This window comes from Mongoliimonas terrestris (assembly GCF_001927285.1).
Taxonomy (GTDB): Bacteria; Pseudomonadota; Alphaproteobacteria; order Rhizobiales; family Pleomorphomonadaceae; genus Chthonobacter; species Chthonobacter terrestris.
In genome coordinates this window covers 1-84,316 of the sequence record NZ_MSIG01000017.1, presented here as the reverse complement: position 1 = coordinate 84,316, position 84,316 = coordinate 1, and the positions used below count along the sequence as shown (strand labels likewise).

General features: G+C 69.0%; 72 protein-coding genes and 2 tRNA genes. 29 read left to right on the top strand and 45 right to left on the bottom strand.

All coding sequences use genetic code 11. From position 1 onward, the window contains the following. Positions 1-106: 106 nt before the first annotated feature. The 8 genes from BUQ68_RS19415 to BUQ68_RS19380 form a co-directional block, all read right to left on the bottom strand. Entirely contained in the window at positions 107-1,333 is a 1,227-nt protein-coding gene (locus BUQ68_RS19415; protein ID WP_075217675.1) for a Gfo/Idh/MocA family protein, read from the bottom strand. 49 nt (positions 1,334-1,382) lie between these two features. Beyond that, positions 1,383-2,231: an aldo/keto reductase gene (locus tag BUQ68_RS19410; protein ID WP_075217682.1), complete on the bottom strand. Its 849-nt coding sequence runs from the start codon at positions 2,229-2,231 to the stop codon at positions 1,383-1,385. A gap of 20 nt (positions 2,232-2,251) precedes the next feature. After that, positions 2,252-3,397 carry a glycosyltransferase family 4 protein gene (locus tag BUQ68_RS19405; protein ID WP_083656730.1) on the bottom strand — a complete coding sequence of 382 codons (1,146 nt, stop codon included), beginning with the start codon at positions 3,395-3,397 and terminating at the stop codon, positions 2,252-2,254. A gap of 68 nt (positions 3,398-3,465) precedes the next feature. After that, positions 3,466-4,713 carry an O-antigen ligase family protein gene (locus BUQ68_RS23420; RefSeq protein ID WP_139315281.1) on the bottom strand — a complete coding sequence of 416 codons (1,248 nt, stop codon included), beginning with the start codon at positions 4,711-4,713 and terminating at the stop codon, positions 3,466-3,468. Positions 4,714-4,750: 37 nt separating this feature from the next. Continuing rightward, a complete protein-coding gene (locus BUQ68_RS22965; RefSeq protein WP_083656729.1) occupies positions 4,751-7,699 on the bottom strand; it encodes a heparinase II/III domain-containing protein in 2,949 nt (982 codons plus the stop codon). A gap of 6 nt (positions 7,700-7,705) precedes the next feature. Next, positions 7,706-8,839, bottom strand: coding sequence for a glycosyltransferase (locus tag BUQ68_RS19390; RefSeq protein WP_075217671.1), 1,134 nt, complete (start codon positions 8,837-8,839; stop codon positions 7,706-7,708). Positions 8,840-8,947: 108 nt separating this feature from the next. Further along, positions 8,948-9,952: an NAD-dependent epimerase/dehydratase family protein gene (locus BUQ68_RS19385; RefSeq protein WP_075217670.1), complete on the bottom strand. Its 1,005-nt coding sequence runs from the start codon at positions 9,950-9,952 to the stop codon at positions 8,948-8,950. 1,370 nt (positions 9,953-11,322) lie between these two features. Continuing rightward, positions 11,323-11,397 (bottom strand) — tRNA-Gln (locus tag BUQ68_RS19380). A 251-nt stretch (positions 11,398-11,648) separates the two neighbouring features. On the opposite strand from BUQ68_RS19380, the gene BUQ68_RS19375 reads away from it, so the two are divergent. Further along, positions 11,649-11,725, top strand: a tRNA-Pro gene (locus BUQ68_RS19375). A gap of 327 nt (positions 11,726-12,052) precedes the next feature. Then, positions 12,053-12,997 (top strand): Gfo/Idh/MocA family protein, encoded by a 945-nt coding sequence (locus tag BUQ68_RS19370; RefSeq protein ID WP_075217669.1) that lies wholly within the window; start codon positions 12,053-12,055, stop codon positions 12,995-12,997. Positions 12,998-13,007: 10 nt separating this feature from the next. Here BUQ68_RS19370 and BUQ68_RS19365 read toward each other — a convergent pair whose 3' ends face one another. The 3 genes from BUQ68_RS19365 to BUQ68_RS19355 are packed head-to-tail and all read right to left on the bottom strand — an operon-like array spanning position 13,008 to position 14,643. After that, on the bottom strand, positions 13,008-13,652 hold the full coding sequence (locus tag BUQ68_RS19365) for a DUF3306 domain-containing protein (protein WP_075217668.1): 645 nt from the start codon (positions 13,650-13,652) through the stop codon (positions 13,008-13,010). Then, positions 13,649-14,182 (bottom strand): DUF3305 domain-containing protein, encoded by a 534-nt coding sequence (locus BUQ68_RS19360; RefSeq protein WP_139315280.1) that lies wholly within the window; start codon positions 14,180-14,182, stop codon positions 13,649-13,651. The genes BUQ68_RS19365 and BUQ68_RS19360 overlap by 4 nt, the downstream gene beginning before the upstream one ends. Further along, entirely contained in the window at positions 14,179-14,643 is a 465-nt protein-coding gene (locus tag BUQ68_RS19355; RefSeq protein WP_139315279.1) for a hypothetical protein, read from the bottom strand. Before BUQ68_RS19355 ends, BUQ68_RS19360 begins: the two co-directional genes overlap by 4 nt. Positions 14,644-14,819: 176 nt before the next feature. On the opposite strand from BUQ68_RS19355, the gene BUQ68_RS19350 reads away from it, so the two are divergent. From BUQ68_RS19350 to BUQ68_RS19330, 5 genes are all read left to right on the top strand, one after another. Further along, positions 14,820-15,416: a TorD/DmsD family molecular chaperone gene (locus BUQ68_RS19350; RefSeq protein WP_075217665.1), complete on the top strand. Its 597-nt coding sequence runs from the start codon at positions 14,820-14,822 to the stop codon at positions 15,414-15,416. Positions 15,417-15,450: 34 nt separating this feature from the next. Then, entirely contained in the window at positions 15,451-15,657 is a 207-nt protein-coding gene (locus BUQ68_RS19345; RefSeq protein ID WP_075217664.1) for a twin-arginine translocation signal domain-containing protein, read from the top strand. Positions 15,658-15,670: 13 nt separating this feature from the next. After that, a complete protein-coding gene (locus BUQ68_RS19340; RefSeq protein WP_075217663.1) occupies positions 15,671-18,577 on the top strand; it encodes a formate dehydrogenase subunit alpha in 2,907 nt (968 codons plus the stop codon). 13 nt (positions 18,578-18,590) lie between these two features. Continuing rightward, a complete protein-coding gene (fdh3B, locus tag BUQ68_RS19335) occupies positions 18,591-19,217 on the top strand; it encodes a formate dehydrogenase FDH3 subunit beta (RefSeq protein WP_075217662.1) in 627 nt (208 codons plus the stop codon). Between the two features lie 104 nt (positions 19,218-19,321). Next, positions 19,322-20,398, top strand: coding sequence for a formate dehydrogenase subunit gamma (locus BUQ68_RS19330; RefSeq protein WP_175577864.1), 1,077 nt, complete (start codon positions 19,322-19,324; stop codon positions 20,396-20,398). Between the two features lie 227 nt (positions 20,399-20,625). On the opposite strand, the gene BUQ68_RS23895 is transcribed toward BUQ68_RS19330, so the two are convergent. The 4 genes from BUQ68_RS23895 to BUQ68_RS19315 all read right to left on the bottom strand — a co-directional run bounded on the left by BUQ68_RS23895 (position 20,626) and on the right by BUQ68_RS19315 (position 23,189). Further along, complete coding sequence (locus tag BUQ68_RS23895; RefSeq protein ID WP_175577863.1) at positions 20,626-20,784, bottom strand: hypothetical protein; 159 nt, start codon at positions 20,782-20,784, stop codon at positions 20,626-20,628. Between the two features lie 112 nt (positions 20,785-20,896). Further along, complete coding sequence (locus BUQ68_RS19325) at positions 20,897-21,901, bottom strand: DUF6352 family protein (protein ID WP_075217661.1); 1,005 nt, start codon at positions 21,899-21,901, stop codon at positions 20,897-20,899. Beyond that, positions 21,898-22,470, bottom strand: coding sequence for a DUF6505 family protein (locus tag BUQ68_RS19320; RefSeq protein ID WP_075217660.1), 573 nt, complete (start codon positions 22,468-22,470; stop codon positions 21,898-21,900). The genes BUQ68_RS19325 and BUQ68_RS19320 overlap by 4 nt, the downstream gene beginning before the upstream one ends. Continuing rightward, on the bottom strand, positions 22,461-23,189 hold the full coding sequence (locus BUQ68_RS19315) for a biotin/lipoate--protein ligase family protein (RefSeq protein ID WP_075217659.1): 729 nt from the start codon (positions 23,187-23,189) through the stop codon (positions 22,461-22,463). Before BUQ68_RS19315 ends, BUQ68_RS19320 begins: the two co-directional genes overlap by 10 nt. Positions 23,190-23,331: 142 nt before the next feature. Between BUQ68_RS19315 and BUQ68_RS19310 the strand changes: the two genes are divergently transcribed. Continuing rightward, on the top strand, positions 23,332-25,368 hold the full coding sequence (locus tag BUQ68_RS19310; RefSeq protein WP_075217658.1) for a 4Fe-4S binding protein: 2,037 nt from the start codon (positions 23,332-23,334) through the stop codon (positions 25,366-25,368). Between the two features lie 12 nt (positions 25,369-25,380). On the opposite strand, the gene BUQ68_RS19305 is transcribed toward BUQ68_RS19310, so the two are convergent. The 3 genes from BUQ68_RS19305 to BUQ68_RS19295 form a co-directional block, all read right to left on the bottom strand. Then, positions 25,381-26,925 (bottom strand): cryptochrome/photolyase family protein, encoded by a 1,545-nt coding sequence (locus BUQ68_RS19305; protein ID WP_075217657.1) that lies wholly within the window; start codon positions 26,923-26,925, stop codon positions 25,381-25,383. After that, positions 26,922-27,098 carry a DUF2256 domain-containing protein gene (locus BUQ68_RS19300; RefSeq protein ID WP_075217656.1) on the bottom strand — a complete coding sequence of 59 codons (177 nt, stop codon included), beginning with the start codon at positions 27,096-27,098 and terminating at the stop codon, positions 26,922-26,924. Before BUQ68_RS19300 ends, BUQ68_RS19305 begins: the two co-directional genes overlap by 4 nt. Positions 27,099-27,214: 116 nt before the next feature. Further along, a complete protein-coding gene (locus BUQ68_RS19295; RefSeq protein WP_075217655.1) occupies positions 27,215-28,618 on the bottom strand; it encodes a cytochrome P450 in 1,404 nt (467 codons plus the stop codon). 204 nt (positions 28,619-28,822) lie between these two features. Here BUQ68_RS19295 and BUQ68_RS19290 point away from each other — a divergent pair, with 204 nt between their 5' ends. Continuing rightward, on the top strand, positions 28,823-30,619 hold the full coding sequence (locus BUQ68_RS19290; protein ID WP_075217654.1) for a PHA/PHB synthase family protein: 1,797 nt from the start codon (positions 28,823-28,825) through the stop codon (positions 30,617-30,619). On the opposite strand, the gene BUQ68_RS19285 is transcribed toward BUQ68_RS19290, so the two are convergent. Further along, complete coding sequence (locus BUQ68_RS19285) at positions 30,601-31,713, bottom strand: alpha/beta fold hydrolase (protein WP_075217653.1); 1,113 nt, start codon at positions 31,711-31,713, stop codon at positions 30,601-30,603. The two genes, BUQ68_RS19290 and BUQ68_RS19285, sit on opposite strands and share 19 nt — an antisense overlap. A 205-nt stretch (positions 31,714-31,918) precedes the next feature. Between BUQ68_RS19285 and BUQ68_RS19280 the strand changes: the two genes are divergently transcribed. Further along, a complete protein-coding gene (locus BUQ68_RS19280) occupies positions 31,919-33,493 on the top strand; it encodes a bifunctional aminoglycoside phosphotransferase/ATP-binding protein (protein WP_075217652.1) in 1,575 nt (524 codons plus the stop codon). 16 nt (positions 33,494-33,509) lie between these two features. Here BUQ68_RS19280 and BUQ68_RS19275 read toward each other — a convergent pair whose 3' ends face one another. Together BUQ68_RS19275 and BUQ68_RS19270 are read right to left on the bottom strand one after the other, a co-directional pair. After that, positions 33,510-35,816 (bottom strand): FdhF/YdeP family oxidoreductase, encoded by a 2,307-nt coding sequence (locus tag BUQ68_RS19275; protein WP_075217651.1) that lies wholly within the window; start codon positions 35,814-35,816, stop codon positions 33,510-33,512. Positions 35,817-35,931: 115 nt separating this feature from the next. Continuing rightward, on the bottom strand, positions 35,932-36,999 hold the full coding sequence (locus BUQ68_RS19270; protein WP_075217650.1) for a zinc-binding metallopeptidase family protein: 1,068 nt from the start codon (positions 36,997-36,999) through the stop codon (positions 35,932-35,934). 620 nt (positions 37,000-37,619) lie between these two features. Here BUQ68_RS19270 and BUQ68_RS19265 point away from each other — a divergent pair. Together BUQ68_RS19265 and BUQ68_RS19260 are read left to right on the top strand one after the other, a co-directional pair. Further along, entirely contained in the window at positions 37,620-38,120 is a 501-nt protein-coding gene (locus tag BUQ68_RS19265; protein WP_245293323.1) for a sigma-70 family RNA polymerase sigma factor, read from the top strand. A gap of 224 nt (positions 38,121-38,344) precedes the next feature. Continuing rightward, positions 38,345-39,298 (top strand): lysylphosphatidylglycerol synthase transmembrane domain-containing protein, encoded by a 954-nt coding sequence (locus BUQ68_RS19260; protein ID WP_075217648.1) that lies wholly within the window; start codon positions 38,345-38,347, stop codon positions 39,296-39,298. Positions 39,299-39,388: 90 nt separating this feature from the next. Here the strand turns inward: BUQ68_RS19260 and sthA are convergent, their stop codons facing one another. Next, the gene (sthA, locus tag BUQ68_RS19255) at positions 39,389-40,804 is read right to left on the bottom strand and encodes a Si-specific NAD(P)(+) transhydrogenase (protein WP_075217647.1); all 1,416 of its coding nucleotides are present in this window, start codon (positions 40,802-40,804) and stop codon (positions 39,389-39,391) included. Between the two features lie 180 nt (positions 40,805-40,984). Next, positions 40,985-41,641 (bottom strand): glutathione S-transferase family protein, encoded by a 657-nt coding sequence (locus BUQ68_RS19250; RefSeq protein WP_075217646.1) that lies wholly within the window; start codon positions 41,639-41,641, stop codon positions 40,985-40,987. A gap of 142 nt (positions 41,642-41,783) precedes the next feature. On the opposite strand from BUQ68_RS19250, the gene BUQ68_RS19245 reads away from it, so the two are divergent. The 6 genes from BUQ68_RS19245 to BUQ68_RS19220 all read left to right on the top strand — a co-directional run bounded on the left by BUQ68_RS19245 (position 41,784) and on the right by BUQ68_RS19220 (position 46,830). Then, positions 41,784-42,998: a polyhydroxyalkanoate depolymerase gene (locus BUQ68_RS19245; RefSeq protein ID WP_075217645.1), complete on the top strand. Its 1,215-nt coding sequence runs from the start codon at positions 41,784-41,786 to the stop codon at positions 42,996-42,998. A 131-nt stretch (positions 42,999-43,129) separates the two neighbouring features. Continuing rightward, positions 43,130-43,495 (top strand): acylphosphatase, encoded by a 366-nt coding sequence (locus BUQ68_RS19240; RefSeq protein WP_075217644.1) that lies wholly within the window; start codon positions 43,130-43,132, stop codon positions 43,493-43,495. Beyond that, positions 43,492-44,166, top strand: coding sequence for a Rieske (2Fe-2S) protein (locus BUQ68_RS19235; protein ID WP_083656728.1), 675 nt, complete (start codon positions 43,492-43,494; stop codon positions 44,164-44,166). The genes BUQ68_RS19240 and BUQ68_RS19235 overlap by 4 nt, the downstream gene beginning before the upstream one ends. Next, the gene (locus BUQ68_RS19230) at positions 44,163-45,023 is read left to right on the top strand and encodes an aromatic ring-hydroxylating oxygenase subunit alpha (RefSeq protein WP_075217643.1); all 861 of its coding nucleotides are present in this window, start codon (positions 44,163-44,165) and stop codon (positions 45,021-45,023) included. The genes BUQ68_RS19235 and BUQ68_RS19230 overlap by 4 nt, the downstream gene beginning before the upstream one ends. Before the next feature lie 2 nt (positions 45,024-45,025). Next, positions 45,026-45,646: a glutathione S-transferase family protein gene (locus BUQ68_RS19225; RefSeq protein ID WP_075217642.1), complete on the top strand. Its 621-nt coding sequence runs from the start codon at positions 45,026-45,028 to the stop codon at positions 45,644-45,646. Next, positions 45,646-46,830 carry an MFS transporter gene (locus BUQ68_RS19220; protein ID WP_075217641.1) on the top strand — a complete coding sequence of 395 codons (1,185 nt, stop codon included), beginning with the start codon at positions 45,646-45,648 and terminating at the stop codon, positions 46,828-46,830. The genes BUQ68_RS19225 and BUQ68_RS19220 overlap by 1 nt, the downstream gene beginning before the upstream one ends. 78 nt (positions 46,831-46,908) lie before the next feature. On the opposite strand, the gene BUQ68_RS19215 is transcribed toward BUQ68_RS19220, so the two are convergent. Beyond that, positions 46,909-49,656, bottom strand: a complete 2,748-nt coding sequence (locus BUQ68_RS19215) for a phosphoenolpyruvate carboxylase (protein ID WP_245293322.1) — start codon at positions 49,654-49,656, stop codon at positions 46,909-46,911. Between the two features lie 405 nt (positions 49,657-50,061). Then, positions 50,062-51,099, bottom strand: a complete 1,038-nt coding sequence (locus BUQ68_RS19210; RefSeq protein WP_075217678.1) for a Tim44 domain-containing protein — start codon at positions 51,097-51,099, stop codon at positions 50,062-50,064. 95 nt (positions 51,100-51,194) lie between these two features. Here BUQ68_RS19210 and BUQ68_RS19205 point away from each other — a divergent pair, with 95 nt between their 5' ends. Further along, positions 51,195-51,848: a DNA-3-methyladenine glycosylase gene (locus BUQ68_RS19205; RefSeq protein WP_083656727.1), complete on the top strand. Its 654-nt coding sequence runs from the start codon at positions 51,195-51,197 to the stop codon at positions 51,846-51,848. Between the two features lie 122 nt (positions 51,849-51,970). On the opposite strand, the gene BUQ68_RS19200 is transcribed toward BUQ68_RS19205, so the two are convergent. The 3 genes from BUQ68_RS19200 to BUQ68_RS19190 form a co-directional block, all read right to left on the bottom strand. After that, positions 51,971-52,198 carry a hypothetical protein gene (locus BUQ68_RS19200; RefSeq protein ID WP_075217640.1) on the bottom strand — a complete coding sequence of 76 codons (228 nt, stop codon included), beginning with the start codon at positions 52,196-52,198 and terminating at the stop codon, positions 51,971-51,973. 802 nt (positions 52,199-53,000) lie between these two features. Then, the gene (locus tag BUQ68_RS19195) at positions 53,001-53,927 is read right to left on the bottom strand and encodes a histone deacetylase family protein (RefSeq protein ID WP_075217639.1); all 927 of its coding nucleotides are present in this window, start codon (positions 53,925-53,927) and stop codon (positions 53,001-53,003) included. 95 nt (positions 53,928-54,022) lie between these two features. Continuing rightward, the gene (locus BUQ68_RS19190; RefSeq protein WP_083656726.1) at positions 54,023-55,030 is read right to left on the bottom strand and encodes an L-threonylcarbamoyladenylate synthase; all 1,008 of its coding nucleotides are present in this window, start codon (positions 55,028-55,030) and stop codon (positions 54,023-54,025) included. 180 nt (positions 55,031-55,210) lie between these two features. Between BUQ68_RS19190 and BUQ68_RS19185 the strand changes: the two genes are divergently transcribed. The 3 genes from BUQ68_RS19185 to BUQ68_RS19175 all read left to right on the top strand — a co-directional run bounded on the left by BUQ68_RS19185 (position 55,211) and on the right by BUQ68_RS19175 (position 58,794). After that, entirely contained in the window at positions 55,211-56,998 is a 1,788-nt protein-coding gene (locus BUQ68_RS19185) for an acyl-CoA dehydrogenase family protein (RefSeq protein ID WP_075217638.1), read from the top strand. Positions 56,999-57,010: 12 nt separating this feature from the next. After that, entirely contained in the window at positions 57,011-57,757 is a 747-nt protein-coding gene (locus BUQ68_RS19180; protein WP_075217637.1) for a crotonase/enoyl-CoA hydratase family protein, read from the top strand. Between the two features lie 176 nt (positions 57,758-57,933). Next, positions 57,934-58,794: an SDR family oxidoreductase gene (locus BUQ68_RS19175; protein ID WP_075217636.1), complete on the top strand. Its 861-nt coding sequence runs from the start codon at positions 57,934-57,936 to the stop codon at positions 58,792-58,794. Positions 58,795-59,078: 284 nt separating this feature from the next. On the opposite strand, the gene BUQ68_RS19170 is transcribed toward BUQ68_RS19175, so the two are convergent. From BUQ68_RS19170 to BUQ68_RS19150, 5 genes are all read right to left on the bottom strand, one after another. Beyond that, entirely contained in the window at positions 59,079-59,906 is an 828-nt protein-coding gene (locus BUQ68_RS19170) for an amino acid ABC transporter permease (RefSeq protein ID WP_075217635.1), read from the bottom strand. A 52-nt stretch (positions 59,907-59,958) separates the two neighbouring features. Next, a complete protein-coding gene (locus tag BUQ68_RS19165) occupies positions 59,959-60,771 on the bottom strand; it encodes a transporter substrate-binding domain-containing protein (protein WP_075217634.1) in 813 nt (270 codons plus the stop codon). An 89-nt stretch (positions 60,772-60,860) separates the two neighbouring features. Then, positions 60,861-61,844 carry a magnesium transporter CorA family protein gene (locus BUQ68_RS19160; protein WP_075217633.1) on the bottom strand — a complete coding sequence of 328 codons (984 nt, stop codon included), beginning with the start codon at positions 61,842-61,844 and terminating at the stop codon, positions 60,861-60,863. 156 nt (positions 61,845-62,000) lie between these two features. Beyond that, on the bottom strand, positions 62,001-62,180 hold the full coding sequence (locus BUQ68_RS19155; protein ID WP_075217632.1) for a hypothetical protein: 180 nt from the start codon (positions 62,178-62,180) through the stop codon (positions 62,001-62,003). Between the two features lie 1,066 nt (positions 62,181-63,246). Continuing rightward, entirely contained in the window at positions 63,247-64,629 is a 1,383-nt protein-coding gene (locus BUQ68_RS19150) for an aminotransferase (RefSeq protein ID WP_075217631.1), read from the bottom strand. Between the two features lie 379 nt (positions 64,630-65,008). Between BUQ68_RS19150 and BUQ68_RS19145 the strand changes: the two genes are divergently transcribed. Continuing rightward, positions 65,009-66,625 (top strand): long-chain-fatty-acid--CoA ligase, encoded by a 1,617-nt coding sequence (locus BUQ68_RS19145; protein ID WP_075217630.1) that lies wholly within the window; start codon positions 65,009-65,011, stop codon positions 66,623-66,625. A gap of 22 nt (positions 66,626-66,647) precedes the next feature. On the opposite strand, the gene BUQ68_RS19140 is transcribed toward BUQ68_RS19145, so the two are convergent. Then, a complete protein-coding gene (locus tag BUQ68_RS19140) occupies positions 66,648-67,529 on the bottom strand; it encodes an MBL fold metallo-hydrolase (RefSeq protein WP_083656725.1) in 882 nt (293 codons plus the stop codon). Between the two features lie 847 nt (positions 67,530-68,376). On the opposite strand from BUQ68_RS19140, the gene BUQ68_RS23890 reads away from it, so the two are divergent. Together BUQ68_RS23890 and BUQ68_RS19130 are read left to right on the top strand one after the other, a co-directional pair. Further along, positions 68,377-69,090: a hypothetical protein gene (locus BUQ68_RS23890; RefSeq protein ID WP_175577862.1), complete on the top strand. Its 714-nt coding sequence runs from the start codon at positions 68,377-68,379 to the stop codon at positions 69,088-69,090. Positions 69,091-69,660: 570 nt separating this feature from the next. Continuing rightward, positions 69,661-70,377, top strand: a complete 717-nt coding sequence (locus BUQ68_RS19130) for a hypothetical protein (protein ID WP_075217627.1) — start codon at positions 69,661-69,663, stop codon at positions 70,375-70,377. Positions 70,378-70,444: 67 nt separating this feature from the next. Here the strand turns inward: BUQ68_RS19130 and minE are convergent, their stop codons facing one another. The 9 genes from minE to pdxH form a co-directional block, all read right to left on the bottom strand. Beyond that, positions 70,445-70,720, bottom strand: a complete 276-nt coding sequence (minE, locus tag BUQ68_RS19125) for a cell division topological specificity factor MinE (RefSeq protein ID WP_075217626.1) — start codon at positions 70,718-70,720, stop codon at positions 70,445-70,447. After that, on the bottom strand, positions 70,717-71,532 hold the full coding sequence (gene minD / locus BUQ68_RS19120; RefSeq protein WP_075217625.1) for a septum site-determining protein MinD: 816 nt from the start codon (positions 71,530-71,532) through the stop codon (positions 70,717-70,719). The genes minE and minD overlap by 4 nt, the downstream gene beginning before the upstream one ends. Positions 71,533-71,637: 105 nt before the next feature. Next, the gene (gene minC / locus BUQ68_RS19115) at positions 71,638-72,378 is read right to left on the bottom strand and encodes a septum site-determining protein MinC (protein ID WP_075217624.1); all 741 of its coding nucleotides are present in this window, start codon (positions 72,376-72,378) and stop codon (positions 71,638-71,640) included. A gap of 622 nt (positions 72,379-73,000) precedes the next feature. After that, the gene (locus BUQ68_RS19110; protein ID WP_075217623.1) at positions 73,001-74,326 is read right to left on the bottom strand and encodes an MFS transporter; all 1,326 of its coding nucleotides are present in this window, start codon (positions 74,324-74,326) and stop codon (positions 73,001-73,003) included. 176 nt (positions 74,327-74,502) lie between these two features. Then, positions 74,503-74,709, bottom strand: a complete 207-nt coding sequence (locus BUQ68_RS19105) for a hypothetical protein (RefSeq protein WP_075217622.1) — start codon at positions 74,707-74,709, stop codon at positions 74,503-74,505. A gap of 114 nt (positions 74,710-74,823) precedes the next feature. After that, positions 74,824-75,537: a GNAT family N-acetyltransferase gene (locus BUQ68_RS19100; protein ID WP_075217621.1), complete on the bottom strand. Its 714-nt coding sequence runs from the start codon at positions 75,535-75,537 to the stop codon at positions 74,824-74,826. 65 nt (positions 75,538-75,602) lie between these two features. After that, positions 75,603-77,519: a 1-deoxy-D-xylulose-5-phosphate synthase gene (dxs, locus tag BUQ68_RS19095; protein WP_075217620.1), complete on the bottom strand. Its 1,917-nt coding sequence runs from the start codon at positions 77,517-77,519 to the stop codon at positions 75,603-75,605. 172 nt (positions 77,520-77,691) lie between these two features. Then, on the bottom strand, positions 77,692-77,940 hold the full coding sequence (locus BUQ68_RS19090; RefSeq protein ID WP_075217619.1) for an exodeoxyribonuclease VII small subunit: 249 nt from the start codon (positions 77,938-77,940) through the stop codon (positions 77,692-77,694). A 23-nt stretch (positions 77,941-77,963) separates the two neighbouring features. After that, positions 77,964-78,584, bottom strand: a complete 621-nt coding sequence (pdxH, locus tag BUQ68_RS19085) for a pyridoxamine 5'-phosphate oxidase (protein ID WP_075217618.1) — start codon at positions 78,582-78,584, stop codon at positions 77,964-77,966. Positions 78,585-78,831: 247 nt separating this feature from the next. On the opposite strand from pdxH, the gene BUQ68_RS19080 reads away from it, so the two are divergent. Next, positions 78,832-79,803: a DnaJ C-terminal domain-containing protein gene (locus BUQ68_RS19080; RefSeq protein WP_075217617.1), complete on the top strand. Its 972-nt coding sequence runs from the start codon at positions 78,832-78,834 to the stop codon at positions 79,801-79,803. 25 nt (positions 79,804-79,828) lie between these two features. Continuing rightward, positions 79,829-80,590, top strand: coding sequence for a DUF1499 domain-containing protein (locus BUQ68_RS19075; RefSeq protein ID WP_075217616.1), 762 nt, complete (start codon positions 79,829-79,831; stop codon positions 80,588-80,590). Positions 80,591-80,612: 22 nt separating this feature from the next. Here the strand turns inward: BUQ68_RS19075 and BUQ68_RS19070 are convergent, their stop codons facing one another. Continuing rightward, positions 80,613-81,524, bottom strand: coding sequence for an MBL fold metallo-hydrolase (locus tag BUQ68_RS19070; RefSeq protein ID WP_075217615.1), 912 nt, complete (start codon positions 81,522-81,524; stop codon positions 80,613-80,615). 130 nt (positions 81,525-81,654) lie between these two features. Further along, entirely contained in the window at positions 81,655-82,752 is a 1,098-nt protein-coding gene (locus tag BUQ68_RS19065; protein ID WP_075217614.1) for a M48 family metallopeptidase, read from the bottom strand. A 118-nt stretch (positions 82,753-82,870) separates the two neighbouring features. Between BUQ68_RS19065 and BUQ68_RS19060 the strand changes: the two genes are divergently transcribed. Both BUQ68_RS19060 and BUQ68_RS19055 read left to right on the top strand, forming a co-directional pair. Continuing rightward, positions 82,871-83,611: a TlyA family RNA methyltransferase gene (locus BUQ68_RS19060; protein ID WP_075217613.1), complete on the top strand. Its 741-nt coding sequence runs from the start codon at positions 82,871-82,873 to the stop codon at positions 83,609-83,611. Further along, a partial coding sequence (locus tag BUQ68_RS19055; protein WP_139315278.1) for a class I SAM-dependent RNA methyltransferase occupies positions 83,598-84,316 on the top strand: 719 nt, incomplete at its 3' end. The genes BUQ68_RS19060 and BUQ68_RS19055, both read left to right, overlap by 14 nt.

The window sequence follows — 84,316 nt, the reverse complement described above, 5'->3', positions numbered from 1 at the left end:
AGCCTGCAGCGAGATTGAGTCAGACCCAAGATTGCACGCTGAAAGACACCGCCGCTCCCGGACTTACCCTTGGACGTGGAAGAAGGGTCCAGTTCCAGGAAGGCACTCAGACTGCTCCGGGGATTGAGCCAATGGGTTCAAAGGATGTCACCGGCTTCGTCGCGAGCCCCGTCGTGCCGGCCCCTTGGACGAGGAGGGTCAGCTCGTTGACATGAAGTATGAAGTCCGGCGAGAGAAATTGAGGCCGATTCTCCCTTATTTCCCTCGCCATTTCGGCGATACCGACGAACTTGTCTTGAGCATAAATCTCCCTGCGGCGAATCCACTCGACCGCTCTCTGCTTGAGGGAGGCGCGAACCGTCTGATCCTTCATGACTGCGTGAGATTTCCAGTTCTGCAGCAGCGGGATCTTCTTGCCACCGATTCCGAAAATCCTGCCCAAAGATGGAAAGGTGCGCAATGTCCGGAACTTACGAGCGTTGAGGCTGGTCTTTGTGTACCGCTCCAGATAGACTGGCGAGCGGTAGTGCCTGTAACTGTCGCCCACCACTTCACCTTTGTCACCGATGACGCGCATCCGGTGGTCTCTCGGCGCGACAAAGCTACAGGTTATGCGCGCCGTCGCGCCGCTTGCGAAATGAAGGCAGGCCACCGAATAGTCCGGCGTACCGACAAAGTTCGGAAGGGTCGGCGTCTTGTTCTCGACCAGTTCGCTCGAAAACGCCGTCACGGACACGGCTGGCCCGAGCAGGCCACAGATCCACACCAAATGATACCCGAGATGCTCGTAGGTACAGCCCTCGCGCAATTCCTCTTCGAGCGGCCACGGAGCACCCGTCGGGCTTCTGACCTTTTCGAACTCGAGCAAATGGATCGGGTTGTCATCCAGTTCGGCGTAGATCAGGAGTGGCTTGCCGATCGTACCATCCTTCACCACCTTGAAGATCGTTCGCACCATGTCGCTATAGATGTTGCACGGAGCAGCATATAGCCGGACGCCATGGGTGCGGGCGATCTCGAACAGCTCGATAGATTCTTCCAAGCTCCGCGTCAGCGGCTTTTCAGAGTACACATGCTTGCCGGCTTCCAGCGCCTTCTTCGTGACCTCAAAATGCGCATGGATCCACGTGAGATTGACGACCGTCTCGACGTCGGCATCGGCCAGCATGGCCTCGTAGCTGTCGTAGATATGAAAGTTGTAGTAATCCTTTACGCGCCGATTCCGTTCCTGATTTATATCAAAGACGCCGGCGACACTGATTTCAGGGTGGGCTCGCAAGGTTCGCATGTAGATGTCGAACACGTAACCACAACCGACAATGGCGATCTTCATGTATCTCTCTCGATTGGACGAGAACTAACGAAAATGCGGGGAGCCGGCGTTAGAACCCGGACACCGCCTCTTGGAGATGACGCGCCTTGGTGGTGCCGATCAAAGCCAAGGCGACTTCCGGCCGTGCCGCGGCCTTGACCATGTGGGCGCGGACCGTGTCGGCGTTCAACGACGACGCGCTGATCGCGTTCGGTCCGCCGAGCACCTCGCGCGCGACGATGGCGACGCCCTGTCCGGCGGCCTGATGCAGGATCTCGTCGTAGTCGACAACGCCGGGATGGAGCGGGATCTGCAACGCCTCGACCCGCGGGTCGGACAGGGCGGCGCGCGCGGCATCGACGTCGTCGACCGAAACGCCGACCACACGAATCTTTCCGGCGGTCTTGAGCTCGGCCAGGGCCGCGAGCGCGTCACCGCGACGGATCGTTTCCGCCGGAGGACTATGGAGCATCAGCACGTCGACCGTGTCCCGCTGCAAGCGCTTCAGGCTCGCCTCGACGGACCGGCGGATATGCCCCGGATCCCAGTTGGTCGGCAGGCCCTTTGAGCGGGTCTGCCGCACCCCCTCACGCATGGCCTTGCTGCCCCCGACCGCCGTCTTGATGAGGGACTTGAACGGCAGCAGGATGCGCTTTGAAAGCGGCAGGTATTTCCCCACCTTGGTGCAGACGAGGATGTCGTCGCGTCCTTTGACGGTCCGCCCCACCAGGCGCTCGCTTTCCCCCTGGGCATAGACATTCGACGTGTCGAAGAAGGTTATGCCCACCTCCAAGGCCGCCTTGAGCACCTGTTCGGACTGCTCCGCAGACGCGCCCAACACCGATCCAAGCCGGCTGCATCCCAGACCGACAGGCGACACTCTCAGCCCGGTCCGTCCGAACTCACGATCCGATCTCATGGATACCTCCGTCCAGAACATCAATGCGACCGCGGCTGCTGCTCCAGAAACGCTAGGATCTGCGCCACATGCCTGTCCCAAGAGAGATTGTTCAGACACCATTCGCGGCCGGTCGAAGAGAGCCGCTCCAGCAAGGCTGGGTCTTTAAGAAGCGAGCGCAGGGCATCGGCGATGTCATCGACAGCGTTGCCGTCAACGACCAGGCCGCGCACGCCATGGGCAACAAAGTCCTTCGGTCCGCCGTCTTTCCCCACGACAGCCGCGGCGCCGAAGGAGATCGAATCCGCGATGGCGAGGCCGAAGCCTTCCAGGTCGCGCCCCGTTTCCGAGGCCGTCTGCGGATGAAGAAAGATGTCCGTCTCTCGATAGAGATCCGGGATGTCCTCGTCCTTGACGTAGCCGGACATCGTCACATAGTCCCCGAGGCCGAGCTCCTTGATAAGGTTTTCGATCTTGTCCTTGAGCGGTCCGGTTCCGGCAATCCTGTAGTGGAAGTTCGTGACGCCCTCATCTCGGAGCTTCGCCAGCGCCAGAAGGCAGCCGTCGATGTTCTTCCTGACGGCGAGCCGCGCGAAGGACACGATGCGGATCCTGTCCCCGTTCACCGGGGGCCGAGCATAGGCTCTCGCTTCGTTCAGATAGGACAAACCGTTGAAGTTGACCTGCCAGGTCCCTTTGGGATGCGCGCCGAACAGGGCACTCCGCGCCGCCTGCATGGACACATGGGAAACCGTGATGACGAGATCGGCCGCGACGAGGGCGCGGATCATGGGTCGTTTCAGGATGGCCGGATAGTTGAGAACCTCCTGTCCGTGGACCGTTAGCACGAAAGGCTTTCGACGACGGAAAGGCAGGATGGCCAGCGCCGCACGCCAGGTCGTCGCATGAATGAAGTCGACCTTCTGCGTGAGCCGGACCCAAGCCGACGCGACGATCATCTTGAGAAAGATGACCGGCTGCGGCCCCGTTCCCACATTGAGGACGCGGAAGGCGCCCTCGGGATAGGCGCGTTCATGCCAGCCAGGCCGGCCGGGAAAGGACGTTATGACAACGGGCGTGACGCCGGCGCGCTGATAAGTACGGGCAACGAATTCGCTGTAGCTCTCAACCCCTCCGACAACTGGAGGATAAGCCTTGACGTTCATAAGGACAGTCGCGTAGCGCATATCATATTCCGGCGAGTTTTATACAGTGCATATTTTATATTTGTCGACAAAACGGGGCATGCATCAAACTATGAGAATCGACCGTAGTAGTAGACCCGTGGCCGAGTTGCCATTCCATATAGCATACCTAGGTTGAACCAGATCAAAACCGCTATTGGGAAATTGTTCTGAGTTAAGACAACCTCAAATGATGAATGCAATACAACTACTACAATGTAACCGACCCCAAGAGCCGGAAGCGCCCAATGCGGCGTACTAATAACTCTGAATCCGACTATAACCAACGATGAAACAACCAAGGCAACTCCAACTAAACCCATTTGAAGCATGACTTGGAGAAATGAGTTATGCGCGCTTAGATCTGTGTTAATGAAATCACTGGCAAGTGTTCCAGATCCTAGGCCTAGCCACATTTTGTCTCTAAGGGCGTAAAGGATAAAAAACCATAGCTCCTCCCGCCCTGAAGTGAAGCGTCTGCCAAAGTAGTGATCGGAGAGATCATTGACGTACGTGAATAGCGACGACGTTTGAATGTTTGCCAGAAAGTACACAAGAAACCAGTTGTAAAACATTAGAGCAACGAAAACCAAGACAAAGAGCTTTTTGTTGGCTCTGAATATGCCCATGCGAAAAGCTAAAGTTGTAAGTATACAGAGCGTCGTGATTGCAATAAACGATCTGTGGCTTACCAGAATGCACATCGCGAGAAGAAAGCAATAGGTAGACAATTCCAGCAAAAATCCCAGTTTTGGCGTGCCACACCCTCTCCGCAAGATGAGCCACATGAAAGTCATGTGGATAAGAACCCCTGATACCGCATTCTTTGCGTCAGCAAATCCATGTTGCGAACTAGCACTTGAGACTGTTAGCCAAAGAAATGCGGCAAGAACAATGAGTGGAATAACGTCAAAATAACGAGGGACGTAAAAGACCTCCCTGATTCTGCTCCCAAGGATGAAAACAAGCGAGACTACTATTAAAAACACTCCATTTCTAATGTTTCTATCCAATCCGGTTCTGTCCTCAAAAATCACATAGAGTGCAGACAGCAACAGAAGCGGCCCTACAGCAGCCAACCCAACTTTATCAATCGAAAGCAGCTTACGTACCGCCAACACCAGAAACAGAACAGAACCTACCACGCTTACAATAGAAGTACCGCCAGAAGCCGTATATTTGCCGAAGACGGAATCATACAACGCCAAAAGGCTAAATAGAATGAGGAAAAAATAAGATGCTTGCGGGCCTTGCCAAGTCGGCAAAGCGTGAAAGGAACCGGCGGCGTTTCCGAAGTGCGGTGGCACGAGATCTCTCATTCGGACTACCTTTGCATCCGCATTTTATCACAGCGAACTACACTCTAGAAATCCTGAGGGTCATGCAATCGCTGTTGGCTATAAACCGGACACAATGGCACTTATGCGGCGCCAATGGGCCGGTAGGATAATATGACATTTCCCCGCTATAAACGGCCGATCCGCCACTCACATCGACTATCAATACTATTTCGCCTATTTTCAGATTCATCTCGGTTTCGGTCAAGCCCGATATTGTACAGTCAGCGGGCATCAGAAAAGTTGAAACTCGTGATGTCTGATGGCCACTTGCGCTCCACTCGTCCTGAATCGTCAGGCAGCCGGCATTATCAATTGCGACTGTCCGGTAGACTAGGCCGGCTTCCGAACGGAACCCATCGCACGCACCTTTTACCTGGAGCAAGCCATTCTTATAGTCCGGCATTTCGACAAGCCAAGCCCGTCCCCGTCGACCGACACGCCACGCGCCAAAAAACTCTGCAGGCTCCAACGAGTCGAATCTCGGTCCGTTGTGGAATTCGGATGACCGGGACCAACGTCTCAGCTCGTCGTTCGCGATGGATGCGACTCCCGGATCGACAAACAATCGCCTGTCGCCAAATGTGACATTCACGCTCAGAAAGTCTGCGTGACCATGGCCGATGACGTCGTCGGGTCCCATCGGACCAGCGTCGAAGACCACGGTTGTACCAGCGCGGGAAAGTTTGACGTAACCCGCTTCGGCGAGCAGCCTGACACCGTCACGGACGGAAGCGTCCTTCGTCCATCCGACCGCTGAAGGCGGCACGCTGTCCGCAATGGCAGCGTCGTTCAGCACGGCAATCTCACCGTCGGGCAGGACCACCGCGTCCAGCGCATCGTTCATCTTTGATAGGAGCGCGACCGCCTTCTGGTGGGTGGACGGATCGGCAACGTTCATCGCCACCATGGAACGCAGCAGAAGCTGCATGTGGATATGGTAGGTTGGACTTCTCTCCGACCAGAAACCGTCACCCAGGAGGTGGTTCTCGATACCGTGGACGGCCAGCCTGACCTGCGTCTCCGCGCCGTGGCCGAGTGCGACGCGCGCCACGGCGAGCGCGGTCTCTGCAAAGACCAGATGATTGTATCCAAGATACCGCTCTGCCGTCCTCTCGAGCAGGGCTGCACAGAGATTCACATGTTCGGCAATCGTGTTTGCGCTCTCTGGAGGCAATCTGCCCAAGCGGTGCCGCGCCAGCGCAAGTGCGGAACAGATCCCCATCAGTCGCAAACTCAGAGCGATGGGCGTCCAAACGAAATGTAGACGGCGCGAACGAACCGGATGCCGCGTCTCCATGCGTTTGACCAGCACAGCGAGTGCCTGCACAGCCCGTTCAGGGTCCTGCTCGACGAGCGAGAGAGAGAAGGAAAAGAAAGCGAAGTCGTGAGACCAGTGCAGTCGATTTTTCTGGTCGGGAAATGGGTCGTCCCAACTGGCTTCCGTCATGTCTCCGAAGTCTTGCCTTACGCCTTTCGTTTCGAAAACACCGGTATAGAGCGAAGTGGCATTATGGAACCGGTCGCCTTGCACCTTGTAGCGCTCTCCGAACATCAGCAATGGGTGGCTTGTGAACGGATCGCCGACCACCGAAAGAGGCTTCAGATACGTCTCGGGCGCCGCCGCTATTTTTCGCGACAGGCGTTCATGAAGGACCTTCTTGATGATCTTCAGCAACGAGATATGCCGGAGATATCGGATCCAGAGCATAGCCTTTCTGATTTTCTTCGGGGCCTGGGGCAAGATGACAATCCCGCGCGCTCTTTTCAGATGAATAATCTGCATCAGATACAGAAGTGAGAAACTGATCGAGTATCCGAGAGCGACACCCCCGAGTCCGAGGTAGTTTCCGAGAGCGAACTGTAGCGCAACCCCCACGAATGCGATCGCAAATTGAAACTGGAGTACCTTTTGAGCACTACCACTCATTTTCAGGACTTCGTCTACTGGCCCGCCGATGCTTTCTCCTAAAGTACCGAACAGGAGAATAGCGATCAGAAGATAGACTTCAACATAGGACGGGCCGTACAGGTATCCGATGACCTGCTCGCCAACGACGGCATTCCCGATCATTGCAGCAAGAGAGAGAGACGTTGCCGCCAAGGCGATGCGACTACCGTAGTCTCGGATCTTGACCCAATCATTCCGCGCAGCAAACGCCGCAAGCTCAGGGCGTATGGAGAAGCGAGTGGCGGCGATCGCCGCTGCAACAGCGGAGACGAGGCGCGTCGCCAGTCCCATCAGGGCACCAGCATGCGGCCCCAGAAGCTGGACTGCAATCCAAACAGGCGACCAGATGATTGCAGCTTGGATTGTTCTGCCCAGTGCGATACTCGCGCCGACACGCCAAGCCCGTACCATGTGCGCGTCGATGGACGATAATGGAAATCGCTCGATGCTGGTCAGGACGATGGCCAAGGCCGCACCGGCGGCCAGGAAGCTTGCGAGCGCAGTCAGGCCAAGAAGTTCCTCCAGAGTTATCTGGTTCGATAGGGCCAGAAACGGAACGACGACTGCAAGCAGAGAGACGTTGATCGCAGAATAGAATATGAACGTTCCTAATTGCTGCCGTCCTGACGCGACTAACGTTTGCGCTGTTACAAAAGTTGTTCCGTAGCTCAGCCACCAGATCGCTATGAAGACGGAATTTTCGTAAGCAAACCCCCACAGAGCCAAAAGGATTAGAGTGGAAATTCCAAGGACACTCAGGATGCTGTGCTGCAGGGAATTGGAAAGAAGCCGGCGAGCCTCGCGCGGCTTACCGTGCGCGTTCAGCTCTGCGTACTCCTTGATCGCCCCATCTGGAAGACCCAAGCCGGCAGCAAAGTAAGTTGTCAACACGAAGCCGAACAACGAGAGGTAGATGCCCGCATCGTGCTGCGAAAGCGATTGAGTTACCAGGAAAACGAGAAAGAACTGTACCGCTATTGCACCGTAACGCGAAAATATAGGTACCAGAAACTTCATAGGTCCCTACCGTGACTTGGCCGGAACCCAGACCGTAAACGTCTGACCTCTGAGGGCGCGAAGAACTCCGAGCAAAGTCGCATAGAGAGCGATGACGATTTCTGTCACCAATGCGAGCGGGCCGCTTTGCGCGCGAGCCCCAAGAAGGATAAGTCCGGATCCTACGATGGCGCCCGCGACCAGCAGCGACGGCGATAGAATCAACGCAGGCACAACGGCAGCGATCATCCCGAGTGTCAGGAAGGCGCCTCCAAACCAACGCACCATCTTGCGCGAGCCATACTTGAACCTGTCGAAGCTCGTCATCTTCTCGAGCTGCGGCGTGAGGAAGAGGTGGGTGTGGAAGGCGCGCGCGGCAATTCGGACCTTGCGGGAGAACTCTTCGCCCCGCTTAGCGACAAGCCTCTCATAGGCGATCACGTCCTCGGCCTTGATCAGCCGGTGGCCGGAGAAGACCGCGGCCATCGACACGGTCAGATCGTCGAGCACCGTGTCGGGAAAGCTCGGATAGAGCTTGCGGCGGAGCGAGAAGATGGAGCCGTCCGCACCCATCACATTGCCCGTGCGGGACTCTTCCTTCTTCAGGTATTCTTCGAGCCGCCAGTAGAGCGATCCCGCCGCGGCGGTGGCCGAACTGTCCTCACCCTTATAGTGCAGCGACCCACAGACGCCGCCAACCTCCGGGTCGGCATAATAGGCCATCAGTCGGTCGATGGCGTCTTCCTTCAGCGTCACATTGGCGTCGGTGAAGATCATGATCTCGCCCGTGGCCCGCGCGGCGAGGAGCTTCATGCCGTGGGCCTTGCCGTTGCGTCCGCCGCCGCGAACGACCGTGACCAGTTCCGGACGTGCGGCAAGCTGCTCATAGGTCGCATCGGCCGAGCCGTCATCGAAGGCCAGCACCTCCAGGTCGGGGTGGCGGGCCTTGAGCATTTCGATGTTGGCGATCTTCTCCGGCATGGCCCTGGCCTCGTTGTAGGCACAGAAGACCAGCGTGGCCGACACCTTGTGGTCCTCCCGCGCGGCGACCGGGCGCGTTTTCACGAGCCGCAGGATCAGCGGATAGAGGGCGTAGGGATAGACGACGAGGATGGCGCATACCAATGTGACAGACGCAGCAATTCCTAAAGCAAGCGACATGATGCGTACCTCACGGACAAAAGGTCATGCGAAGGTTCTTGGCTTTCAATGGGTCCCGTCGGCCGGAGGAGCGCCGAGCGCATCGGCCTGGCGCACCCCCGCCCCAGATCATACGAAGCGTCCGTCCGAACCAGCGGACCAGCGTTCCAGTGCTGACGGCAGCCGGCCGGGCGTCGCCTGGCCTTCCGCTTTCAACCAATCCGGCACGACGTCTGTCGAACGTACAAGCTTCATTACCCTGTCCGGGTGAATGCCAAGGCCCAGCTTGGAGATGGGACGCAGCACCTTTGCCGCGGTGAGCATCACCCAAAGCGGAATTTCAAAGGTTCGGACAGCAGGGAAATGCCGGGTCCGGAAGGCCTCCACGATCTGCTCCAGCGTGTAGCGGTCGGGGTAACAGCCGTTGAACAACACATAAGGCCGGTCGAGGTCCTTGGCGCGGTGCAACGCGTCAACCAGGTCCTCTACATAGAAGCAGGCCTTTACCGTATCCTTGCGGCCTGGATAGACGAAGAAGCCCTTCTTGAGAAGGCTTGCGAGCCGCGTGAAGTTGCCGCCTTCGCCGGGTCCGAAGATGACAGCGGGCCGGCAGATGACCAGCTTCCGGTCATCGCTCTCCGACAGCCAATCTCGATGAATCCCCTCGGCCAGCCACTTTGACCATCCGTATGCCGACTCAGGTGCAGGCACAGAGCTTTCACTCTTCGTTTCTTCGCCCGGACCATAGACGGATATCGAGCTGGTGAAGACTATCGTACCAACGTGCTTGCGTCGGGCGAAAGTTACGACCTGGGAGGCACCGGCAACGTTGGTGTCATAATATTCGTGCGTGGGATGACCAGGGGTCGTGTGGACAGCGGCCAGATTGTAAATCGTAGAAATCGGCCCAGCAATGTCGAACTGGCTGAGATCGCGGACGTCAGCAGAGATGTAGGTCACACCACTGATGCGCTCCTTCGGCGAACGCCTGTCGACGCTTACGACGGCGGAATATCCTTCGGTGCAGAGCAGCTTTATCAGATGCGTTCCAATGAAACCACTGCCGCCGAAAATGACGACAGTTCCTTGAGCCTGCGCCTTTTTTTCAACGGTTTCTTGTACATCAGATGTCATGTCGCCAGCCCCACACCTTTGCCACTTAACCCAATGCCTGCCGCATTCGACCGTTTAGGACTTCAGCAGATGTCGAACAGGGCCGGAGCCTTCGTAATCGTCTTGCGACGCACGTGCCGCAAAAGTCCGACAAATTGCTAATTACGTCAATCGCCACGGTTCGTGTGCGCTGTACACCTTCGTAACATTATCAAGTAAATAGTCTACATATGGATCGGTTCGGCACCGACCGACGTGCTGCGCTGCGAAAAGTACAGTCCGTGCGGCTCGCCCCCAAGCTCACGCGTCCGCTCGTCCTCATGGCCAGCGATGATTCGTTCCGGGTGGTTATTGCGGAAGAAAGACGCGCTTTGCCATTGATTTCGACTTTTTTTCGCAACTCTAGTGGACCGTGCGCCGGAGCTCGCATTGACGGCTACCCGAATTGAATGCCGCATATGCTCACTAACACGGTCGGCGTCGTGATCACGATAGGATTATCCTTTACTAGATGCATAACTTTTTCGGATCCAGAACTCGCGGTCGAAAGTACATAGTTGACGATCGGCATCGGTTTTGTGGCGGCAGCCGGCGTGTTGGTTTTTCGCCGCTCCGGGCGGCGAGCTCCGTCGTCCATACCATCCCACTTAATATAAAACTGGGGATGCTCAAACTGTGAATGTCCCTTCAAAAAGTCGAAATCGGCGCGCGCTAAACGCTCTACCCTCTCCACTGCCCAATCGCTGCATCCAACTCAGCTCGTCGGCGAAACCTGCTCCGGAGATCAAACCTGCGTAGCTGGAGCCCACTGCTGCAAATATCATGAGCATCTAATCCGAACAAAACAAAATGACGCGGCGCACTACATTTGCGGAAGTGAACCTCCGCTGTCAACTCTGGGGCATTTACGCGACGAAACAGCCTTAATCCGGCGGCAACGGCTCTCAAACCTCGGGTTCAAGCACAAAAATAAGTGCTCATTTCGTCATGTAATTTCTTTGCAGTCATAAATTTTAAATTACCGTTATCAAGCGAACGGCTCATTTTAGAACAGATTTTTTATATATTTTAGCTGAGTTCAGGAGAACGAATCTTTTTGATTTCAGACAATCAAGTCCCGTATAATCTGCCAGCGCCACCGAAATACATGACTGCTTACCCTGGCACCTGTCTGAATGAAGGTCTTTCCCGGCCCAAGACCTTGTTAATGGTGGCAACGTGGTGGAAGGAGGCCGTAGCGGGCGCACATGCGAAATTGCCAAGCATTTCGGCATTACCCGTCCATGCGTTTGCACCGCAACCTCAATCGGCAACGCTCCGTGGGAGGAGTAGTGCAGTCCTGTCTCTTTCCGCCAGCAAATCTGGTCGGTTTCCGTTTCGAGACCTGACGCTGGCTGGGGCGGGAGGATTCGAACCTCCGTATGGCGGAATCAAAATCCGCTGCCTTACCACTTGGCGACGCCCCAACGGCGGCTGCCCGGGGGCGGCCGTAGCATCAGCGATATAGCGGCCCGCGCGCGTCGCCGCAACAGGATCTAGCGGGTCAAGGTCCGGGTCGCGGACGGCGGCTCCGACGGGCGCTTGACAATGCGCGAAGCGGCTGACGGCACGAGGGCTTTCGCTGGTCTGCGGAGATGCCTTACGGCATTGTGGAGAAGGCCGGCCCTTCCCCCTTGCGGCCCGTCGTTTGCCCGGCTATAAGCTCGCCCACGGCAGACGGAGTGTAGCGCAGCCTGGTAGCGCACCTCGTTCGGGACGAGGGGGTCGCAGGTTCAAATCCTGCCACTCCGACCAGCATTTCCCGAGAAGGGCCAGTCACTTGAGTGTGACTGGCCCTTCGGCTTTCAGCCCCCCGCCCTGTCATCCGAACACGTGAACCGCCCGCTCACCCGCGGATCGGCGGTCGCGCCCACGCGCACCGACTGCGCCGGGACGCGCGAACCCGGCGGCCTTGCTGACCGAGCGGACCGTGGCGGCGGTGTTCGGCAGGTGCATGGTCCTTCCTCCAGACAAAGCCTTTGGCATCGCACCTTCGACCGACAAGGGCGCTCCGTGCTCGGTTCCGGACCATCTCGCGCAGGGCGCGGCGGCCGGGTAAGAAGGGCTGCGGAGGAGTGAAGCATGCAGAACAAACCGAAGCTCGCCATCACCGGCGTCGGCAAGATCGCCGTCGACCAGCACATACCGTCCATCGCCGAAACCGAGACGTTCGAGCTTGCCGCGCTGGTGATCCCGCGCGGGCCGGCGCACCAGACGCTGCCGACCTACCGGTCGCAGGCGGAGATGCTGGCGACCCATCCGGACATCGCGGCGGTCGCCATCTGCACCCCGCCGGACGTGCGCCACGCGCTGGTCGCCGAGGCGCTCCACGCCGGCCGGCACGTGCTGATGGAAAAGCCGCCGACCGCCAGCCTGATGGAACTGGAGGACCTTCGCACCCTGGCCGAACGCGCCGAAAGGACCCTGTTCGCCACCTGGCACTCCCAGTTCAACCCGGCCGTGGAGGCGGCGCGGGACCGGCTGGCCGGGCAGCGCATCCGCACAGTGACGGTGACCTGGAAGGAGGACGTGCGCCACTGGCACCCGGGCCAGGACTGGATCTGGCGGGCGGGCGGCTTCGGGGTGTTCGACCCCGGCATCAACGCCCTCTCCATCCTCACCCGCGTGCTCCCCTTCACGCCCTTCGTCGCCAGCGCCGAACTTCTCTTTCCGGCCAACCGGGACACCCCGATCGCCGTCGACCTGACGTTCAAGCAACCGATGGCGGAGGCCGGATCGCACTTTACCGCTGCCTTCGACTGGCGCCAGGAGGGCGAGCAGACCTGGACCATCGACGTGGAGCCGGCGGACGGTCCGCGGGTGACGCTGGTGCGCGGCGGCACCTGCCTCATGGTAGACGGCACGCCGGTGGTGGACGATCCGGACCGGGAGTACCGGGCGATTTACCGACGCTTCCGCGACCTCGTGGAGACCGGGACGAGCGACGTCGACGCCGCGCCGCTGCGGCTGGTGGCGGACGCCTACCTCATGGGTCGCCGCCGCGAGACCGACGCCTTCCTCTGGTGAGGCGACGGCGTCAGCTGCTCCGATCCGTTTGCAACGCCACGGCCGGATCGGGCACGGCTTCGGGCGGCACGGCCGTCGACGCATCCGCAACGATCGCGTCGTCGGGCGCGGCGTCCGGCGGCTCGGCAACAGGCGGCGGCGCGCCCGCCGGATCGTCCGGCACCGTGCCATCCGGCGCCGCACCATCCGGCACCGCGCCAGGGGTCGATGCGTCCGCCGGTTCGGTCAGATGGCGGAACAGGGCCTTGATGAACTTCGACGGGTCGTCGGTCGGGCGGAGCGCCGCGTAGCCAGGGGCGTTGAAATCCCAGTCGTAGTCGGCAAGGGGGCGGTAGGCGGCGATGGCCGGGTCCGTCGTCCAGGCCTTGCGAAGGGCGGCGAGGCGCACGGCCTTCGGCACCTCGCTCTTCAGAAAAGGCCGGTAGTCGCTCGTCTGCCCGAGTTCGTCGATGGGCGTCAGGGTCGGTGAGTCCGGGGCGGCGTCGGGGTCCGGATCGGAAGGGCAAGCGTCGTCCGGGCTGGGGCTGGCGACGCGGTCGGGTTCCGCCGGCCCGGGCGGCGCTTCCGCGTCCGGCTCGAGGTCGTCTGCCGCCTGCCGGCTCGCCTGCTTTCGAAGCGACCAGCGGGCGAGGAAGCTCTCCTGGTCGCGGCTCACGGATCCTCCTCCGGGACCATCGCGTCGTGCAGGCCGGTGAGGCGGGCATCGCCCTTCTCGCTCCGGTCGCGCTTGCGCTTGTAGATCGGCTTTTCCACGTGGTGGCGGGCGACGAAACGGGTCAGCCACACGCGGATGGGCTCGGCCATGGGCAGTGCCTCCACAAGGTCGGTGCCGCTGTCGCTGTGGGAATGCGCCTCCGCAGGGTCGACGGTCGCCAGCAGCAGCCGCCAGCCGGTCGGGCCGGCGTCGGGCCGCAGCACCACGTAGACGCTGGGCGCCGCGGCTTCCAGATTGTCCTTGAGGGCGGCGGTCTCGGCCGGGTGGACGGCAAGGTCCGTGTTGCCGGCCAGATAGCGCGTGGTGCCGTTCGCCTCCGTAAGCACGTGCCACTCCGGGGCGTCGGCGCGGCCGGGCAGCGCGGCCACCGGGCGCCACACGTGGTCGAGCCAGCGGCTCGTCGCGGGCCGGCGCTCGACGATCACGTGGACGGGAAAGCGCTCCAGGACCATGGCCGAGCCGGGTGTCACTCCACGTATCCTTCGGGGAAGAGATGCTCCGGATTGCCGCGCGGATCCGGGGTCATCTCGGTCTCCGGCTCGCTCGCAAGCGGGTTCGGGCGCGGTTGGGGGCGGCCGTCGATCGCCGGCGGCGCGACCCGCACGCGCTGCAGCAGCGGGTAGAGTTCGCCGCCGGTCTCCGCGCTCGTCTCCTCGCGCGGGGCGCGGGTGCCCTGGGGTGTCGGCTGGTCCGGCGCGTCCTCCTGGACGTCCGCGTTGGTGGTTCCGCTGTCCTGCGTCTGGTCCGGATTGCCGGCGGGCGACGTCGCGGCGTTGTCGTCCACCCCCTCCTGCGGCATCGGCGTTTCCTGGGCGGGCGGCGGCGGTACGGCGCCGGCGCCTTCGAGCTGGGCGAGGCCGGCCTGTGGAAAGACGATCAGCCCTGCCGCCAGAAGGGCCACCAGGATGCCGGGTTTAGAAGGACGGCGCATGCTTTCAAACCTTCGAAACGGCCTCGGGACGTCGGGCTTCTGGCGGGGAAACGGCTGACGGTGCCGTTTGTTTCCCCGCGTTGAAACAAACCGGTGCGGTTGTGCGTTGGACCCTCAAGGACCGCACGGCAGGGCATCGCTCTTGCCGGCAACGATGGTCGACAGGGGAGTTGGGGATGCGTGGAGAGGCCGCGGGGTTGAACGAGGCCGACGCCAATCGGGCGCGCATCTACATGCTCGTCGCCAGCCTGCTCGCCGCCCCGCCGTCTGCCGGCCTCATTGGCCGGATCGCCACGCTTTCGGGCGGCCAGGGTCTCCTCGGCGATGCGATCGGCGGTCTTGGCCGCGCCGCCGGCGCGACGGACGCCGCGCGGGCGCGCCGGGAGTATGACCGGCTCTTCATCGGCCTCAGCCGCGGCGAACTCGTCCCCTACGCCTCCTACTACCGGACCGGCTTCCTGCAGGATCGCCCGCTGATCGCGGTCCGCTCCGACCTCAAACGCCTCGGCCTTCAACGCGGTCCCGCCGTGCCGGAGCCGGAGGACCATATCGCCGCCCTTCTGGAGACCATGGCCGTCCTCATCGACGGCCGGTTCGGCGCCCCGGCGAGCGAGCTGGAGCAGTTGCGCTTCTTCGACAGCCACATCGCCCCGTGGGCGGATCGCTTCTTCGACGACCTCCGGCAGGCGGCGAACGCCCCCTTCTACGCCGCCGTCGGCGCTCTCGGCGCCATCCTGGTCGACATCGAGGCGGAGGCCTTCGCCCTCGTCTGACCGCCGCCCCTTTTCCCCGTCAAGGACCCGAGCCATGCGCCAGGACGATCCGACCAAAGCCCCGCCCACCGTCGACCGCCGGGCCTTCCTGACCGGCGCCGGCCTTGCCGGCGCGACGGCTGCCGCCGCCGTCGGCGGCACCGTGCTGGCCGAAGCGCGCGAGAGCCCCGAGGAGCAGCTGAAAGGGCGGTACAGCGAAACCCCGCACGTCCAGCGCTTCTACGCGCTCAACCGGCTCTGACGGAGGGCGCGCCATGCTGACCAAGCGCAAGCCGGTCCGTTCGAACCCGCTCGCCCCGGCGCCGGCCGCCGCCGGGCAGGTCTCCCGCCGCGCCTTCCTGGAAGGCGCGGGCCTTGCCGGCGCCGGCCTTGCCACGCTCGGCGCCCTCCCCGGCGCCATGGTGACCGAGGCCAAGGCCGAGGCCATCGAGCCCGGCGAGGAGAAGATCCTGCGCAAGGGCATCTGCACCCACTGCTCGGTGGGCTGCACGGTGGTCGGCGAAATCCAGAACGGCGTCTGGGTGCAGCAGGAGCCGGGCTGGGAAAGCCCGATCAGCCAGGGCACCCACTGCGCCAAGGGCGCCTCGGTGCGCGAACTCGTGAAGGGCGAGCGGCGGGTCAAGTACCCGCTGAAGCTCGTCGACGGCGAGTGGCAGCGCATCTCCTGGGAGCAGGCGATCGACGAGGTCGGTGACCGGCTGCTCCGGATCCGCAGAGAGCTCGGGCCGGACAGCGTGTTCTGGCTCGGCTCGGCCAAGTTCTCCAACGAGACGGCCTATCTCCTGCGCAAGTTCGCGGCCTTCTGGGGCACCAACAACGTCGACCACCAGGCCCGCATCTGTCATTCCACCACCGTCGCCGGCGTCGCCAACACCTGGGGCTACGGCGCGATGACGAACAGCTACAACGACATCCAGAACTCCCGGTGCCTCGTCATCATCGGCGGCAATCCGGCCGAGGCCCACCCGGTCGCCATGCAGCACATGCTGCGCGGCAAGGAGCGCAACCGCGCGCCCTTCATCGTCATCGACCCGCGCTTCACTCGCACCGCCGCCCACGCCACGGAATATGTTCGCATCCGCCCCGGCACCGACATCCCGGTGGTCTGGGGCATTCTCTGGCACATCTTCCAGAACGGCTGGGAGGACAAGGAGTACATCGCGCAGCGGGTCTACGGCATGGACCAGATCCGCGCCGAGGTCGCCAAGTGGACGCCCGACGTGGTGGAGCGCGTCTCCGGCGCGCCGGCCGAGCAGCTGCGCCTCGTCGCCGAGCAGATGGCCAAGAACAAGCCCGCCACGCTGATCTGGTGCATGGGCGCCACCCAAAAGACGGTCGGCACCGCCAACGTGCGGGCCTTCTCCATCCTGCAGCTGGCGCTCGGCAACATCGGCGTCCAGGGCGGCGGCGCCAACATCTACCGCGGCCACTGCAACGTGCAGGGCGCCACCGACATGGGCCTCGACGTCACCTCGCTGCCCTCCTACTACGGCCTCACCGAGGGCGCGTGGAAGCACTGGAGCCGGGTCTGGGACGTCGACTACGAGGGCATGATCGGCCGCTTCGGCCTTGAGGACATGAACCGCGACGCCCGCAAGGCCCTGATGGAGCTGAAGGGCATCCCGACCACGCGCTGGTTCGACGGTGTGCTCGCGGAAGACGGCGAGTTGGACCAGCCGAACCAGATCCGCGGCATGGTCGTCCTCGGCCACGGCGGCAACACGGTCACCCGCATGCCCGACATGCTGAAGGGCATGGAGAAGCTCGACACGCTGGTGATCATCGACCCGCACCCGACCACCTTCGCGGCGGTGCGCCAGCGCCGGAACGGCACCTACATCCTGCCGAGCTGCACCCAGTTCGAGACCGACGGCAGCCGCGTCTGCTCCAACCGGTCGATCCAGTGGAGCCAGAAGTTCGTCGAGCCGATCTTCGAGTCCAAGGACGACTACACCATCCTCTACAAGCTCGCCGTGAAGCTCGGCTTCGCCGAAGACCTCTTCAAGCACATCAAAGTGGAGGGCGAGCGCCCCGTGCCGGAGGACATCACCCGCGAGATCAACCGCGGCAGCCTCTCCACCGGCTACACGGGCGCCTCGCCGGAGCGGCTGAAGCTGCACATGCTCTACCAGCACACGTTCGACCGCATCACCATGCAGGCGACCGAAGGGCCGCTGAAGGGCGAATACTACGGCCTGCCGTGGCCGTGCTGGGGCTATCCGGAGTGGCGCCACCCCGGCAGCCCGGTGCTCTACGACACCTCCCGCCATGTGATGGAGGGCGGCGGCACCTTCCGGGCCCGCTTCGGCGTGGAACGCGACGGCGAGACTCTTCTGGCCGAAGGCAGCTTCTCGCGCGGCTCGGAGATCGAGGACGGCTATCCGGAATTCACCATGGCCGTGCTGAAGAAGCTCGGCTGGGACACGGAGCTGACCGAGGGCGAGCTCGCCGTCATCCGGCAGATCGGCGGCAACGACATCGACAAGGTGTCGTGGGACACCGACCTGTCGCTCGGCATCATGCGGGTGGCGATCAAGCACGGTTGCCTGCCCTACGGCAACGCCAAGGCGCGGGCGGTCGCCTGGAACCTGCCGGACCCGGTCCCCATCCACCGGGAGCCGGTCTACACCTCGCGGCCCGACCTCGTCGGCGAGTATCCCGCCATCGAGAACCGGCGCGACTTCCGCCTGCCGCACCTCAACCAGGGTGTTCAGCAGGCGGCCGTGGAGGCGGACGTCTACGCCCGCTACCCGTTCGTCTACACGTCCGGGCGTCTGGTCGAATACGAGGGCGGCGGCGAGGAGACGCGCTCCAACCGCTGGCTCGCGGAATTGCAGCAGACCATGTTCGTGGAGCTCAACAACCGCGACGCGGACGACCTCGGCGTCGCCGACGGCGACTGGGTGTGGGTGAGCGGCCCGGAGGAGGGCCGCGCCAAGGTGAAGGCGCTGGTCACCGAACGGGTCGGCCGCGGCGTCATCTTCATGCCTTTCCACTTTTCCGGCTTCTGGCAGGGGGAGGACCTCCGGTCGTCCTACCCGCCGGGCACCGATCCGCACGTTCTCGGCGAGCCGGCCAACGGCATCACCACCTACGGCTACGACCCGGTGACGTTCATGCAGGAAACCAAAGTGACGCTCTGCCGCGTCGAGCGGGCTTGAGGAGACCGCCCCTATGGCACGGATGAAATTCCTCTGCGATTCGGAGCGCTGCATCGAGTGCAACGCCTGCGTCACCGCCTGCAAGAACGAGCACGAGGTGCCCTGGGGCATCAACCGCCGCCGGGTGGTCACGCTGGAGGACGGGCAGCCGGGCGAGCGCTCGGTCTCCATGGCGTGCATGCACTGCACGGAGCCGCCCTGCGCGGCCGTCTGCCCGGTGGACTGCTTCTACCAGACCGACGACGGCATCGTCCTTCACTCCAAGGACCTCTGCATCGGCTGCGGCTACTGCTTCTACGCCTGCCCGTTCGGCGCGCCGCAGTACCCGCAGGCGTCGAACTTCGGCGGCCGCGGCAAGATGGACAAGTGCACCTACTGCGCCGGCGGCCCGGAGGAGGACAACTCCGTCGTCGAGTACCAGAAGTACGGCACCAACCGGATCGCCGAGGGCAAGCTGCCACTCTGCGCGGAGATGTGCTCGACGCGGTCGCTGATGGCGGGCGACGGCGACATGATCGCCGCCATCTACAAGGAACGCGTGGTGCGCCGGGGCTACGGCTCGGGCGCCTGGGGCTGGTCCGTCGCCTATCGCACCGACCAGCGCGACACCTTCGAACCCGATCGGGCCATCGGCGGCTAATGGCCGTCGACACCCCGACCCCTGCACACGCGACGGGAGATGCGCGGATGACCCTGACCCGCCACCCACACCCTCCGGCCGCCGTTCCCAGCACCCGAGCGGCCATGCTGAAAGCGGCCGTGATGGCCCTCCTGATCGCGATCGTGATCGGAACGGGACCGACGCCGGTGTTCGCTCAGGCGGAACAGTCGTCCCCGGAAGCCGGGCCGGTGGAGACCGCGCCCGGCGGCGCCGGTCTGGAGCAGCAGACGCCCGATCCGGCGCTCCGTTCCGTCGACGACGTGGAGCTCTACCAGCCGGTGCAGGACCAGTTGATCGGCCGCGTTTCCATCCCGGACGCCAAGCTCGCCACCCTGGTCCAGCCGGAGGGCCGCACCTGGCGGGCCTTCCGCACCGAGGGCCTCTTCTGGGGCTCGATTGCGGTGCTCGGCGTGACGCTCGCGGCGCTTACCGGCTTCTTCCTCTACCGGGGGCGGATCCGCATCGCGTCCGGCCGGTCCGGGCGCTGGATCCCGCGCTTCAGTTTCTGGGAGCGGTTCGCCCACTGGACCGCGTCGCTCAGCTTCATCGCACTCGCTCTCAGCGGTCTCGTGGTGACCTTCGGACGCTGGGTGCTCATCCCGCTGATCGGGCACGACGCCTTCACGGCCACTTCGGAAGTGGCCAAGTATGTGCACAATTTCATCGGCACACCCTTCGTCCTGGCGCTCTTCTTCATGCTGGCGGTCTGGGTGAAGGACAACATCCCGTCCCGCGCGGATCTCGACTGGCTGCGCAACGCCGGCGGAATGCTGAAGGGTGCGAGCTATCATCCCGAGACGGAGCGGTTCAACGGCGGCCAGAAGGGCATCTTCTGGTCGGTGGTGCTCGGCGGCCTCGTGATGGCGGTGACCGGCTACCTGATGCTGGTGCCGTTCGCCGTCACCGGCGTCGGCGGCATGCAAGTGATGCACGTGGTGCATTCGGTGCTCGCCGTCATCCTGATCGCCATCATCTTCGCCCACATCTATATCGGCACCGTCGGCATGGAAGGCGCGTTCGACGCCATGGGCCGGGGCGAGGTGGACGAGAACTGGGCGCGCGAGCATCACCGCGGCTGGTACGAGCAGAAGCGCCCCGCCCGCCCCTACCGCGCGCCGCCGGACGCACCGCCGAGCGCGCACGGGGTCGGGGCCGAGTAAGGAGCGGCGACCCGCGCGTTCCCGTCATGCCGGGGGCGGTCGAGAACGAACGCGCCGTTACCCAAACGAGGAACGTCATCCCGGCGAAAGCCGGGATCCAACCGACGGCGGCCGTTCCGCGCCGTCGGGGTCTCCTTCAACGTCGGCTGGGCCCCGGCTTTCGCCGGGGTGACGTCTCGGGGCGGGAGGTGGAGCATCTGCACGTCCGCACCCCGCCTTCCCCCAACTCACCAGCCCCGGTGTTCAGCGGTGCCGTCCTCGCCGACGCGGGCGCCGACAGTGGAATAGGCTTCCGAGGCCGTCAGTCCGACGGCGCGCGGGGCGAGGAAGCCCGTGATGGCGGCGAGACCCACGACGGCGACGACGGCGGCGAGAAAGGCTTTCATGTTCCGTGGCTCCCTGGCTGGTCGGTGGGGGGCGGGCCGGACGCATGTGCCGGACCCGGCTCGGCCGGCCTCACAATCACAACGATCCGCGCGCCCGCCGGTTCGGCAAAGGTCACGAGATCCGGTCGCCGAGCGGAAGGCCGGTCAGAAGGTTCTGCGGCTTCACCCGCACCACCCGGTCCGGGCCATGGGCGAGGATCAGCAGCACTGGTTCGCCGGCGACCCGGTCGAGCACCCGGTCCCGGTCGAGGATATGCATATGGAAGAGTGCCACGACCCGGCCCGCATCGTCTGGCGGCAAGGGCGTGCCGTTCCAGACCGCGTCGCCGATCCGCGTGGCATCCGTGTCGAGGCCCACGTACCAGGCGAGCGGCCCGTCCACCCGCGGGATCGCCTCGATGCGGACCGGCAGGTTCAGCATGTGCAGCACGAAGTGTTCGAGCGCCCGGGCGAAGCCGTCGCGCGCCGGGCCGCCGAGGCGGAAGTCGATCACCGTGTCGAAGGCGTCCGACCGCGCCCGGTACCCGTCCGCCGTCTCCGGCGCCAGCACGTCGAGCGAACGGGCGCTCGCGTCCTCGAACAGCGCCGTCAGCGGTGAGCCGTGGGCGGCCGGACGCGGGTCGCCCACCCGCTCCTCGTCGGCAAGGAGCAGCCGGCCTTCGTGGATGGTGAGCCGCTGGGGGCGGAACAGGAGTTCGGCGGCGCGAAGCACGAAGGCATTGCGCTCCATGTTGAGCGCGTTGCGGAGGATCACGTGGACGAGTTGCTGCAGGAAGAGCGGCGGCGTGCCCTGGGTGCCGCGGCGCGCGAGGTCGAGATAGACCGCTTCCAGGGTCGGGTGGGCGAGGAGCCGGTCCCGGAAGGCGAGGAGCACGCGCCAGTTCTCGCGGGCGTCCGGATCGTCGAGGTCGTCGATCCAGTCCGGCTCCACCGCAAGGCGCGGCTCGGCCATCAGCCGGGCGTGCAGCGTCCGCTCCGCCGGGCCGGCGTCCGGCGGCGGCACCACTTCCGGACGGGCCAGATAGAGGCGGAGGAAATCGTCCGTGACGACGAGACCGCCGCCGTCGGAGCGGTCCGCCAAGTGATGGCCGGAGGAGACCCAGAAGTCGCCGCTCATGACCACTCCGGACGGGCGGCGAGCGCCGCGAGATCGACGGTCGCGTCCGGCGCGGCAGTGTCCGCGTCGGGTGCATCGTCCGGCACGGCCACGATGGCGTTGAAGAGGCCGCGGGAGAAATCCGGCTTCGGCTCGCTCCGGTGGAGGGTGCGGAACCGCTCGCGGATCTCGCCGTCCTCCACGGCCCGGGCGACCGCGACGGTAGTGCCGACCGGCAGATCGGCCAGGCTTTCGGCAAAGGCCAGTTCGTCCTCCGCGGCCGCACGGGCGGCATCAGGGGATGGCGCGCCATACTGGGCGAGGAGGTGATCGGCGAGCGACTCGATCGCGGCGGCTCGCGCCGCCGGCGTCACCTCCGCGACGGTGGCGAGGGTGGAACGACCGAAGCTGCCGATTCCGAGAAAGCCGGACCGGAAGGCCTGGCGGCGCTTGCCGGCAAGAGCCGCCGGGTCCTCGCCCCAGAAGGCGAACGCACCTGAAACGGCGATCTCGCCGGCCGGCGCGGCGTGCTCGAACACGAAGGCATCGGATTCGTCGAGCCGTTCGACGAAGAGAAGCTTCAGAGCCATGGGGTCTCCGTGGCGGGATCAAGCCAGGTCGCGATCTCGGCCGTTGCGGATAAGTCCGCAACCCGCTGTCCGGTTCCGTCGATCAGGGCCCCAGCGTCATCAAGCCGCAGGTTCAGGCCGCCGGCCGCGCCGAGCCGCGCGAGGACGCTGCGGCCGATCGGGTCGAACCCGTCGGTCAGCCAGCGATCGACACCGGAGAGCACGTGGGCCGACAGGAGCTCGGCGAAGGCCGCTGGGTCGAGTGCCTCGACGCCCTCCTCGACAAGCGTGCTGCCCCGCGTCCATTGCCCCGGCTCGCCCGCCGCCGCGTCGATCCTGACCATGAGGCCCAGCACCACAGTGTCAGGAACCGCGTCCTGCGGCGTTGCCGGCACCGCGGCGAGGCGGGCGCCGCCGACGATGACGCCGTTGAGGGTCACCGCATCCGGATAGGCGATGGCGACGAGGGTGCCGGGCGGCGCGATGGCGACGAGCGTCGCGGCAAGCGCGTCGACACCGAGGAGAAGCAGCCGGCGCGCGCTTGCAAGCGGCGCCTCCGGCTCGAACACGATGGCGATGTCGAGAAGGTCCGGGCCGAGCCGGTGCACGAAGCCCCCTGCCCCGAGGTCCGCGGCCCTCCGGCAGGCGTCGGCGAACGCGCCACGTCCCGCCGCCGCCCGGACCGGGCGGTAGACGGGAGGAAGGACGAGGCTGTCGTCCGGGTGAGACTGCGCGGGCACCGATCGTCCATCCTGCCGAGCCGACCGGCCGCATCCCACGGGGACGAAACCGGAATCCGGCAAAAGCCTTCCCATCGCCTTATATAAGTTCGTAACTATGTGTCGACCACCCCCGCAAGGCCTCCCGCCAAGCCAGGATCTCATGACGGCTCCCTCGACGACGCTCCTACTCTGCTCCTGCGAGGACACGCAGCCGCTCGATCCGTCCGCCATCCGCCAGGCCTTCCCGGACGCCCGGGTGGTCACCGCCCGCCATGCCTGCGGCCTCGACATCGACCGCTTCCGCGACGCGGCCGCGGGCGGCACGGTGCTCGTCGGATGCACCGCCATGCGCCCCCTGTTCGAGGCGACCGCCGAGGCGGAGGGGCTGGCGGGCGATATCCGCTTCGCCAGCCTGCGCGAGGCGGCCGGCTGGTCGAGCGAAGGGGCGAGCGCCGGCCCGAAGATGGCCGCGCTTCTTGCCGCCGCCGCCGAGACCGCCTCGCCCCCCGCGCCCGTCACCTTCGAAAGCGCCGGCCGGACGCTGGTGATCGGCCGCGACGCGGCAGCCGTCGACGTCGCCCGCCAGCTGCAGGGCCGGCTCGACGTGACGCTCGTCCTTCCGGCGCTCGCCGCCGTGCTGCCGTCCCGGCGCGACGGCTTCGCCCTCCTGGAAGGCCGGGTGCGCCGCCTCGCCGGCTACCTCGGCGCCTTCGAGGTGACGGTCGACGGTCGCCGGGCGGCGGCGCCGTCGTCCCGCGACCACGTGCGCGTCGGTCCGGTGGCGGACGGCGTGACGCTCGGCTTCGACCTCGTGGTGGACCTCTCCGGGGGGACGCCGCTGGTGACCGCCGCGGACCTCCGGCCCGGTTACCTCCGCGCCGATCCGGGCAGCCGCGACGCCGTGGCGGCCGTGGTGCTGGCGGCGACGGATCTCGTCGGCACCTTCGACAAGCCCCGCTATGTCGCCTTCGACGCGGGGCTCTGCGCCCACTCCCGGTCGCGGAAGACCGGCTGCACCCGCTGCCTGGAGGTCTGCCCCGCCGGCGCCATCGCGCCGGCCGGCGACACGGTGGCGATCGACCCGATGCTTTGCGCCGGCTGCGGCTCCTGCGCCTCCGTCTGCCCGACAGGCGCCGCGTCCTACACCCTGCCGGCGGCGGACGCCCTGATGCGTCGCCTCCGCGCGCTGATGCTCGCCTTCGCGGCCGCCGGCGGCAGGCGGCCGGTGGTGCTCTTCCACGACGAGGACCACGGCGCCGACCTCATCGACGCCCTCGCCCGCCATGGCGACGGTCTGCCGGCGGCGGTGCTGCCGGTGGCGGTGAACGAGATCACACAGGTCGGTCCCGAGCAGCTGGCCGCCCTCTTCGCTTACGGGACAGCGGCGGTGCGCTTCCTCGCCCGCGCCCGGCCGCGCCACGATCTGACGGCGCTCGACCGGTCGGCGGCCCTGATGGAGCCGGTGCTGGCCGGTCTCGGCTTCGGCAAAGGCCTCGTCGGCCGCATCGAGACCGACGACCCGGACGCGCTGCTTTCCGCCCTTCGCGCGGTTGAGGGCGGCGTCACCGCCGATCCGCCGGCCCGCTTCCAGCCGGCCGGGCCGAAGCGCCCGGTGTTCGACGTGGCGCTCGCCCACCTCCACGCGGTAGCGCCGACCCCGGTGGACGCGGTGCCGCTGCCCGCGGGCGCGCCGTTCGGCCGGGTCGTTGTCGACACGGACGGCTGCACGCTCTGCCTCGCCTGCACGTCCGCCTGCCCGACCGGCGCCCTCGGCGACAACCCGGACCGACCGATGCTGACCTTCGAGGAGAGCCTCTGCGTCCAGTGCGGGCTCTGCGCCAACACTTGCCCGGAGCGGGTGATCACCCTGGAGCCGCGCCTTGCCTTCGCGCGCGCCGGCGCCCCGCGCCAGGTGATCAAGGAGGAGGAGCCGTTCGCCTGCATCCAGTGCGGCAAGCCGTTCGGCACCAGGTCCACCATCGAGAAGGTGGCGGCGAAGCTCGCCGGAACGCACTGGATGTTCAGCGGCCCCGGCTCCCGCGCCGACCTCGTGCGCATGTGCGACACTTGCCGGGTGACCGCCGTAACGCGGCAGGCGCTCGACCCCTACGCGGGGCCGGACCGCCCGAAGCCGCGCACCTCCGACGACCACGTGCGCGCCCGCCTCCTCGACCGCGAGACCGACGGCACGGCCTGACGGCCGCCTTGGCTACGGCTGCAGGGCCGGCGCCCGGTCGTCCAGGCTCTCCAGGTAGGCCTCCGCCTCCCGGACGATCTCGGCGCGGCGTTCGTCGGAGAAGCGCGCGAGCGTGCGGTAGGGCATCGCGAGGCGCGGATTGCGGCCAAGGGTCGGCTCGTTGACGAGGAGGAAGTGCCAGTAGAGAAGGTTGAACGGACACGCGCCCGGTCCGCTCTTCACGGCCGGGCTGTAGACGCAGCCGGCGCAATAGTCGGACATCCGGTCGATGTAGGCGCCGGACGCCGCATAGGGCTTGGACGCCAGCAGCCCGCCGTCCGCGAACATCACCATGCCGTGCACGTTCGGCAGTTCCACCCAGTCGTAGGCGTCGATGAAGACGGCCAGATACCATTCCTCGATCTCGGCCGGCTCCACGCCCGCCAGCAGCGCGAATACGCCGGTCACCATCAGGCGCTGGATGTGGTGGGCGTAGGCGGTGCGGCGGATGTCCTCCACCACGGTGCGGATGCAGTTGAGGTCGGTCTCGCCGCTCCAGTAGAACCACGGCAGCCGGCGGCGCGCGCCGAGCGCGTTGATGGCCGCGTAGTCGGGCATGTGCAGCCAGTAGATGCCGCGCACATACTCCCGCCAGCCGAGGATCTGGCGGACGAAACCCTCCACCGCGTTGAGCGGCGCCCGCCCCGCCCGATAGGCGGCTTCGGCGGCGGCGCAGGCCTCGCGCGGGTCGAGGAGGCCGACGTTGAGATAAGGCGAGATGAGCGCGTGGAAGAGGAAGGGCTCGCCCGCCCGCATGGCGTCCTGGTAGGTGCCGAAGCGCTCCAGGCAGTCGGCGACGAAGTGGTCGAGCGCCGCCAGTGCGTCCTCGCGCGTCACCGCCCAGCCGAAGGGCTCCAGGTCGCCGAAATGGTGCGGGAAGCGGCGGGCGACGAGGACCAGCACCTCGGCGGTGATCGGGTCGGGCGGCGTGCGGCGCCGCTTCGGCACCGGGATGTCGCGCGGCAGGCGGGCGCGGTTGTCGTGGTCGAAGTTCCACTGGCCGCCCACCGGCTTTTCGCCGTCCATCAGGATGCCGGTCTCCCGGCGCATCTCCCGATAGAAATACTCCATGCGGTAGCTCTGCCGGTCCGCCGCCCACCGGCGGAACCGTCCGCGTGTGGCGAAGAAGCGCGTGTCGTCGCGGATCTCCACCTTCACGCCGAGGTCAGCCTCCAACGCGCGCATCATCTCCAGGACGCGCCACTCGCCGGGCTCGGTGAGCACGATGCGCTCCGGCCGGTGGCGCGCGACGGCGCGGGCGATCTCGCCCGGGAACGATCCGGTGTTGCCGGCCTCGTCCAGCTGCACATAGTCCACGGTCACGCCGTCGCGGCGAAGCGCCTCGGCAAAGTGGCGCATGGCGGCGAGCACGAAGGCGATCTTCTGCTTGTGATGGCCCACATAGGTGGTCTCGTCGGCCACCTCCGCCATCAGCACCACGTCGCCGGCGGCAAGATCGGACAGGCTGGCGAGATCGCGGCTGAGCTGGTCGCCGAGAACGAGGCGGAGCGCCGTCATCGGGACAGGGCGCCCGGCCGGTCTGCGGTCCGCCGGCCGGTGTCGCGGCAGCGGTCCGAGCAGAAGCGCACCGCCTCCCAGTCGCGCGCCCACTTGCGCCGCCAGGCGAACGGGCGCTGGCAGGCGGCACAGATCTTGGTGGGGAGGTCGGCCTTGCGGCGCATCTTGGGCATCGGGGATCGGGCGCGGTTTCGGGGATGCGGGATCGGATGGGTGGTGCGCGCTGCATACGGACCCGACCGGCATGCGGATTGCCCGCCCTGTGTCACGACCGACAACGCGTCCCGCCTCACCTTCGCCGGTCCACCCGCATGGGCATGCCGTCCGCAGGCCGCAGCGTGATGCGCTGCACCGGGCGCGGCGGTCCGTCGCCCGCATAGGCGAAGCGCAGGCGGTGGACGAGCGTCGTCAAGACGATCATCGCCTCCACGAGGGCGAACTGGGCGCCGACGCAGATGCGCGGACCGGCCCCGAACGGCAGGAAGGCGAAGCGGTCGATGCCGGCGCGGGCCGGCGGCAGGAAGCGCTCCGGCATGAAGCGCTCCGGCGCCTCCCAGAGCAGGCGGTGGCGGTGGAGCACGTAGGGCGCCACCACCACCGTGGCGCCCTTCGGGATCGCCACGTCGCCGACCCGGTCGTCCGCGATGGCCGCGCGGGAGAGGGAGGCGACCGGCGGGTAGAGGCGCATGGCCTCCTCGATGACCGCGCGAGTGAGGTCGAGCCCCGTGCCGGAGAGCGCCGCGCCGACCCGGTCGTCCGCCACCGCGTCCGCCTCGCGTTCCACGGCGTCGAGCACGTCCGGGTTCTCGGCGAGGAGATAGAGCGACCAGGTCAGCACGTTGGCGGTGGTCTCGTGGCCGGCGCCGATGAAGGTGACGATGTTGGCGCCGACCTCCGCCTCCGTCAGCCCGACGCCGGTTTCCGGGTCGCTCGCCCGCAGAAGCGCAGTGAGAAGGTCGGCCGGGGCCTCGTCGGCCCGCTCCAGTTCGGCGCGGCGGGCCTTGATAATGCGGATCACCTCGTCCTCGAAGAAGCGGATCGCAGGCCGCGCCATCAGCCGGCCGAGGCGCGGCACGAAGGCCGGGGCGCCGAGCACGTCCAGCGGATCGATGCGGCCCTGGGTCTCGAAATAGCGGGTGAGCGCCTTGGAGAAGGCCGAGGCGCCGCCGGCGATCGTCTCGGAGAAGAGCGTGGCGGCGAGGATGTCGTAGGTGACGCGGGTCATGTCGTGGGTGATGTCGAGCACCCGCCCCGGCCGACGGCGCGCCATCCGCTCGGCGAGCGCGAGGGCCGGCCCCTCCATGCGCGGCGCGAGGGCCGCCACAGCTTTCGGGGTGAAGAGCGGCGCCACCGTCCGCCGGGTGCGCTTCCACACGTCCCCCTCGGCGGTCAGCAGCCCCTCGCCGAGGCCGGGCGCGAGGACAGAGCGCTGCAGGTCGTCCTTGCGGTAGTTCGCGACATTGTCGACGAACACGTGCCGGATCGCCGCCGGATCGTTGAGCACCACCGCGTGGCCGAGAAGGCTCTTGCCGGACACCACCGGCCGCTCGAAATGGATCCGCCGCCAGATGGTCAGCGGGTTGCTGCGCAGCCGGAGGAGAAGCTCCGCATAGCCGAGCTCGCGCGTTCCCGGCACCGGCGCGGGCGGCACGGGACGATGGGCAAAGCTCGGTTCGGCGATGGCGGCGGTCATGGGCAGGTCCCTCGGCACGGCGGACGGCACCGCACCGGCAGCGGCCGCCTGACCCTAGACGTAGGGCTTTCGTGGGCGAAGTCGAAAGGAGGATGGCGCGCGAGCCGGGTGACGGATCCGTGACTGACCCATGTCAAGGCCGGGCGCCAGCGGCGGCCGATAGGATGACGGCACCGCATACCCCGCATCCGCAGGAGAAGCCCCATGCTGGACACGTCCCTGCCGCCCCCCTCGTCCGCCGACACCGTTCGCTGCCGGACCGAGGCGGACGCGCTCGGCTACGCCGGGTTCGATGCGATCGACCGCATGATGGCGGCGACCACGGGCGGGCTCACCGGCGGGCTGTCGCCCATGGGCCTCTCGCTCGCCACCCTGGATTGGGCGGGACATCTGGCCGGATCGCCCGGAAAGCGTGCCGAACTTGTGGTGAAGGCCTGGACGAAGGCGCTGCGCTTTGCCGTGCACGCGGCCCAGGCGACGGCCGACCCGCGGACGCCGCCGTGCATCGAACCCCTGCCGGGGGACGACCGCTTCACCGGCGAGGCTTGGAGCACCTATCCGTTCAACCTTTGGGCCCAGGGCTTTCTCCTGACGCAGCAGTGGTGGCACAACGCTACGCGCGAAGTGCCCGGCGTCTCGCCCCACCACGAGGACGTGGTGTCCTTCGCCGCCCGCCAGCTCCTCGACATACTGTCGCCCTCGAACATGCCGCTCACCAATCCGGAGGTGCTGGCCGAGATCGCCGCCACCGGCGGGGCGAACCTTCTGGAAGGCGCGCGGAACCTGGCGGACGACGTCGGCCGCGCACTGAACCACGCGCCGCCGCCGGGCGCCGACGCCTTCCGCGCCGGCGAGACCGTGGCGCTGACGCCGGGCACCGTGGTGGCCCGCAACCCGCTGATGGAGCTGATCCAGTACGCCCCGGCGACGGACGTGGTGGCGGCCGAGCCGGTGCTGATCGTCCCGGCCTGGATCATGAAATACTACATCCTCGACCTGTCCCCGGCGAACAGCCTGATCGGCCATCTGGTGGCGCGCGGCCACACGGTGTTCTGCATCTCCTGGCGGAACGTGACGGCGGAACACCGCGACTACGGCATGGAGGCCTACCGCCGGCTCGGCGTCGGCGCCGCGCTCGACGCCATCGGGGCGATCCTGCCGGGACGGAAGGTCCACGCGGCCGGCTACTGCCTCGGGGGAACGCTCCTCACCGTGGCGGCGGCGGCCATGGCGCGGCGCGGCGACGACCGGCTGGCGAGCGTCAGCCTGCTCGCCGCCCAGACGGACTTCACCGAGCCCGGCGAACTCGCCCTCTTCATCGACCACTCCGAGGTGCGCTTCCTCGACAGCATGATGTGGCAGCGCGGCTACCTGGATGCCGGCCAGATGGCCGGCGCCTTCCAGCTTCTTCGGGCGCGGGACCTGATCTGGTCGCGCCTCGTGCGCGCCTACCTGATGGGCGAGCGCGAGCCGATGACCGATCTGATGGCCTGGAACGCGGACGCGACCCGCCTGCCCTACCGCATGCACGCGGAATACCTGACCCAGTTCTTCCTGCGGAACGACCTCGCGTCCGGCCGCTACGAGGCCGACGGCTATCCGGTGTCGGTCCAGAACATCCGGGTGCCGATCTTCGCCGTCGGCACGGAGCGCGATCACGTGGCGCCGTGGCGGTCGGTGTTCAAGATCCACAACCTCGCCGACACGGACGTCACCTTCGTGCTGACGAGCGGCGGCCACAACGCCGGCATCGTCAGCGAACCCGGCCATCCCCGCCGGCACTACCGGATCCGCCACCACCCGGCGGACGCGCCGCTCGTCGGCCCGGACGAGTGGCTGGCCGGCACGCGGCCGGTGGACGGCTCCTGGTGGCTCGCCTGGGGCGACTGGCTCGACGCCCGCTCGGCCGCCAGCCGCGTGCAGCCGCCGCCGATGGGTGCGCCGGCGGCCGGCTACCCGCCGCTCGCCCCGGCGCCCGGCACCTACGTGTTCGAGCGCTGAGGCTTGCGCCGCCGTGTCGGCGTGGGTTCGGCCAGGAAGGCGGCCAGCGCCGGCCAGGCCTCGGCGAGCGTCCGGCGCCCCATGAAGAGGCCAAGATGGCGGCCGGGCACTACCATGGCTTGAACATCCGACGCGGGCGTTCCGAGCACCCGGCCTGCGGCGAACACCTGGGCGGGCGCCACCACCTCGTCGTCGGCGGCGGCGACGAGGCGGACGGGGCAGCGGATCGCCGCCAGGTCGGCCGGGCGCCCGAGCGCCGGGAAGGTGCCGGCGGGCAAGCGGTTCTCCTGGAAGATCCAGGCGACGCTGTCGAGGAAGAAGCGGCCCGGCAGGTCCACCGTGCGGGCCGTCCAGGCCTCGAAGCGCCGACGGAGCGCGGCCGTTTCGGCGGTGGTGTCGGCCGGGTCGAGCATCAGCGCGTCATCGGCGCCGACCGCGCCGGTCGCGCCGACCCAGGCCTGCGTGATGCCTTCGCCGAGCACCCGCCCGCCGCCCGCGTCGACCATGCCCTCGAAGAGGCCGAGCGGCGTCGCCCGCGCGCTCGTCGCAAGGGCGGAAGCGGCGGCCGTCGTATCCACCGGCGCGCCGGCGACGACGATCCGGTCCACCTTGGCGGGAAAGCGCGCCGCGTAGACCAGCGCCATCCAGCCGCCCTGGCAGAGGCCGACGAGCCGCACCCGGCCGCCGAGCTCGTCGACCGCCACGTTGAGGTCGGCAAGCAGGTTATCGACGGACAGAAGCCGCATGGCGGGGGTCGCCGAGCGCCACTCCGCCAGGAACAGGCGCCGCACGCCGCCGGCCTGGAGCGCCGCCATCAGGCTGTGCCCTTCGGCGAAGTCCGCGAGGGTCGCGTGATGGAGGGCATAGGGCGCAATCACGAGGGTCGGCACGTCGGCCGGCGAGGGATCGGCCGAATAGTCGCGGAGGATCAGCGCCTCGAGGGTGAGCCGCACCGTGTGCGGCGTCGCCCAGGCGGACGCCGGCTCCTCCGCCGCCTGTCCGAGGCCGGCCATCTCGGCCATCAGCCCCGCCGCCGCCCGGCTGGCCTCGGCGGCCATGCGGGCAGGCCAGAGGAAGAGATCGGCGCCGACCATGGTGCACCTCCCGATCATGGGACCCCGCCACCGTAGGGAGGCACGCCGATCCGTGTCGATGATCCATGTCATCATAGCCACGCATTGCGACGGCATGAGGAGCGGGGCGATCCCTATCGCCGCTGATCCAACGCAAGGCGCGGGATCCGCAGGCTGGTAGACTGCCGCACACATGGCTCCAGTCCTGCTCCCGAGGAGATCGCCCATGGCCGACGAGGCCGCTACGCCTGCCCGCGACCCGGGCCATGTGGTGGAGGACCAGTCCGAGGTGCTGGCCTTTCTCGCCCGCCCGGAGACCCATGGCCTCGACGCGCCGCCCGTCCGGATCGATACCCACGGCGCGGTCGTCTTTCTCGCCGGGCCGGACGCCTACAAGCTGAAGCGGGCGGTGCGCTTTCCCTTCATGGACTTCTCCACCCTCGCCTTGCGCCAGGCCGCCACCGCGGCGGAGGTCGCCGTCAACGCCCCCGGCGCGCCCGGCCTCTACCGCGGTGTCGTGGCGATCACCCGGGCGGCGGACGGCGGGCTTGAACGCGGCGGCGAGGGGCCGGTGGTCGACGTGGTCGTCCACATGCGCCGCTTCGACGAGAGCCTCACCCTCGACAAGGTGGCGGACCGGGGCGATTTGACGCCCGCGATGCTCGACACACTGGTGCGGCGGATCGTGGAGGCCCACGCCCGGGCGCCGCTCCGCCCGGCGGCGGCCTCGCCCACGTCGCTCGCCCGCTATCTGGCGCAGAACCGCGAGGCTTTCGCCGAGAGCCCCGACCTTTTCCCGCCGGCGCGCGCCGCCGCCCTTTCGGACCGGATGGAGGCGCTCCTTTCGCGGCTCTGGCCGCTGCTCGTCACCCGCGGCGAGGCCGGCCTGGTGCGCTGCTGTCACGGCGACCTGCACCTTCGCAACGTGGTGCTGATCGACGGCGCGCCCATCCTCTTCGACGCCATCGAGTTCGACGACGGCATCGCCACCTGCGACGTGCTCTACGACCTCGCCTACCTGATCATGGACCTGATCGACCTGTCGCTGGTCGCCGAGGCGAACCGGGTCCTGAACCGCTATCTTTCGGCGACCGACGACCGCAATCTCGACGGCCTCGCGGCGCTGCCGCTCTTCCTCAGCCTCCGCGCCACCATCCGCGCCAAGGTGACGGCCGCCGCCCTGCCGAGTCTCACGCCGGAGAAGCGCGAGCGCGCCGCCGCGGAGGCGCGAACCTATTTCGCGCTTGCCGAGACCGTCCTGGCGGATACCCCGCCTGTGCTGGTCGCGGTGGGCGGCCTTTCCGGATCCGGCAAGAGCACGGTGTCGGCGGCCCTGGCGCCGCGTCTCGGCAAGGCGCCCGGGGCGGTGCACCTTCGCAGCGACGTGATCCGCAAGACGCTCGCCGGTGTCGCCGAAACGGCGCCGCTGCCGCCGGAGAGCTACACGAAGGCGGCGTCCGACGCGGTCTACACGGCGCTGCGCGACCGGGCCGGCCGGGTGCTCGCCGCCGGGGCGAGCGTGGTGGTGGACGCGGTGCACGCGCGCCCCGAAGAGCGGGACGCGATCGCGGCCGTCGCCGCCGCCCATAGCGCGCGCTTCCGCGGCGTCTGGTTGGACGCGCCCGTCGAGACCCGGATGGCGCGAGTGGACACGCGCGTCGGCGACGCCTCGGACGCCAACGCCGAAGTCGCCCGCAAGCAGACCGACTACGACCTCGGCCCGATGACCTGGCTGAGCCTCGATGCCACCGGGGCGCCCGCCACCCTGGCGTACGCCGTCCTGAAGCGGCTCGATTCCTGACCGGTTGGTCGGGCCCTCAGGCCGTTGCGGCTTCCATGCGATGGATGCGCACCGGCACCGACTTGGCGGCCGGCACCTTGCTCTCCTCGGCGTGGTGCCAGAGCGGGATCAGCGGGTTGCACTCCGGATAGTAGCCGGCGCAGCAGCCCATCGGCACGTCGTAGCGCACCACCGTCAGACCCTCCACGGTGCGCCGGATGCCGTCGTCGACGGCGGTCTCCAGCGCGATAGTGTCGCCGTCCTGGAGGCCGAGGCGGGCCATCTCGAAGGCGCCGATCAACAGCACCTTGCGGGTGCCTTTGATGCCGCGGAAGCGGTCGTCATAGCCGTAGATGGTGGTGTTGAACTGGTCGTTCGACCGCACCGTGATGAGCTGCAGGACGTCCGGCGCGGTGGCCGGCGCATCCGGGTTCTCGTCCAGGCTCTTCGGCGTGGCGAAGGTGGCCTTGCCGGTGGGGGTGTTCCAGACCCGGTCTCGCGCCGGCAACGGCCGGTGGAAGCCGCCGGCCTGTCCCATCCGCCCGTTGAAGTCGCGGAACTGCTCCGGATAGGTCGCCTCGATGGCATCCCGAACCCGTCCGTAGTCCGCCACCCAGTCGTCCCAGGGGATCGTCGTGCGCTCGCCGAGCGTCGCCTTGGCGAGACCCGCCACGATCGCCGGCTCGGAGCGGAGCGTATCGGCGATCGGCTCGGCGATGCCGTGGGAGGCGTGAATGCAGGCGGTGGAGTCCTCCATGGTGACGATCTGCGGACCCGTCGCCTGCCGGTCGATCTCGATCCGGCCACGGCACGGCAACAGGTAGGCGACCCGACCGTTGTAGAGGTGGTTGCGGTTGAGCTTGGTGGCGATCTGCACGGTGAGGTCCAGCCGCTCCCAGGCCTCCTGCATGCGGGCGGTCTCCGGCACGGCGGTGAGGAAGTTGCCGCCGAGCGCGAGGAAGGCCTTCACGCCGCCGTCGATGATGCCCTCGCAGGCCTCCACGGTGTTGAGGCCCGTCTCCATGGGCGGTTCGAAATTATAGAGCGCCTTCAGCTTGTCCATGGGCACCAGGTCGGGCTTTTCCGAGATGCCGACCGTGCGCTGGCCCTGCACGTTGGAATGGCCGCGCACCGGGCAGATGCCGGCGCCCGGCCGGCCGATGTTGCCGCGCAGGAACAGGAGGTTGCAGGCCATCTGCACGTTCTCCACCCCGGTGCGGTGCTGGGTGAGGCCCATGCCGTAGATGAGGATGACCGCCTTCGACCGGGCATAGACCGCCGCCGCCCGCTCCAGCGCCGAGCGGGAGAGGCCGCTCACCGCCTCGATTCGCTCCCAGCTGGTCGCTTTCGCCTTTGCGGCGAAATGCTCGAAGCCGGCGGTGTGCTCGGCGATGAAGGCGCGGTCGAGCACCGGTTCGCCGCCGGTTGCCGTGTCGGCGGCGTCGATGGCGAGGATCGCCTTGGCGAGCCCCATCATCACCGCCACGTCGCCGCCTGCCTTCAGCTGGTGGTACTGGGAGGAGATGCGGGTGTCCTGGCCGGTGGTCATCTCCACCGGCGACTGCGGGTTGGTGAAGCGCTCCAGCCCGCGCTCCTTCAAGGGGTTGAAGGTGATGATCGGCACCCGGCGTTTGGCCGCCGCCTGCAGCTGGTGGAGCATGCGCGGGCTGTTGACGCCGACGTTCTGGCCGAAGAACAGGATGCAGTCGGTCTTCTCGAAGTCGTCCAGCGTCACGGTGCCGACGGGCACGCCGATCGACTTCGGCAGCGCCACCGACGTGCTCTCGTGGCACATGTTGGAGCTGTCCGGTAGGTTGTTGCAGCCGAACTGGCGCGCGAACAGCGACCACATGTAGGACGTCTCCAGCGACGCCCGGCCGGAGGCGTAGAAGACCGACGCCTTGGGGTCGATCGGCGCCAGCGTGCGGCCGATCTCGGTGAAGGCCTCCTCCCAGGTGGTGCGGACATAGCGGTCGCTCGCCCGGTCGTAGCGCATCGGCTCGGTCAGGCGTCCGGCGTTCTCCAGGTCGTGGTCGGCCCAGGTGCGCAGCTCCGTGACCGTGTGGGCCTCGAAGAACGCCGGCGTCACCGTCCGGGTCGTCAGCTCCCAGGCGGTCGCCTTGGCGCCGTTCTCGCAGAACTCCGCCGCCCGGGGCTCGGCCGGCTTGGCCCAGGCGCAGGACACGCACATGAAGCCGTCCGGCTTGTTCTGCTTCAGGAGCGCCACGCCCGCCCGCGCGATGTCGCCTTCCTCCACCAGGATGTGACTGACGGATTTCAGCGACCCCCAGCCGCCGGCCGGACCCTCGTAGGGGGAGAAGTCGGTGTCGTCGGGCTGGCTCATGGGGCTGTCCTCTCGTCGCGGGCGACCGCCCGGCGGCCGCAGGCCCCGGACGGTGGTCTCAACCTTGAAGACACGAGCCCGCCGATCGTTCCCGGCGACATCGATCGACGCGGCATCAGGCCGGTGGCTGGTGGACGATCTCGTGGATGAACTGCAGCTTCTCCATCACCGGCACGGAGAGCACGAACGGATAGAGGTCCGGCTGGCCCATGGAGCGGTTGAGGCTATTGATGGCGACCGTGAGCGGCACCCAGGCGTCGACGAGATCCTGGGCGTTCGCCGCCGCGTAGGGCTGGAAATCCACCTCCCCCGCGAGGTCCTCCGCGTTGCGGATGCGCGGCCGGATCTTCAGGCCGAAGGCGCGTGCGGTCTCCAGGGCGTCCACCATGTGGATGTAGTGCGCCCAGGTCTCGGCGAAGTCTTCCCAGGGGTGGGCGGTGGCGTAGGTGCTGATGAAGCTCTGCCGCCAGTCGGCCGGCGGACCGTTGGTATAGTGGGTCTGCAGCGCCTCGCCGTAGTCGCGGCTCTCGTCGCCGAAGAGCGCGCGGAACTGGTCCACGTTGCCGCGGTCGCGGACCAGGCGGTCCCAGTAGTAGTGCCCCACCTCGTGGCGGAAATGGCCGAGCAGCGTGCGGTAGGGCTCCATCATGGCGGTGCGCCGCGCCTCGCGCTCGGCGTCGTCCGCCTCGGCGATGTTGATGGTGATGAGGCCGGCGTCGTGGCCGGTCAGCACCCGCTCCACGGTGCCGTCCGGTGCGGTCACGTCGGCCAGGAAGTCGAAGGCCAGCCCCTCCTCCGGGTCCTCGGTGCGGTCCGGCATCGGCAGGCGCCAGCGGAGCAGCGAGTAGAAGAGGTGGTGCTTGGCCAGTTCCATCTTCCGCCAACTTGCAAGGTTGGAATCGACCGTGAGGTCCGGGACCGTGCGGTTGTGCCGGCAGGCGATGCAGAGCGTGGTGTCTTCGCCCGCCGGGACCAGCCAGTTGCAGGCGTCATAGCCGGCGTTGTCGCAGAAGACGTAGGGGCGGCTGCGGTCGCCGAGCGCCGTGAAGGCGTCGCCGTCGGGCTCGACCGCGCTGAGGAGGGTGTGTTCGGGCAAATAGCCCAGGCGGAAGCCGCAGTTGACGCAAACGGTGTTTTCGAAATGGACCGGATTGCGGCAGTTCTGGCATTCGAACAGCTTCATGGGAGGGTGCGTCCGTCGCGGGTCTGGAAGGGCTGGGGCCGGGCGACGCCGATGGGCCAGGATCCGGCGGCGTCATCTCACGATGATGCCCGTCCGGATCCGCCCCCGTCTCGTTCGGGCCGCTTGCATGCGAGCCAAGAACGGCCGACCCCCTGAAAGGTTGCGCAGGCCGCCTTGGACTTTTGCGGAGAAGCCCGGTTGGCGCGGACCCGCTCCGCCGTCTCCACAGAGGCGCCTTGGGAAAGGAACCTTGGCCGTGACCGTGCGTTTTGCCGCTGCGATTCCCCCCGCGCGCTCATGGCACGCGGGGTTGGGCGCGGTCCGGTGGGCAGATGACCGATCGGCTCTAGACCGGTTCCGTCCATGCCGCCGGCACGTGCGCCAGACCCCCGGATGGCGGTCCTGAACGGATCCCGACGGGCTAGAACTTACAAGAGGACCGCGCATCTGACCAAGCGCTTCGAAAGGAAAATGAGCAGAGGCTGGAACGAGACTGAAGCTGAGACGTTGACATGGCATCTTCCATTCAGATTGCGGATGTCAGTCTCATGTCGAACCACGACGGGCTCAAGTCCGATATCCTGAAGCTTGTGCCGCCTCTTCGCGCATTTGCACGCTCCTTGACGCAGAATGTTTCTGACGCCGACGATCTTGTTCAGGAGACACTTCTGAAGGCCTACGCGAACCTGGACAAGTTCACGCCAGGGACGGCCCTTCGGCAGTGGCTTTTCACCATCATGCGGAACACCTTCTACAGCGGCTTCCGCAAATGGGGCCGCGAGGTGACGATCTCGCCGGACGGGGTGGTGGACACCGGGTCCGCGCCGCCGGAGCAGGAGTGGTCGGTCTATGGCGGCGAGATCGCCGTGGCGCTCGCCGCCCTCCAGGCGGACCAGCGGCAGGCGATCCTGCTCGTCGGCGCGATGGGCGTCTCCTACGAGGAAGCCGCCGAAATCTGCGGCGTCGCCGTCGGCACGGTGAAGAGCCGGGTCAACCGCGCCCGGGCCCGCCTTGCCGAACTCCTCCACCTGGAAGCTTCAGCCGCCCTGCCGGCCGGATCGGTCCGCGGCGCTCGCACGCCGACGATGAAGCAGTACGGCGCCCTCGCCGCCACGCTCTGAAAGGCGGCCTCGGCCCCGAATTCCTTCAAGGATTCAAAGCCGGTCCGGCCCGGGAGGCATACCGACCCTAGCCCACCTTTGCCTCTTGGATGCCGTGCAGGACTCCTGTCGTCTGCGTCGGGTCACAGAACGTTTTCTCTCCCGAAGGGTTCGGGATTGACAAGCGGGACGGTGAGACGGCGCATGAATGGTTGGCGGACAGCCGCGCGGCTGGAGGGATCCTGTTGAAGGCGAAGGACTATATCTGGCCGGTTGTCGGGGTCGGGGCGGCGGTGTTCTCGGGCTGGTTGCTCTACAAGGAGGTCCGCGGCCTTTCGCTGGACGATCTTGTGGACAGCATCGCGGCGATCCGGCCGCACCAGTGGGCGCTCTCCGTCCTCGGAGCCGTGGTCGCCTACGCGGCGCTCGCCGCCTACGACCGGGTCGCGCTGATGCATCTCGGCCGCCGCCTGCCGTGGCCCTTCGTGGCGCTAACCTCTTTCACCACCTACGCTCTTTCCCACAACATCGGCGCCTCGGTGCTCTCCGGCGCGGTGATCCGCTACCGGGCCTACACCTCCCGCGGGCTGACCGGCGGCGAGGTTGGGGTTTTGGTGGCGCTTTGCTCCATGACCTTCATCATAGGCGCGGTTCTGCTGATCGGGCTCCTATTGATTCTGGAGCCGCATGTCTTGCGCCGGTTCGTGGAAGATGCGCCGCTCGGACTTGCACGGGGCGCGGGCGTTTTCATCTTTGCGCTTCTTGCCCTCTACGTCTGGGGAAGCCTTAAAGGACTGCCGCCGATCCATCGCTGGGGCGTGGTCGTCCAGTATCCGCGGCCGAACGTGGTCGGGTGGCAGCTGGTGGTCGCCCCGATCGAGATCATCGGGGCCGCCGCGATCATCCACTTCGCCCTGCCGGAGGCCGGAAATCCGGGCTATTTCGTGGTTCTGGGGATTTTCGTCACGTCCTTCTCGGTGGCGCTTCTCAGCCACGCGCCGGGCGGGCTCGGGGTCCTGGAACTGCTCTTCCTCACCGGCCTGCCGGAGATGCGGGAGGCGGACGTGCTGGCCGCGCTCCTCGTCTTCCGGCTCCTTTATCTGCTGATCCCGTTCGCCCTTTCCATCGTGGTCGTGCTCCTCTTCGAGCGGCGGCAGTTCGCCCACGGACGGCTGAGGCCGGCCGAACGGCGGGAATGAGGACATCTTGTCGGCGACATCGGGGCATTTGTCGCGCTTGTAGCCCGCGTCTGTAGCCCTTGTAGCCGGCGCATGTAGCCGGGTTGTAGGCTACACCGGCTGCTTGTCGGGCACCGTGTAGCGCGACATGCGATTCCAGGCGTCAAGACCGGCGATCTTGTAGGCCTCAGCGAGAGTCGGATAGTTGAATGTGTTCTCGATGAAGTAGTCGATGGTGCCCTTCAGGTTGAGCACCGCCTGGCCGATGTGGATGAGTTCGGTCGCCCCCTCGCCGACGATGTGGACGCCGAGGAGGCGGCGGGTGCGGGTGGAGAAGATCATCTTCATCATCCCGCTGTTGAGCCCCATGATGTGGCCGCGAGAGGTCTCCCGGAGGCGGGCGATGCCGACCTCGTACGGGATGTCGCGCTTGCGCACCTCCTCCTCGGACATGCCGACGGTGGAGATCTCCGGCACCGCGTAGATGCCGTAGGGGAAAAACTCCGGCGGCGGCGGCGGCTCCAGCCCGAAGGCGTGGCAGGCGGCGACGCGGCCCTGCTCCATGCTGGTGGAGGCGAGGCTCGGGAAGCCGATCACATCGCCGGCCGCGTAGATATGCGGGACGCTGGTGCGCATGGTCGCCGGCTCCACGGCGATCCGCCCGCGCTCGTCGGTGACGACGCCGGCGGCCTCCAGGTTCAGCCGGTCGGTGGCGCCGGTGCGCCCGGCGGCATAGAGCAGCATGTCGCTCTGGATCACCCGCCCGCCGGCAAGGCGCGTCACCGCCTGGCCGCCCTGGATCTCAATGGACGAAACCGAGGCGCCGAGGCGGACGGAGACGTTGCGGTCGCGCAGATCGTGGAGGAACTCGTCGATCAGTTCCTTGTCGATGAAATCCAGGATGGTGGAGCGGCCGTCCACCAGGGTCACCGCCACGTCGAGGGCGGAGAAGATGGTGGCGTATTCGGTGCCGATCACGCCGGCGCCGATCACCGTGAGGCTGCGTGGCAGGCGCGGGATGTCGAGGATCTCGTCGCTGTCGAACACCACCGCCCCGTCGAAGGGCACGTGATCGGGCCGGTGCGGGCGGGTGCCGCAGGCGATCAGCACGTGGGCGGCCGTGTAGATCCGCCGGTCGCCGACCTCGCTGACCACCTCCACCTCGTGCGGGCCGACGAAGCGCGCCTCGCCGCTGGTGCAGCGCACCGCGTTGCGGCTGAACTGGTGCTCCAGAACCTCCACCTCGTGGTCGAGGGTCTTGCGCAGCCGCACCTTCAGGTCCTCGGCGTCGATCTCCTGCTTGACCCGGTAGGCGCGGCCGTAGAAGCCGCGTTCGCGCCAGCCGGAGAGGTTGAGCACCGTCTCGCGGAGCGTCTTCGACGGGATGGTGCCGGTGTGGACCGAGACGCCGCCGACCCGGCGGCCCTTCTCGACCACCAGCACGGTGCGGTTCAGCTTGGCGCTCTGCACGGCGGCGCGGCGCCCGGCGGGGCCGCTGCCGATCACGATCATGTCGAAGTCGTACATGCGAAAAGTCTCTCCCGGCGAGGCAAGCGGACACGGTCCACCGACGGCGGCGCGGCGGCGTGTTCAGTCGGATGCATGGACGATGCCGCGCCGCCCCGGTGTCTGGTCACCGGCAGGATGCGCGGTCAGGCTTGCGCCGGGGCGGAGCCTGCCACGGGCGTTCGTCGGCGGCGTGACGGTTCAAAATTCCACGTCGAGTTCGTCGAGCTCGTCCACCTCGTCGGCGGCCGCGGCGGTCCATTCCTTCATGAAGGCCCAGGCGAGGATGGTCTCGCGATAGGCCGCGCAGGGCGGATCGAGGGCGACGTCATAGGTCTGGAAGCGGGTGGCGACCGGGGCGAACATGGCGTCGGCCAGGGTCGGCGCCTTGCCGAACAGCCACGGGCCGCCGTAGGCGGACAGGCAATCCCGCCAGATGGCGGTGACGCGCTCGATATCCGGCCGGGCGCCGGCCCAGACCTTGAAGCCCGGATGGTGCGCCTTGAGGTTCATGGGCAGCGCCGAGCGCAAGTTCTGGAAGCCGGAGTGCATCTCGCCGGAGACCGCCCGGCAGTGCGCCCGCGCCGCCTGATCGGCCGGCAGCAGGCCCGCCTCGGGGGCGATCTCGGCCAGATACTCGGCGATGGCGAGCGTGTCCCACACCTTCACCCGCCCATGCGTGAGGCAGGGCACCAGGAAGGATGGCGACAGAAGGAGCAGTTCGGCGCGGGTGCCGGGATCGTCGAAGGCGGCCACCGCCTCGGTGATGGGCAGACCCGCCATGCGGCAGAGCAGCCAGCCCCGCAACGACCACGACGAATATGTCTTGCTGGAAATCGTCAGAACCGCCGCCGCCATGTCGCCTCCCCGGCGGTCGGGCCCCCACCCGGTGTTCCGCTTTGTTAAATTATCTCGCAGCGCGCGGGAGATTGCACTAGCCTTCAAGCGGAAACTGGGCGTGAGTGGAGGCCGAGCGGCCTTCTGCGGGGGCGACGACGGTATGCTCTATCGACGATACCAGGCGCAGGCCGACCTGGCCGATATGGTGCGCGCGACGGCGCGATTCTCCGCCGCGGTGACCACCCCGTTCGCCGCCCTTCGTCCGCGCCTGCCGCTGTCGCACGCCATGGCGACCCAGGCGATGCTGGCCCGGGCGGGCATCACCCACGCGCGGCCGTCCTACCGGATCAACGCCGTCACGGTCGGCAACCGCGAGGTGCCGGTGACGGAGGAGCCGGTGCTGGTGACGCCCTTCGGCACGCTCCTCCACTTCGCCAAGGACGTGGACGTGCCGCAGCCGAAGGTGCTGGTGGTGGCGCCGCTTTCCGGCCACTTCGCCACCTTGCTGCGCAACACCGTGCAGACGCTGCTTGCCGACCACGACGTCTACATCACCGACTGGCACAACGCCCGCGATGTGCCGCTGGAGGACGGGCCGTTCGGCTTCGACGACTATGTGGAGCACCTGATCCGTTTCCTGGAGACCATGGGTCCGGGGTCTCACGTGCTGGCGGTGTGCCAGCCGTGCGTGCAGGTGCTGGCGGCCACGGCCGTGATGGCGGCGGACGACAATCCGGCGCAGCCGCGCTCCATGACGCTGATGGCCGGCCCGGTGGACACCCGGATCAATCCGACGTCGGTGAACACCCTCGCGCTCTCCAAGCCGATGAGCTGGTTCGAGGAGAACCTGATCGGCACCGTGCCCAGCCGCCACAAGGGCGCCGGCCGGCGCGTCTATCCGGGGTTCGTGCAGCTTTCCGCCTTCATGGCGATGAACCCGGAGCGGCACGCCAAGGCGCACAACGACCTCTACCGGCATCTGGTGAAGGGCGAGACCGAGAAGGCGGAAGCCATTCAGACCTTCTACGACGAGTATTTCGCCGTGCTCGATCTGACGGCGGAATTCTACCTGGAGACCATCCGCATGGTGTTCCAGGACGCGCTTTTGCCGAAGGGCGAGCTGACCTACCGGGGCCGGCCGGTGGACCCGGGGCGCATTCGCCGCACCGCGCTCCTCACCGTGGAGGGGGAGCGCGACGACATCTGCGCCCTCGGCCAGACCGCGGCGGCGCACGACCTCTGCACGGGCATCCGGCCCTATCGCAAGCGCCACCACATGCAGGCGGGCGTCGGCCATTACGGGGTGTTCAGCGGCCGGCGCTGGGAGGGGCAGATCTACCCGATCGTGCGCAACATGATCCTCGCCAGCGAGTGAAGTGGGGATTGGCGGTTGCCGATGCGGGGATCGGCGGCGGCTGACGCTGCGGACGGCAGCGCTGCCCAGCGGTTGGGCTTGACCGGCGGCACCTGGTCGGGTCCGATGAGGGCGGACTGAAGGAGCATCCCATGCGGCTGCGTTCCGATGCGGTGCAGGCCGATGACGCGGTGCGCCTCACGATCACCGGGCACGGGCTCGGCGAGACATTCCTGGATTTCGTGGCGGACCGGGCGAACCGCTTCAGCCTGAACGGCTGGGCGACGGCACGCGACGACAGCGCGACGGTGGTGGTGGCCGGGCCGCCCGCGCTGATCGACATGCTGATGGTGGCCTGCCTGCTCGGGCCCGCCGCCTGCCGGGTCGACGACATCGCCGTCGGGCCGTCGACCAAGGCGGACGCGGGCGTGGGCTTCCGGCGTCTGGCCGTCGGCATGACCGGATCGACCGGGGCCGGCCGGATGGCGACGGACGGCGAACCGGAGATGGCGGCGTGACGCTGGCGGATCCGATGAGCGCCGCCCAGCCGCCGCCGCGCTGGATCCCGGTCGCGCTGTCCGCCGACATCGCGCCGGCGACGCCCGTGCCCGTGCTTCTCGACGGGCGGGAGCTGGTGGTCTGGCGCGGGACGGGCGGGGCCGTGCGCGTGTGGGAGGACCGCTGCCCGCACCGGGGCATGCGGCTTTCCTTCGGGTTCGTGCGCGGCGACACGCTCGCCTGCCTCTACCACGGCTGGCGTTTCGGCCTCGACGCCGGCTGCACCGCCATCCCGGCCCATCCGGACCTGGAGCCGCCGAAGACGCTCTCCGCCCGCTCCTTCGCGGTGGCCGAGGCCGGCGGGCTGGTGTTCACCACCGGATCGCCGGACCGTCCCGCCGCGCCGCCGCCGGTGCCGGACGGGATGACGCCGGTGCGCAGCCTGCTTGTGGCCGCCCCGGTGGAGACGGTGCGGGCGCGGCTCGCGAGCGCGGGCCTGGAGCCCTCGGGCGATCTCGGGCGGATGGCGCGGGCGGACGGGCCGGCGCTGCTTCTCGCCGTCCACGGCCTCGACGGCGACCGCACGATGCTCCACGCGCTTGCCGAGGGTGACGTCGCGGGGGCGGACCTGCACACGGCGATGGACGCACTGGAGCGGCTTCGCCACAGCCTGGAGGAGGCCGACGCATGAGCCGGACCGACGATCCCGTGGCGCTGGACGAGTGGTATGTGGTGGGCCGGCCGGAGGACTTGTCCATCGGGCGGCCGGTCGCGACGCGGCTGCTCGGGGCGGAGTTGACGCTCGGGCTGGCGGGCGGGGCGGTCACGGCGGTCGAGACCGAGACGGGGCGCGCCCTTCCCGTGACGCTTGCCTATGGGCACGTGTGGACGACGCTCGGGACGCCGACGCGCGGTCTGCCGCCGATCGCGGAGTTCGACGAGACGGACCGGCGGCTCGCCACCTGCGGCGCGGTCCACGTGCGCGCCTCGGGCCTGCGCCTGGTGGAGAACTTCCTCGACATGGCGCACTTCCCGTTCGTCCACACGGACATCCTCGGCGTGGAGGATCGGCCGACGGTGGAGCCCTACGACTGCGAGATCCGCCGGGACGTGGACGAGGTCTGGGCCACCAACTGCCGCTTCTGGCAGCCGCAGGCGGCGGCGAACGCGGCGGGCGGCCAGATGAGCGACTATCTCTACCGGGTGGCGCGGCCCTTCACCGTGCTCCTCTACAAGACCTGCCCGAGCGACCCGGCCCGGCAGGACGTGATCGGCCTCCTGATCCAGCCGACCGACGAGGACCGCTCGATCGCCTACGCCTTCGTGCTGGTGGTGGACGCGGTGAGTTCCACGACCGAGATCATCCACTTCCAGCAGACCATCTTCCTGCAGGACCGGATCATCCTGGAAAACCAGCGGCCGCGCCTGCTGCCGCTGTCGCCGCGGGCGGAGACGCCGACGCGGGCGGACCTTTCCTCCATCGCCTACCGGCGGTGGCTGAAGGAGAAGGGCCTGCGCTTCGGCATCGACCGGCGGGAGGCCGCCTGACCATGGCCGATCGGCCCGTGCTCTTCGACTACGAGCTTTCGGCGAACGCCTATGCGGTGCGGCTGATGGCGGGCCTCATCGGGATCGCGCACGACCGCCGGCCGGTGGACGTCTATCCGGGCCGCGAGACCGAGGGGGCGGACTTCCGGGCGCTCAACCCGCGCGGCACCGTGCCGGTGTGGGTGGAGGACGGAGAGGTCCTGACCAGCGTCGCCGCCATCCTCTGGCACATGGCGCGCGGGGCACCCGCCTGGCAGGGCGGCGACCGGGCGGCGGAGACGATCGAGTGGCTGGCGTTCGCCGAACGGGATCTCGCCGCCGCCGACGCGGCCCGGCTGGATGCGATGCTGGGCCTCGCCTCGCCGGTGGTCGATCCGGTGGCGGCGGCGCGCCGGGCGTTCCGGATCCTCGACGACCGGCTCGCCCGCCAGGGGATCGACGGCGCGGGCTTCCTGGTCGGCGCGGAGCCGACCGTCGCCGACGTGGCGGCGTTTCCGGCGGTGGCGCTCGCGATCGACTTCGGCGAGGCGCTGGAGGCCTACCCGAAGCTCCGCGCCTGGACCCGCCGCATGCGCGCGCTGCCGGGGTTCGTGACCACCCCCGGCGTGCCGGATCATCTCTGATGCACCCGTCCACAGCCCTCCTGCCGCTCGTCGCCATCATCCTGGCGACCGTCCTCGGGGCGGCCGTCCAGGGCGGCGCGCTCGGGCCGTTGATGGTGGTGGCGCTCGACGAGCGCGGCGTGCAGGCGACCATGGCGGGCGTCGTGGTGGCGGCGCCCTTCGTCACCATCGCGCTGGTGGCGACGCTGGTGGCCCGGCTGCCGTCGCGCTACGGGCCGGGGATGACGCTGGCGATCGCCTCGCTGGTGGGGGCCGCGAGCTTCCTGCTCTATCTGGTGTCGCCGTCGCCGATCGCCTGGCTCCTCGTCAGCGCCCTCATGGGGGCGAGCATGGCGGTGCGCTGGGTGATCGGCGAGGCGTGGCTGCTGGCGGCGACGCCGGGGCATCTGAGGGGCCGCGTGATCGGCCTGCAGGAGACGCTGATCGGGTTCGCCACGAGCACCGGCCCGATGATCCTGCTCCTGACGGGCACGTCGGGCGCCGCGCCCTTCGTGGTGTGCGCGGCCATCCTGGTGGCGGTGAGCCCGGTGGCGCTGATCGCCGGCGTGCTCGACCGCCGGTCCGGCAGCGGGGGCGTGGACACGGTGGGCGCACGGATGCCGGTGGTCGACCCGACGGGGTCGACGCTCCGGACCGCGGTGCTGCTGGCAGCGGTCGGCGGCGGCGTGGACCATGGCGCCTTCGCGTTCATTCCGGCGGCGTTCACGGAGGCGGAGCTGCTCGGCGTCGCGCCTCTCCTCGCCGCCAGCTTCTACAGCCTCGGCGGCACCCTCTTCCAGATCCCGCTCGGCATGCTGATCGACCGGCGCGGAGGCGTGCACGGGCTGGCGTCGGTGGGCGCCATGGGCGTCGTCGTGACGGGGCTGGCGGTCGCGGTGGATCCGGGTCCGGCCCTGACGCTCGGGCTGCTGTTCGTCTCCGGCGTTCTCAGCGGGACCTTCTACACGGTCGCCACCATCTCGGTGGCGGCCAACCCGCCGCCGGGCGGGGTGGCGCGGGGCATCGCGGCGATCGCCGTCGGGGCCACGGTGGGCTCGGCGATCGGTCCGGTGATGATCGGCGCGCTGATGGACCTGCTCGGCGGGCGCGTGGGGCTCGGGGTCGCGATCGCCGGCTCCGGCGCCGCGATTCTGGCCGGACAGGCGGTTCTTGCCCGGATCCGGCCCGCGGGCGCAGTCTCGTGATCCCCGGCTCGCTCATACCGTCCCGACAGGTCGGGACGGTATGAGCTTGGTATGACGGCGCGCGCGTCGGCGGGGGCGTCAGCCGGTCCAGCCGAGGCCGCCGGCGATGCAGTTCATCGACATGAGGAGCGGCACCAGGATGCGCTCCTTCTCCTCCGGCGTGCGCTCCTCGCGGCGGAACTCGGCGAGGAGGTCCACCTGCCAGCGGTTGGTGCGGTCGATCAGCGGGCGCACGTGCTCGGTCCGCCGGTAGAGCGCCGGGAAGCGGGCGGCGAGGGTGTCGCTCTCGGTGATCTGGCGCACGTGGCCGACGGTGCGGGCGTATTCGGCGCGGACCATGCCGAGGATGCGCTCGCGCGCCTCGGTGTCCGGCACCAGGGCCGCATAGTGGGCGGCGATGTCCATGTCGGTGAGGAAGAGGGTCTTCTCCACCTCGTCCAGCATCAGGCGGAAGAAGCGGTTCTCGGCGAACATGCGGCGGAGAAGCACAAGGCCCTCGTCGCCGCGGATCTTCTGCCAGCTTTCAAGGGCCGTGCCGATGCCGTACCAGCCGGTGATGAGGTGGCGGTTCTGGCTCCAGGCGAACACCCACGGGATGGCGCGGAGGTCGCCGAGGGCCTTGGCGCCGAACCGGCGGGCCGGCCGCGAACCGAGCTTCAGGAGCGCCAGTTCCTCCACCGGCGAGGAGGCGTTGAAATAGTCGATGAGGCCGGGCTGCTCGATCAGCTTGCGGTAGCTGGCGAGCGACAGGCCGGCGAGCGCCTCGACCGCCTCGTCCTCCTCCGCCTTCGGGCGGAGCTGCGGCTCCAGCGGCGACTTCAGCGTGTGGGCGATGACCGACGCGGCGAGGAGTTCCAACTGGTAGAAGGTGGTGCCGCGGTTGGCGAACTTGGACGACACCACCTCGCCCTGCTCGGTGATGCGCAGCCGCCCGTTGACGGTGCCGGCCGGCTGGGCCGCGATGGCCCGGCCCGTGGGCGCGCCGCCGCGGCTGACGGAGCCGCCGCGGCCGTGGAAAAAGGAGATCTTCACGCCCTTGCGGCGGCCGATGTCCACCAGCCGCTTCTGCGCCTTGACCAGCTCCCAGGACGAGCAAAGGAAGCCGCCGTCCTTGTTGCTGTCGGAGTAGCCGAGCATGATCTCCTGGATGTGGTCGCGCGCCCGGAGCGCCCGGCGGACGACCGGCTGCTCGAAGAGTTCGCCGACGATGCCTTCGGCGCGCTGCAGGTCCTCGATGGTCTCGAACAGCGGCACCACGGTGAAGGGCGACGGGTCCGGCCCCTCCTCGTCGGGGATGAGGCCCTGGTACTTGGCCAGCAGATAGAGGGCGAGCACGTCGGCGGTGGACGTGGTCATCGAGAGGATGACGGCACCGATCGCCTTCGGGTCCGGCCCGTCGCGGGTCTCGCGGATGACGTCGAGCACGCCGAGCATCTCGGCCGGATCGGTGGGAAGGTCGGTGTAGACGGGGATGCGCTGGGCGGGATTGGCGAGTTCGCGCACCACCTTGGCCATGAAGGCCGGGGACGAGGGATCCGGCACCGCCTCGCCGGGATGGAGGCGCTTCCAAACCTCCTGCACGGTGCGGTTCACCACCGTGGAGTTCTGGCGGATGTCGAGGGCGGCGGTGCGGAAGCCGAAGATCTCCACTTCCCAGCGCAGCGGCCGGACCCGCAGGTGGGCGAGGTCGCCGGCGTTCATGGCGGTGAGCGCCCGTTCGGCGGCGAGCACGTGGCGGGTGAGTTCGGACGCCGATCCGTAGGGCTTGGCGCCGTTGCGGCCCGGAAAGCCGGTGGCGATCAGCCGGTCGCGGACGGCGGTGAAGAAGTGGCGGAAAATCTCGCCCGGATTGCGCGCCACGATCTCCTCGCCGCGCCCGGAGGCGGCGAGCACGTCGGCCAGCACCCGGTTGAACTCGTCCGGCACCGGCACGGTGCGGGCGCTGATGGAGAGCGTGCGCGCCAGCCCCTCCACCCGCTCGAGCAGGTGCTGGATGGCGGCGTGGCGGTATTCGCTGAGGGCCGTGCGGGTGACGTCGGCGGTCACGAACGGGTTGCCGTCGCGGTCGCCGCCGATCCAGGTGGAGAACTTCAGGACCGGCGTGACGGCGATCGGCTCCTCCGGATAGTGGCGGCGGAGCGCGGCGCCGAGGTGTTCGACCACCAGGGGGGTCTGGGCGTAGAGGTTCTCCTGGAAGAAGTGGAGGCCCCAGGCGATCTCCTGCTCCACGGTCGGCTTCTCGAGGCGAAGCTCGCCGGTCATCCAGAGAAGGTCGATCTCGGAGCGGAGGTTGCGCAGCAGCGTCTCGCGCTCGCGCGGGGTCCAGCGGGTGGACTCAAGGTCGACGAGGCCGCGGTAGATGCGGCGGTGGATCTCCAGCACGGTGACGCGCTTGGCCTCGGTCGGATGGGCCGTGATGGTGGGGCAGACCTCCGTCTCGACGAGGGCGGACCGCACCGCCTCGGCCGTCACCCCGGCGGCCGCCACGTCGGCGATCACGTTGGAGAAGGAGCCGAGCACGTTGTCCGGCCCGCCCATGCTCTCCAGCTTGCGCCGGGTCCGCATGGCGACGTTCTCCTCGGCGATGGAGAGGAGCTGGAACCAGATGCCGGTCATCTGGAGCGCCGGCACGCGGAGCGCCTCCGGGATGGAGGCCACCCCGTTGTCCTTGAAGAGAATGCCGGTGAGAGCCGGCTGCCGGGTGCGGATCACATCCACGAGGAGGCCGAACAGCAGTTCGAACACCTCCGTGAAATCGTCCTTCAGATCCTCGGCACGCATGGACGGACTGGTCTTGTCGACCGGCATCGCGAAAGCGGACATCATCCCCAAGACCTTTCGGCATTCGGTGGCCACCCTCGTTGGGCGGGGCGACGCACCCGTGTTTACCCGGCGCACACCCTACCAAAGACGGACTGGACGCGGCCCGGCGGAAGGTCGCGGGGGCACGCCGCAGGGCGACGGGACGGGCCTCTCGCAAGGGCCTGCCGATGCCGATAAAACCTTTCGCTTACAATGTGTTAAGCAAAATGCCCGGCCTTCTCGCGAAGGCCGGGCACAGCTTTTCTGAACCGGGTCTCAAAAGATATGAGGGTCGGCAGGGACACCGGCGGTTCTTGAGGGTCGTACGAGTCTGGCCTTCAAGACACCAACGGCCTGACCGGCCGGCGCCTGTTCGGGCTTGGCTGCGCGCGTGAAGCCCCGACAGGTCGGGACTTCACGCGCCTGGCGTCAGCTCTGGATCGCGGAGAGCTTCCAGGCGCCGCCGCGGGGCCGCACGAACGTCCAGAGTTCGCTCGCCTCGGTGGGCTCGTCCGGGTTGCCCGAGACCACGGCGCCGGTCGCCCGCTCGCGGGTGACGTCGCGCATCTCGTAGCGCATGGCGACGGTGGCATAGTCCATGGTGCCCTCGCGCCAGGCCTCGGACAGGTCGCCCTGCAAGAGGCGCACGTCGCTGACCTCGTTCTTCAGGCCCTTGGCGCCGTTCTCGCCCAGTTCCTCGGCGAGGAAGGACATGACCTCCGGCGTGGTGATCGCCCGAAGCGCGGCAAAGTCCTCGCGGCCGTAGGCATACTGCACCTCGCCGAGCAGACGCTCGAAGGTGTCGAGATCGTCGCCGCCGATGCCGACCTCGTCGCTCGGACCGGACCGCGCCGCGGCCGCGACCGGCGGAACGGCGGTGCCGCCCGAGACCGGACGGCGGAGGTCCACGCCGGCGCCCTGCGCCTCACGGGCATGCGCGGTGCGATCGTTGGTGGTGCGATCGGGGCCGGTGTCGGCCCGATAGGGCGCGCCCGCGCCAGCCATGGCCGGCGCCGACTGGCGACCCCGGAACCAGCGCATCACCAGCATGGCGATGACGGCGAAGAGCGCCACCTGGAGGATGAGGCCGAGGAAGCCCGCCATGCCGCCGAAGCCGCCGCCGAACATCATGCCGAGGAGGCCGCCGAAGAGGAGGCCGCCGAGGAGACCACCGGCCATGCCGCCGAAGAGGCCGCCCGGCCGCTGGGCCGTGGTGGCGCCCGGCTGGCGGGCCGCGGCGCCCGGCTGGTTGGCCGAGGGTGCGGGGGCGGGTGTCATCGACCGCTCGACCGGTGCCACCTGACGGGGCACGGTGGGAGTCGGCGCCGGCGCCTGGAAGGTCCGCGCGCCGCGGCTGCCGAAGCTGCCGCCGCGACGGGCCTCGGCGAAGTCGACCGTGACAACCGAGACCGCAAGGCCGATGGCCAACATGGCGACCCAGTGGCGGGCGCGATTGAGACGAGACATGAGCATGTCCTTGAGCCGTTTCCTGTTCTTCGTTGGAACGCACAGCACCCCATATAGGTGCCGAGGATGAAAGGTTTTAGAGGATGGCGGCCGGAATGGCGGACAGGGTGTTCGAAACGACAAACGGCCGACATGGTGCCGAAGGCGCGGCGGAGCTGTCCGCCGCGGGGGCTGGCGGCCTTTCGGCGGATCTGGCGGTCCTGCTTTCCGGCGACGCGGCGACGGCCGCTCGGGCCCTGATCGGCGCCACCTTGACGGTGGACGGGGTGGGCGGGTTGATCGTGGAGACCGAAGCCTACGACGAGACCGACCCGGCCTCGCACAGCCACGGCGGCCGGACCGAGCGGAACGCCACCATGTTCGGACCGCCGGGCCACGCCTACGTGTACCGGTCCTACGGCATCCACTGGTGTCTCAACGTCTCCTGCCGGCCGGCGGGGCACGGGGCCGGGGTGCTCTTGCGGGCGCTGGAGCCGGTGACGGGGCTGAGCCTGATGCACGCGCGGCGGAAGGTGGACGACCCGCGGCTTCTCTGCGCCGGGCCGGGGCGGCTCTGCCAGGCGCTCGACGTGTCGCGCGCCCTCGACGGGCAGCCGTTCGGGGAGGCGCCGTTCGCGCTTCATCTGGCGGCCGAACCCGCCGCGGTGGTGGTCGGCCCGCGCATCGGCATCACCAAGGCGGCGGACGTGCCGTGGCGGTTCGGCCTTGCCGGCTCGCGCTTCGTCAGCCGTCCCTTCCCGCGCCGCTGATCGGCGGCGGGGCCGACGCGCAACCCGAAACGGCAAGACGCCGGACCCTTGCGGGATCCGGCGCCGCCTCATGTTCCCGGTCGGGCGCGCCCGCGATCGGGCGGCCGGACCGCGCGTCGCGTTCACTCGGCCGGCGGGTTCACCCGGATGGTCGGGACCTCGACTTCGCGGGTCTCGGTTTCGACGTCGACCGAGCCGGTGCGAACATCGAATTCCGGCGCCTGGCCGCCTTCGACCGTGACATTCGGGAGCTGGGCTTCCTGGGTCTGGTCGATGTCCACCATGGTGTAGAGACCCACGGCGACCGCAACCACAAGAATGATCGCAATGATGAGACCGATTCCGCGCATGTTTTCTGAACTCCCATATCTATCGATGGGAGAAGAACGGCGTGGATACGATTCCGGTTCCGCTGGCGGTTCCGGTCGGACGCCGCGCGAAGACCGCATGATGAACGTGGCGTTCCAATAAAGAACGGGGAGGCCGTCCGACGACCTCCCCGTCCGCGGGTGAACCCCGCCACGCAGCACTGGCTATGACTGATTGAAAATGTCTACTGAAAACGGTTTCGTCATAAAAGGTTTTGGCTTCGGCGCGCCTGTCCGGGCTTTGACGAACGCCCAAGCAGCGGCCGCCGCCGTGGGTGCCTGACGATCCGGCACGGACCCTCCTGCATCCGAAAATCGGCTGGTCCTAGGTGTGTTGGTTCGGCTGCACCCTCTCGCGTTCCCTCAGGTTCGGGCGTCCCGCCCCGGCGTTCAGCCTCGGCGACGGCAGCCCTGGTCCACCCCCGTCCGGCGGGCGGATCTCCGTTCCACGCACTCAGCTTTCGGCCCCGGTAAGCTCCTACCGGCGGTACGCTACGCCCGCGTGACACTCAACGCGCGGCCCGGCCCTTCGGCCGATCCGGACCCTCCGCCACCCGGCGCACGCCCGGTGGAAACCGGCCGGTGCGGGGCGGCGAATTCGTGGTGCAGTGCACAACGACTTGCCCGACGAAACGTCGCAACAGGGGGCGGCGCTGTCAACGGGCTGCCCGTCGGGCGAGGCCCGTTTGTGGAGAGGCGTCGCGGATCGGCAACAGGCAGCGCGGGCTGTGGAACCCGCGACGGCTGCAAGGGGACGACGAAGGGCGCCGGATCTCTTCCGGAGTCAGTGCCCCATCAGGGCGCCGACATGGACGGCGACGCTGCGCGAGAGGCCGATCAGATCGTATCCGCCTTCCATCAGGGAGACGACGCGGCCTGAGCACCGGCGGTCGGCGACGTCCATCAACTGCTTGGTTGCCCAGGCGAAATCGGCTTCGGTGAGGTTGACCTCGGCGAGCGGATCGCGGTGGTGGGCGTCGAAGCCGGCGGAGATGATGACGAGGTCAGGCGCGAAGGCGTCGAGCGCCGGGATGATCTTGTCCGACATGGCCTCGCGGAACGCGACCCCGTCGGCGCCGGCAAACAGAGGCGCATTGCAGATGTTGCCGACGCCGGTTTCGGAGATGGCGCCGGTGCCGGGGTAGAGCGGCATCTGGTGGGTGGAGGCGTAGAACACGGATGGGTCGGCCCAGAAGATGTCCTGGGTGCCGTTGCCGTGGTGCACATCGAAATCCATGATCGCCACCCGCTCGGCCCCGTGCGCCGCCTGGGCGTGCCGGGCCGCGACGGCGGCGTGGTTGAAGAGGCAGAAGCCCATGGCGGTCATGTGCTCGGCGTGGTGGCCGGGCGGCCGATGGGCCGAGAAGGCGTTGTCCACCTTGCCGGTCATCACCTCGTCGACGGCCGCGCAGGCCGCGCCGGAGGCGCGGAGCGCCGCCTCGAAGCTGCCGGGCGACACGACGGTGTCGCTGTCGAGCCGGACGAGGCCCTCGGACGGGACGGAGCGGCGGATGAGGTCCACGAAGGAGCGCGGGTGGGCCCGGGCGATCTGGTCGAGGTCGGCAAGCGGCGCCTCCTCGCGGATCAGGTCCTGGAAGCCCTCCTGCTCCAGCACCTGCTGCACCACGCGGATCCGGTCGGGACGCTCCGGGTGCCCGAGGGGCGTGGCGTGCTCCAGATAGGCGGTGTGGCTGAAATAGAGCGTCCGCACGGCGTCAAACTCCTCCCTCGGGTGAGGCGAGTTGAGGCCCGACGGGCAGGCGAGTCAATCAGTCTGACGATCATGCGAGGAAATGCGGAGCCGGCTCAGCGCGCCGCCGCCGCCCGGCCGAGCCGGTCGCGAATCGCCGCGCCGAGGCCCTGGTCCGGGATGGGCGCCACGGCGATTACGGCGGCGCCGGTGGCGTCGAGGGCGCGGAGGTGGCGGAAGAGGTTGGCGGCGGCCTCGGCGAGATCGCCGGCGGGGCTGAGGTTCAGCATGGGGCGCGCGTGGGCGGCGCCCGGATCGACCGGGCCGAACGCCAGGAAGGCGGCGCCGGCGGGCGGGACCGTCTGGTCGAGGAGCACGCGGGCGGCGGGGGCGTAGTGGGAGAGGAGCATGCCGGGGGCGAGCGGCCGGTCCGGATCGCCGGACGGCTCCTGGCTCGCCGCGATCGGCACGGCGGAGAGGCCGGCGCGTGCGAGCGCGGCGACGAGCGCCTCGCGGGTCACCCCGCCGGGGCGGAGGATGTGGAGGACGCCGTTGGTCACGTGGACGATGGTGGATTCCAGGCCGACCCGGGTCGGGCCGCCGTCCACCACCGTCACGTCCTGTCCGGCGAACTCGGCGAGCACGTGCGCGGCGTCCGTGGGGCTGATCCGGCCGGAGCGGTTGGCGCTCGGGGCTGCCACGGGCAGGCCCGCCGCCGCGAGCAGCGCCTGGGCGACCGGATGGTCGGGCACGCGGACGGCGAGGGTGTCGAGGCCGGCGGTGACGAGGTCGCTGACGGGGCAGTCCGGGCGGCGCGGCAGGACGAGGGTGAGCGGCCCCGGCCAGAAGGCCGCGGCGAGGTGGCGCGAGACCGGATCCATCCGGACGAGCCGTTCGGCGGCGGCCGTGTCCGCCACGTGGGCGATCAGGGGATTGAACGTCGGCCGGCCCTTGGCCGCGTAGATGCGCGCGACGGCAGCGCCGTCGGTGGCATCGGCGCCGAGGCCGTAGACGGTCTCGGTCGGGAAGGCCACCAGCCGGCCGGCCTTCAGCCGCGCCGCCGCTTCGGCAAGGCCGGCGGCGTCGTTGGGCAGGCTTTCTGGGCGGATCGGGTTTGGCGACACGGACGGGTTCCGGCGGAGGCTGACGCGGGACGACCGACGCTCCAGCTGCCTCTATTGACGTTTACGTAAGCTGGACCTAACGTCGCCGTCTGCAGTGGAGGATCGACGTCCGGATGTGCGCCAAGGACCCGGTCCGGGTCAAGTCACAGCGGGCGATCGGACCATGAGGAGACCCGTCGCATGCCCTACAAGGCCCCCGTCCCGGACATCGCCTTCTGGCTTCAAACAGTCGCCGGGCTCGACGCCGCCATGGCGGCGGGGCTCCACCCGGACCTGACGCCGGACCTGGTGGCGGCGGTGTTGACGGAAGCCGGCCGGTTCGCCGACGAGGCGATCGCGCCGCTCGACCGGATCGGCGACACGGTGGGCGCGCGGCTGGAGAATGGCCGGGTGCGCATGCCGGAAGGCTGGGCGGACGTCTACCGGCGCTGGATCGACGGCGGCTGGAACGCGCTCTCCGGTCCCGTGGCGCATGGCGGCCAGGGCTTGCCGATCAGCCTCTACGCGGCGGTCCTGGAGATGTGGAACGGCGCCAACCTCTCCTTCGCCACCGGCCCCATGCTGACCCACGGCGCCTGCGTGGCGCTGGAGGCCTATGGCACCGACGCGCAGAAGGCGCTCTATCTGGAGAAGCTGGTGTCCGGCGCCTGGACCGGCACCATGAACCTCACAGAGCCGCAGGCGGGATCCGACCTCGGGGCGCTCCGCACCCGCGCGGAGCCGGCCGGCGACGGCAGCTACCGGATCACCGGCCAGAAGATCTACATCACCTACGGCGACCACGACCTCACCGACAACATCGTCCACATGGTGCTCGCCCGCCTGCCGGACGCACCCGTCGGCACGCGCGGCATCTCGCTCTTCCTGGTGCCGAAGCGGCTGGTTTCGGCCGACGGGACGCCCGGCGCGCTCAACGACATCACCGTGGCGGGGGTCGAGCACAAGCTCGGCCTCCACGGCTCGCCGACCTGCACGCTCTCCTACGGCGACAGCGGCGGCGCGGTCGGCTGGCTGGTCGGCGAGCCGAACCGAGGCCTCGCGGCCATGTTCACCATGATGAACAGCGCCCGGCTCAGCGTCGCCGTCCAGGGTGTCGGCGTCGCGGAACGCGCCACCCAGCGGGCGGTCGCCTACGCGCTGGAGCGCCGCCAGGGCCGGGCGCCCGGCTACGACGGCGAGGGCATGAGCCCGATCGCCCTCCACCCGGACGTGAAGCGCATGCTCCTCACCATGCGGGCGATGACGGACGCCGCAAGGGCCCTCTGCTTCGCGCTCGCCGACGCCATCGACCGCGCCGGCACCGGCGCGGAGGCGGACCGGGCGCTCGCCGCCGACCGGGCCGCGCTGCTGACGCCCGTCGCCAAGGCCTTCGCCACGGACGTCGGCATGGAGGTGGCCTCGCTCGGCATCCAGGTGCACGGCGGCATGGGCTTCATCGAGGAGACCGGCGCCGCCCAGCATCTGCGGGATTCGCGGGTGCTGCCGATCTACGAGGGCACCAACGGCATCCAGGCGATCGACCTCGTCACCCGCAAGCTGCCGCTTGGCGGCGGCGACGCGCTTCGCGCCTATGTGGCGGAGCTCCGCACCGTCGTGGAGGACGCCCGGGCGCTCCGCGATCCGGAAGCGGCGGCGCTCGCCGACCGGGTCGGGACCGCCCTCGACGACCTGGTGTTCGCCGCCGCCTGGCTCGGGCGGGCGCTTGGTGACGGGCGGCAGACCGACGCGCTCGCCGGCGCGACCGCCTTCCTGCGCCTGTTCGGGCTCGGCGCCGGCGGCGCCTATCACCTGAAGGCCGTGGTGGCCGATGCGACCGCCGGCACCGCCACGCCGGCCGCCACGCGAAGGCGCCTCGCCGCCCGCTTCTTCGCCACCGACATCCTGCCGGCGACGGGGGGCCTCCGGGCCGCCGTGACGGCCGGCGCGGCGGTCGTCGATGCGCTCACCCCCGACCTCCTGACCGCCTGAGGACGCCTCGCCATGACCGATCCCGTGCGTGTGGACACCCGCGACGGCGTCCTTTCCATCACCCTCGACCGGCCGGAGAAGAAGAATGCCCTCACCGGCGCCATGTACCGGGCGCTCACCGCCGCGCTCGGCCGGGCGGGCGAGGACCCTTCCGTCGGGGCGGTGCTGATCAAGGGCGCGCCGGGGGCGTTCACGGCCGGCAACGACCTCAAGGACTTCGTGGCCGCCGCGGAAAGCGGCGAGGGCCTCACGTCGATCGTCGCCTTCCTCCGGGCGCTCGCGACCGCCGAGGTGCCGCTCGTCGCCGCCGTGGACGGGCTGGCGATCGGCGTCGGCACCACGCTCCTGATGCATTGCGACCTTGTCTTCGCGTCCGACCGGTCGGTGTTCCGCACGCCCTTCACCGACCTCGGGCTTGTGCCGGAGGCGGCGTCGAGCCTGATCGGGCCGCGGCTGATGGGGCACCAGCGGGCGTTCGAACTCCTGGTCGCCGGCCTTGCCTTCGATGCCGAGCGGGCGGCGGCCGCCGGGCTCGTCAACCGGGTGCTGCCGGCCGAGCGCGTGGCGGAGGAGGCCTTCGCGGCGGCCGCCGCGCTCGCCGCCAAGCCGCGCCGGGCGGTCGCGATCAGCCGCCGGCTCCTGAAGGGCGATCCGCTGGAGATACTGGCACGGATCGACGAGGAGGCGCTGCTCTTTGCCGAGCGGCTGCGGTCAGCCGAGGCCCAAGCGGCCTTCCGGGCCTTCCTCACGCGCGGCTGACCATCGGCGACGTTTTACCCGGCTCTTGAAGGTCGGACTTGTCCGACCTTCAAGAGCGTTACGGCCTGACCGGCCGGCGCCCGTTCGGGCTTGCCTGCGCGCGTGAAGCCCCGACAAGTCGGGACTTCACGCACTGGGAATGACCTACGATCAAAAGCAATCAGGAAGGCAGCGCCATGACGACGCTTCAGGGAAAGACGCTCTTCATCACCGGCGCGAGCCGCGGCATCGGCATTGCCATCGCGCTTCGGGCGGCCCGGGACGGGGCGAACGTGGTAATCGCGGCAAAGACCGCCGAGCCGCATCCGAAGCTTCCCGGCACCATCTACGCCGCTGCCGATGCCGTGGAGGCGGCGGGCGGACAGGCGCTGCCGCTGGTGGTGGACGTGCGCGAGGAGGCCCAGGTGAAGGCCGCCTTCGAGGCGGCGGCGGCGCGGTTCGGCGGGATCGACATCGTCGTCAACAACGCGAGCGCCATCCAGCTGACCCGCACGCCGGAGACGGACATGCGCCGGTTCGACCTGATGCACCAGGTGAACACGCGCGGCACCTTCCTCGTATCGAAGACCGCCCTCCCCTATCTGGAGGCGTCGGACAATCCGCATATCCTGATGCTGTCGCCGCCGCTCGACCTTGCGGAAAAGTGGTTCGCGCCGCATGTGGCCTACAGCATGGCGAAGTACGGGATGAGCCTCGTCGTTCTCGGCCTTGCGGGCGAGTTGCGCCCGAAGGGCATCGCGGTGAACGCCCTCTGGCCGCGCACGACCATCGCCACCAGCGCCATCGAGTTCGTGGTCGGCGAGGCGCTGATGAAGCGCAGCCGCACCCCGGAGATCATCGCCGACGCCGCCCACCTGATCTTCACCAAGGACGCCCGAGGGTTCACAGGCAATTTCCTCATCGACGACAGCTTCCTCGCCGACCACGGGGTGACGGACTTCGACCGGTACAGGGTGGATCCGTCGAGCGGGCTGCAGGAGGACTTCTTCGTGCCGGAGGGCAGCGTGCCGCCGGCGAGCCTCGGGCCGAAGGGGTGATGTGGGGGGGTTTAAGCGGTAATGCGTGGGTGGTCCGCCTTTGCGGACCATAACGGCGCACAGTCGCTGGCCGTCATCCCGGCGGAAGCCGGGATCCAGCCGACGGTGGGAATGCCGCGCCGTCGCGGTTCAAGGACCGGACGGTTGGATCCCGGCGTTCGCCGGGATGACGGTACTCGGGTCGTCGGGATGACGGTACTCGGGTCGCAGGGATGACGATACGCGGGTCGCCGGGATGACGGTACTCGGGTCGGCGGGATGACGACAGTCGAAAGGTCTTCCCCTCACCGCCCCCGACCGGCCTCGTGGCGGCGGAGGTGTTTTTCGAGGGCTCGGACGGCGAGGGAGAGGGAGACGGTCATCAGGAGGTAGATGTAGGCGACGACCGAGTAGGTCTCGAAGAAGAGGAAGGTGCCGGAGGAGTGGATCTTGCCGAGTTGGGTGACGTCCTGCACGCCGAGCACGGAGACGAGGGCGGAGTCCTTGATCATCGAGACGAAGTCGTTGCCGAGGGGTGGCAGGACGGTGCGGATCGCCTGGGGGAGGACGATCAGGCGGAACACCTGGATGCGGGTGAGGCCGAGGGCCTTGGCGGCCTCGATCTGGCCCCGGTCGACCGCCTGCAGGCCGGCGCGGAAGATCTCCGCCAGGAAGGCCGCGTAGCTGACCACGAGGGCCACCACGGCGCGCCAGAGGAAGTCGAAGTCGCGGACGGTGGCGGGCTCCAGGAGGCCGATGGTCTGCAAGGGGTGCGTGAGTCCATTCCAGACGGCGACGAGCGCCGGGGCGCCGACGAAGGCCATGTAGAAGAGGAGCACCAGCATGGGGATGCCGCGGACGATCTCCACGTAGAAGATCGCCGCCTCGCGGACGATGCGCCGGGCGGAGAGGCTGGCCGCGGCGAGGCCGAGGCCGAGCAGCGCCGCCAGCACGAAGGCCACCACGCTGACGAAGACGGTGGTGCCGATGCCCGCCGACACCACGCGGAAGATGGCCGCGTAGTCCTCGTCCGCCGCGATGGCGAGCCCGAAGGCGACGGCAAGGACGACGGCGGCGACCAGCCACCAGGGCACGCGGTCGAGGGCGCCGCCGGCTCTCACCGGCGGCGGCATGGGGGCGGGCTCGGCGGGGGCATGGCGCGCGGGGCTCAGGTCCGGCTCGGGGTCAGTTCTGGCTCTTGTAGTCGTAGAACCACTTCTTGTTGAGCGCGTCGAGAGTGCCGTCCGCCTTCATGGCGGCGAGCGCGGCGTTGACCGGGCCGACGAGGTCGGAACCCTTCTTGAAGATGAAGCCGAAGTCCTCGGTGCCGAGCGGCCCGCCGATCACCTTGAAGGCGCCGGGCGCGGCGCCGATGTAGCCCTCGGCGGAGACCTTGTCCATCAGCACGGTGTCGACGTCGCCGGCCTTCAGGGCCTGCACGGAGGCGCCGAAGGTCTCGAACAGCTTGATGCGCGGGTTGGCCTCGTTGCCGTCGAGCACGGAGTAGACGGCGACATAGAAGTTGGTGGTGCCGGCCTGGGCGCCGACGAGGCCGTCGGCGAAGGCGGAGAAGCCGGCGGCGTCGGCAAAGCGGCTCTCGTCGGCGCGCACCAGCATGAACTGCTCGGAGGTGAGGTAGGGGTCGGAGAAGTCGACCTGCTCTTTGCGCTCGTCGTTGATGGTGATGCCGTCCATGCCGACGTCGAACTGGCCGTCGCGGACGGCCTGGATCATGGCGTCCCAGGAGGTGAGCTTCCAGTCCACCTTGGCGTTCAGCCGGCGGGCGATCTCGTTGAAGGCGTCATACTCCCAGCCAACGCTCTCGCCGGTCTTCGGGTCGGTGAAGTTGAGCGGCGTATAGGCGTTCTCCGTCACCGCCACGATGGTGCGCCCGCCGAGATCCGGCAAGCCTTCGGCCACGGCCGGGGCGGCGAGCCCGACGAGGAGCCCGGCGGCCACGAGGGCACGGTTGAGACGGCGCGAAACGGCGGAGAACATCGGGAAGCCCCCTTCGGACGATGTGTGATTTCTGGCAGTGCACTATGGCCGCCGGCCGGCGGGACGCGCAAGCGGAGACGGCCGGCCGTTCACAGCCAGCGGCGCCAGCGGAAGACCATGAAGGTGAGGACCGCGGCGGCGACCATAAGGACGATGGCGTAGGCATAGCCGAACCGCCAGTGGAGTTCGGGCATGACGTCGAAGTTCATGCCGTAGATGGAGGCGACCAGGGTCGGCGGCATGAAGATGACGGCGAGCACCGAGAAGATCTTGATGATGTCGTTCTGCTGGATGCTGACGAGGCCGAGGGTGGCGTCGAGCAGGAAGGTGTTGCGCTCGTCGAGGCCGTGGCCATGGTCGGTGAGCGCCTGGATGTCGCGGAGCATGGTCATCATGCGCAGGCGGTCGTCCTTGCTGAAGCCGGTGACCTCCGCCTTCTCGTCGAGGAAGAGCAGGAGGCGGGAGAGGCCGAGCAGGCTTTCCTGCACGTGGCCGAGGCGCAGGCCCTCGCGGCCGATCGCCCGGAGGGTGAGGTTGTAGTCGGGCCCCTGCCCCGGCGCCTGCGGCTCGAAGATGGTGCTGCCGATGGCGCCGATCCGGCTCGTCGACCGCTCCAGGATGTCGGCGAGCCGGTCGATGGAGGTCTCCAGGAGGCAGATGAGCGCGGCGCGGGCGGTGCAGACGTCGGCGGAGGGGCGGAGCATGCGGTTGACCGCCACCGGGAAGGTGCCGGGCTCGTCGTAGCGGATGGTGACGAGGCGGTCGCGGCCGAGGATGAAGCTGACGGCGGTGGTGCCGGGCTCGCTGCTTTCCGACCGGCAGAGCAGCGCGGCGGTCATGTAGAGCGTGCCGTTCTCCAGCGACAGGCGGCTCGACGGCTCGATCTCCTCCATCTCCTCGCGGGTCAGGAGTTCGGCGCCGACGAAGGCCTCCGCCGCCATGTCCTCCTCGCGGGACGGACGCAGGAGGTCCACCCAGACGGTGTCCGGGTGGATGACCGGCAAGCCATCAGGGCCGATCGGCGCGGCTTCGCGCACCAGATCCGTGGCGATCGGCCGATAGATATGCAGCAAGGGAAATCCTCCGGGGCGGGTGGCGATGTCCTACCACCGCCCGGAAGCGTGCTCCAGACCCCGCCGTCCGCGCATGGCGCGGAGAGCGTGAGCGTGGGTCGAGGGAGCGACGAACCCCCCGCCGCCGTCCAGAGGTCGGACGGTCGGGCGGCGGGATCAGTCCTCGTAGTCGAGCGGGGCCGGCGCCGGCTGCTCGACCTTGGCCTTCGCGGCCTTGAACATGGTCGCGGCCGAGAGGGCCGGGATGCCGATGGTGCGGTACTGCTCGCAAAGATCCGGCTTGGAGCTCTGCTGTTGCTGCGCTTGTCCTTCCGGGGCGCTGTACTCGGTCTTCATCTGTTTCCCCGCATGAAACGGCGGTCAATCCTCACGATTGCCTGCCGAGGCCATGAACACGTTCGAGTTTTTCTATGCGACCCGCCAGAACATTCTGTCGCTCTCGCATGAGAAGAGTACGCCGGCAAATTGGGGCGGGACAAGGGCGCGAATGTAAGACTTAGTATGGACGGCCGGAGTGTTTAAACCTTGTTGCCGCAAAGCAACAAGTCGAACGCGGTGGTAAACGAAGTGTAAATGTCCCGGGCGCGGCATGAGGGGATCAAAAGCCCGGGAAGCCGTGAAAAACGCGGCCAAGATGCCGATCAAGCTGAATGGTTCTGAAGAAAAACCGCGGAGAAGCGCCGTTGGAGGCTGCGAGTGTCACCGCGCCGTCACCGTGCCGCGAGGGCCGGCACGGGCAGGCTATGCGGCGGGGACGGGCGCGAAGGCTTGAAAGCGGGGGCGGCGGCGGGGGAAGGACGGGCGGGCGGGGGTGGTGGCGCGGAGGGTTCGGTTGCGGTGCGGCGAAGGTGCGCCAGAACGCCGCCCCGGGGGTGGGGAAGGCCGTTGCGGAGGGTGAGGCCGGCGGTGGAGGCTGCGTCGGGGAGTGCGCGGCGCGCCCCTCCTCCCCCAAGTCGTCACCCCGGCGGATGCCGGGGCCCAACCGAACGAGGGGACACCTGCGCCGATTCCCTTTTCCGCACCGTCGGCTGGATCCCGGCGTTCGCCGGGATGACGGGTTTCGGAGGGGAGAATGGGAGGTGCTTGCCGTTCGGCGGTGCTGACAAAACCGTCGGGCGCCACACTCTGAACACGGAAACTCTCGGGCGAGCGATCACGCGACGCGCAGATGGTCTGTGGCCTCACGCAGACCATGACGATCGGGGCGGGTGGGGACGGCGGTGGAGGTGGGGTCGGGGAGCGGGCGGAGCGCCCCTCCTCCGCCCAAAGCGTCACCCCGGCGAACGCCGGGGCCCAACCGAAGGGCGTGACACCCGCGCCGATTCCCTTTTCCGCACCGTCGGCTGGATCCCGGCGTTCGCCGGGATGACGGGTTTCGGAGGGGGCGCGAGGTGGCCGGACCTCAGGCGGCGCGCAGGTTCTCGGCGGAGACCCAGGCTTCGGCGTCGTCGAGGGTGCGTTCGATGCGGTCGAAGAGCTCGTTGATCTCGTCCTCGGTGATGATCATCGGCGGGCAGACCGCGATGGTGTCGCCGATGGCGCGGACGATGATGCGGTTGGCCTCGCCGAATCGGGCCGTGCGGGGGCCGACGCCCTGGGGCGGGAGGAAGGGCCGGCGGGTGGCCTTGTCGGCGACGAGTTCGATGCCGCCCATCAGGCCCTTGAAGCGGGTCTCGCCGACGAGCGGGTGGTCGCGAAGGCGCTCCAGCCGGGCGGCGAAGAGGGGCGCGAGGCCCTGCACCCGGCCGACGATGTTGCGCTTCTCGTAGATCTCCAGCGTCTTCACGCCGACGGCGCAGCCGAGCGGGTGGCCGCCGTAGGTGTAGCCGTGGCCGAAGGTGCCGATCTTGGCGGACTGCGCCTCCATGGCCTCGTAGATCCAGGCCGGCAGCATGACGGCGGAGAGCGGCACGTAGGCGGCGGTGAGCTGCTTGGCGATGGTCATGGTGGTCGGCCGCATGCCCATGGTGGTGGCGCCGAACCAGTTGCCGGTGCGCCCGAAGCCGCAGATCACCTCGTCGTCGATGAGCATGATGTCGTGCTCGTCGAGGATGGGCTGGATGGCTTCGAAATAGCCGGCCGGCGGCACGATGACGCCGCCGGCGCCCATCACCGGCTCGGCGATCATGGCCGCGATGGTGTGGCCGCCCTCCCGATCGATCAGGTCGCGGAGGTTCTGCGCGAGGCGCGCGACGAAGGACTCCTCGGTCTCGCCGGGTTCGGCGAAGCGGTAGTGGTGCGGGCAGTCGGTGTGGAGGATGCGGTCGACCGGCAGGTCGAAGTCGCGGTGGTTGTTGGGTAGGCCGGTGAGCGAGGCCGACACGATGGTGACGCCATGGTAGCCCTTCACCCGGCTGATGATCTTCTTCTTCTCCGGCCGCCCGAGCGCGTTGTTGAGATACCAGGCGAGCTTGATCTGGGTGTCGTTTGCCTCCGAGCCGGAGGAGGAGAAGAGCACCTTGTCGACCGGGATCGGCGCGATGGCCTTCAGCTTCTCGGCGAGCTCGATGGCCGGCTCGAAGCCCTTGCCGCCGAAGAGGTGGTAGTAGGGCAGCTTGCGCATCTGCTCGGTGGCGGCCTCCACCAGCTCCTCGTCGCCGAAGCCGAGGCCGGCGCACCAGAGGCCGGCCATGCCCTCGATGTATTCCTTGCCGTGGGTGTCGTAGACGTAGACGCCCTTTCCGGACTCCAGCACCAGGGGCCCAAGCTGCCGCAGGGTGTGGAGGGGGGTGTAGGGGTGGAGCACCGCATCCACGTCGCGGGTCTGGACATTGGTCAACGGCATGGCGGCGACTCTCCAAGGGGCAGTCGAGGAAAGGCCGGAGATTAGGGGCAAGCGGCCGGGTTGGGAATCGGAAAGCGGAGGGGGGCGGTTCGGACCGGTGCGGTGCTTGCCACTCGAAAGGCTCTTGCCAAACGTTTACGTAAGCGGAAGGATGGGTCGCGAAAGCGCCGGGAACAGGCGTGGCAACGGTCGGGGATGAGGGAGGAAATGCGTGGGTGGTCCGCGTTCGCGGACCATGACGATGGGGGGCGGTGGATGAGGGACATCGGCCAGCGGTGGCGGGTGTCGCTTTCAAGCCCCGCGCAGCCCGTCATGGTCCGCGAAGGCGGACCATCCACGCTTTCGGCACCCTTGCCCCGCAACGGCAGGGAGGATGCCCATGCTCGGGCTCATGCAGGACTGGCCGCTGTTGGCCAGCAGGATCATCGACCACGCCGCCGCCAACCACGGGGCGCGGGAGATCGTGACCCGCTCGGTGGAGGGGCCGATCCACCGGACCAACTACGCTTCGGTGCGGGAGAATGCGCTGAAGGTGGCCAAGCGGCTGGACGCCCACGGCGTGCGCCTCGGCGACCGGGTGGCGACGCTCGCCTGGAACACGTGGCGGCACCTGGAGCTCTGGTACGGCATCCAGGGCCTCGGCGCCATCTGCCACACGGTGAACCCGCGGCTCTTTCCCGAGCAGATCGCCTGGATCATGAACCACGCGGAATCGCGGCTGCTGTTCACCGACCTCACCTTCCTGCCGCTGGTGGAGAAGCTGAAGCCGCACCTGCCGCATGTGGAGCAGGTGATCGTGCTGACGGACGCGGCGCATCTGCCGGAGAACGGCGTCGGGGCGGTGCCCTACGAGAGCTGGATCGGCGCGGTGGACGCGGACTTCCGCTGGCCGACCTTCGACGAGAACACGGCTGCGGGGCTTTGCTACACGTCCGGCACCACGGGCGATCCGAAGGGCGTGCTCTATTCGCACCGGTCGAACGCGCTCCACGCGCTGCTCGCCTGCCTGCCGGACAGCTTCGCGCTCTCCTGCCGGGACACGGCGCTGCCGGTGGTGCCGATGTTCCACGCCAACTGCTGGGGCCTTGCCCACGCCGGCCCGATGGTGGGCGCGCGGCTGGTGCTGCCGGGGGCGAAGATGGACGGGGCCTCCATCTTCGAGCTGCTGCGCGACGAGAAGGTGACCCGCACGGCGGCGGTGCCGACGGTGTGGCTGATGCTCCTGCAGCACCTGGACAAGACCGGCGACCGGCTGGACGGGCTGGAGCGGGTGGTGATCGGCGGATCGGCGGCGCCGCGGGCGATGATTCAGGCCTTCCGCGACCGCTACGGCATCGAGGTGGTGCACGCCTGGGGCATGACGGAGACGAGCCCGCTCGGCACCCTCTGCACCCTGAAACCGGAGAACGCGCACCTGACCGGCGAGGCCTGGCTGGACGTGCGGGAGAAGCAGGGCTTCACGCCGTTCGGGGTGGAGATCGAGATCACCGACGACGAGGGCCGGGCGCGGCCGCACGACGGCGAGACCTTCGGCCGGCTGAAGGTGCGCGGGCCGGCGATCGCGCGCGGCTATTTCCGGCTCGGCGACGCGGTGGACGGCGAGGGCTGGTTCGACACCGGGGACGTCGCCACCATCGACCCGCTCGGCTACATGCAGATCACCGACCGGTCGAAGGACGTGATCAAGTCCGGCGGCGAGTGGATCTCCTCCATCGAGTTGGAGAACATCGCGGTCGGCCATCCGGACGTGGCGGAAGCGGCGGTGATCGGCGTGCGCCATCCGAAGTGGGACGAGCGGCCGCTGCTGGTGGTGGTGGCCAAGGAGGGCCGGACACCGACACGGGACAGCCTGCTCGCCTTCTTCGAGGGCAAGGTCGCCAAATGGTGGCTGCCGGACGACGTGGTGGTGGTGAGCGAGATCCCGCACACGGCCACCGGCAAGATCCGCAAGGCGACGCTGCGCGAGCAGTTCCGCGACTACAGCTTCCTGGGCTGAGGGCTTGCGGGTTGGACCCCGGTCAGGCGTCGGCGAGAATCGCCGCCACGTTGCGGGCGTGGACGGCGCGGTAGGGCTCCCACCAGCGGAGGGCGCCGCTCTCAAGGTCGGGGCCGAGGACGGCCTCGACCGGGCGATCGGCGAGGGCCGGGTCGTCCTCCAGCGCCAGGAGGTGGGCGACGTAGCGGCGTGTCGCGGCGATGAAGTCGGGGCTGTAGCCGCCGGCGGCGATCACGTCCGGGTCGCCGTGGTTCGGCAGGATGCGGCCGACGCCCCAGGCGGCGATGCGGTCGAGGTCGGCGAGGTGGGCGGCAAGGCGGAGCGGTTCGGCCACATAGGTGAGCGGATCCTCCAGGGAGTCGCCGGCCAGGAGCAGGTCGTCGTCGGGCACGTGGAGGAGGAGCGCGTCCTCGCTGTGGATGTCCGCCGGCAGGAGGCGGACGCGGACGGCGCCGATGGTCATCTCCTCCGGTCCGTCGATCAGGCGGGTGGGCATCACCAGCGGGTCGATCGGCGGGTCGCCGGCGGCGAAGTGGGCGCGATTCGCGGCGAGGAGATCGGTGGTGAGCCGTCGGGCGACGATCTCGCAGTCGGTGAAGGCCGCGTTGCCGGCCACGTGGTCGTCGTGCCAGTGGCTGAGCACGACGGTGGTGCGGCGGACGCCTCGGTCCGCCAGCGTGCGACGGATGAGGGCCGCGTGGGCGAGCGAGATGTGGGTGTCGTAGACGAGCGCGTCTTCGCCGGAGACGATCGCATAGGTGGCGATGCCGAGCGAAAAGGCTCCGTCGTCCAACCAGTTGGCGGTCTCCGACCAGGCCCGCACGCCGGGGATGCGGCCGTCGTAGAAGGCGAGCACGTGCGGCTTCGGGGCGAGGATGCGGACGGTCGATCCGAGCTCGATCATCGGGGGTGGGCCTCCATCAGGGGCCGCACGCTCGCAAAGGCCGAGCGCCTTGTCCATCGGCCCTTGCCGGACCGGATCGGGGACAAAAGCGAAAACGGCAGAAAACCGGGCTCTGCCCGTTGACGAGCGGGCTCCGCTTCTGCGACCATCGTCAGTAATAACAATCCATGCCTGGGATGCCGTTCGGTCCGGTCGCCCCGGTCCGACGCGGTGGCCGAACCGAACCCGTCCGTCGCCGCGACGACCAGCCTCCGAGGGGGCCGCCATGGTGTCCCTGATTCCGACCAAGGGAAGCGGACATGACCGTGGCCGGCCAACGCAACGCGGCCGAAGCCCGGATGGCGTCGACGACCGGGCTGCCGCGGGACAGGGCGCGCCGGCGGACGGTGGTGCTGCGTCCGGAGCGGGCGGGCATGGCGCTGGCGGGAACGGCGCTGGCGGGAACGGCGCTGGCGGTCAGGGGGCTGGCGGTCAGGGGGCTGGCGGGAATGGTGCTAGCGGCTATGGCGCGGGCGGGCATGGCGCGGGCGGTCAGGGGGCCGACGGCCGAGGGGCCGGTGGGCCGGGTCCGGGAAAGCAGGGTTCGGACAGCCAGGGGCTGGGCGGTCCGGGGTCGGGCCATCCAGGGTCGGGCGGGTCGGGGTTGGGCGGGTCGGGCTTGGCCGGCTCTGGCTCCGGCGGTTCGGGTGCGGGCGGTTCGGGGTCGGGCAGTTCGGGGTCGGGCAGTTCGGGTGCGGGCCATCCGGGCGCCGGGAGTGCGGGCTCCGGCAGTGCCGATGGCGGCCATGCGGGGCGGGGCGCCTCGGGGGTGGGCGGCCCGTCGTCGATCGATTTCACCAAGACCCTGTTGAGCTTCCTGCCGATCCCGGACACCGCGCTGCACGGCACATCGATGGTGCCGGGCGAGGACGGCGAGCGGGGGGCGGACGGGACGCCCGAGGGGCGGACGCCGGTCGCCGCGCGCCCCGCCGAGACGCTGAGCCCGGCGCTGCTCGCCGCGACCCTTGCGGTGGCGGATGCCTGGCGGGAGCATCTCCTGCCGCTGCTCGACAGCCTGGATGCGATCCCCCTCCCCCTGGGGATGGTGAACCACCCCGGGGACGACGTCGAAGACGAGGACGGGGATGCGGGGGCCGAGGATGGGGCCGGAGGGATCGGAGACCGGGACATCGCGGACGGGGACGACGCGGACGGCGGAGCGGACCTGGACGGGGCGGAGGGCGAGGATGCCGGCGGGTCGGACGGCCGGGGATGGCTGCCGGCGCACCTGGCGTCCGGTCCGCAGGCGGCGCACGTGCGGCGGATCGCCGAGCTGGTGGATCGGGCGCGGGCGGTCTTCGACGTGGACGGCGATCTCGTCGAGTTCATCGGCGAGCGGCCGCGGCTCGGGGTGTTTCGGCTCTACATCCGACGGCGCGGCTTCGAGGCGGAGATCGCCAACACGGCGAACCTCTACGACGGCATGATGAAGGCGACCATCGCGGAAGGCGCCGGACCGGCCCAGCCGATCAGCATCGCCCAGGCGCTGAGGATCGCCGACCGGGAGCGGCTATTGCCCTGAGCGGGGTTTCGGCGGTGCCTGGGACCGCCGGGTCATGCGAGGCTCACAAGGGTTCGACCTGCCGGAGACGTGGCGGGCGAAGGCCGGCCCGGGCGGGCGTCGGCCGGTCGAGGCCGTCGGGCGCTCGTCCGTGGGGCGCTCGTCCGTCGGGCGCTCGTCAGGCAGGCGCTCGTCAGGCAGGCGCTAGCCGGTCGGGCGCTGGTCCGTCAGGCGCTGGTCCGTCAGGCGCTGGTCCGTCGGGCGCTGGTCCGTCGGGCGCTCGTCAGGCAGGCGCTCGTCAGGCAGGCGTTAGCCGGTCGGGCGCTAGCCGGTCGGGCGCTAGCCGGTCGGACGCTGGTCCGTCAGGCGCTCGTCCGCCAGCCGTCGGGTTTGAGATGATCGGACGAGGGTGGTCGTCATCGCCGGATTTCATGTCCGACGAAAGATTTCGTTTACCGTGGCGGGTCCACACTGATGGGACATCGGGCGCCTTTGGGCGTCTCGGTGCCGACCTGGGCATGACGCCTTCGGCCGCACGCCGTCGGGCAGCCCTCGCGATGCGCACGGGGGCCGCCGCCGGAAACCGGTCCCGTGACGCTCTCCCCGCCGTCCTTTCAGACGCTCCTCGCCACGTTGACGCCGCCGCGCATCGCCCCGATCGGCGTGCGGTCCGGGTCCGCCGCCGCGCCCTCCCCCGGCGGCGCGCCGACGCTCGCGCCGCACACCTGGAACGCGCTCGTCGGTGAGGCGCGTGTGAGGCGAGCGGGCGAGAGCCGCCGCGCGGGGCCGGACCGGATGGTTCCGGCGGCGCGGACGGCGGGCGTTTCGGGCGCGGCGGTGCCGGGGGTCTCGGTGACGCCGACCTTTCGGACCGGGCTGGAGGCGGTGGCGGTGGCGTTCGCCTGCCACGTGCAGCCGCTCGTCGCCATGATGGGGCGCGTGCGATGGGCCGAGGCGGTGCTGGACGACGACGGAACGGGGATGGCGGTCGCGGGCACCCGGCGCCAGACGGCGGAGGGGTTGCTTGCGATCGACAGGGCGTTCGCCGCGGCGGCGATCGAGGAGATCGCGCGGCTTTTTCTGGTGGAAGGCGCTCTCGTGGAGCGGGACGCGTCCGGCCGGTCGCGGCTCGGGGCGTTCGCGCTCGTCTATCGGGGCGCGCTGTTCGACGCCCGGCTGGAACACCGGGACGGGGTGCTCTCGGCCCAGGTGGTGGACGCGGCGAGCGGATTCGCGCGAACGATCGATCCGGCCGAAACGGCGGATGCCTGGTTCGGCCGGCGGGGTCGGGCCGGAGAGGAGCGTTGAGGAGCGTCGAGATGCGGGTCGGCCGGCGGCGGGCCGGTGACGGCCCCGCCACCGACCCGTCGCATTGTCAGCCGGCCGCGACCTTGCGCAGTTCCGACCGGTTCGGGATCTCGATGTCCACCTCCAGCATGGATACCGCGTCGCCGCGGTCCAGCTTCACCATGACCTTGTCCTGGTCGACGGTGACGTGGCGGGAGATCACCTCGAGGATCTCCTCCCGGAGCTTGGCCAGGAGGTCGGGCTGGCCGCCCGTGGACGCCCGCTCGTGGGAGAGCAGGATCTGCAGCCGCTCCCGCGCCTGCGGCGCGGAGGTGCGACGGGCAAACATGTTCAGAAGATTCATGCGACCCTCCGGCCGAACAGGGCACCGAACAGGCTGCGCTTGTCGGTGGGAACCGTGATCGGGACATCGATGCCCATGAGGCGGAGCGCCGCGTCGAGATAGGCGCGCGCCGGGGCGCTGTCCGGGTTGGCGATGGTGACGGGCGAGCCGAGGTTGGAGGCGCTCAGCACGGCCTGGCTCTCCGGCACGATGCCGAGGAGCGGGATGGAGAGGATCTCCAAGACGTCGTCCACCTTCAGCATCTCGCCGCGCTCGGCCCGGGCGGGGTCGTAGCGGGTGAGAAGCAGGAACTTGTCCATGCGCTCGCCGCGCTCGGCGCGCATGGTCTTGCTGTCGAGAAGGCCGATGATGCGGTCGCTGTCGCGCACCGACGACACTTCCGGGTTGGTGACCACCACGGCCATGTCGGCGTGCCGCATGGCGAGCGTGGCGCCGCGCTCGATGCCGGCCGGGCTGTCGCAGATGATCCAGTCGAACTTCTCGCGCAGCTCCTCGATGACCCGGGCGACGCCCTCGGAGCTGAGCGCGTCCTTGTCGCGGGTCTGGGAGGCGGCGAGCAGCGACAGGTGCTCGCACCGCTTGTCGCGGATCAAAGCCTGACTGAGCTTGGCGTCGCCCTGCACCACGTTTATGAGGTCGAACACCACCCGGCGCTCGGCGCCCATGACGAGGTCGAGATTGCGCAGGCCGACATCGAAGTCGACCACGCAGACGGTCTGCCCGCTGAGGGCCAGGGCCGCGCCGAGCGCCGCCGTCGAGGTGGTCTTGCCCACGCCGCCCTTGCCCGATGTCACCACAAGTACTTTTGCCATCGCTTCCATTCCTCGGCTAAGCCGTCGACCCGGGCCTCCCCTCGATCCGGAAGGGAGTCTCTCCAGCCCCGTCCGCCCCCGAGCCAGGACGGCGAGACCGGAGGCTCAGTCGAGCGCTGCGAAATTCAGGACGTCGTCCTTGAGCCAGATTTGCGCCGGCCGCCCGAGGAGCGCCGCATCCATCTCGTCGGCCGTCTGGTAGAGGCCGTCGATGGACAGGAGCTCGGCTTCGAGCTTGTGGCAGAAGATGCGGGCCGCCGGGTTGCCGGTGGTGCCGGCGAGCACCCGGCCGCGGAGCGGTCCGTAGACGTGCACCGAGCCGCCGGCGACGATCTCCGCGCCGGACGCCACCGCGCCGATGACCGTCACGTCGCCTTCCGGGAAGACGATGGACTGGCCGGAGCGCACCGTGTGGTCGATGACGAGGGAGGGCGCCGTGGAGGGCACCAGCTGCGGCGGCGGCGCGGACTTCGGCTTGGCGGCCTCGGCGGCGACCGCCTCGGGCGTCTCGTCCACGGGTTCCGGCACGTCCACCACGCGGCCGCCACTCATGGCCGGCGGCATGCCGAGGCCGAGGGCGGAGGCCTTCGCACCTTCGACGCCCATCACCCGCACCTTGCGGTCGTAGAGCTTGGCGATCAGGTCGGCAAGGGTGGCCTTGTCGAGGTTCAGCATGGTCACGTCGAGGACGACCGCCCGGCCGATGAAGAAGCTGGGCGACCGGCGGAGCAGGTCGTCGAATTCGACGAACCACTCCTGAAGGGGGTGCTCGGGCGCGAGCACCAGCGCCAGGAAAGACCTGCCGCGAAACCGGATCGAATTGCGGGTTTTGGTTACCGTGGCCATCGCTGCACGTGAAATCGTCTGGGGCCTTGATTTGGCCATGCGATGGTTAACGAGGGGTTAATTCAAGGGTTTATTCACCCTTCTGCGTCCATTGCGGCAGGATGGTCACACAGGCTGGCGATGGCTAATTCGGCATATCGCGGCCTTTGATCGAGCCGAATTGCCGACCGGGACAGCCAATACGCGTGCATAGCCGCCGGTTTTCCAGCTTGTACGGCTTTCTTCGGCAGCTTCCTCGATGCTCTATGCTGAGGACCGCTGATTTAATACATAACATCAGGCTGAGTAACGGCTGTTCTTCTATCTCAAAATGGATCACTTCTGATACATATATCTTTAACAATTCTTGTTCCGTGGATCTGAAGGCCGGTAAATTTTGCCGGGTGCGTGACGCATCCAGCCTCGGGTCAGCTTCGGATCGCGGGCCGTTCGGTGGGTCGCCATCGACGGGCGGAGCCGTTCGGACCTTCAGGGCGACGTGGACCTGCGCGCGGGCTTCGGCGGGGTCGATTCGACGGCTCGGCGGACTGCCGCCGGGCCGTTAGCGCCGACGACAACGCCGCCGCCCGGGTGGGGCGGCGGCGCGGGTGGGCGCGGGTTGTGGTGGTGGGGCCGAGGCGCTTCAGGCGGCGTCGCCGAGGCGCTGACGATCGCTGTTGGCGGCGGCCTGCGCCTGTGCCTGGGCGGGGCCGACGAGGCCGGACGGGGTGAGCATTTGCGGGTCGAGGTCGGAGACCGGGTTCGGCGTGATCGGACCGGCGACCGGCGCGGTGGAGTAGACGTCGAACGCCTCCTTGTCCGCGCTGGAGATTGGGCTGCGGACGACGAGGCGCAGGCCGATGAAGGCGATCAGCGTGGCCTGGACCATCGCCATGAAGACGAACAGCATGTGTGGGCCGATGGTGTCCATCAGGGCGGCGGCGATGATCGGGCCGAACACGGAGCCGACGCCGTTGGCCAGGAGCACGCCGGCCGCCATCTCCACGTAGGACGACTTGTCCGCCCGGTCGTAGGCGTGGGCGGCGGCCACCGAATAGCCGGTGAGCGTGCTCATGCCGAAGGCAAGGCTCATGACCATGAGGCCGGTGGTGGAAAGCGGCAGGAGCGCCATCAGGAGGCAGATGGTGGCGGCGACCGCCATCACGCCGGCGAGCACCTTGCGCCGATCGGCAAGATCGGAGAGGCGGCCGACCGGCCACTGCATGACGGCGCCGCCGATGACCGCGATGGAGAGGAAGACCGCCGCCTCGTCCACCGACATGTCGCGCGCGGTGGCGAACACGGTGCCGAGCGACCAGAAGGCGCCGTTGGCCATGCCGATGAGGAGCGCGCCCATGAGGCCGACCGGGGCGATGCGGTAGAGGTGCATCGGCCGGAACTGGACGAGGGCGATGGGCGCCGGCTGGGCGGAGCGTGTCATCGACACCGGCACCACCGCCATGGAGACCAGGATGGACGCGATGGCGAACAGCGTGAAGGCCTCGATCGGCGCCGTGGTCACCAGCATCTGGCCGGCGGTGATCGTGACGAAGTTCACGATGATGTAGGCGCTCATGATGAAGCCGCGGTTCTGGTTGGTCGCGCGGTCGTTGAGCCAGCTTTCCACGATGAGATAGATGCCCGCGAGGGCAAAGCCCGTGACGCCGCGAAGGACCACCCAGAGGATCGGGTCGATGATGAGCGGGTGCACCAGCACCACCGCCGACACCGCCGCCACCAGGGCCGTGAAGGCGCGGATGTGGCCGGCGCGGAGGATCAGGTAGGGACCAGCGATGCAGCCGATGACGAAGCCCGCGTAATAGCCGGACCCCATCAGGCCGATCTGGATCGCCGAGAAGCCCTCCACGCCGGCGCGCAGCGGCGCGAGCGTGGTCAGGAGGCCGTTGCCGGCCAGCAGGAAGGCGATGCCGAGAAGGAGCGACGCGACGGGCGCGAGTGTCTTGGCCACAGCAAATCAGTCCGAGAGGAGGGGCGAGCCGGAGTATGCCCCTTCCGGCCTAAAGGAGACTGAATTGTGGCACAGGCCGATGACACCCGGCCGGAGGGCGGCGCGTGTCGGATCGGCACGCGCCGGATGTCGGAGCGGACCTGTCGGACGGCCGCAGCCCCGCCGGCCGGCGCCGGTCAGGGCCGGTCGCGGTCGGTGTTGCGGGCGCCCGGGCGGAGGTTGCGGGTGTTGCGCGCGCCGACCCGGTCGCGGGCCTCATAGACGGTCGACCCGTTGAGCACGATGCCGGTGTGCTCCGGCGGCGGCGGCGGCAGGCGCGGCGCGGCGAAGGCGGCCTCGGCCGCGAACGCGGTGACGATCAGGAACCCGGTGAGAACTTTCATGACTGGCCTCTTGGCAGGAAGGCCGGGCCGCCCCGCGGCGGCCCGCGCCGTCCATCAGAAGGCGATAGCTCGAAACATAGTGCTAATGGAATAGCTGATCGTCCGACGAGCGCCTCAAAGACCCGCCCGGATCTCCGCAAGCGAGCGTTTCTGCAGCGTGTCCTCGTCGAAGTTGTCCGGGTCGAGCCAGGCCTGGAACGCCGCCTTGGCGCGGGGCCACTCGTGGTCGAGGATGGCGTACCAGGCGGTGTCGCGGTTGCGGCCCTTGACGACGGCGGCCTGGCGGAACAGGCCCTCGTAGGTGAAGCCGAGCCGCTCCGCGGCCCGTCGGGACGGGGCGTTGAGGGCGTTGCACTTCCACTCGTAGCGGCGGTAGCCGAGTTCGTCGAAGACGCGCGCCATCATCAGATACATGGCCTCGGTGGCCGCCGGCGTCTGCTGGAGGATGGGCGACCAGGCGATCCAGCCGACCTCGATGGCGCCGTTCGCCGGATCGATCCTGAGATAGCTGCAGGTGCCGAGCGGCTTGCCGCTGTCGGCGTCCACCACGGCGAAGAACTGCGGGTCCTCGCTCGCCTCCGCCGATCTGGCCCAAGCGAGGTAGTCGGCCTCGGATGTCCACGGGCCGTTCGGCATGTAGGTCCACATGCGCCCCTCGCCGTCGAGCGCCTGGGCGGCGAAGAGGTCGGCGCCGTGCTCCTTGGCGGAGAGCGGGACGACGGCGCAGGTGCGGCCGAGCATGGGGGTGCGCGGCGGGCGGGGACGGGGCGTCCAGCCGGGAAGCGGCAGGCCGATGGGATCACCGAAGGGGGAGGAATCGTGGCTCATGGCCGATCCTACCTCACCGGGTAGGACGAGCGGAACAGGTCTGAAGGCGGCCGGAGGCCGGGCCGTCAGGCCCGGTCGGCGGTTTCCACACGCTCGCGGCCGAGCGCCTGGAACACGGTCGCCACGATGCCGCGGGCGTCCAGGCCCGCCTTGGCGTAGAGGGCCTCGGGCTTGTCGTGGTCGAGGTAGACGTCCGGGAAGACCATGGGCCGGACCTTGAGGCCGCGGTCGAGGAGGCCGTCCTCGGCGAGCGCCTGGAGCACGTAGGAGCCGAAGCCGCCGACGGAGCCCTCCTCCACGGTGACCAGCACCTCGTGGTCGCGGGCGAGCCGGCGGACGAGGTCGCGGTCGAGCGGCTTGGCGAAGCGGGCGTCGGCGACGGTGGTGGAGAGGCCGAAGCTGTCGAGTTCCTCCGCCGCCTTCAGGGCCTCGCCGAGGCGGGCGCCGAAGGAGAGCAGCGCCACCTTGGTGCCTTCCTTGACGACGCGGCCGCGGCCGATCGCCAGAACCTCGCCACGCTCCGGCATCTCCACGCCGAGGCCGTCGCCGCGCGGATAGCGGAAGGCGATCGGGCCGGCGTCGTAGGCGGCGGCGGTCGCCACCATGTGCTTCAGCTCAGCCTCGTCGCCGGCGGCCATCACCACCATGCCGGGCAGGCAGCCGAGGTAGGCGACGTCGAACGAGCCCGCGTGGGTGGGACCGTCGGCGCCGACAAGGCCGGCGCGGTCGATGGGGAAGCGGACGGCCAAGCCCTGGAGGGCGACGTCGTGCACCACCTGGTCATAGGCGCGCTGGAGAAAGGTGGAGTAGATGGCGCAGAAGGGCTTCAGGCCTTCGCAGGCAAGGCCGGCCGCGAAGGTGACGGCGTGCTGCTCGGCGATGCCGACGTCGAAGATGCGCTTCGGGAAGGCCTCGCCGAAGAGGTCGAGCCCGGTGCCGGACGGCATGGCGGCGGTGATGGCGACGACCCGGTCGTCCGCGCGCGCCTCCTGGACCAGGCTTTCGGCGAAGACGCGGGTGTAGCTCGGCGCGTTGGACTTGGCCTTCACCTGGGCGCCGGTCACCACGTCGAACTTGGAGACGCCGTGGTACTTGTCCGCCGCCGCCTCGGCCGGGGCGTAGCCCTTCCCCTTCTGGGTGACCACGTGAACGAGGATCGGGCCCTTCTCGGCGGCCGCGACATTGCGCAGGACTGGGAGCAGGTGGTCGAGGTTGTGGCCGTCGATCGGCCCCACATAGTAGAAGCCGAGCTCCTCGAAGAGGGTGCCGCCGGCAAGGAAGCCGCGGGCGTATTCCTCGGCGAGCTTGGCCTTTTCCCGGAGCGGGCGCGGCAATGCGCCGGCAAGCTGCTTCATGGCCTCGCGCAGCGACCGGTAGGTGCGCCCGGAGACGAGCCGCGCCAGATAGGCGCTCATGGCGCCGGTCGGCGGGGCGATCGACATGTCGTTGTCGTTGAGGATGACGACGAGCCGCGAGCGCAGGTGCCCGGCGTTGTTCATCGCCTCGTAGGCCATGCCGGCCGACATGGCGCCGTCGCCGATCACCGCCACGACGCGGTTGTGCGCGCCCTTGAGGTCGCGCGCCACAGCCATGCCGAGGGCGGCCGAGATGGACGTGGAGGAGTGGGCGGTGCCGAAGGGGTCGTACTCGCTCTCGGCCCGGCGGGTGAAGCCGGAGAGGCCGCCGCCCTGGCGGAGCGTGCGGATACGGTCGCGCCGGCCGGTGAGGATCTTATGCGGATAGGCCTGGTGGCCGACGTCCCAGATCAGCCGGTCGGCCGGCGTGTCGAAGACGGCGTGGAGGGCGACGGTCAGCTCCACGACGCCGAGACCGGCGCCGAGGTGGCCGCCGGTGATCGACACCGCGTCGATCATCTCGGCCCGCACCTCGTCGGCGAGCTGCCTCAGGGCGGACGGCGACATGCGCTTCAGATCGGCCGGCGACGAGACGGTGTCGAGGAGAGGTGTCGATGGCCTTGTCAAAGGATGTGTCCTGCCGGCGGGGATGCTCACATGAGGAGCGGGATACCAGTCCGAGGCGTCGCGGGCAAATCGGGCGATGCCGAGGAGCAACGGTCGGGAGCGATTAAGGATCCACCGCGCCGGGCTGCGATCAAGAGCCGGCGCCGCGACCAAGCGTCCGCCGGCGCGCCGATCAGGTGACGTCGAGCGGCTCGGTGCCGGCCGCCCGGCCGTCGCCGCCGACGCGGATCTTCTCCACCTTGGCCTCGGCGGCCTTCAGCAGCGTGTCGCAGTGATTGCGGAGCGCATCGCCGCGCTCGTAGATGGAGATGGACTCCTCCAGGGGCACCTGCCCCTGCTCGAGACGCTGGACGATGCCTTCCAGCTCCCGGAGGGCCTGCTCGAAGGTGAGCGTGGTGACGGGTGGCGCGGTGTCGGCCATGGCATGGGCCCTCCGGTCGGGTTTCAAGGATAGAGGCGGGCCTTGGCCCAGGTGCCGTCGTCCCCGCGGGAGAAGACGACCCGGTCGTGCAGGCGGAAGGCGCCGTCCTGCCAGAACTCGATGGCGACCGGCCTGACCCGGAAGCCCGACCAGTGCGGCGGCCGGGGGATCTCGCCGAAGGAGTGGCGGGCGGCCACCTCGGCGACCGCCTTCTCAAGGGCGAAGCGGCTCTCCAGCGGGCGCGACTGCTTGGACGCCCAGGCGCCGAGCCGGCTCTGGCGCGGCCGGGACGCATAGTACTCGTCCGCCTCCGCGTCGGTGACGATCTCCACCGGGCCGCGGACCCGCACCTGCCGGCGCCGGGACTTCCAGTGGAAGAGGAGCGCGGCCTTGCGGCTCGCCAGGACCTCGCGGCCCTTGGCGCTCTCGAAGTTTGTGTAGAAGACGAAACCGGCCGGATCCATGCCCTTCAGGAGCACCATGCGCACGTTCGGCAGGCCGTCCGCGTCGACGGTGGCGAGCGCCATGGCGTTCGGGTCGTTGGGCTCCGTCTCGGTCGCCTCGGCGAGCCAGCGCTGGAACAGCGCGTAAGGCTCGTCCGCTAGAGTGAAGTCGGCGGCCGGAACGGCTTCTTGCTGGCTCATGGGTGGCCCTTCGACGGGATCAAACCGGAACTCCGTGATATAGTCGCTGCGACGGCGCGTGGAAACACCCGACGGTTCGCGCTTATGCTGACGCCGACGATTCGGCGCGGGCGTCGCATCCGTGCGGGTGCGGAGGGGCGAGGGTCTTTATCGGCCCGTTCCGCGCCACCACATTGTATGACAACAAGAGCCAGGAGCGTCGGGGGATGCTCCGCCTCCATCCCATCCACGAGGTGTGTCGACCATCATGCGCGACCCTTACACCGTCTTGGGCGTGCCGAAGACCGCGTCCGAGGGCGACGTCAAGAAGGCCTTCCGCAAGCTCGCCAAGCAGTACCATCCGGACGCCAACGCCAACGACCCGGCGTTGAAGGAGAAGTTCAACGAGGTCAACGCCGCCTACGAGATCCTGGGCGACACGGAAAAGCGCGGCCAGTTCGACCGGGGCGAGATCGGCCCCGACGGCAAGCCGCGCTTCCAGGGCTTCAAAGGCTTCCGCGGCGCCCGGCCGGGCGCCGACCCGCCCGCCACCGACGACATCCTGAACGAGATCTTCGGCGACGCCTTCGCCGGGTTCGCCCGCTCGGGTGCCGCCGGCGGGGGCGCGGCGGGCGCGGGCGCGCGGGGGCGGCGGCGGGCCGGACCGGACCCGTTCGAGTTCGCCGGGGGCGCCGGGGCCGCCGGCCGCACGGCCGGCGCCAAGGGCACGGACGTGATGGTGACCGCAAGGGTGCGGCTGGAGGACATGGTGGAGAGCGGCAAGGTCCGCGTCGTCCTGCCGTCCGGCAAGGCGCTCGACGTGAAGGTGCCGGTGGGCTTCGAGCCCGGCGCGCAGATGCGCCTGAAAGGCCAGGGCGGCGACGGCGACCCGCCGGGCGACGCCATCGTGATCCTGACCTTCGAGCCGCATCCGCTGTTCCGGCCGGACGGCGCGAATCTCCGCATGGACCTGCCGGTGAGTCTGGACGAGGCGGTGCTCGGCGGGCGCGTGCGGGTGCCGACCCTGGACGGTGCGGTGGAGATGAACCTGCCGGCCAATTCCAACGGCGCACGGGCGCTCCGGCTGCGCGGCAAGGGCCTGCCGGACAAGGCGGGCGGGCGCGGCGACCTCTACGTCACCCCGCGCATCGTGCTGCCCGACGGGCCGGACGCCGGCCTGGAGCAGCTGATGCAGCGCTGGCGCGAACTGAAGCCCTACAACCCGCGCGACGGGATGTGAGGGTGCGATCGTCGAGGGGCGCCGCATGCTGAAGCCGCTGCCGCCGAAGCCCGCCCGCATGGCCGGCACCGCCCGGGAGTTCTCCGTCTTCGCGCTGGTGGTGCTGGCCGAAGCCGTTGTGGCGCGCCGGTTCGACCTGATCGACACGCCGACGCTCTACGGCTGCCTGGTGGCGGTGCTGGTGCTGGCGCTCGCCGGGCTCGTCGCCGTGGCGGTCGCCCTCACGGACGTGTGGCGGAAGGGCGCGCCCGGCTTCGGGCACGCGGCTGTCGCCTTCGTGGCGGCGACGCTGGCACTGACCCCGTTTGCCGGCGTGGCGCTCGCAGTCGGCGTCTATCCGGAGCTGACGGAGGTCTCCACCGACCTTGCCAACCCGCCGCCCTTCCTCAGCGACCCGACCCGACGCGCCCCCGGAACCGCCGGCGCCGAGGCCGGGCGCCTGCAGGCGGAGGCCTATCCGGACCTCGTTGGCCGACGCCTGCCGCTCTCCACGGTGGAGGCCTACGACCTCGTCCGGCAGGCGGCCGTCGAGGAGGGCTGGACCATCCTCGCCGAGCAGGAGCCCGTGACCGAGACCGACGCGGGCTTCCTGGAGGCGGAGGCGCGCTCGCTCGCCCTCGGCATTCCGGACGACGTGGCGGTGCGGGTGTGGCCGGACGCCGGCAGCGCCAGGGTGGACGTGCGCTCCGCCTCCCGCATGCCGGTGCACGACCTCGGCGAGAACGCCCGCCGGGTGCGGCGCTTCCTGGCGGCGCTCGACGAGATCCTGACCCGTCCGGCGGATTGAGGCCGGCAGCGGGGTGCGCGGTTCAGGCGACGGCGTAGCGCCCGTCGAGCCGGGGCGGACCGTCCGTGGCGACGGCGCCCTTTTCCACCAGCCATTCCAGTTGGGCGAACACCGACAGGCCCGCCGCGGCAAAGAGCTTCGGGTCGGTGTCGCGGTAGACGGCCTCCACGATGGCCCGGATGGTGCCGGCGCCCGCCGCGACGGCCGACAGCACCGCCGCCTCGCGGGCGAGCCGGTGGGCGCGAAGGCCTTCGACGAAGGCCGGACCGTCGTCGACCGGGTTGCCGTGGCCGGGCAGGTAGCGCGTTTCCGCCGAAGCCTGGATGCGGTCGAGCGAGGCCATGTAGGCGGCCATGGCGCCGTCCGGCGGCGCCACGATGGAGGTGGACCAGCCCATCACGTGGTCGCCGGAGAAGAGGTGGCCGGAGCCTTCCAGGGCGAAGGCCAAGTGGTTGGCCGTGTGGCCGGGCGTCGAAAGCGCGCGGAAGCGGCCGGCGGGCGTCTCGGCGACGGCGCCGTCGTCCAGCACAAGGTCCGGCCGGTAGTCGAAGTCCGACGAGGCGTCCAGGCTGCCGACCTCGCTCGCGTGCGGCTGCCGGGCGGTCGCGTGCGCCGCCGCGCCGAGGAGCGCCGCGCCGGTGCGGCGCTGGAGCGGCAGGGCGGCGGGGGAATGGTCCCGGTGGGTGTGGGTGACGAGGATGTGGGTGATCCGCGCGCCGCCGGCCGCCGAGAGGATGTCGGCGATGTGCCGGTCGTCGTCGGGGCCGGGGTCGATCACCGTCAGCCGGTCGGTGCCGACGAGGAAGGTGTTGGTGCCGTGGAAGGTGTAGCCGCCGGCATTGCGGGCGGTGAGCCGGCGGATGCCGGGCGCCACCTCCACGGCGGTGCCGTAGGCCGGATCGAAGGCGCGGTCGAAGACGAGCGGTGCGGCCATGGCGGTCTTCCTCCGATCCCCGCCGGGTGTCTGGTCGAGGTCCGGGCGGGAGCATGCCGGTGCGGGCCGGCCGCTGTCGAGGGCCGGCGCGCGGTTGCGGCGATGGGCGCGCGAGCGGGGGCGATCGGCCTCAGCCGCACACCTGCAGGATGGCGGCCCAGTCGGCGTCGGTGACGAGCGGGCCGTCGCCGAGCGTCTCATCGGCGGCGGCCGCCTCGATGGCCGCAAGGCGTTCGGTGGAGAGCGGGTGGGTGGACAGAAGCTTCAGCGGGCCGGACGGCGGGCCGTTGCGGCCCTCCAGGCCGATGAGGAACGGGCCGAGCGCCTTCGGGTCGCCGCCCGCCGCCGCCACGGCGGTGACCGCGAAGGCGTCCGCCTCCCGCTCCGCGTCGCGCGAGTAGGCGGCGCCGACCAAGCGGCGCGCCACCGCGGCGGTGGCACCGCCGCCGTCGCCGGTGATGAGCGCGAGCGCCACCATCAGGCCGCCCTCGTGGAGGACGCGGGCAAGGCCGTGCCGGAAGTGCACGTGGGCGATCTCGTGGGCGAGCACCCCCGCGAAGGCGTCCGGCGTCCGCACCCGGCGGATGAGGGCGGAGGTGACGATCACCGTGCCGCCGGGCAGCGCCACCGCGTTCGCCACGTCGGACCGGTAGACCGAGACGTCCAGCGTCATCGGCCGGGCGGCGCCCGCGATGGCGAGGCGGTCGGCGAGCCGGCCGATGGCGATGCCGCCGTCGACACCGGTGCAGCGCAGGCCCTCGGCGGTGTCGAGGCCGCCGAGCACGGTCTCGCGCGCCTGGGCGTCGAGGATCTCGGCCACCTCGCTCGGCACCATGGGGGCGAGCCGCTCGGTGACGACCGACACGACCCAGAGCACCGCCGCCACGGCGATCGCCAGGCTGGCGAGCACGAGGGCGCTCGCCCACACGAAGGCGCGCGGGACCGCGCCCTCCTCGGCCCGCGGGATGGCCTTGAGGGCGGCTTCGAAGGCGGCCTTGATGGCCGGATCGCCGATCTCGACCCGGGCGTCCGGCTGCGGGTCGGTCTTCCGCCGGCCGATCGCCAGCGGATCACCGCCGTGCCGGATGAGCGTCGCGAACGGCCAATGGGCGATGTCGTCGCCGGCGAGGCTGCGGATCGTCAGGCCGCGGAGGTCGAGCGAAACCGTGACACTCCTCGGTGCCGCCGCGCGGCTTTCCCGGTAGAGCGCCCGTCCCTCGATCCACATGCCCGAATCCCCGCCGCCCCGTTGCGGCGATCATGGCCGCCGGGCAGGCGTTTGTCACCGGCGCCCGTTTGCCATGGAGGGCTTGCCAACGGCGGCGCGGGCGCGCAAACCCTGCCCCATGCCGAAGACCCGCCTCGACCAGCTTCTCGTCTCCCGCGGCCTGATGGAGACCCGCGCCCGTGCCCGCGACGCCATCCTGCGCGGCGCGGTGACCGTGGACGGCCGTCCGGCGGCCAAGCCCGGCGAGGCGGTGGCGCCGGACGCGGCGCTTGAGGTGGCGGACCCGGCGGCGGGCTATGTGTCGCGCGCGGCGCTGAAGCTGATCGCGGGGCTTGAGGCCACGGGCTTCGATCCGGCGGGCCGACACGCGGTGGACCTCGGCGCCTCGACCGGCGGCTTCACGCAGGTGCTGCTGGAGCGGGGCGCGGCGCACGTGACCGCCATCGACGTTGGCCACGGGCAGCTTCACCCGCGGATTTCCGCCGATCCGCGGGTGACGAGCCTGGAGGGGCTGAACGCGCGCGACCTGACGGCGGGCGACGTGAACCATCCGGTCGAGGCGATCGTTTGCGACGTGTCCTTCATCTCGCTGACGCTGGTGCTGCCGCCGGTGCTGGCGCTCGCCGCACCCGGCGCCTTCGGGGTGTTCCTGGTGAAGCCGCAGTTCGAGGCGGGCCGGGCGGCGATCGGCAAGGGCGGGCTGGTCGATCCGGCGGTCGGCCGGGCGAGCGCGGAACGCGTCGCCGCCTGGCTCGCCAGCCAGGAGGGCTGGACCGCCGACGATCTCATTCCGTCCCCCATCGAAGGGGGCGACGGCAACCTGGAATATCTGATCGGAGCGACCCGTGATCGAGCTTGAGATCGACCGCCTCGGCCACCGGGGCGACGGCGTCGCCACCGTGAACGGCCGCGCGGTGTTCGTGCCCTACGCGCTGCCCGGCGAACGGGTGCGGGCGACCCTTGCGGGCGACCGGGCCGACGAGGTGGAGATCCTGACCCGCTCGCCCGACCGGGCCGACCCGCCCTGCCCGCACTTCGGGATCTGCGGCGGCTGCCTGGTGCAGCATCTGGCGCCAGGGCCCTACGCGGACTTCAAGCGCCAGCTCGTCGTCGACGCCCTCGCGGACCGCGGCCTCACGCCGCCGGTGGAGCCGACCCGCACCTCGCCGCCGAACGCCCGCCGCCGCGCCACCTTCGCCGGGATCCTGCTCGGCAGGCAGGCGGTGGTGGGATTCCACCAGCGGGCGAGCCACGCCGTGGTGGACATCGACGTCTGCTTCGTGGTGACGCCGACGTTGCTGAAGGCCAAGCCGGCGCTGCAGGCGCTCGTCAGCCTGATCCAGCCGCGCAAGCAGCCGATCGACCTGACGGTGACCGAGTCCGTCGCGGGGCCGGACATCGCCGTCGGCAAGCTGCCCGCCAAGGACCTTGAGCGCCTGCGCCTGCCGCTGATCCAACTGGCCGAGCGCTTCGACCTGCCGCGCCTTTCGGTCGGGAACGAAGTGATCGTGGAGCGGCGGCCGCCGGTGGTGCGCATCGACGGCATCGCCGTGGTGCCGCCGCC

Coding starts and splice junctions, on each gene's coding strand:
- BUQ68_RS19305 (WP_075217657.1), bottom strand. CDS start 26,925: ATGACGGCGCTCCGCCTCGTTCTCGGCGACCAGCTCAGCCGCGATCTC.
- BUQ68_RS19300 (WP_075217656.1), bottom strand. CDS start 27,098: ATGCCCAAGATGCGCCGCAAGGCCGACCTCCCCACCAAGATCTGTGCC.
- BUQ68_RS19345 (WP_075217664.1), top strand. CDS start 15,451: ATGCGCCAGGACGATCCGACCAAAGCCCCGCCCACCGTCGACCGCCGG.
- BUQ68_RS19140 (WP_083656725.1), bottom strand. CDS start 67,529: ATGATCGAGCTCGGATCGACCGTCCGCATCCTCGCCCCGAAGCCGCAC.
- minD (WP_075217625.1), bottom strand. CDS start 71,532: ATGGCAAAAGTACTTGTGGTGACATCGGGCAAGGGCGGCGTGGGCAAG.
- BUQ68_RS23895 (WP_175577863.1), bottom strand. CDS start 20,784: ATGAAAGCCTTTCTCGCCGCCGTCGTCGCCGTCGTGGGTCTCGCCGCC.
- BUQ68_RS19290 (WP_075217654.1), top strand. CDS start 28,823: ATGCTGGACACGTCCCTGCCGCCCCCCTCGTCCGCCGACACCGTTCGC.
- BUQ68_RS19340 (WP_075217663.1), top strand. CDS start 15,671: ATGCTGACCAAGCGCAAGCCGGTCCGTTCGAACCCGCTCGCCCCGGCG.
- BUQ68_RS19285 (WP_075217653.1), bottom strand. CDS start 31,713: ATGGTCGGCGCCGATCTCTTCCTCTGGCCTGCCCGCATGGCCGCCGAG.
- BUQ68_RS19415 (WP_075217675.1), bottom strand. CDS start 1,333: ATGAAGATCGCCATTGTCGGTTGTGGTTACGTGTTCGACATCTACATG.
- minE (WP_075217626.1), bottom strand. CDS start 70,720: ATGAATCTTCTGAACATGTTTGCCCGTCGCACCTCCGCGCCGCAGGCG.
- BUQ68_RS19215 (WP_245293322.1), bottom strand. CDS start 49,656: ATGATGTCCGCTTTCGCGATGCCGGTCGACAAGACCAGTCCGTCCATG.
- BUQ68_RS19325 (WP_075217661.1), bottom strand. CDS start 21,901: ATGAGCGGCGACTTCTGGGTCTCCTCCGGCCATCACTTGGCGGACCGC.
- BUQ68_RS19090 (WP_075217619.1), bottom strand. CDS start 77,940: ATGGCCGACACCGCGCCACCCGTCACCACGCTCACCTTCGAGCAGGCC.
- BUQ68_RS19390 (WP_075217671.1), bottom strand. CDS start 8,839: ATGTCGCTTGCTTTAGGAATTGCTGCGTCTGTCACATTGGTATGCGCC.
- BUQ68_RS19175 (WP_075217636.1), top strand. CDS start 57,934: ATGACGACGCTTCAGGGAAAGACGCTCTTCATCACCGGCGCGAGCCGC.
- BUQ68_RS19060 (WP_075217613.1), top strand. CDS start 82,871: ATGCCGAAGACCCGCCTCGACCAGCTTCTCGTCTCCCGCGGCCTGATG.
- BUQ68_RS19080 (WP_075217617.1), top strand. CDS start 78,832: ATGCGCGACCCTTACACCGTCTTGGGCGTGCCGAAGACCGCGTCCGAG.
- BUQ68_RS19350 (WP_075217665.1), top strand. CDS start 14,820: ATGCGTGGAGAGGCCGCGGGGTTGAACGAGGCCGACGCCAATCGGGCG.
- BUQ68_RS19170 (WP_075217635.1), bottom strand. CDS start 59,906: ATGCCGCCGCCGGTGAGAGCCGGCGGCGCCCTCGACCGCGTGCCCTGG.
- BUQ68_RS19310 (WP_075217658.1), top strand. CDS start 23,332: ATGACGGCTCCCTCGACGACGCTCCTACTCTGCTCCTGCGAGGACACG.
- BUQ68_RS19370 (WP_075217669.1), top strand. CDS start 12,053: ATGCAGAACAAACCGAAGCTCGCCATCACCGGCGTCGGCAAGATCGCC.
- BUQ68_RS19075 (WP_075217616.1), top strand. CDS start 79,829: ATGCTGAAGCCGCTGCCGCCGAAGCCCGCCCGCATGGCCGGCACCGCC.
- BUQ68_RS19240 (WP_075217644.1), top strand. CDS start 43,130: ATGCGGCTGCGTTCCGATGCGGTGCAGGCCGATGACGCGGTGCGCCTC.
- BUQ68_RS19275 (WP_075217651.1), bottom strand. CDS start 35,816: ATGAGCCAGCCCGACGACACCGACTTCTCCCCCTACGAGGGTCCGGCC.
- BUQ68_RS19070 (WP_075217615.1), bottom strand. CDS start 81,524: ATGGCCGCACCGCTCGTCTTCGACCGCGCCTTCGATCCGGCCTACGGC.
- BUQ68_RS19205 (WP_083656727.1), top strand. CDS start 51,195: ATGGCGGACAGGGTGTTCGAAACGACAAACGGCCGACATGGTGCCGAA.
- fdh3B (WP_075217662.1), top strand. CDS start 18,591: ATGGCACGGATGAAATTCCTCTGCGATTCGGAGCGCTGCATCGAGTGC.
- BUQ68_RS19385 (WP_075217670.1), bottom strand. CDS start 9,952: ATGACATCTGATGTACAAGAAACCGTTGAAAAAAAGGCGCAGGCTCAA.
- BUQ68_RS19150 (WP_075217631.1), bottom strand. CDS start 64,629: ATGCCGTTGACCAATGTCCAGACCCGCGACGTGGATGCGGTGCTCCAC.
- BUQ68_RS19220 (WP_075217641.1), top strand. CDS start 45,646: ATGCACCCGTCCACAGCCCTCCTGCCGCTCGTCGCCATCATCCTGGCG.
- BUQ68_RS19230 (WP_075217643.1), top strand. CDS start 44,163: ATGAGCCGGACCGACGATCCCGTGGCGCTGGACGAGTGGTATGTGGTG.
- BUQ68_RS19210 (WP_075217678.1), bottom strand. CDS start 51,099: ATGTCTCGTCTCAATCGCGCCCGCCACTGGGTCGCCATGTTGGCCATC.
- BUQ68_RS19295 (WP_075217655.1), bottom strand. CDS start 28,618: ATGACCGCCGCCATCGCCGAACCGAGCTTTGCCCATCGTCCCGTGCCG.
- minC (WP_075217624.1), bottom strand. CDS start 72,378: ATGGCCACGGTAACCAAAACCCGCAATTCGATCCGGTTTCGCGGCAGG.
- BUQ68_RS19270 (WP_075217650.1), bottom strand. CDS start 36,999: ATGAAGCTGTTCGAATGCCAGAACTGCCGCAATCCGGTCCATTTCGAA.
- BUQ68_RS19145 (WP_075217630.1), top strand. CDS start 65,009: ATGCTCGGGCTCATGCAGGACTGGCCGCTGTTGGCCAGCAGGATCATC.
- BUQ68_RS19155 (WP_075217632.1), bottom strand. CDS start 62,180: ATGAAGACCGAGTACAGCGCCCCGGAAGGACAAGCGCAGCAACAGCAG.
- BUQ68_RS19355 (WP_139315279.1), bottom strand. CDS start 14,643: ATGCGCCGTCCTTCTAAACCCGGCATCCTGGTGGCCCTTCTGGCGGCA.
- BUQ68_RS19320 (WP_075217660.1), bottom strand. CDS start 22,470: ATGGCTCTGAAGCTTCTCTTCGTCGAACGGCTCGACGAATCCGATGCC.
- BUQ68_RS19105 (WP_075217622.1), bottom strand. CDS start 74,709: ATGAAAGTTCTCACCGGGTTCCTGATCGTCACCGCGTTCGCGGCCGAG.
- sthA (WP_075217647.1), bottom strand. CDS start 40,804: ATGTACGACTTCGACATGATCGTGATCGGCAGCGGCCCCGCCGGGCGC.
- BUQ68_RS19200 (WP_075217640.1), bottom strand. CDS start 52,198: ATGCGCGGAATCGGTCTCATCATTGCGATCATTCTTGTGGTTGCGGTC.
- BUQ68_RS22965 (WP_083656729.1), bottom strand. CDS start 7,699: ATGAAGTTTCTGGTACCTATATTTTCGCGTTACGGTGCAATAGCGGTA.
- pdxH (WP_075217618.1), bottom strand. CDS start 78,584: ATGAGCCAGCAAGAAGCCGTTCCGGCCGCCGACTTCACTCTAGCGGAC.
- BUQ68_RS19065 (WP_075217614.1), bottom strand. CDS start 82,752: ATGTGGATCGAGGGACGGGCGCTCTACCGGGAAAGCCGCGCGGCGGCA.
- BUQ68_RS19245 (WP_075217645.1), top strand. CDS start 41,784: ATGCTCTATCGACGATACCAGGCGCAGGCCGACCTGGCCGATATGGTG.
- BUQ68_RS19330 (WP_175577864.1), top strand. CDS start 19,322: ATGCTGAAAGCGGCCGTGATGGCCCTCCTGATCGCGATCGTGATCGGA.
- BUQ68_RS19410 (WP_075217682.1), bottom strand. CDS start 2,231: ATGAGATCGGATCGTGAGTTCGGACGGACCGGGCTGAGAGTGTCGCCT.
- BUQ68_RS19185 (WP_075217638.1), top strand. CDS start 55,211: ATGCCCTACAAGGCCCCCGTCCCGGACATCGCCTTCTGGCTTCAAACA.
- BUQ68_RS19250 (WP_075217646.1), bottom strand. CDS start 41,641: ATGGCGGCGGCGGTTCTGACGATTTCCAGCAAGACATATTCGTCGTGG.
- BUQ68_RS19280 (WP_075217652.1), top strand. CDS start 31,919: ATGGCCGACGAGGCCGCTACGCCTGCCCGCGACCCGGGCCATGTGGTG.
- BUQ68_RS23420 (WP_139315281.1), bottom strand. CDS start 4,713: ATGAGAGATCTCGTGCCACCGCACTTCGGAAACGCCGCCGGTTCCTTT.
- BUQ68_RS19180 (WP_075217637.1), top strand. CDS start 57,011: ATGACCGATCCCGTGCGTGTGGACACCCGCGACGGCGTCCTTTCCATC.
- BUQ68_RS19405 (WP_083656730.1), bottom strand. CDS start 3,397: ATGCGCTACGCGACTGTCCTTATGAACGTCAAGGCTTATCCTCCAGTT.
- BUQ68_RS19165 (WP_075217634.1), bottom strand. CDS start 60,771: ATGTTCTCCGCCGTTTCGCGCCGTCTCAACCGTGCCCTCGTGGCCGCC.
- BUQ68_RS19225 (WP_075217642.1), top strand. CDS start 45,026: ATGGCCGATCGGCCCGTGCTCTTCGACTACGAGCTTTCGGCGAACGCC.
- BUQ68_RS19100 (WP_075217621.1), bottom strand. CDS start 75,537: ATGAGCCACGATTCCTCCCCCTTCGGTGATCCCATCGGCCTGCCGCTT.